The organism is Romboutsia sp. BSD2780061687b_171204_C1, assembly GCF_015560225.1.
In the GTDB taxonomy this organism is placed as follows: domain Bacteria; phylum Bacillota; class Clostridia; order Peptostreptococcales; family Peptostreptococcaceae; genus Romboutsia_C; species Romboutsia_C hominis.
On the sequence record NZ_JADMRK010000002.1, the window covers coordinates 462,225 to 577,567 of the forward strand.

General features: G+C 27.4%; 101 protein-coding genes and 1 other annotated feature (2 of these 102 cut by a window edge). Of the genes, 17 read left to right on the forward strand and 84 right to left on the reverse strand.

Features of this window, described 5'->3' with window-relative positions:
- The 4 genes from I2H23_RS07230 to lgt form a co-directional block, all read right to left on the reverse strand.
- Positions 1-1,376, reverse strand: partial view of a stage V sporulation protein D gene (locus I2H23_RS07230; protein ID WP_243248243.1) — the 5' portion only. Its footprint begins 604 nt before the window's first position; 1,376 of the gene's 1,980 nt are visible here — the first part of the coding sequence; its start codon is at positions 1,374-1,376; its stop codon lies off the left edge, out of view.
- Between the two features lie 15 nt (positions 1,377-1,391).
- Complete coding sequence (locus I2H23_RS07235; protein WP_243248245.1) at positions 1,392-1,616, reverse strand: hypothetical protein; 225 nt, start codon at positions 1,614-1,616, stop codon at positions 1,392-1,394.
- A gap of 401 nt (positions 1,617-2,017) precedes the next feature.
- Positions 2,018-2,953 carry a 16S rRNA (cytosine(1402)-N(4))-methyltransferase RsmH gene (gene rsmH, locus I2H23_RS07240; protein WP_195581384.1) on the reverse strand — a complete coding sequence of 312 codons (936 nt, stop codon included), beginning with the start codon at positions 2,951-2,953 and terminating at the stop codon, positions 2,018-2,020.
- A gap of 24 nt (positions 2,954-2,977) precedes the next feature.
- Positions 2,978-3,742 (reverse strand): prolipoprotein diacylglyceryl transferase, encoded by a 765-nt coding sequence (lgt, locus tag I2H23_RS07245; RefSeq protein ID WP_271933014.1) that lies wholly within the window; start codon positions 3,740-3,742, stop codon positions 2,978-2,980.
- Positions 3,743-3,947: 205 nt separating this feature from the next.
- On the opposite strand from lgt, the gene I2H23_RS07250 reads away from it, so the two are divergent.
- Complete coding sequence (locus tag I2H23_RS07250; RefSeq protein ID WP_166505905.1) at positions 3,948-4,589, forward strand: TrkA C-terminal domain-containing protein; 642 nt, start codon at positions 3,948-3,950, stop codon at positions 4,587-4,589.
- Positions 4,590-4,641: 52 nt separating this feature from the next.
- Here I2H23_RS07250 and I2H23_RS07255 read toward each other — a convergent pair whose 3' ends face one another.
- The 4 genes from I2H23_RS07255 to I2H23_RS07270 all read right to left on the reverse strand — a co-directional run bounded on the left by I2H23_RS07255 (position 4,642) and on the right by I2H23_RS07270 (position 10,140).
- Entirely contained in the window at positions 4,642-6,207 is a 1,566-nt protein-coding gene (locus I2H23_RS07255) for a BCCT family transporter (protein ID WP_207741706.1), read from the reverse strand.
- A 245-nt stretch (positions 6,208-6,452) separates the two neighbouring features.
- Positions 6,453-7,745 (reverse strand): EF-P 5-aminopentanol modification-associated protein YfmH, encoded by a 1,293-nt coding sequence (gene yfmH, locus I2H23_RS07260; protein WP_092924135.1) that lies wholly within the window; start codon positions 7,743-7,745, stop codon positions 6,453-6,455.
- Positions 7,746-7,758: 13 nt separating this feature from the next.
- Positions 7,759-9,024 carry an EF-P 5-aminopentanol modification-associated protein YfmF gene (gene yfmF / locus I2H23_RS07265; protein ID WP_092924132.1) on the reverse strand — a complete coding sequence of 422 codons (1,266 nt, stop codon included), beginning with the start codon at positions 9,022-9,024 and terminating at the stop codon, positions 7,759-7,761.
- Positions 9,025-9,033: 9 nt separating this feature from the next.
- Positions 9,034-10,140, reverse strand: coding sequence for a CbiX/SirB N-terminal domain-containing protein (locus I2H23_RS07270; RefSeq protein ID WP_092924129.1), 1,107 nt, complete (start codon positions 10,138-10,140; stop codon positions 9,034-9,036).
- Between the two features lie 209 nt (positions 10,141-10,349).
- Between I2H23_RS07270 and ychF the strand changes: the two genes are divergently transcribed.
- Positions 10,350-11,447 (forward strand): redox-regulated ATPase YchF, encoded by a 1,098-nt coding sequence (ychF, locus tag I2H23_RS07275; RefSeq protein WP_092924126.1) that lies wholly within the window; start codon positions 10,350-10,352, stop codon positions 11,445-11,447.
- Between the two features lie 282 nt (positions 11,448-11,729).
- On the opposite strand, the gene I2H23_RS07280 is transcribed toward ychF, so the two are convergent.
- The 12 genes from I2H23_RS07280 to deoC all read right to left on the reverse strand — a co-directional run bounded on the left by I2H23_RS07280 (position 11,730) and on the right by deoC (position 30,445).
- Positions 11,730-13,163, reverse strand: coding sequence for a carbon starvation CstA family protein (locus tag I2H23_RS07280; protein WP_195581386.1), 1,434 nt, complete (start codon positions 13,161-13,163; stop codon positions 11,730-11,732).
- 130 nt (positions 13,164-13,293) lie between these two features.
- Positions 13,294-14,037 (reverse strand): LytR/AlgR family response regulator transcription factor, encoded by a 744-nt coding sequence (locus I2H23_RS07285; RefSeq protein ID WP_195581387.1) that lies wholly within the window; start codon positions 14,035-14,037, stop codon positions 13,294-13,296.
- 14 nt (positions 14,038-14,051) lie between these two features.
- Positions 14,052-15,707, reverse strand: coding sequence for a LytS/YhcK type 5TM receptor domain-containing protein (locus tag I2H23_RS07290; RefSeq protein WP_092924117.1), 1,656 nt, complete (start codon positions 15,705-15,707; stop codon positions 14,052-14,054).
- Between the two features lie 77 nt (positions 15,708-15,784).
- The gene (locus tag I2H23_RS07295; protein ID WP_195581388.1) at positions 15,785-17,287 is read right to left on the reverse strand and encodes a UDP-N-acetylmuramoyl-L-alanyl-D-glutamate--2,6-diaminopimelate ligase; all 1,503 of its coding nucleotides are present in this window, start codon (positions 17,285-17,287) and stop codon (positions 15,785-15,787) included.
- Between the two features lie 227 nt (positions 17,288-17,514).
- Complete coding sequence (locus I2H23_RS07300) at positions 17,515-18,219, reverse strand: aspartate/glutamate racemase family protein (RefSeq protein WP_176579615.1); 705 nt, start codon at positions 18,217-18,219, stop codon at positions 17,515-17,517.
- A gap of 15 nt (positions 18,220-18,234) precedes the next feature.
- Entirely contained in the window at positions 18,235-19,449 is a 1,215-nt protein-coding gene (locus I2H23_RS07305; protein WP_092924108.1) for a carboxylate--amine ligase, read from the reverse strand.
- Between the two features lie 248 nt (positions 19,450-19,697).
- Positions 19,698-21,752, reverse strand: a complete 2,055-nt coding sequence (ptsG, locus tag I2H23_RS07310; RefSeq protein WP_166505914.1) for a glucose-specific PTS transporter subunit IIBC — start codon at positions 21,750-21,752, stop codon at positions 19,698-19,700.
- A 268-nt stretch (positions 21,753-22,020) separates the two neighbouring features.
- Positions 22,021-22,860, reverse strand: a complete 840-nt coding sequence (gene licT / locus I2H23_RS07315; protein WP_195581389.1) for a BglG family transcription antiterminator LicT — start codon at positions 22,858-22,860, stop codon at positions 22,021-22,023.
- Positions 22,861-23,151: 291 nt separating this feature from the next.
- Complete coding sequence (locus I2H23_RS07320) at positions 23,152-25,113, reverse strand: fructose-1,6-bisphosphatase (protein WP_092924100.1); 1,962 nt, start codon at positions 25,111-25,113, stop codon at positions 23,152-23,154.
- Positions 25,114-25,215: 102 nt separating this feature from the next.
- Entirely contained in the window at positions 25,216-25,551 is a 336-nt protein-coding gene (locus I2H23_RS07325; protein WP_195581390.1) for a hypothetical protein, read from the reverse strand.
- A gap of 365 nt (positions 25,552-25,916) precedes the next feature.
- On the reverse strand, positions 25,917-29,459 hold the full coding sequence (gene nifJ / locus I2H23_RS07330; RefSeq protein WP_092924094.1) for a pyruvate:ferredoxin (flavodoxin) oxidoreductase: 3,543 nt from the start codon (positions 29,457-29,459) through the stop codon (positions 25,917-25,919).
- A 314-nt stretch (positions 29,460-29,773) separates the two neighbouring features.
- A complete protein-coding gene (gene deoC, locus I2H23_RS07335; RefSeq protein WP_092924091.1) occupies positions 29,774-30,445 on the reverse strand; it encodes a deoxyribose-phosphate aldolase in 672 nt (223 codons plus the stop codon).
- Positions 30,446-30,959: 514 nt separating this feature from the next.
- Between deoC and I2H23_RS07340 the strand changes: the two genes are divergently transcribed.
- Positions 30,960-31,325, forward strand: a complete 366-nt coding sequence (locus I2H23_RS07340; protein WP_330405527.1) for a winged helix-turn-helix transcriptional regulator — start codon at positions 30,960-30,962, stop codon at positions 31,323-31,325.
- A gap of 90 nt (positions 31,326-31,415) precedes the next feature.
- On the opposite strand, the gene pduL is transcribed toward I2H23_RS07340, so the two are convergent.
- From pduL to I2H23_RS07375, 7 genes are all read right to left on the reverse strand, one after another.
- Positions 31,416-31,985: a phosphate propanoyltransferase gene (gene pduL, locus I2H23_RS07345; RefSeq protein ID WP_092924088.1), complete on the reverse strand. Its 570-nt coding sequence runs from the start codon at positions 31,983-31,985 to the stop codon at positions 31,416-31,418.
- A 239-nt stretch (positions 31,986-32,224) separates the two neighbouring features.
- Positions 32,225-33,484, reverse strand: coding sequence for a 3-phosphoshikimate 1-carboxyvinyltransferase (gene aroA, locus I2H23_RS07350; protein ID WP_195581391.1), 1,260 nt, complete (start codon positions 33,482-33,484; stop codon positions 32,225-32,227).
- Positions 33,477-34,607 (reverse strand): 3-dehydroquinate synthase, encoded by a 1,131-nt coding sequence (gene aroB / locus I2H23_RS07355; protein WP_195581392.1) that lies wholly within the window; start codon positions 34,605-34,607, stop codon positions 33,477-33,479. Before aroB ends, aroA begins: the two co-directional genes overlap by 8 nt.
- A complete protein-coding gene (gene aroC / locus I2H23_RS07360; protein WP_195581393.1) occupies positions 34,595-35,764 on the reverse strand; it encodes a chorismate synthase in 1,170 nt (389 codons plus the stop codon). The genes aroB and aroC overlap by 13 nt, the downstream gene beginning before the upstream one ends.
- Positions 35,765-35,955: 191 nt before the next feature.
- Positions 35,956-36,549: a flavodoxin family protein gene (locus tag I2H23_RS07365; protein WP_092924077.1), complete on the reverse strand. Its 594-nt coding sequence runs from the start codon at positions 36,547-36,549 to the stop codon at positions 35,956-35,958.
- Between the two features lie 36 nt (positions 36,550-36,585).
- A complete protein-coding gene (locus I2H23_RS07370) occupies positions 36,586-38,385 on the reverse strand; it encodes a GAF domain-containing SpoIIE family protein phosphatase (RefSeq protein WP_092924074.1) in 1,800 nt (599 codons plus the stop codon).
- A gap of 30 nt (positions 38,386-38,415) precedes the next feature.
- Positions 38,416-38,889: a hypothetical protein gene (locus I2H23_RS07375; protein WP_092924071.1), complete on the reverse strand. Its 474-nt coding sequence runs from the start codon at positions 38,887-38,889 to the stop codon at positions 38,416-38,418.
- A gap of 143 nt (positions 38,890-39,032) precedes the next feature.
- On the opposite strand from I2H23_RS07375, the gene I2H23_RS07380 reads away from it, so the two are divergent.
- A complete protein-coding gene (locus tag I2H23_RS07380; protein WP_092924068.1) occupies positions 39,033-39,509 on the forward strand; it encodes a hypothetical protein in 477 nt (158 codons plus the stop codon).
- A gap of 84 nt (positions 39,510-39,593) precedes the next feature.
- Here the strand turns inward: I2H23_RS07380 and I2H23_RS07385 are convergent, their stop codons facing one another.
- From I2H23_RS07385 to hpt, 5 genes are all read right to left on the reverse strand, one after another.
- Positions 39,594-39,764, reverse strand: coding sequence for a hypothetical protein (locus tag I2H23_RS07385; protein WP_092924065.1), 171 nt, complete (start codon positions 39,762-39,764; stop codon positions 39,594-39,596).
- A gap of 146 nt (positions 39,765-39,910) precedes the next feature.
- Positions 39,911-40,132, reverse strand: coding sequence for an alpha/beta-type small acid-soluble spore protein (locus tag I2H23_RS07390; protein ID WP_166505919.1), 222 nt, complete (start codon positions 40,130-40,132; stop codon positions 39,911-39,913).
- 102 nt (positions 40,133-40,234) lie between these two features.
- Positions 40,235-41,461: an NAD(P)/FAD-dependent oxidoreductase gene (locus I2H23_RS07395; protein ID WP_092924059.1), complete on the reverse strand. Its 1,227-nt coding sequence runs from the start codon at positions 41,459-41,461 to the stop codon at positions 40,235-40,237.
- Positions 41,462-41,588: 127 nt separating this feature from the next.
- Complete coding sequence (locus I2H23_RS07400; RefSeq protein WP_092924056.1) at positions 41,589-42,473, reverse strand: phosphatase PAP2 family protein; 885 nt, start codon at positions 42,471-42,473, stop codon at positions 41,589-41,591.
- Positions 42,474-42,584: 111 nt separating this feature from the next.
- Positions 42,585-43,109, reverse strand: coding sequence for a hypoxanthine phosphoribosyltransferase (gene hpt, locus I2H23_RS07405; protein ID WP_166505921.1), 525 nt, complete (start codon positions 43,107-43,109; stop codon positions 42,585-42,587).
- Between the two features lie 284 nt (positions 43,110-43,393).
- On the opposite strand from hpt, the gene I2H23_RS07410 reads away from it, so the two are divergent.
- The gene (locus tag I2H23_RS07410; RefSeq protein ID WP_195581394.1) at positions 43,394-44,467 is read left to right on the forward strand and encodes a pyridoxal phosphate-dependent aminotransferase; all 1,074 of its coding nucleotides are present in this window, start codon (positions 43,394-43,396) and stop codon (positions 44,465-44,467) included.
- 43 nt (positions 44,468-44,510) lie between these two features.
- Here I2H23_RS07410 and I2H23_RS07415 read toward each other — a convergent pair whose 3' ends face one another.
- The 16 genes from I2H23_RS07415 to I2H23_RS07485 form a co-directional block, all read right to left on the reverse strand.
- Positions 44,511-46,472: a KUP/HAK/KT family potassium transporter gene (locus I2H23_RS07415; RefSeq protein WP_195581395.1), complete on the reverse strand. Its 1,962-nt coding sequence runs from the start codon at positions 46,470-46,472 to the stop codon at positions 44,511-44,513.
- A gap of 502 nt (positions 46,473-46,974) precedes the next feature.
- Positions 46,975-48,171 carry a dicarboxylate/amino acid:cation symporter gene (locus tag I2H23_RS07420; RefSeq protein ID WP_092924044.1) on the reverse strand — a complete coding sequence of 399 codons (1,197 nt, stop codon included), beginning with the start codon at positions 48,169-48,171 and terminating at the stop codon, positions 46,975-46,977.
- 338 nt (positions 48,172-48,509) lie between these two features.
- Entirely contained in the window at positions 48,510-50,399 is a 1,890-nt protein-coding gene (locus I2H23_RS07425) for a sensor histidine kinase (protein ID WP_195581396.1), read from the reverse strand.
- Between the two features lie 243 nt (positions 50,400-50,642).
- Positions 50,643-51,011: a YkvA family protein gene (locus tag I2H23_RS07430; RefSeq protein ID WP_166505925.1), complete on the reverse strand. Its 369-nt coding sequence runs from the start codon at positions 51,009-51,011 to the stop codon at positions 50,643-50,645.
- 102 nt (positions 51,012-51,113) lie between these two features.
- On the reverse strand, positions 51,114-52,118 hold the full coding sequence (asnA, locus tag I2H23_RS07435) for an aspartate--ammonia ligase (protein WP_166505926.1): 1,005 nt from the start codon (positions 52,116-52,118) through the stop codon (positions 51,114-51,116).
- A 171-nt stretch (positions 52,119-52,289) separates the two neighbouring features.
- Positions 52,290-52,538: a binding site (T-box leader), on the reverse strand.
- Between the two features lie 309 nt (positions 52,539-52,847).
- Entirely contained in the window at positions 52,848-53,885 is a 1,038-nt protein-coding gene (locus I2H23_RS07440) for a PTS sugar transporter subunit IIC (protein ID WP_330615163.1), read from the reverse strand.
- Between the two features lie 118 nt (positions 53,886-54,003).
- On the reverse strand, positions 54,004-54,138 hold the full coding sequence (locus I2H23_RS15470) for a hypothetical protein (protein ID WP_271892550.1): 135 nt from the start codon (positions 54,136-54,138) through the stop codon (positions 54,004-54,006).
- 70 nt (positions 54,139-54,208) lie between these two features.
- Positions 54,209-55,921, reverse strand: a complete 1,713-nt coding sequence (ptsP, locus tag I2H23_RS07445; RefSeq protein ID WP_092924029.1) for a phosphoenolpyruvate--protein phosphotransferase — start codon at positions 55,919-55,921, stop codon at positions 54,209-54,211.
- Positions 55,922-56,013: 92 nt separating this feature from the next.
- Complete coding sequence (locus tag I2H23_RS07450; protein WP_092924026.1) at positions 56,014-56,274, reverse strand: HPr family phosphocarrier protein; 261 nt, start codon at positions 56,272-56,274, stop codon at positions 56,014-56,016.
- A 261-nt stretch (positions 56,275-56,535) separates the two neighbouring features.
- Complete coding sequence (locus tag I2H23_RS07455) at positions 56,536-57,747, reverse strand: patatin-like phospholipase family protein (RefSeq protein WP_195581397.1); 1,212 nt, start codon at positions 57,745-57,747, stop codon at positions 56,536-56,538.
- A 91-nt stretch (positions 57,748-57,838) separates the two neighbouring features.
- Positions 57,839-58,183, reverse strand: a complete 345-nt coding sequence (locus tag I2H23_RS07460) for a hypothetical protein (RefSeq protein ID WP_166505927.1) — start codon at positions 58,181-58,183, stop codon at positions 57,839-57,841.
- Positions 58,184-58,231: 48 nt separating this feature from the next.
- Positions 58,232-59,956, reverse strand: coding sequence for an Eco57I restriction-modification methylase domain-containing protein (locus I2H23_RS07465; protein WP_242977254.1), 1,725 nt, complete (start codon positions 59,954-59,956; stop codon positions 58,232-58,234).
- Positions 59,957-59,997: 41 nt separating this feature from the next.
- A complete protein-coding gene (locus I2H23_RS07470) occupies positions 59,998-60,900 on the reverse strand; it encodes a patatin-like phospholipase family protein (protein ID WP_195581398.1) in 903 nt (300 codons plus the stop codon).
- A 63-nt stretch (positions 60,901-60,963) separates the two neighbouring features.
- Positions 60,964-62,592 carry a putative bifunctional diguanylate cyclase/phosphodiesterase gene (locus I2H23_RS07475; protein WP_195581399.1) on the reverse strand — a complete coding sequence of 543 codons (1,629 nt, stop codon included), beginning with the start codon at positions 62,590-62,592 and terminating at the stop codon, positions 60,964-60,966.
- 149 nt (positions 62,593-62,741) lie between these two features.
- Complete coding sequence (locus I2H23_RS07480) at positions 62,742-63,578, reverse strand: N-acetylmuramoyl-L-alanine amidase family protein (protein ID WP_092924008.1); 837 nt, start codon at positions 63,576-63,578, stop codon at positions 62,742-62,744.
- A 97-nt stretch (positions 63,579-63,675) separates the two neighbouring features.
- Positions 63,676-64,320: an undecaprenyl diphosphate synthase family protein gene (locus I2H23_RS07485; RefSeq protein ID WP_092924005.1), complete on the reverse strand. Its 645-nt coding sequence runs from the start codon at positions 64,318-64,320 to the stop codon at positions 63,676-63,678.
- Between the two features lie 209 nt (positions 64,321-64,529).
- Here I2H23_RS07485 and I2H23_RS07490 point away from each other — a divergent pair, with 209 nt between their 5' ends.
- The 3 genes from I2H23_RS07490 (at position 64,530) to I2H23_RS07500 (ending at position 67,611) form a co-directional block, all read left to right on the forward strand.
- Complete coding sequence (locus tag I2H23_RS07490; RefSeq protein ID WP_166505930.1) at positions 64,530-65,000, forward strand: DUF4358 domain-containing protein; 471 nt, start codon at positions 64,530-64,532, stop codon at positions 64,998-65,000.
- 219 nt (positions 65,001-65,219) lie between these two features.
- The gene (locus I2H23_RS07495) at positions 65,220-66,446 is read left to right on the forward strand and encodes an MBOAT family O-acyltransferase (RefSeq protein WP_330615398.1); all 1,227 of its coding nucleotides are present in this window, start codon (positions 65,220-65,222) and stop codon (positions 66,444-66,446) included.
- A 10-nt stretch (positions 66,447-66,456) separates the two neighbouring features.
- Positions 66,457-67,611, forward strand: a complete 1,155-nt coding sequence (locus tag I2H23_RS07500; RefSeq protein WP_195581401.1) for a DHHW family protein — start codon at positions 66,457-66,459, stop codon at positions 67,609-67,611.
- Between the two features lie 168 nt (positions 67,612-67,779).
- Here I2H23_RS07500 and I2H23_RS07505 read toward each other — a convergent pair whose 3' ends face one another.
- The 5 genes from I2H23_RS07505 to I2H23_RS07525 all read right to left on the reverse strand — a co-directional run bounded on the left by I2H23_RS07505 (position 67,780) and on the right by I2H23_RS07525 (position 71,022).
- Complete coding sequence (locus I2H23_RS07505; protein WP_092923993.1) at positions 67,780-69,039, reverse strand: sensor histidine kinase; 1,260 nt, start codon at positions 69,037-69,039, stop codon at positions 67,780-67,782.
- 1 nt (position 69,040) lies between these two features.
- On the reverse strand, positions 69,041-69,163 hold the full coding sequence (locus I2H23_RS07510) for a cyclic lactone autoinducer peptide (RefSeq protein WP_195581402.1): 123 nt from the start codon (positions 69,161-69,163) through the stop codon (positions 69,041-69,043).
- Positions 69,164-69,167: 4 nt separating this feature from the next.
- Positions 69,168-69,743 carry an accessory gene regulator B family protein gene (locus tag I2H23_RS07515; protein ID WP_092923990.1) on the reverse strand — a complete coding sequence of 192 codons (576 nt, stop codon included), beginning with the start codon at positions 69,741-69,743 and terminating at the stop codon, positions 69,168-69,170.
- Positions 69,744-69,857: 114 nt separating this feature from the next.
- On the reverse strand, positions 69,858-70,370 hold the full coding sequence (locus I2H23_RS07520; RefSeq protein ID WP_092923986.1) for an amidase domain-containing protein: 513 nt from the start codon (positions 70,368-70,370) through the stop codon (positions 69,858-69,860).
- A gap of 16 nt (positions 70,371-70,386) precedes the next feature.
- Positions 70,387-71,022: an RsiV family protein gene (locus I2H23_RS07525; RefSeq protein WP_092923981.1), complete on the reverse strand. Its 636-nt coding sequence runs from the start codon at positions 71,020-71,022 to the stop codon at positions 70,387-70,389.
- Positions 71,023-71,204: 182 nt separating this feature from the next.
- On the opposite strand from I2H23_RS07525, the gene I2H23_RS07530 reads away from it, so the two are divergent.
- Positions 71,205-72,215, forward strand: a complete 1,011-nt coding sequence (locus I2H23_RS07530) for an LCP family protein (RefSeq protein WP_240275591.1) — start codon at positions 71,205-71,207, stop codon at positions 72,213-72,215.
- Positions 72,216-72,329: 114 nt separating this feature from the next.
- On the opposite strand, the gene I2H23_RS07535 is transcribed toward I2H23_RS07530, so the two are convergent.
- From I2H23_RS07535 to I2H23_RS07650, 24 genes are all read right to left on the reverse strand, one after another.
- On the reverse strand, positions 72,330-74,417 hold the full coding sequence (locus I2H23_RS07535; protein ID WP_195581403.1) for a family 10 glycosylhydrolase: 2,088 nt from the start codon (positions 74,415-74,417) through the stop codon (positions 72,330-72,332).
- Between the two features lie 267 nt (positions 74,418-74,684).
- The gene (locus I2H23_RS07540; RefSeq protein WP_195581404.1) at positions 74,685-75,782 is read right to left on the reverse strand and encodes an acyltransferase; all 1,098 of its coding nucleotides are present in this window, start codon (positions 75,780-75,782) and stop codon (positions 74,685-74,687) included.
- A gap of 242 nt (positions 75,783-76,024) precedes the next feature.
- Complete coding sequence (locus I2H23_RS07545) at positions 76,025-77,032, reverse strand: C40 family peptidase (RefSeq protein ID WP_195581405.1); 1,008 nt, start codon at positions 77,030-77,032, stop codon at positions 76,025-76,027.
- An 86-nt stretch (positions 77,033-77,118) separates the two neighbouring features.
- A complete protein-coding gene (locus I2H23_RS07550) occupies positions 77,119-78,570 on the reverse strand; it encodes a polysaccharide biosynthesis protein (RefSeq protein WP_330615401.1) in 1,452 nt (483 codons plus the stop codon).
- Between the two features lie 141 nt (positions 78,571-78,711).
- A complete protein-coding gene (locus I2H23_RS07555) occupies positions 78,712-79,800 on the reverse strand; it encodes a glycosyltransferase family 4 protein (RefSeq protein ID WP_092923966.1) in 1,089 nt (362 codons plus the stop codon).
- A gap of 45 nt (positions 79,801-79,845) precedes the next feature.
- Positions 79,846-81,141: a UDP-glucose dehydrogenase family protein gene (locus I2H23_RS07560; protein ID WP_166505939.1), complete on the reverse strand. Its 1,296-nt coding sequence runs from the start codon at positions 81,139-81,141 to the stop codon at positions 79,846-79,848.
- A gap of 99 nt (positions 81,142-81,240) precedes the next feature.
- A complete protein-coding gene (locus I2H23_RS07565) occupies positions 81,241-81,993 on the reverse strand; it encodes a glycosyltransferase family 2 protein (protein ID WP_092923960.1) in 753 nt (250 codons plus the stop codon).
- 48 nt (positions 81,994-82,041) lie between these two features.
- Positions 82,042-82,947 (reverse strand): glycosyltransferase family 2 protein, encoded by a 906-nt coding sequence (locus I2H23_RS07570; protein WP_195237169.1) that lies wholly within the window; start codon positions 82,945-82,947, stop codon positions 82,042-82,044.
- Between the two features lie 16 nt (positions 82,948-82,963).
- Positions 82,964-83,713 carry a glycosyltransferase family 2 protein gene (locus I2H23_RS07575; protein ID WP_092923954.1) on the reverse strand — a complete coding sequence of 250 codons (750 nt, stop codon included), beginning with the start codon at positions 83,711-83,713 and terminating at the stop codon, positions 82,964-82,966.
- 23 nt (positions 83,714-83,736) lie between these two features.
- A complete protein-coding gene (locus I2H23_RS07580) occupies positions 83,737-84,915 on the reverse strand; it encodes a CDP-glycerol glycerophosphotransferase family protein (protein WP_092923951.1) in 1,179 nt (392 codons plus the stop codon).
- Positions 84,916-84,935: 20 nt separating this feature from the next.
- Complete coding sequence (locus I2H23_RS07585; RefSeq protein ID WP_092923948.1) at positions 84,936-85,775, reverse strand: glycosyltransferase family 2 protein; 840 nt, start codon at positions 85,773-85,775, stop codon at positions 84,936-84,938.
- Between the two features lie 11 nt (positions 85,776-85,786).
- Positions 85,787-86,932, reverse strand: coding sequence for a polysaccharide polymerase (locus I2H23_RS07590; RefSeq protein ID WP_195581407.1), 1,146 nt, complete (start codon positions 86,930-86,932; stop codon positions 85,787-85,789).
- A 2-nt stretch (positions 86,933-86,934) separates the two neighbouring features.
- Positions 86,935-87,669 (reverse strand): glycosyltransferase, encoded by a 735-nt coding sequence (locus I2H23_RS07595; RefSeq protein WP_195581408.1) that lies wholly within the window; start codon positions 87,667-87,669, stop codon positions 86,935-86,937.
- Between the two features lie 73 nt (positions 87,670-87,742).
- Positions 87,743-89,446: a phospho-sugar mutase gene (locus I2H23_RS07600; protein ID WP_195581409.1), complete on the reverse strand. Its 1,704-nt coding sequence runs from the start codon at positions 89,444-89,446 to the stop codon at positions 87,743-87,745.
- A gap of 54 nt (positions 89,447-89,500) precedes the next feature.
- Positions 89,501-91,039 carry a murein biosynthesis integral membrane protein MurJ gene (gene murJ, locus I2H23_RS07605; RefSeq protein ID WP_195581410.1) on the reverse strand — a complete coding sequence of 513 codons (1,539 nt, stop codon included), beginning with the start codon at positions 91,037-91,039 and terminating at the stop codon, positions 89,501-89,503.
- A 27-nt stretch (positions 91,040-91,066) separates the two neighbouring features.
- Entirely contained in the window at positions 91,067-92,101 is a 1,035-nt protein-coding gene (locus I2H23_RS07610) for a cell wall-binding repeat-containing protein (RefSeq protein WP_195581411.1), read from the reverse strand.
- Positions 92,102-92,181: 80 nt separating this feature from the next.
- Complete coding sequence (locus I2H23_RS07615) at positions 92,182-92,835, reverse strand: sugar transferase (protein ID WP_408638361.1); 654 nt, start codon at positions 92,833-92,835, stop codon at positions 92,182-92,184.
- Between the two features lie 197 nt (positions 92,836-93,032).
- Entirely contained in the window at positions 93,033-95,000 is a 1,968-nt protein-coding gene (locus I2H23_RS07620; RefSeq protein WP_195581412.1) for an N-acetylmuramoyl-L-alanine amidase, read from the reverse strand.
- Positions 95,001-95,514: 514 nt separating this feature from the next.
- The gene (secA, locus tag I2H23_RS07625; RefSeq protein WP_166505946.1) at positions 95,515-97,857 is read right to left on the reverse strand and encodes a preprotein translocase subunit SecA; all 2,343 of its coding nucleotides are present in this window, start codon (positions 97,855-97,857) and stop codon (positions 95,515-95,517) included.
- Positions 97,858-98,189: 332 nt separating this feature from the next.
- Complete coding sequence (locus tag I2H23_RS07630; RefSeq protein ID WP_166505947.1) at positions 98,190-99,833, reverse strand: EAL domain-containing protein; 1,644 nt, start codon at positions 99,831-99,833, stop codon at positions 98,190-98,192.
- A 557-nt stretch (positions 99,834-100,390) separates the two neighbouring features.
- Entirely contained in the window at positions 100,391-101,020 is a 630-nt protein-coding gene (locus tag I2H23_RS07635) for a DedA family protein (protein WP_195237160.1), read from the reverse strand.
- Positions 101,021-101,084: 64 nt separating this feature from the next.
- Complete coding sequence (locus I2H23_RS07640) at positions 101,085-101,228, reverse strand: hypothetical protein (protein WP_195581413.1); 144 nt, start codon at positions 101,226-101,228, stop codon at positions 101,085-101,087.
- 39 nt (positions 101,229-101,267) lie between these two features.
- Complete coding sequence (locus I2H23_RS07645; RefSeq protein ID WP_166505950.1) at positions 101,268-101,447, reverse strand: hypothetical protein; 180 nt, start codon at positions 101,445-101,447, stop codon at positions 101,268-101,270.
- Positions 101,422-101,907, reverse strand: coding sequence for an acyltransferase family protein (locus I2H23_RS07650; protein ID WP_271933001.1), 486 nt, complete (start codon positions 101,905-101,907; stop codon positions 101,422-101,424). The genes I2H23_RS07645 and I2H23_RS07650 overlap by 26 nt, the downstream gene beginning before the upstream one ends.
- A gap of 544 nt (positions 101,908-102,451) precedes the next feature.
- Here I2H23_RS07650 and I2H23_RS07655 point away from each other — a divergent pair.
- Entirely contained in the window at positions 102,452-102,649 is a 198-nt protein-coding gene (locus tag I2H23_RS07655) for a hypothetical protein (RefSeq protein ID WP_195581415.1), read from the forward strand.
- Positions 102,650-102,957: 308 nt separating this feature from the next.
- Here I2H23_RS07655 and I2H23_RS07660 read toward each other — a convergent pair whose 3' ends face one another.
- Positions 102,958-105,252: a cell wall-binding repeat-containing protein gene (locus I2H23_RS07660; protein WP_195581416.1), complete on the reverse strand. Its 2,295-nt coding sequence runs from the start codon at positions 105,250-105,252 to the stop codon at positions 102,958-102,960.
- 326 nt (positions 105,253-105,578) lie between these two features.
- Positions 105,579-105,857: a Mor transcription activator family protein gene (locus tag I2H23_RS07665; protein ID WP_330383783.1), complete on the reverse strand. Its 279-nt coding sequence runs from the start codon at positions 105,855-105,857 to the stop codon at positions 105,579-105,581.
- Between the two features lie 182 nt (positions 105,858-106,039).
- Between I2H23_RS07665 and I2H23_RS07670 the strand changes: the two genes are divergently transcribed.
- Genes I2H23_RS07670 through I2H23_RS07680 form a run of 3 tightly spaced genes read left to right on the forward strand, consistent with a single transcriptional unit; the run spans position 106,040 to position 106,705 of the window.
- Positions 106,040-106,264 (forward strand): DUF1659 domain-containing protein, encoded by a 225-nt coding sequence (locus I2H23_RS07670; RefSeq protein WP_195581417.1) that lies wholly within the window; start codon positions 106,040-106,042, stop codon positions 106,262-106,264.
- Between the two features lie 59 nt (positions 106,265-106,323).
- Positions 106,324-106,551 (forward strand): DUF2922 domain-containing protein, encoded by a 228-nt coding sequence (locus I2H23_RS07675; RefSeq protein WP_195581418.1) that lies wholly within the window; start codon positions 106,324-106,326, stop codon positions 106,549-106,551.
- Between the two features lie 16 nt (positions 106,552-106,567).
- Positions 106,568-106,705 (forward strand): YvrJ family protein, encoded by a 138-nt coding sequence (locus I2H23_RS07680; RefSeq protein ID WP_330615399.1) that lies wholly within the window; start codon positions 106,568-106,570, stop codon positions 106,703-106,705.
- Between the two features lie 35 nt (positions 106,706-106,740).
- Here I2H23_RS07680 and I2H23_RS07685 read toward each other — a convergent pair whose 3' ends face one another.
- Entirely contained in the window at positions 106,741-108,045 is a 1,305-nt protein-coding gene (locus I2H23_RS07685; protein WP_195581419.1) for a replicative DNA helicase, read from the reverse strand.
- Between the two features lie 8 nt (positions 108,046-108,053).
- Positions 108,054-108,845, reverse strand: a complete 792-nt coding sequence (locus I2H23_RS07690; protein WP_243248248.1) for a conserved phage C-terminal domain-containing protein — start codon at positions 108,843-108,845, stop codon at positions 108,054-108,056.
- Between the two features lie 181 nt (positions 108,846-109,026).
- Between I2H23_RS07690 and I2H23_RS07695 the strand changes: the two genes are divergently transcribed.
- The gene (locus I2H23_RS07695) at positions 109,027-109,383 is read left to right on the forward strand and encodes a helix-turn-helix domain-containing protein (protein ID WP_092923892.1); all 357 of its coding nucleotides are present in this window, start codon (positions 109,027-109,029) and stop codon (positions 109,381-109,383) included.
- Between the two features lie 167 nt (positions 109,384-109,550).
- Positions 109,551-109,721 (forward strand): hypothetical protein, encoded by a 171-nt coding sequence (locus tag I2H23_RS07700; RefSeq protein WP_195581420.1) that lies wholly within the window; start codon positions 109,551-109,553, stop codon positions 109,719-109,721.
- A 50-nt stretch (positions 109,722-109,771) separates the two neighbouring features.
- Here the strand turns inward: I2H23_RS07700 and I2H23_RS15475 are convergent, their stop codons facing one another.
- Together I2H23_RS15475 and I2H23_RS07710 are read right to left on the reverse strand one after the other, a co-directional pair.
- On the reverse strand, positions 109,772-110,050 hold the full coding sequence (locus I2H23_RS15475; RefSeq protein WP_279310917.1) for a PIG-L family deacetylase: 279 nt from the start codon (positions 110,048-110,050) through the stop codon (positions 109,772-109,774).
- A gap of 247 nt (positions 110,051-110,297) precedes the next feature.
- Positions 110,298-111,935 (reverse strand): cell wall-binding repeat-containing protein, encoded by a 1,638-nt coding sequence (locus tag I2H23_RS07710; protein WP_195581422.1) that lies wholly within the window; start codon positions 111,933-111,935, stop codon positions 110,298-110,300.
- Positions 111,936-112,499: 564 nt separating this feature from the next.
- On the opposite strand from I2H23_RS07710, the gene I2H23_RS07715 reads away from it, so the two are divergent.
- The gene (locus I2H23_RS07715) at positions 112,500-113,774 is read left to right on the forward strand and encodes an IS3 family transposase (RefSeq protein WP_195581423.1); all 1,275 of its coding nucleotides are present in this window, start codon (positions 112,500-112,502) and stop codon (positions 113,772-113,774) included.
- A gap of 141 nt (positions 113,775-113,915) precedes the next feature.
- Here the strand turns inward: I2H23_RS07715 and I2H23_RS07720 are convergent, their stop codons facing one another.
- The gene (locus I2H23_RS07720) at positions 113,916-114,164 is read right to left on the reverse strand and encodes a hypothetical protein (RefSeq protein WP_195581424.1); all 249 of its coding nucleotides are present in this window, start codon (positions 114,162-114,164) and stop codon (positions 113,916-113,918) included.
- Between the two features lie 148 nt (positions 114,165-114,312).
- Between I2H23_RS07720 and I2H23_RS07725 the strand changes: the two genes are divergently transcribed.
- Positions 114,313-115,343, forward strand: partial view of an acyltransferase family protein gene (locus tag I2H23_RS07725; protein WP_195581425.1) — the 5' portion only. The gene runs 55 nt beyond the window's last position; the window shows 1,031 of its 1,086 coding nt (coding positions 1-1,031); it begins with the start codon at positions 114,313-114,315; its stop codon lies beyond the right edge, outside the window.

Consider the following 115,343-nt stretch of genomic DNA (forward strand, 5'->3'; position numbering starts at 1 on the left):
TAAGCTTTTACAAATCTAGGCTCCATTCTATTACCATCATTAGCTATAGACGATATTGCTGTTATTAGTTGTATTGGAGTAACAGATATAGATTGACCAAAAGATATCGTAGCCAACTCTACTGGACCAACATTTTTTTCATTATATAATATACCTTTTGCTTCTCCTGGAAGATCTATATTTGTTTTATCCATAAATCCAAATCCTTCTATGTAATCATATAATTTTGATACTCCTAATCTATTACCAACTTCTACAAATACAGGGTTACAAGAATTTTGTACTCCTTCTTTAAAACTTTGCTCTCCATGAGGTCTATAATGTCTCCAACATTTTATTCTTTGACCTTTGATAGTTACTCCACCTGTACATGTAAACTTTTCATTTTCTTTTATAACATTTTCTTCTAATCCTGATGATGATGTTATAAGTTTAAATGTTGAACCTGGTTCATAAGTATCACTTATAACTGGATTTCTCCACATTTTATAATATCCTTGTATCTTATCTTTATCACTGTATTTATCTAATTCTTCTTGATAATATGGATATATTGGGGTTCTTGGGTCATTTGGATCATAATCTGGCTTTGATGCTAGAGATAGTATATCTCCTGTTTTAGGGTCCATTGCTACAACTGTTACCCTTTTAGCATTATTAACCTCATATGCCTTTTGAACAGCTTTTTCAGTATAATGTTGTATTACTTCATCTATTGTAAGTACTAACCCCTTACCTTGAACAGGTTCATAGTACTGTTCCATTCCTCTTGGTATTTCTCTTCCTGATGCATCAGTACTTACTATTAATTTTCCTGCTTGACCTTTTAAATACTTATCATATTGCATCTCAATACCTGCAATTCCTTGAGAATCACTTGATGTATGTCCTAATACATAAGAAGCAAAGTTTCCATATGGATAGTATCTTTGATTATCTTCTGCTACCCAGATACCTGGTATTTTAGCCTCTCTTATTTTTGTTGCTTTTTCATCATCTATCCATCTTTCTATTTTAACTAATGCCATGTTTTTTTTGTTTACTAGCTTGTATATATCTTCATATTCTTTGTCTAAAATTTCAGCCACTTGTGTTGATGCACTTTTTTTGTCTTTGACTTCTACAGGCTTACACCATACAGTGTATTTTGTAACACTTACGGCTAACTCTTTCATATTTCTATCATATATAGTTCCTCTTTTAGGCTCTATAGGAATCTCTCTTGTTTGTTGTTCAATTGCCTTGGTACTTAACCACTCCCCTTTTATGAGTTGAAGATATCCTGTTCTAAATGTTAGTCCTAAAAAAAGTATACATGCTAACATAAGAACAAGCACTAATCTCTTTTTACTTATTCTCTTTACTTTTTTACTCAATTATTTTCCCCCTTACTACTTAATCTGTATGTATCTTATTTGATTCTTTGTAGGATAATCCATATTAAGTTCTTCTCTAGCCCTTTTTTCTATTTCATGTATTGATGTTTTAGTATCTGCCTTAGCTTTTGCTTCCTCTAGCCTTATTTCTTCTTTTCTCAATTCTTTTTTGAGATTACCTATGCTATATTTAAGTTCCCCTATTACTGAATATCCACATATATTTATTATTACCGTCATAAAAACTCCTACTGATAATGAGAGAATAAAAATAATTTTTTTTACTCTTATAATTTTATGTTTATTCTTTTTTCTCTTTTTATATTCGTTTATATCCTTGATTTTATTATTTTTTTCCATTAATCCACCTTCACTTTATCTTTTGATTTATTTTATATAAGCTTATTGCTAAATTTAAATTTGTAAAGTATTTATATATTTCAAGGTTATACATTGCCTTCCTTTAAACTTTCATCGTAAAATAAATACAATAACAAACAAAAAAACTAGGAAATAATTATATATAACAAAATAATTTTTTCTTATTACATCAATTTACATAATCTATTTAATGAACTTTTCCTTTATGCAAATAAAAAGAGTGTGTTGTGATTATAAAATCACAACACACTCTTTTTATATTATATTCTTTCACATACTCTTAGTTTTGCACTTCTACTTCTTGGGTTAACTTCTATTTCTTCATCACTTGGTAATATTGGCTTTCTTGTTATTACCTTTACAAGTGATTCTTTGTCACATTGACACATTGGTATATGAGATGGACATACACAATCTAATGCTAAATCCCTAAATTCATTTTTTACTATTCTATCTTCTAATGAATGGAATGTTATTATACAAACTCTTCCACCTTTATTCATTATAGATACTGCATCATCTATCATTTTAGTTATTACACCTAATTCATTATTTACTTCTATTCTTATAGCTTGGAAAGTTCTTTTAGCTGGGTGGGGTCCATCTATTCTAGCTTTTTTAGGTATTGCCTTTTTTATTACTTCTACAAGTTCACCTGTTGTTTCTATAGGTTTTTCTTTTCTTTCTTCTACTATAAACTTAGCAATACGTTTTGACCAGTTTTCCTCTCCGTATTCTTTTATTATTTTGTGTAATTCATCTTCACTATATGTATTTACTACATCATATGCAGAAAAATCACATCTTACGTCCATTCTCATATCAAGTGGTGCGTCCTGCATATATGAAAATCCTCTATCAGCTTCATCTAATTGATGAGATGATACTCCTAAGTCAGCTAAAACTCCATCTATTTTATTTACACCAATTTTTTCTAATTCTTCTTTTAGATTTTCAAAGTTACTATGAACAAATCTTACTCTATCACTATAGTCACTTAATCTTTCCTTTGCTGTAGCTATAGCATTTTTATCTTGGTCAAATCCTATAAATAATCCTTTATCTGATAATCTTTTTACTATTTCTTTTGAGTGTCCAGCACCACCCATTGTACAGTCTACATACACTCCATCTGGTTTTATATTTAAATTATCTATACACTCATTTAAGAGTACTGATACGTGATGAAATTCCATTTTGATATTCTCCTTAACCTAACTTTATTCTTCTGTGTTTTCTTTTTTTGATTTTTTTGATAAGTATATATGACAAATAATACCACCTATAATTCCTATTAAACTAATAGCTTGTGCCATTCTTATAGGCCCTAGCATTAAACTATCCGTTCTAAGACCTTCTATAAAGAATCTTCCTGTTGAATATAATATAATATAATATACTATTATTTGCCCTTCATATTTCTTTTTCTTTCTAAATAACCATAGGAATAAAAATATACCTAAATCCCAAATAGATTCATATAAAAATGTTGGATGAACCTTTACACCATCTACCATTATGCCCCAAGGTAGCGTTGTTGGTCCTCCATGAGCTTCTCCATTTATAAAATTGCCCCATCTACCTATAGATTGAGCTAAAGGCATACCTATTATAACTGTATCTGCCATTTTTAAGAAATTTATTTTTCTTATTTTTGTAAATATGTACCCAGCTAATACTCCACCTATTAAGGCTCCATGTATAGCCATTCCTCCACCTCTAAAGTTTAGTGTTTGAGAAGGATATTGAGAATAATATTCCCAATTAAATATTACATAATACAACCTTGCACATAATAAACCTGTTGGTATAGCAACTATGGCTAAATCTAGTACATCATCTTCTTTAATTCCAACTCTTTTAGCTTCCCTTAAAGCTATTATAGTTCCTAAAATCATTCCTGTAGCCATTAGTATCCCATACCACATAACATCTATCCCAAATATGTTAAATGCTACTCTGTCCATATTTTTCACCTCTTGAATTTGTTTTTTATTTAATTGTAAATATAAAACTTGTATAAATTATGAATTTCTCTGTAATATTTTAATAATATTAATATATCTTATATATGCTAATTATTCAATGTTAATAGTATTATATTTAATATTTAGCTAATTTTATTTATATAGACATATTAGTTACTTGGAAGTAAAATATTATAGATAAGTATATACTTGAGGTGAAGATATGGAAAAAAAATATTCAATGCCTATATATCATAAAATCGCTCTAGATATAGCTAATAAAATTCACCTTGGAGAAATTAAAGAAGGTAGTTTACTAAAGGGAAGATCTTCTCTTGCTGCTACCTATAATGTTTCTCCTGAGACAATTAGAAGAGCTATGAAAATACTAGAAGATTTAGGCGTAGTTTCTAGCGTTAAAGGAAAAGGTATTTTAGTTTTATCATCGGATAAAGCACTTTCTTTTCTAAATAAGAACCAAAATATTACAAATGTATCATCATACAAATCTAATTTAAATAAACTTTTAGCATCAAAAGCTCAGTTAGAAAATGAAATACTTGATAATATAAATAAAATAATAGACTACTCTAGTAGGCTAGCCAATATAAACCCTTTAGTTCCTTTTGAATTTGAGATAACTAAAGAATGTAGAGTTATAGGTATGACTTCTGGAGAAACTAAGTTTTGGCAGCATACTGGCGCTACAATAGTTGGTGTTAAAAGGAATGGAGAACTTATGATTTCACCTGGACCCTACATAGAATTTATGGAAAATGATATATTATTAGTTGTTGGGGATAGCAGTATCCACCATTCAGTTCCTTCATTTTTATATGAGGATAACACTAAAAATGATGTTTAAGCACAAATAAAAGCAGATTATGTCCTGTGATAATCTGCTTTTATTATATAAATTAATTGTTTATTTTTTCTATATTGTATTTTGCTGACTTTCTATCTTTATATAAGCTTGATTTTTTGCTTACTACATATATATTTTCTTGTTTAACTTCTTCTCTAAGAGCCTTAATAATAGATACAATGCTTAATAAAACTATTATAGTGAATGGAAATGCTGATACTATAGACACCATTTGTAGTGTATCTAGTCCTCCTGAAAGTAAAAGTGCTATTGCAAGAAGAGCTTGTATTAATCCCCATGCTATCTTTTTACTTCCTTTAGGATTTAAATCTCCATTTGATGTAAACATTCCTAATACATATGTTGCTGAATCTGCTGATGATATAAAGAATGTACATAAAAGTACCATAGCTACTATTGATAGCATTCCTCCAAATTGATATTGAGAAAATACTTCAAATAAGGCTAATTCCGTGACCTTTGTTGCACCTTGTACAAACGCTGGGCCTAAGTGTATACCTAAGGTTCCAAACACTGTAAACCATACTATACAAACTAGGGCTGGTGCTAAAGTTACACCTACGATAAATTCTCTTATTGTTCTACCTTTTGATATTCTTGCTATGAATACCCCAACAAATGGTATCCAAGCTATCCATAGCGCCCAGTAAAATACTCTCCACTGACCTATCCATTCTTTGCTTGGATCCATGTATATACTTTGAGATATAAACTCTGTTAAGTATGCTTGTGTTCCATTTCGAAGATTATCTATCATCTCTAATTTAGGTCCTATTATTATTGCTCCAACTAATATAAATACTGCTAAACTTAAGTTTACATTAGATAATATCTTTATTCCTTTATCAAGCCCACTAGTTGAACTTAACATATATAAAACAGTTGCTATAGCTATTATTATTATTTGTAACTTTAAAGTGTTTTCTATGTTAAATACATATTCAAGTCCACCTGCTATTTGCATAGTTCCCATACCTAAAGATGTTGCTATACCTGTTACTGTTGTAAATACTGCTAGTATATCTATTGTTTTTCCTATTGGACCTCTTACTCCATCTTCTCCAAGTATAGGTAAGAATATGCTACTTATAAGCCCTGGTGAATCTTTTCTAAATTGGAAGTATGCAAGCGCTAGTCCCATTATAGAATATGCTGCCCATGGATGAAGTCCCCAGTGTATATAAGACTGTTGCATTGCAAATGTTACTGCCTCGTTAGAAGCAGGTGTAGCCCCTATTGGTGCTATAAAATGTTTCATTGGTTCTATTGTACCGAAAAATATTAATCCTATTCCCATTCCTGCTCCAAATAGCATAGAGAACCAAGATAGTTTACTAAACTCTGGTTTATCATTATCTTTACCAAGTTTTATATCTCCGTATTTGCTGCAAACTAAAAATATTGCAAAACCTACTAATATTAACATGGTTATTATGTAAACCCAACTGAAATTTTGTATTATGACATTAAACATGTTATTAGATATTTCTTTGAATTTATCTGGAAATGCTATACCAGAAAAGACTACTGATATTGACAGTATCAACGATAATAAAAATACATAATTCGTTTTATTTTTGTTGTATATGCTGTTCAAATTAATTCCCCCTAATTCTTCATTTATTTAGGTGACTTAATCAAAAGTTTTTATAACCTACAACTTCATTATATTGTAAAGTTGTATCTTGTGTCAACAAAAGACCTCTGTTTTCTCTTAATTTATACAATTTAAATACATTGAAATTCCAGTACTTGTATTCATTTATAATTTTTTTATTTTTTTTATTTTTCTATTGACTTTTCACTATAAAAAATAGCTAACTCTCATGAGTTAGCTATTTTTTATTTTCCACTTGGTTCAACTATAGATATTACACAATATTCTTCTTTTAAGTGACTGTGCAATCTTTTTTCTACTTCACTAAATTCTATTGATTTTAGTACATCTAGATAGTCTAGTAAATTTATATCCTTAAATTTATAAGATATAAAGTTATTAGCTATAAAGTTTACAGAGTCAAAGTATTTTAAAAAGTTTCCTATTTTCTTTTTCTTTATTCTTTCAAACTCTTTTTCATCTAAGCCTTCTTTTTTATATTTTTCTACATATTCTAATATTTTATTCTTTACTTCTCTTGGATTATTCGAATCTCCACCTATTATTGTAAAGGCATAATCGATTTGAGATGAGAATCCTGCTCCAAAGTTTTCATTTATTAATCCACTCATATATAAATCTTCATATAGTCTGCTACCTTTTTTAAATATTATATCTATCAATATTTCAGTAGCTATTTCTTTTTTAAGTAGTTCATTTCCCTTTATACCTACATTATCATCCTTAAATGCTATATTAAACATTGGCATAGATATAGGGAACTTCGCAACTACTTCCTTTAGATTTACTTCTTTAGGTTCATTTGGATAAAATTTTTCTATTTTATGAGATAACTTGTCTACATCGTAGTTATTAGATTTTTTAACAACATCCATAACCTTATCTACCTCTAAGTCACCAACAACAAATAGTGCCATATTTCCTGGGTTATAAAAAGTATTATAGCATTTGTATAATTCTTCTTTTGTTATTTTATATATACTATCAACTGTACCTGCAATGTCTACTCTTACTGGATAATTAACATATAATGCTTTAAGACAGTTAAAGTATACATTCCAATCTGGATCATCATTATACATTTTAATTTCTTGTTCTATTATTCCCTTTTCTTTTTCTACATTTTCATCTGTAAAATAAGGAGTTTGTACATAGTCTATTAAATGTTCTAAACTCTCATAGAAATTTTCAGTACATGAGAATAAATATGCTGTCATAGTAAAGTTAGTAAATGCATTTGCACTTGCTCCCCATTTAGAAAATTTATCAAAAGCATTTCCGCCATCTGGTTGTTCAAACATTTTGTGTTCTAAAAAATGTGCTATTCCTTCATTTACCCTTATTTTTTCATTTTCTCCAATAGGTACAAATTCTAGTTCATTAGAACCATAGTTTGTAGCTAATACTGCATATTTTTTAGTAAATCCTTTTTTAGGCATAAAGTAAACATCAAGTCCATTTTCTAACTTTTCATAGTACATTTCTTCATTTAGTATATCATTAACTATTTTATCCATATCTATCACCTCACTAATTTCTTAAGAAATATATAGTATCAAGTTCTATATTTTCAAATGCTTTAACTATATCTTCAATTTCTACGCTTGCCACTTTGTTTATTATTTCTTCTACTGTAGAATTTGTTTTACTCATTCCCTGTGCAAAATAAAAATCAGACATTCCTCCTATGCTATCTCCTAATGATTTCATAGAGTTTATTAAAGCACTTTTACTGTTTTCAATTTCTTCTTTAGATATTTCTCCTTTTTTAACACTATCTAATTGCTTACCTACTAATTCCACTGTTTTTTCATAGTTTTGAGATTCTATTCCAGAAGATACAAATAATATAGATTTGTATTTTTCAACTGATGAATATATATAGTAACATAAGCTTTCTTTCTCTCTTATATTTACAAACATCTTAGAATGTGGTCCACCACCTAATACATTAGAACCAACTATTAGTGGATAGTATTTATTTTCATCACTATAGTCTATATTTGCTCTATATCCCATTACTAATTTACCTTGAGTTATATCCATTTTTTCTTCAATAGTTTTTACTTTTTCTACTTTCTTTTCATAAGTAGCTCTTGGTATATCTATTATTTCATCTCTTTCAAAAGTAAAGTTTTTAGTTATTGTTTCTTTTACTTCTTCCTCATCAAAATCTCCTTCTACAACTATGTCTATTGGAGATGTTTTTATTATTTTCTTGTAATGTTCGTATAAGTCTTTTTCGTTTATTTTTTCTAAATCTTCTTCGTATCCATATTCACTTATACTATATCTTTCATCTTTGCACATTTCCTCAAAACATCTTTCAAGTGCATATCTACCTTTATCATTGATTTTTGCTTGTATTCTATCTTTTAAGTTTCTTTTTTCTATATCTACGTAATCTTTTTTAAATCCATTATCTATTACTAAAGGTTTATTTAATACTTCATTAAAAAACTCAATTACATCTTTAAATATCTTTTCATCTAAATATTTTTGATTAGTACTTATTATTTTAAAACTTATTACTTGACGTTCTCCTCTTTTAGATACATCTCCCATAACAGATGAACCATATAAATCATCTAACTTATGTGATATTTCTCTTGAACTTTGATATTTCTCGCATCCACTAGTTATTATAGCAGGTAATAATGCATTTTTTGTTACTTCTTCTCTGTCTAATAGTCTTTGTATATATATACTAACTAAATTAGACTTAAACTTACTTGCAGGTATTAATGTTAAATTAATATTTTGACCTAAGCTTATTTTTTTTACGTCTTTTTCCATCTTATCCTCCTACGTATTCATTAATGATATTCTTGTAAAAAGTTCATCAACTATAGAATCTATCTTTTTTTCAGGGTCTATATAGTAAAATTTAGTATTTCCCATATCAAGATTTTTAAGTATACTATCTACTAAATACCTTGTGTATATACTATCTATTGCGCATGTAGGAAAAACAACATACAATGTGTTTATTCCATATTCTAACAATTCTTCCCCATCTTTTATTATATCGTCTTTATTATTTTCTAAAAGAGGCATTTTTATTTGAATTCTATCATCTTTATCTTCATATTCTATGTATGTTTTTATTTTTTCTCTAAATAATATATCTTGTTCTAAATTGTTTTTATCCTCAAATCCTATTAATAGTACTCCAGCATCATCATCTATTTCATTTATTTTTCTTATTACTTCATTTTTATAAACCATGGCTAAATTATTCGATTTATAAAGTGGTTCTAATATTTCTACATTAAATAAATCATGATGAACTAGTGTTAATTTTTCATATCTTTCTTTAAATATTTTGTAGTCTTTTCCTTCTGTCATAAACAAAGGACATACTATTATTTTTTTATACCTACTTTCTACTATATTTTCTATACTTTTTTCAAAATATGGTTTTGAGTACATATACGTATTTACTACCTCATATCCTTCTCCTAAATGAAGTTTTAACTTTTCTTCGATTTCTTTTGTCTTCCTTTTAAAATCGCTATCTCCTAAGTCTGTGTAATAAGATTTATATTTATATAAATCACTTATACCCGTTATAAATGATTTATACCCATTTTCATAATATATTTGAGTAGTTCTTTCTCTTATATTATAATTTCTATCTTCACCCTCAGATACTAATAACACTAAAGTTTCTTCTTTTTCACCTATAGGTTGTACTTCTTTTATGTTTACACTTTCTTTAATAAAAAAAATAAATGAGTTTAATACTATAAAGGAAATTAAAAAAGCATAAGGTAGATTTTTATATTCTTTATATATTATTATCTGTCTATAAAATATTATGGCACTTATAATTATAAATATATTTTCCATGTAGCCTTTTAGTATTAAACTTAATCCTATGGTTATAAATAAGGTAATCAAAATTAACATACTATCAACTCCAAAAGTGGTTTTTGATGTACATGCCTAGTTTACATCTGTTATATATATGATGTATAATTAATATGTATGTCTAAAATAACAAAGTCTAACTTAATAACCCATAATATGACTTTGTTAAAATAGTATAATAAATTCAATAATCTGATATTTACAACATGCAGGTTGTTTAAATTATCATAAAAGAGAGGACGATGAATATGAAATTAGGTATAGTTGGTTTACCAAATGTTGGTAAAAGTACACTATTTAACGCAATAACTCAAGCAGGTGCAGAATCTGCAAACTACCCTTTCTGTACAATAGAGCCAAATGTTGGTGTTGTGGCTGTTCCAGATGAAAGATTAGATAAATTAAAAGAGTTATATGATTCTAAAAAAATAGTTCCTACTGCAATAGAATTCTGTGATATAGCAGGTCTTGTTAGAGGAGCTTCTAAAGGTGAAGGACTTGGAAATAAATTTTTATCTCATATAAGAGAAGTTGATGCTATAGTTCACGTTGTTAGATGTTTTGAAGATCCTAACGTTGTTCACGTTGATGGAAGCGTTGATCCACTTAGAGATATAGAAACTATAAACTTAGAGTTAATATTCTCTGATATAGAAATATTAGATAGAAGAATACAAAAAACTCAAAAAGCTGCTAAAGCAGATAAGTCTTTAGTTTCTGAATTAGAGTTTTTAAATGCTATAAAAGCAACTTTAGAAGATGGTAAGTGTGTTAGAACTATGGATTTCACTGAAGATGAGCAAACTTTTGTTAACTCATTAAACTTACTTACTTCAAAGCCAGTAATATATGCTACAAACGTAAGTGAAGATGATTTAGCTGATGAAGCTGCAAACAATCCATACGTAAATAAAGTTAGAGAATTTGCTGCTACTGAAAATGCTGAAGTTGTTGTTGTTTGTGCTCAAATAGAAGCAGAAATATCTGAACTTGACACTGATGAAGAAAAGAAAGAATTCTTAGAAACTTTAGGTTTAGAACAATCTGGTCTAGATAAATTAATAAAATCTTCTTATGCTTTACTTGGACTTGTTTCTTACTTAACTGCTGGTCCTCAAGAAGTTAGAGCTTGGACTATAAAAGTTGGTACTAAAGCACCTCAAGCTGGTGGAAAGATACACTCTGATATAGAAAGAGGATTCATACGTGCAGAAACTATAGCATTTGAAGATCTAGCTCAAGTTGGAACTATGACTGCTGCTAAAGAAAAAGGATTAGTTAGACTTGAAGGTAAAGATTATGTAGTTAAAGATGGAGATGTTATATTATTTAGATTTAACGTATAATAAATAATTTTAAGTATCTATAAATTTTTATATTTATAGATACTTTTTTACTTAATAATTGATTATAATCTATAGATTAAAATGACAATAACATATTTGGTAAAAGTAAAAAAGAATTTTGGGGTAATAGATAAAATCGTTGACGACATAAGCTAAGCGAATTTTTTATTGCCAGTAACTTTCTAAGCAAAATAATTAATTTACTTTAATTAAATAGGTAAATCAAGTAATCTAAAATATAAAAAAGAGCTACCAATTAAGGTAACTCTTTTTTATATTTTATTAAGCATTTTTCTTTATATCCATATTAGCAAATTTTTGTTTATTTACTAAGAATAATCCAAATAATACTAATGCAACTACTACTCCTACTCCATTTGATAATGTAGCATTTAATCTAAATCCTTCTGGAGCTTGTAATATATATGACATACATACTGATGTCATAAATGTTGCTGGTACTAAAGTTATCCAGTAATTAACATTGTTCTTTATTAAATACACTGTAGCTGTCCATAAGAATATTGTAGCTAATGTTTGGTTAGACCAAGCAAAATACCTCCATATTATGTTAAAGTCTATTGTAGTTAAGAATATACATACTATGAATAATGGTATAGCTATCTTAAATCTACTCATAAATGTATCTTGCTTTATATTAAATGAATCTGCTATTGTAAGTCTTGCACTTCTAAATGCTGTATCTCCACTTGTTATAGGACAAGCGACAACCCCAAGTACTGCAAGTATTGAACCAACTTGACCTAATAATGACTTAGATATTAATCCAACAACTCCTGACTGACCACCAAATTCAGCTAATGCTGCTTGTAGCGATAAACTATCTCCAAAGAATGCTATTGAAACTGCACACCATACTAATGCAACTATACCTTCAACAACCATTGCTCCATAGAATACTTTTTTACTTTCTCTTTCGTTGTTTATACATCTAGCCATCATAGGTGACTGAGTCGCATGGAATCCTGATATCGCCCCACAAGCTATTGTTACGAATAAGAATGGGAATAAAGATAATCCATCTGGATGCATATTTTGTAAAGTTAACTCTGGCATTACCATAGTTCCGTTTATGTTACCTATTATCATAGCTCCTGCTAATCCTATAGCCATAAATAATAAAGCTGCTCCAAATAATGGATATACCTTACCTATAACCTTATCAACTGGTAAAACAGTTGCAGCTATATAGTATATTATTATTAGTACTATCCATACTATTTGATCTACACCTGTCATAGATTTTAAAAGACCTGCTGGTGATGTAACGAAAACTGTACCAACTAATATAAGAAGTATTACTGAGAATACTCTCATTACTGTTTTCATCTTTCCACCTAAGTATATACCAACTATTTCAGAAACTGACATACCATCATGCTTCATTGATATAACCCCTGAGAAGAAGTCGTGAACTCCTCCTGCAAATATAGTCCCGAACGTTATCCATAAAAATGCTACTGGACCAAATAATGCCCCCATTATAGCACCAAATATAGGACCTGTTCCTGCTATATTTAAAAATTGTATTAAAAATACCTTGTACCAAGGCATTGGAATATAGTCTATTCCATCTTGTAATCTTACTGCTGGAGTTTGATTATTATCACTTAACTTAACCATTTTGTCTACATAAGTTCCGTAAGTGAAGTATCCAACGATAAGTATTGCTAAGCATACTAAAAATGTTATCATACCTTTTCTCCTTTTTAAAACTTTATTTTTTAAGTTTTTGTATTAATTATTCCAAGGATATAATAACGTTTTTTTGACTTTTAAAGATATATTTTTACATGAAATGCATAAATAATAACATAAAATACAATTATATATGCATAATTTTTCTAAATTCTTTTATATTACTTCTGCTCACAGGTATCTCTGTATCTATATCTTTTAGTTTTAACTTATATGTACTATTAAACCATGGTATTATTTCTTTTATCTTATGTACATTTACAATAAAAGATCTATGCGTCTTAAAGAATAATTCTTTTCCTAGGTTTTTTTCAAAATCTTTTATACATCCCTTTACTATGTATTCATTATCTTTTGTAAATACTATAGTTTCTCTTTCTCTTGCCTCACAATAATATATATCATCTATATTAACTACTATTAACTTATCATTTTTCCATAAGCTAACACTAGATAGATTTTTCTTGTTTTCATTTTTTACTTTTTTAGACACATCAATACTTTCATCTGCTATATCACTCTTTTCAAGTTTTTTTAACATAGATACAATTCTATCATCTGAGTATGGCTTTAATATATAATCAAAAGCTTCTAATTCAAATGCATCTACTGCATGTTCTTTGTAAGCTGTTATAAAAACTATTTTTGGGCTTTTTTTAAATTGTCTTACTGTTTTTGCCAGTAGCATACCATCTAGCATAGGTATATTTATATCTAAAAATATTACATCTACACTATTTTCTTGTATAAATTTTAGTACATCTACTCCATTATCAAACTCATTTATCACTTCTATATTGCTAAAATTATTTATAAAATATTTTAGTTCTTCTCTTGCTGGAAACTCATCTTCAACTATTATAGCTTTCATCTAGCATCCCCTTTCTATACTTTAAATTCTATCTTAGTTCCTGGGTTTAACCTCTTTATATCTAAGCCATGTCCATATATTAACTTAAGTCTTAAGTGAACATTATAAAGACCTATCTTATTTTCTGGCATATTATTATTATAAACTCTATTAATTATCTCTTGATCTATAGTTAATCCGTCATTTTCTACCCATATGTTAACTTTTTCTTTTTTCTTTTTAACTCCTATTACTACTACGCCATGTCCTCCATTTTTTCTTATTCCATGTATAATTGCATTTTCTACTAGAGGTTGTATTATAAGGCTTGGTATCTTCACTTGTATATCATCATCTATATCATAAATAACATTTAGTTTATCTCCAAATCGTGCTTTTTCTATTTCTACATAAGCTTTTACTTGTTCTAATTCTTTATTTATATCAATAAGATTGTCTGTAACTTCTAGATTATATCTCATATAAGTAGAAAGATTTATAATAAGCTTTCTTGCTTTATCTGGATCAATTCTTATAAAAGATGTTATAGTATTTAATGCATTAAATAAAAAGTGAGGATTTATTTGGGTTTGTAGAGCTTTTATTTCTGCTTTATTTTTAGCCTCTTTCATTTTTTCAATCTTTGATACTTCCATTAATGTAGATATCATTTGAGATAATCCTATGGCTAGCGCTTTTTTTGAATGGCTCATATCATATTGCTCTGTATAATATATTTTTAGACTTCCTATTACTTTATTGGATTCAGTTAAAGGTATTATCATGACTGTTTTTAAATTTACTTTCTCACTTACAGAATACCCTTCATTTTCTACTTTTATATTTAATATTTTATTTTTTTCCATAGATTCTTTGGTTATATCACTAAGACCTGTAGATCTATTAAATATTTCTTCTCCTATTCCTACATAGGCTAATACTTTTTCTCTATCTGTTATTGCTACTGAATCTGAGTTAATTTCATCTTTTATTATTTGACATATAATTCTTAAGGAATCTTTATTTATAGACCTAAAGTAAGGTAGTGTCTTATTTGCTATATCTAGCGCTAACTTTGATTGAAATGCTGCTACTTCATCCTTTTCTTTTTTTATAGCTTGTACAATAGATACTAAAAAACCTATACCAATTTGACCTACTATCATTGGTATATATATTTTATGTATAATATTTACTGCTACATCATGTGGCTTTGAAATCAAATATATTAACAACATAGTAAAACTTTCTGATATTACACCACATAAAATACCATATATCCATCTATATTTATCATCTATTCTTTTGTAAAAATATCCCGATATAATTCCTGCAAATATACTAGATATAAAACATGGAAAAGAGGTTATGCCATGTATATCTATTATATATCTATGAGCACCTGATATTACACCCGATACTATACCAACTAAAGGTCCAAATAATACACCTCCAGATACTATGGCTATTATTCGAGTATTGGCAAGAGAACCTTGTACACTTATTCCATTGTAAGTACCAAGTATTGCTAATAAACTAAATATAATAGATATCATCATTAAATCTTTAGCTTTGTATTTTTCTTTTTGAAATATGTACTTAAACCCCTTTATCTTAGTTATCATTATAAATAAAACTATTATTAAGCTTGATTTTTCTAGTAATGATAAAAATATTTTCCCTTCATTCATGAAATTTCTCCATTTTTTTAATTTTAGTATAGACACTAAAAAGAGAAGTATTAAACTTCCCTTCTTAGTTTCTTTAATTATAAGGATTCTGCCATAATTTTTCTACTTTCCATTACCTTGGCTGCTGCTTTTTTAGCTATTTCTGTTTCACTAAAAGGTACTCTTTCACCTTTTATAAGTTGATATTCTTCATGTCCTTTTCCCGCAAAGACTATCATATCTCCTTCTTTAGCTATATCTATAGCTTTTATTATGGCTTCTTCTCTATCTGGCACTTTTATATACTCACATTTTGAACCTTCAAATGACTTAGCTATATCATTTATTACATTCATTGGATCTTCAAAATCTGGGTTATCTCCTGTTAATATACATAAGTCACATTCTCTAGATGCAACATCTCCAAGTTCTTTTCTTCTTAACTTAGTTCTTCCTCCAACTGATCCAAATAAACATATTAATCTATTGTGATCATATTTTTTAAGAGTTTGAAGTATATTTTCTAAACTAACTCCATTATGAGCATAATCTATTATTACTGTTGCATAATCAAGTACAGGAAGTACTTCAACTCTACCTTTCACTTTAGCATTTTTAAGGGCATCTAACATTAATCTTTGGTCTATCTTTAAATATCTACAAACTGATATAACTGCTAGTGCATTGTATATACTAAAAGTACCTGGTGAACATATATATGCATTAAATATATCATCTTTAGTTTCTACATCAAAGCTTGTCCCTAATGAATCTAGTTCTCTAGAATACTTTATATTTTTAGCTTTTAAATCTGCATCTTCCTCTATCCCAAAAGTTTCTATATGACAAGTTGCATGTTTTATTATGTCTTTAGCATGCTTATCATCTATATTTATTATTCCATGGTCACATAATGTAAATAATTTAGCCTTACACTCTAAGTAATGTTCAAATGTTGGATGTTCTTTTGGCCCTATGTGGTCTGGAGATAAATTCGAGAATATTCCTATATCAAAGTTTACATCTTCAACTCTATTCATCATTATTCCACCAGAAGAAACTTCCATAGATACACATTTAACACCTTCATCTAGCATAGTTCTAAATATTCTGTGTAATTCATAACTTTCAGGAGTTGTATTAACTGTTTTTTCACTCTTACCATTGTAGAAAGTTCCATTAGTTCCTATAACCCCTGTGTTTATTCCAGCTTGGTTTAATACTTCACTTATATAATTAGTTATAGTTGTCTTTCCTTTAGTTCCTGTCACACCTATTACTTTTAATTCTCTTGATGGATTACCAAAGTAATTTGATGACATATTTGATAGTGCTATCCTACTATCTTTTACAAATAGCTTTATAGCATCTTCTCCTAATTCTACATCATCTTGTAGTATAAATACTCTTGTTCCTCTTTTATATGCATCTTTAGCATATTTGTGACCATCTACAGTCTCACCCTTTATCGCTACAAATATATATCCGTCTTCACATTTGGAAGAGTTGTATGCTATGTCTTTTATTTCTGTATTTTCTATTTCATTCCAAGGCTTTTGAGAGGTAAATTCTACCCCATTCATAACTTCTAATAATTTCATCTTTAGCCCTCCTAATAAGTCTTCTTATCTATGTAAGTATAGCACAATATTGAGTTTTTTGATAAAAAAAATTATTGTTATACATATAACTTTTTATACAATTTTATACCTTTTATAAGACTTTAATGATTTAAGATACTAATTTTTATTATCTTTATAAAAGCAGAGTAGTATATACCACTCTGCTTTCTTTGTTTTTAGTCTTTAAATTATATATAAAGCTTATTTTAAGCTTCCTTAACTTTTTTACCACTATTTTCTATAGACTTTCTAGCTAAAACTTCTAGCGAATCTATATAAAATTTACCATCTAAATTGTTGTCATTTTTAAGTATTGAAAGCTCTGTACATCCTAGTATAACTCCATCACAATCATTTGACTTTAGATAGTCAATAATAGCATCGAATTTATTCATATTTGCAGGCTTTCCACTTTTTATATCATTGTAGATTATACTCATTACATCACTTTGTCTATCTTCATCTAGTGTTAAATAGTCTATTTCATATTTTTCACACATATTCTGATATAACTTAGTTTTTATATTTCCAGTTGTAGCTAATATACCTAATTTTTTGTGTCCATTTTCTTTAGCATGTTTTACAGTCTCTTCTATTATATTTACAACAGGTATATTTACACTTTCTGAAATTTCTTTATAGAAATAATGTGCTGTATTACAAGTTATCACTATAAAATCTGAGCCACATGCCTCTAACCTTTTACTGTCTTTTATAAGAACATCTACTGGAGAATCTTCACTTTCTCCTATTATGTATGCGGTTCTATCAGGAGTAGTAGCTCGGTTAGTTATTATCATATCAACATGATCTTGATCAGACTTTGCATCTGTTAATCTCACTACCATGTCAAAAAAGTAAACCGTGGCCATAGGTCCTAATCCACCAATAACTCCAACTGTCTTGTTCATAATAATCTCACCAATCTATTTACAATATTTTTTGAACTTTCTCATTTGGTTTATGTTATATAATAATATATATAAACTTCTTTTAAAGTTTCCTTTTAAGTCTTTGTCATATCCAAATGAAGTTGCACTTTTTCCTTGTGCTACTAATGATTTAGCTTTATTTACTAAAGCTTGATCTTTAACATATTTATAAACTACATTCTTTGGTATAACATGCCAGAAGAATGGATCTTTTTGTATTTTTAAATCTAATTCTTTGTTATATACTCTGTCTTCTACAACATATCTAGCTATGTTGTTTCCTGAACTAGTTACATAGTAGTTACTTCTACCTTGTCTTAAGTTTATTTCAAACACTTTATAAGTGTTATCTCTACTATCAAACTTTATATCAAAGTTAGAGAATCCTGTATAATTTATATCCTCTAAAAATGCCTTAAACTTTTCCATTAAGTCTTTATCATATTCTGTTATTATAGCAGCATGATTTCCTATTCCTTTTGGAGTATGCTCTTCTAATAATACATGTCCTAAACACATCATTTTAACTTTACCATGTTGATCAGAATAGCAAGTTAAAACTCTCATATGTGAATCATCACCTGGTATAAAGTCTTGTATTATTAAGTTTTTGTCATACTTACCAGCATATATTGAGTTCGTTATTTCTTTGAACTCTGTTTCATTTTGTGCTATATAAGCTTTTTTCATTCCTTCAAATGGGAATTGCCAATATAATACACTGTCAGAAGGTTTTATTATAACTGGATACTTAAATCCAAAGTCTTTTATTTCATCACCTTTTGAATATATGAAAGTCTTAGGATAGTCTAATCCTTTTTCTTCACACATTTTATAGAATAATTCTTTTTCTATTAACTTATCTTTTAATTCCTTGCCTATATATGGAACTATGTACTTTTCTTTAAGTATATCTCTATGGTCTATTATTAATTCTGCATATTCATCAGTACATCCCATTATTATTAGCTTTTTATTAGGTGCAGCTAATTCATCTGCAGTTTTAAGTAATACATCTATAAACTCTTTTTCTTCTGTTATTCTTTCGTCTATTCTAAAATCTATTATGTTACTATCTTTTGTCGCCCCTAATGCATATCTACCAAAAGCTATAGACTTAACTCCATAAGCTTCATGGTATGCTCTTGCTACTGAGTAGCAATTTATATCACCACCAACCAATACTGGTTGTATTATTATATTATCCACACTTTCCACCTCGTTTAAGAATTTCATTTGTAGTTAAATTCATCTTATTAATTATACTTGATTTACATTATTATGTCAAAATTCTAGTTACTTCAATCTATTTGCAAAAAATACCATACTAAATTTTATTTCAAATGTCGTTTTACTTATTTTTTTCTTAATATTGTCAAATTTAGCTTAAATATTTAAGAATATCATTTTAGTATAAAAAGCTAGTTATAAAATTTTATAACTAGCTTTTTTATTAACTATTTAACTATACTTACTCTATTTTTTTCCTTAGCTTTTATAGGACCTTCTTTTATAGATATCTTTTCATCTGGTCCTAAATTAGTAAATACTACTGGACTTATTGTTGATGTTGCATTTTTCTCGATATAATCTAAATCCATTTTTACTAGTTTATCTCCAGCTTTAACTTTTTGTCCAACTTCAACAAATACTTCAAAGCCTTTACCTTCTAATTTAACGGTTTCTATTCCTAAATGTATAAGCACTTCTCTTCCATTTTCTGATTCTATTATCACTGCATGTTTCGTTGGGAATACGACTCCTACTGTACCATTTACTGGAGAATATATTTCTCCATCATTAGATTTTATAGCAAATCCATCTCCCATTAATCTAGTTGAGAATACTTCATCTGGAACTTGTGATATATCCATTAATTCACCATTCACTAAAGATATTATTTCTTCCCCTGTAGAAGTTAATTCTACTTCATCTTTAGCCTTAGGCTTATCTTCTTTTACTTCAGCCTTTTTGATTTCACCTTTTTTAGGTGCATTAACTTTTACTTTTCCAGATATTATTTCGTTTATTTCTGATTTTAATGTATCTGATTTTGGCCCAAATATAGCTTGTACATTGTTACCAACTACCATAACACCTGCAGCTCCAAGTTCTTTAAGTCTTGCTTGGTCTACTTTATTTATATCTTCAACAGCTACTCTAAGTCTTGTTATACAAGCATCTAAACTTTTTAAGTTTTCTTTGTTTCCTAATGCTTCTAGTATACCTGCTGCTAATTCACTGTTGTTTAATGTTGTATTTGTGCTGTCTTCACTCTCATCTTCTCTACCTGGAGTCTTTAAATTAAACTTAGTTATTAAGAATCTAAATCCGAAATAGTAAACTACTGCAAATACTGCACCAACTAGTATTACTAAATACCATGGCGTTCTATTTGGTAATACTCCAAATAGTAAGAAGTCAAATAACCCACCTGAGAATGTCATACCTATTTTAACATTTAGTATTTGCATTACGGCAAATGATAAACCAGCAAATAAGCAGTGTACTGCAAATAATCCTGGTGCAACGAATAAAAATGCAAACTCTAATGGTTCAGTTATACCTGTTAAGAAAGATGTAAGTGCTGCTGATGCCATTATACCTGCAACATACTTTCTCTTTTCTGGCTTAGCTGTATGAATCATTGCAAGTGCAGCTGCTGGAAGTCCAAACATCATAAATGGGAACTTACCTGTCATAAATGTACCTGCTGTAAATGCTACACCATCTTTAAGTTGAGCAAAGAATATACTTTGGTCACCCATTACTAAGTTTCCTGCTTTATCTATGTATTCACCAAATTGATACCAGAAAGGATTATAGAACACGTGATGTAATCCAAAAGGTATTAATGCTCTTTCTATTATACCAAATACAAATGCTGCTAATGTTATGTTAGCTTCTATTACTGTTCTTGAGAAGTTTAATAATGCATTTTGTATAGGTGGCCATATAAATGATAAGGCTATACCTATTAATATAGCTGATGCTGCTGTAACTATTGGAACAAATCTCTTACCTGCAAAGAATCCTAAGTATTGAGGTAATTCTATTTTGTAGAACTTCTTATAAAGTCCTGCTGCAATTATACCAATTATGATACCACCAAAAACTCCTGTTTGAAGAGTTGGTATACCAACAGTTGTTGTATACATTGGGTTACCCATCATATCTGGTGTTACACCAGTCATTATACCCATAGATGTATTCATTATTAAGAAACCAACTATTGCAGCTAGTCCTGCAACACCTTCACCTTCAGTTAATCCAACTGCCACCCCAACGGCAAATAGTAAAGGTAAGTTATCAAATATTATTCCTCCAGATCTTTCCATTATATTTATTATAAGTGGAAAAGCTCCCGTTGATAAAAACGGCATTTTTTCAACTAATGCCGGGTTAGCTAATGCATTACTTACACCTAGTAATATACCTGCTGCTGGAAGTAATGCAACTGGTAGCATTAAAGCTTTCCCTACTTTTTGTAAGACACCAAATATCTTTTTCATAATACCTCTCCTTTATATTTTTAATTTTAGAAAGTTTTAATTTTCATTGATTAAATAAAAAAGACTTAAATCTATAAAAATAACTTAAAGATAAATTATTGCAAATCCAATCAATATTATTATGTATATATTGATTGTAATTATTACATAAATTTAACTTATTATTACTTTTATAAACTTAAGTCTTGCCTGCTCAACCAGTAACAATCTTATTGTTTATACTTTCTATTTAATATATATATTATTAAAGGTTTAACCTTATAATATTTTACTTTATAGCTGCTATTACTCTATTTATATGTAGTGTAAGATATAAAAGCTCATCTTCTGTAACTATATACTCATGATTATCTTCTATATATTTTTTAATCTTACAAGAACAATTATATGGTTTTTCATATTGAATTTTTATAATTTCTAAAAGTTCATTGTCATTATTTTCTACTTGTTCTTTTTTTATAAGTCGTTTTGCAAAGAATTTTAAATGAGTTACTAATCTATCATAGTTAAAATCATCTTCTTTAAATTCTACTGAATAATAATATCTTATAATATTTAGTATTTCTTTTACTATCTTAGTCATTAAAAATGATTCTTTAGTGCTTTCTTTATAATTTGCATTTATAATATGCATAGCTATAAATGCTGCTTCATCCTTTGTGAAATTTACATTAAATTCTTTGTTTATATAATCTATTGCCCACATTCCTATTTGGAATTCTTTTTTATGAATCCTTTTTATTTCATAAAGTAAATCATTTTTAATTTCTATATTTTGATTATACCTTTTAATTGCAAATGATATATGATCTGCTAGTGCTACATATATATAATCGTCTAGTTCTGTATTTAAATTTTGTTTTGCATATTCTATTATCTTAGAAGTTACATTAAATATATCTTCATCTACTTCAGTAGCTATCCTAGTTATCTTTTTAGCCAAGTTTTCATCTTCCATAACAAATTTCTTTTCAATTTTTTCTTGGTCTACTTTTTCTCCAACCTTTTTTTTAAATCCAATTCCACATCCAGTGAGTACTAGTTCTTTATTAGTTTCATCATCTACAACCAATACTACATTGTTATTGTATATTTTTTGAATTAGCATATATACTCACCTCTATTCTTTAGATCAATCATTTTTAAATAAACTTAGTTTAAATTTTAGTTGTTTTTTATATATATTTTTACCTTAATTATTTTTTAACAAAATATATGTATAAATACAAAATACCTAAATTAAGACACTAAAATAAAGTCTCAACTTAGGTATTGCCTGCTCTATCAGTAACAATCCAAAATATTGATAAGTAAATATTTGTATATTTTTATTCAAGTTTTATTTATATTATAATTTTATAATAGGTATTTAATTCTGTCAAGAATTTTAGGAAAACATTTATTTTTCTTTAATTAATCCTTTTCTATAAGCTAATAAAAGTAACTTTAAGTCTTTTACTTCTTGTTCTAATATTTTACCTGCATCAGTATCTCTTACTGTTTTACGTTTTGCTTTATGTTCTACTACTTCTGTAGTTGATAGTATATCACTTTCTTTTTTTATAGCATCTTCTGCTGATGTAAAAGGTTGGTGTGAAACTAATTGTAAACTATGAGAATTATATATTAAAGTATAACCTGCAAGTCCTGTTTTATTTTGGTATGCCCTTGAAAAGCCACCATCTATGACTAGTATTTTTCCGTTTGCCTTTATAGGGCTTTCACCATTTTTACTTTCTACAGGAACATGACCATTTATAATATGGCTATCTGTTAGGTCTAAGTTAAATTCTTCAAATATCTTTTCACACATCTTTTCATCTTCTCTTAATTTGAAATATGGATTTTTATTTTCCTTGTGACTTTCTTTCTCCGCTATAAAATATCTTTCAAAAGTAGTCATGTCATCTTTACCAAATAATGATGAACACTTTCCTGTCCAAAGATACCACATCATGTCCATTCCATATTGCTTTTGAGTTGTATTTTCTTTAAAGAAATATCCTTCTCTAGATATAGCTTCCATCTTATCCATTAAAGCTTTACCCTTATATTCTTTACCTTGTATTTTCATAGACATAAAGCTCTTGTCTTCATTTAAAGGTACACATCCATGTATTAGTAAGTTAGAGTTTGCTGTTAAGTATATACTTCCTTTTGAGAATAAAAAAGAAATATGTTTTTGAAGTTTTTCGCTATTTTTAAAAGATGATACTAATTTTTCTATAACTTCATTTTCTTCTTTGCTTAACTCATATGGGTTATTTTTGTTTATAGTTGGGAAATTAGAATCCTTTAATTTATATACTTTACCCTTTAATTTAATAGTATTTTCTTCATAGTTTATATTATTAAGTAAAAGTCTATGCTGCATCTCAAACTCAGGCCTTCTATTTATAACTTCTCCTTCTAACTTAAACTGTATAATACTTATTGCCTTGTGCATTTTAGCTATTAATGATTTTTCTTTTGTTGATACATTTTGATCACTAATTTTTGGAATAAAACAATGGCAAGGGTCATCCTTATAAGTTTCCATAGCAAAAGTAGCAAGAGGAAGTAAATTTATTCCATATATATCTTCTATTATATCTAGATTTGCATATCTAGCTGATATCCTAAGAGCATTTGCTATACAAGTTTTTTCTCCACTTGCAGCACCCATCCAAAGTATATCATGATTTCCCCATTGTATATCCACTGAATGATAATCCATTAAAGTATCTATTACTACGTCTGGTCTTGGTCCTCTATCGTATATATCTCCTAATATATGAAGTCTATCTACTACTAGTTTTTGTATAACTTTAGATATAGCTATTATAAATTCTTTTGCTCTATCAGTTTCTATTATTGTATCTACGATACTTTGGTAATAACATTGTTTATGCTTTATATCTATAGATTCATGAAGTAATTCTTCTATTATATACTTAAAATCTTCTGGTAATAATTTCCTTACTTTTGATCTAGTGTATTTACTAGATGCATATTTACAAAGTTCAACTAATCTATATATATTTATTCTATAAAAATCTTCTAGATTTTCTTCTTTCTTTATTATCAAATCTAGTTTTTGCTCTGGATAGTATACTAAAGTAGCTAATGCTTTTTTCTCATTTTCTCTCATAGTATTTGAAAATAGTTCTTCTATCTTTCTTTTTATGACTCCAGAGCCATTTTTTAAAACATGAACAAAAGGCTCATATTCTCCATGTATATCTGTTATAAAGTGTTCCGTTCCTTTAGGCAAGTTAAGTATTGCCTCTAGGTTTATTATTTCAGTACTTGCTTTTGATATGCTTGGATATTGTTTTGATAGTAGTTTTAAATATTTTAACTCATTTTCTAATGGTCTCAACTTCTAATCCTCCAAACTTAAATAATTATATATTTATTGTATCACATTTATAATTAGTATACACTATTTAAGTTTATTATTATCACATAATAAGTCAAATACTTAATTAACTATCTTCATATCTCCTGTATAAATATCTATTTCATGAACTCCTATACTTTTTTTATGACTGTGTTCTTCATCATTTATAGTTATAAAAAGTTCAACCTTGTACTTGTCTCCAACTTTTTTTATATCATCTTTATTTACAGTTACAAGATCTCCATATTCTGCTTTTATTATATTCACAGCAGTTTCCTTTGATATTGGGTTAATCTCTTTATTGTAAGTTTTATCTGTAAAATAAACTCCGTCTTTTTCATCTTTTTTACTTGCTATAATTATTGATATTATTATAGCTATTATTAATAGTATTCCTATAATTATTTTCTTTTTCATTAAACTCTCACTTTCTTGAATTATTAGCTTACACATTATATCGCAAATCTTATTTATAATCTATATTTTAATATACGTATTAATTTAGTAAAGCTTAATAAAAAGATAGGACAAGATCTCAACAAAACTTATCCTATCTTTTTATATATTTCAATCTATTTTATGGAGTATGTTCATTTACATTTACTATAGCCTAACTTTATGAATATTTTATGAATGTTTTATGTTTTTATGCTTTTTTGTATTTAATAAGCTATAAATATATATTTAAACTAAAAAATTCACTTAAGTTATGTGTAATAAAACACTATTATATAAAAAAGGATGTACCCTAAAAGTACATCCTTTATATTAAACTATATTTATTAGCATTGTTCAGCTAATCTCTTATAGTTGTTGTATCTTTCATTAGCATTTTCTTCAGCCATAGTGAATAATTCATCAGCTACGTCTGGGAATTGCTTAGCTATTGCAGCGTATCTTACTTGACCCATTAAGAACTCTCTGAAGCTTTCAGTTGGCTCTTTAGAATCTAATGTGAATGGATTCTTACCTTGAGCTTTTAATGTTGGGTTGAATCTGTATAAGTGCCAGTAACCAGCTTTAACAGCTTTTTCTATGTTAGCTTGAGCTCTACCCATACCTTCTTTTATACCATGAGATATACATGGAGAGTAAGCTATTATTAATGATGGTCCATCATAAGCTTCTGCTTCTATTACAGCCTTCATTAATTGGTTCTTATCTGCACCCATACCAACTTGTGCAACATATACGTTTCCGTAACTCATTGCCATCATACCTAAGTCTTTCTTCTTAGATCTCTTACCAGCTGCAGCGAACTTAGCCATTGCAGATATTGGAGTAGATTTAGAAGCTTGACCTCCTGTATTTGAATATATTTCTGTATCAAATACTAGTACGTTTACATTTTCTCCTGAAGCAAGTACGTGATCAAGTCCACCGTAACCGATGTCATAAGCCCATCCGTCTCCTCCAAGGATCCATTGAGATCTCTTAACTAGGTAATCTTTTCTTTCTTCTATTTCATTAACTAAAGCTTTTATTTCAGCATTTTCTATATTGTGAGCATTAGCTAATACATCTAATACTTTTTGGCTTGCTACTTTTGAAGCTTCTCCATCTTCTTTAGCATCTAACCAAGCAGTAAATGCTTCTCTAGCTGCATCACATATATCCATTGTTAATAATGTTTCCATGTTTTCAGCTATTTTGTTTCTCATTTGTTTAACTGCTAACATCATTCCGTATCCGAATTCAGCATTGTCTTCGAATAATGAGTTTGCCCAAGATGGACCTTTACCTTCATGGTTAACAGTGTATGGAGTTGATGGAGCTGATCCTCCCCAGATTGATGAACATCCAGTAGCATTTGCTATCATCATTCTATCTCCGAATAATTGAGTAACTAACTTGATGTATGGAGTTTCTCCACATCCAGCACAAGCACCTGAGAATTCCATTAATGGTTGTCTGAATTGACTTCCTTTAACAGTGTTAGGAGCCATTACATCATCTTTAGGAGCAACCTTTGTAGTATCTACAGCGAATGCCCAGTTTTCTATTTCAACTTCTTGAGTATCAAGAGGTTTCATGAATAATGCTTTACCTTTAGCTGGACATATGTCAGCACAGTTTCCACATCCTGTACAGTCAAGTGGACTTACTTGCATTCTGTATTGTAATCCTTCAAATCCTTTACCAATTGCTTTTTTAGTATTGAAGTTTTCTGGAGCATTAGCCATTTCTTCTTCAGTTACTAATACTGGTCTTATACATGCATGAGGACATACATAAGCACATTGGTTACATTGTATACAGTTGTTTACATCCCACTCAGGAACATTTACTGCTACTCCACGTTTTTCGTAAGCTGCAGTACCACATGGGAATGTACCATCTTCTATTCCATCAAATGCACTTATTGGTAAACTATCACCTTCTTGAGCATTCATTGGTCTTACTATATTTTTTATGAATTCTGGTTCGTCGCAGTTTGTTGTTTCTGCACTTTCAACAGCTTGATTCCAAGCAGCTGGAACTTCTATTTTAACTAATGCATTCATACCAGCTTCAACAGCTTCAAAGTTCATGTTAACGACTTTTTCACCTTTTTTACCGTAAGCTTTCTTTATAGAATCTTTTAGGTATTGGCTAGCTTCTTCTTGAGGTATTATCTCAGCTAACTTGAAGAATGCTGATTGCATTATCATGTTTATTCTATTTCCAAGACCTATTTCTTGAGCTATCTTAGTAGCATTTACAGTGTAGAAGTTTATTTCATTTTCAGCTATGAATCTCTTCATTTTTGCTGGTAAATGAGTTTCTAACTCTTCTGGTGACCATATTGTATTTAATACGAATGTTCCACCTTTTTTAAGTCCTTTTAATAAATCATATTGGTTAACATATGATTGGTTATGACAAGCTATGTAGTCAGCTTCATCTATTAAGTAAGTAGATCTTATTGGAGCATCTCCAAATCTTAAGTGAGACATTGTTATACCACCAGACTTCTTAGAGTCATAAGCAAAGTAAGCTTGAGCATACTTTTCAGTGTTGTCTCCTATTATTTTTATAGCTTGTTTGTTAGCCCCAACTGTACCGTCAGATCCTAATCCCCAGAACTTACATCTTATAGTTCCTGGTGTAGCTATTTTGATAGGTTCAGATGGCTCTAATGAAGTATTAGTAACGTCATCTACTATACCTACAGTGAAGTTGTTCTTAGGATTTTCAGAAGTTAAGTTATCAAATATAGTTTTTATATCTGATGGAGTAACATCTTTTGATCCTAATCCGTATCTTCCACCTATTATCATTGGAGCATTTTCGGCTCCGTAGAATGCACTACGTACGTCTAAGTATAATGGCTCTCCTATAGCACCTGGCTCTTTAGTTCTATCCATTACACATATTCTTTCAGCAGTTGCTGGTATTTTTTCTAATAAATGCTTAGTAGAGAATGGTCTGAATAAGTGAACCTTAACTAAACCGTATTTTCCACCTTGAGCATTTAAGTAATCTATTGTTTCTTCTATAGCCTCTGTAGCAGATCCCATAGCTATTAATACATACTTAGCATCTTGTGCTCCGTAGTAATCAAATAGTCCATGTTCTCTTCCAGTTAATTCGCTCATTTGCTTCATGTATTTTTCAACTATTCCAACTATGTTGTTGTAATATTTATTTGAAGCTTCTCTTGTTTGGAAGTATATATCAGGGTTTTGAGCAGTACCACGAGTAACAGGATGATTTGGAGATAAAGCTCTGTTTCTGAACTCTTCTACTGCCTCTTTGTTTATTAATTTTTCATAATCTTCAGTGTCTAGTAACTCAACTTTTTGTATTTCGTGAGATGTTCTGAATCCATCGAAGAAATGTATGAAAGGTAATCTTCCTTCTATTGCAGCTAAGTGTGCAACTGGTGCTATATCAGCAACTTCTTGAACAGAACCTGATGCTAACATTACACATCCAGTTTGTCTAGCTGACATAACGTCTTGATGATCCCCAAATATAGATAATGCTTGAGCTGCTAATGCACGAGCACTTACGTGGAATACCCCTGGAAGTAATTCCCCAGCAACTTTATACATATTAGGTATCATTAATAATAAACCTTGAGATGCAGTGAAAGTTGTTGTTAATGCACCAGCTTGTAATGAACCGTGGAATGCTCCAGCAGCTCCTGCTTCTGATTGCATTTCTACAACACTTACTTTTTGTCCGAACATATTCTTTCTGCCTTGTGCCGACCATTCGTCAACTACTTCAGCCATGTTTGAAGACGGAGTTATTGGATATATAGCAGCAACATCAGTGAATGCATAAGCAACATGAGCAGCAGCTGTATTTCCGTCAACTGTTTTCATAAATTTAGCCATAATTGTATCCTCCTCGTATATTACTCTTATGTACTTATCTTTATAAGTATTTTGTATTGTAGAAACAACGTACAAGGTTATACAACATTGCACATTGCTTCCCCCCAATACTATATTATTACATAATTCTAAATATTACATAATAAACAAAATATTCTATATGTTTTGTAAAATTCCTTCATTTTGCTTAATTTGATTAAAGGAAAAATCTATATGTTTATTAAAATAATATCCATATGTTTAATTATAAGTTTCTTCTACTCTTTCATTTATACCCACGATTTTGTAGATTAAACAAGAAATTTGTATTTTTTCTAATAATCGCTTTTTATAGAGTCTTCCCCAGTAACTATGGCTATTGATGCACTTGCACCTATTCTTGATGCCCCAGCTTCTATTACAGCTTTTGCATCTTCAGCAGTTCTAACACCACCTGATGCTTTAACTCCTATATTTTCTCCAACAGTTTCTCTCATAAGTTTTATGTCAGCTGGAGTTGATCCACCTGTTCCAAATCCTGTTGAAGTTTTTACATAGTCAGTTCCTGCTTTAACTGCAAGTTCACAAGCTTTAACTTTTTCTTCATCTGTTAAGTAACAAGTTTCTATTATTACTTTAACTAAAGCTTCTTTATTAGCTGCATCTACTACTGCTTTTATATCTTCATATACTAAGTCGTAGTTTTTATCTTTTAATGCACCTATATTTATAACCATATCTACTTCGTCTGCACCTTTAGCTATAGCATCTCTTGTTTCAAACGCTTTAACTTCTTTAGTGTTAGCTCCTAAAGGGAAACCTATTACTGTACAAACTTTTACATCGCTTCCTTCTAATTCTTTTTTAGCAAGCTCTATGTTAGTTGGATTTATACAAACTGAAAAGAATCCATATTCTTTTGCTTCATCACAAACCTTTATTACTTCTTCTTTTGTAGTTACAGCTTTTAATACTGTATGGTCTATCATTTTTGCTATTTTACTCATTTCAAATTCTCCTTTTTTCTACACAAATATTTATATTATTCCATATTATGTTAGCATATTATGAGCATCATATAAACTTATTTTTTCCTTAGAACAATTTAAAATTCATAGCTCTTTAATTTCAATTTGTATTTTGTATCCAGCTCACATATATAATCATATCTGTATATTTTTTGTTTAACAAGTAGGCACTTTATTTACATATAGTTTCAAAAAATATATACAGTACCTAAAAATATATATGGTATCAAAAAATATACTGTAAGGTTTTTACAATAATTTATTTATGATATAATAAATAGGTCTTCATTTTTAAAATTTTGAAGGAATACTTTTTAGAGATCATATATAGGAATTATATCTCCCCCATTTAAAATGAATGTAATTTCTTATTTGATATAAAAAGTCTTAAGTTAGATATTTCATAGAAATACTTTATGATAAGTCTATATGACTATATTTTAATATTTTTTAGAAGTTTTTCTATGCTATTTATATAGAAAGAGGTGTATATATGATTCATACTCAATGTCACATGAGTCATAGATGTGCAAAATTTGAAACCTGCCCTATGACTTTATTTCATAAATTAGTTTCTGGTAAATGGAAAATTTTAATACTTTGGTATCTAAGTAGTGGCCCACTTAGGTTTAGTGAAATAAAAAGAAAGCTTCCTGATGTTACTCAAAAAATGCTTACAAACCAACTTAGAAGTTTAGAAGATGATGGACTAGTTCATAGAGAGGTGTATCCTGTTATACCTCCTAAAGTCGAGTATAGTTTGACAGATCTTGGAGAAAAATTACTTCCCCTTCTTGAGCAGATGTACGAATATGGAGTGGAATATTCAAAAGCTATGAAAATATCTGCTACTAAGTAGATTTTTAATAAATACATAAATAATAAACTATATAACTAAAAAGGTAATCTCAATTTTGAGATTACCTTTTATTTATAATATAAACTAAAATTATTCAGCTATTAATTCTACCATATCTCCGTTTCTAACTGCTGCAGCGTTTCCTTCTTCAACGTCTACGTGCATTTCTAAAGCGAAGTTTGCATTAGCTCTTACTAATACATTTTCAAATACAACAGCTCTTGGTCCGAAAGTTCTAACTTTTACTATTTGCTTATCTTCTACACCGAAGTTTTTAGCATCTTCTAAGCTCATATGTATATGTCTAGATGCTACTATAACACCTTCTTGTAATTCAACTTCTCCAGCTGGTCCTACTAATTTAACACCAGGAGTTCCTGCTATATCTCCAGATTCTTTTATTGGAGCTTTTACACCTAAAGCAAATCCATCTGCTAAAGATATTTCAACTTGAGTGCTAGGTCTAGCTGGTCCTAAAACTCTAACTCCTTTTATAGTTCCTTTTGGTCCTACTAAATCAACCTTTTCTTCACATGCATATTGTCCTGGCTGAGATAATGGCTTGAAATGAGTTAACTCATGTCCTGCTCCGAATAATGTTTCTATATCAGCTTGACTTAAATGAACGTGTCTGTTTGATAAAGCTATTGGTAATTTCATAAAAAACCCTCCTACATAAATTTTGTATACAACATCCAATTATACATAAATTTTTTAATTAAATCAAATTCTTTTCTCAAAATTTGATAATTTTCTTAATATTATTTCTACTGAAATATTAGAAAACCCTTTTATTTTCATTCATAATTAGTATTTCAACTTTTACTTATCTTATTATAATTTTTTATTTATTTTAACCATATTAATATTAACTTTAAATATTAGTTTATATAAAAATTTTATATTGATAGTTTTTTTAATAAGTCAAAGTAACCAGGGAAAGATATATCTATACACTCTTTGTCATCTAATACTATATCTGTATCACAGATTAAATTAGCTATTGAAAATGCCATGGCTATTCTATGGTCTTTAAAAGTAGTTATACTAGCTCCATTTAGCTTAGTTTTTCCTTTTATAACCATTCCATCTTCTAGTTCTTCTATATCTGCACCCATTAATTTTAAGTTATCTACTACAGATTTTATTCTGTTACTCTCTTTTACTTTTAATTCTTTTGCATCTTTTATTATAGTTGTTCCTTCTGCTTGCGTTGCAAGTACTGCTATAACTGGTATTTCATCTATAAGCCTTGGTATTATAGTTTTATCTATTGTTGTAGCATTTAAATCTTTGCTGTACTTTACTAATAAATCTCCAACTAGCTCTCCTCCAACGAATCTTTGATTTATTATTTCTATATTTCCATTCATATTTTTAACAACATCTATTATTCCAGTTCTAGTTTTGTTTAGTCCAACATTTTTAATTAAAACCTCTGAGCCTTTAGTTATTAAAGCTCCTACTATTATAAATGCTGCTGAAGATATATCTCCTGGTACATATATATCTTGATTAAATAACTCTTTAACTGGATTTATAGTTATATCTAAATCATTTACATTTATGTCAGCTCCAAATGATTTAAGCATTATTTCTGTATGGTTTCTACTTTTAACTTTTTCTCTTATTATACTTTTTGAATCTGCATATAAGCTTGCCAGTATCAAAGCTGATTTAACTTGTGCTGATGCTACTGGCATATTATAATCTATTCCTTTTAAGTTCCCTCCATATATTTTTATAGGAGTATAGTTTGCATCGTCTTTTCCTTCTATTTTGCATCCCATCATTCTTAAAGGATCTGTAACTCTTTTCATAGGTCTTTTTCCTATTGATTCATCTCCAATAAGTGTTGCATCAAAGTTATTTCCTGCTAGTATTCCACTTAATAGTCTTATTGTAGTTCCAGAGTTTCCTACGTCTAGTAAATCTTTAGGTGGCTTTAGACCATATAGACCATTTCCTTTTACAAAAACTTCATTTCCTTTTATGTCTATGTCTACTCCCATTTTCTTAAAGCAAGATATTGTGCTTAAGCAGTCTTGGCCCATTAAAAAGTTGCTTATTTTATTATGTCCTTTTGATATTGATGAAAACATTATGGCTCTATGTGATATAGATTTATCCCCTATAAGTTCAAAACTTCCTCTAAGCATTCTGACTCTCCCTTATTATATTAAGTATTTTTTCTTCATCTATATTATCCATTAAACTTACTTTTCCTAGTTCTGTTGGAAGTATTAAGTTTATTTTACCAAAGCTATTTTTCTTATCACTCTTCATTATGTATAGTATCTCTTTTGCAATATGATCTTTATCCATATTTTCATTTAAATCATATTTTAAAGGTAGTTTGTATAAATTTATAACTCTTATAAATTTATCATAATACTCTTTGGATATTAATTTTTCATCTAATGAAAGTTTAAATGCCATAGCCATACCTATACTTACAGCCTTACCATGGCTAATTTTTAATAGTTTTTCTACTCCATGTCCAAAGGTATGTCCAAAATTTAGTATTTTTCTAAGTCCACCTTCTTTTTCATCATTAGATACTACTTCTACCTTTATACCTGCGCATTTTTTTACTATATAGTATAAGTATTTCTCTTCCTTATTTAATATAGCTTCACTATTTTCTATTAGATAATCTAGAAATTCATAATCATATATTGCACTATACTTTATAACCTCTGCCATACCACTTATAAATTCTTCTTCACTTAAACTTTTTAAAGAATTCACATTTATATAAGTAAGTTTTGGTTGATAAAAACTTCCCATTATATTTTTAAAATTGCCTAAATTTATACCTGTTTTTCCACCTATAGAAGAGTCGACTTGAGCAAGTAAACTTGTAGGAACTTGTATAATGTCAATTCCTCTCATATAAGTAGATGCTATAAACCCTGCAAGGTCTCCTACTACTCCACCTCCTAAGGCTAATATTAAAGATTTTCTAGATAAATTTATTCTTATACAGTAGTTCATTATTTCCTCATAAACATCTAAAGATTTAGATTGTTCTCCTGGTGACACTATATATTCATATATGTACTTAGCTTTTATAGAACTTGTAAATTCTTTCATCATATGTTTATATACATTATCATCACTTATTATAAGTACTTTGTCGTATATATCATTTAAATCTATATCATCTTTTATTAAACCTTTATTTATATCATTTGAGTTTACTAATTTTACAGCTTCATTAAAGGATTTATAATCTTTATCTATTACTACACTACAAATAGCAGTTTCTATCTTTTCCATCCTCTTTCACCTAACCTTTTTATGTATGAATTATAATTTGATTTTAAGTCATTTAAATTGTCTCCACCTATTTTTTCTAGGAAGTGATTACATATAACAAAAGCTACTACATTTTCACAAACTACACTGCAAGCAGGAACAGCACAATTATCTGAACGTTCAATACTTGCACTATAACTTTCCAGTGTATTTATATTTATAGAATTTAATGGCTTATATAATGTAGGTATTGGCTTCATTGCACATCTTATTATAATCTCTTCTCCTGTAGTCATTCCACCTTCTATTCCACCTAGTCTATTTGTAGCTCTTTTTATACCTTCATTTTTGTCATAGCTTATTTCATCCATAACACAAGACCCTGCTAAAGAGCTAACATCAAATCCAATTCCTATTTCTACTCCTTTTATGGCTTGAGTAGCCATTAAATGCATAGCAAGTTGTCCATCTATTTTCTTATCAAACTGAGTATATGAACCTAGCCCAGGAATAATATTTTTCACTCTTATTTCTACAACTCCACCTAATGTATCACCTTCTGATTTCGCTTTATCTATTCTTTCTATGATTTTTTCTTCTAGGTTTTTATTTACACATCTTATTTGACTAGTATCTACATTTTCCTTTATATAATCAAATTCATATAAATTTTTATCTTCTACACCACCAATATTTACTACATGAGATGTAAATTCTACATTAAAATTTTTAAGTATTTGCTTGCATATAGCACCTACGGCTACTCTACTTGCAGTTTCTCTGGCACTAGACCTTTCAAGTACATTTCTAGCATCTTTAAAGTCGTATTTTAAGCAACCTACCAGGTCTGCATGTCCTGGTCTTACATTACTTACTTTTCTAGTCTCTAAATCAACTTCCTCCATTGGATTCATGTACTTTGTCCAATTTTCATAATCTTTATTTTTTATTTCTATAGATATAGGTCCACCTAGGGTTTTTTTACCTCTAACTCCACCTAGTATATTTATTTTATCTCTTTCTATTTGCATTCTGCCGCCACGACCGTAGCCACCTTGTCTTTTTTTAAGCTCCTTGTTTATTTCTTCAAAATCAAGTTCTATATTAGCTGGTACTCCATCTAGTATAGATATTAAGCTTTGCCCATGAGATTCTCCACTTGTTAAATACCTTAGCATATCATTCTCCTTGTTAAACTTCATTTATTATATATATTGTATAATATTATTTAAGTAAAATACTCTAATTTAAATATTTTTTTATATTATGTTTTATTCTAACTTTTTTTGGTATATATATAATTAGATTTCTAATTTTATATTTTTATTATTTGATTTTCTAAATATATTTACAATCAAAAGAAGCTTGATTAATCAAGCTTCTTTACATCACATATATAATTTTTTATTGCCTTATCTAGTTCATTTTTAAAGTGTTGATTTTCACTATACCCTAATTTATCTGTACTATTTAAGTAAATATTATATTTTAATTTATTGTTTACACTTTTAAAGAAAAAATCCATGACTATTTGGCCACCCATAAATTGAGTTTCATATGGTGTTGAACCTCCAACAGCTATGTACATTCCTATACGAGTCTTATCTCTATCTATTGATGGCTTATTAAGAATATACTTACTTGCATATATAGCCTGAGTTCTATCTACTACTGTTTTTAATTTAGCAGATACGCAATCAAAATGTACAGGGCTTATTACTATAACTCCTTTGGCTTTATCAAACATTTTATACATAGGGGTCATATCATCATTAAATTTGCAATAACCTGTTTTTTCGCAAAATCCACAAGCAGTACAATACTCAATATTCATATCATATATGTTAAATATTTCGTAAGTTATATTATTTTCTTCTAGTTTAGAACTTATTTCCTTAGATATCGAAAAACAATTTTTATTTTTTCTTGGGCTTCCATTTATTATTAATATTTCTTTAAACATTAATTATCCCCCTTTATCTTTTAGTTATAATAAATACTATTTATCCTTTAACATAACTACTAATATATCATCATCAAAGTTATCTTTACCTGCAAAGTCTATTAACTCTTCTTCTAGCTTTCCTTGTAAAACTTCATGACCTATTTGGTAATTATCTTGAAGGAATTTCTCTAATCTAGATACCCCATATTCTTCTTTTGACTCATTTTTTATTTCTAATATTCCATCTGTGTACATGCATAATAGTGAATAGTTTGATATATCAAAAGAGTTGTTTGCATATTCAGCTTCATCCATTATTCCTATTGGTATACCTTTTTTACAGTTTAAATTTCCTTCTATTTCTCCATTATTCTTTATTATTATAGGACTATAATGTCCTGCGTTGGATATTGTTATTTTATTTTCTTTTGAATTTATAACACTTACTAAACATGTAGCAAATACGTCCATTTTATCAAATTCATCATATAACATTTTATTTAACTTTGTAAGTATTTCTCCAGGTGTTTTATAATGATTTGCTAATACTTTAAAGGCACCTTTTATCATAGCAACCATATAGTTTGAAATCATACCATGACCCATAACATCTGCCAAAATATAAACTGTATTATCATCATCTACCTTCATAGCATAGTAGAAGTCTCCTCCAACTACTCTTGCTGGCCTATGATAGTAATCTAACTCTTTATTGTTACTTAATTCTAATTTAGCATCATCCATTATTAACTTTTGCTGTTTATTTAAAAGGTTTAATTCATTATCAAGTACTTTATGCTTTACTTCTTCTAAATTATATTTATACAGTTGCATACCTACTGATACTTGTTTTGCTAATATACTTAATATATTCAAATCATCTTTTGTATAGTTTTGACTATTAGCGCATACTATACATCCGATAACTTTATTTCTATATCTTAACTTATAATATATATAACTTTTTATAGTATCTTCTGACTCAGATTTTATATTTACATTATTGTGATATTCCCCAATTGATTTTCTCGCTTGGATACTTTCTAACATTGGATATAAGTTTATTTTATTTTTATCTTCAACATTGTAATAGTTAAATGCTCTATCTTTATAATCATTATCATCTACTAATATCAAAGCTTCTTTGCTGTTTGTCATATTACAAGCTTGTTTACTTAATTGCTCTAAGAATACTGTTATATTATTACTTGAATAAAGCTTTTTAGTTGCAGCATTTATTGAATTTATAGCACCTCTTAATTTATGTACTAAAAATTGCATATTATTGTTTTTAGTAGTTATTTCTATTGATAAACTAAGCAATGATGCAACAGATGATATAAAGTCTATATCTTGTTCACAGATACTATCATTTTTTGATAAAAAGCAAGTCATAAATCCAACTACTTTATCGTTTATTATGAAAGGAAATACTATTCTTCCCGTATAACCTTCTTTTATAGCTAAATCCCTTTCGTCTTTTGCTCTTTCCTCTTCAAAGACATTTTCTATATATATTATTTTCTTTTCTTCTACAGCTTCATGAACATATTTAGGATATTCATTAAAATCTATTTTAATACCTATTGGATTACTCATAGATTTTACTGGTGGTACATGATCCATAGGGAATACTTGTGGTATATACTCTAAAGTCTGAGAACACACCAAGTATGCGTATTTATAGTCATTTCGATAAAATAAATTAACACAAGCCTTAGTTGGATGAACAACTTCTAACATCTTGTCTACTATCTTATCTTTTATAGAATAAAAATCTGTTGAACTAGTTACCATAGCTGATATGTCTACTAAGTTTTTCATTCTATGGCTATCAGTATTAAAATTTTGCATATCACTACTTACCCCCTAATTTTATATAGTCTACTTTATATTACTATATATGTTATTTATAGTAAATATAAAAACTATTATAAAAGTTGCTATTATAATGGCATTAAACCCTGTTAATAATCCAATTATAAGCAAAGTAACTAACACATTTAATCCTGATTTTCCTCTCTCATCTATAGTTGGTATTTTAGGCATTTCTATATTATTTTTTATATTTTCAATACTTTCTCTCACTTGAGCTTCTAACTTTATCTTATATATTAAATAAGTCAATTCTACTAACAACATCCCCATTCCAAATAAAATCTCTATATTAAAAGATATATATAAAATAATTATTGCTAATAGTAGCTTTGTAATCTTTAAAAATACACTATCTAACTTTAATGTCATATTTCTTATTTCTCTACACTCTTCTCTGTAAGTATAGTCTGATGAAGGCATAGATTTCATCTTAGTTTTTACTATTTCAGAATAAAATAGCTTTATTATTCCATTTATCATATAAATTCTCCTTATCAAGTTACTTATTTTTATATAATCTATATTTCATCCATATATTTGTAATTTTTACAATTATAATATTTTTTATACTTGTCAATAATAAAATATATAGACTAATATACACTTTAAAAGGAGTGGTTTTAATGCAAATGGCTAATCTTGATTTAGAAACACGTAGTAAAATCTATAGCCACACAAAAAAAGTCCTCAGAAAATATCAAAAAGGTATTATAACTGGTAAGCTTACAGCTGATAAGTTTGCTGAAAATATACTATCTAATGAATCTATTAATGACATTTTAGATGAAAATCTTTTATCAGATGAAACCTTCAAATTATCTTATATAGACTATATAGATAAATTAATAAGTATGCAAAATGCTAATTTATCAAAAGGCAAAAAACATAAAAATAAATCTATCCCTGAAAAACCAAGTATTTCTCAAAAACTAAAATTAAAGAATTTGCTAAGCTCTAGTGAATATACATTGTCAATTCCTATAGAATACCTAAATGCTTGTGATGTTGATAATTTAATAAAATTCATAAGCACTGGTATTATAGATTTAGGTAATGAAAGAATTTATAATTATGTACATAAACCAGAGAAAGTAAATTAATCTAATATCATATATAAATTATTTTGATATTTTTTAAATAATAAAAAGTCTTCACCTAAATATTAAGTGAAGACTTTTTATTATTTATCCTAATGCTTTTTCTAGCTTAGATAAATGCTGTATTGGATAATATCTAAGAAGCTCTCTAAACTGTTCTACTGTAAGACCTTCTGTTGTTGTATAAATACGTATTTTTTCATCTAAATCTGCATTTATAAATTTAGTTTTTATTTCTTCAAAATTAACAGTCGACATTTATATTTCTCCTTATGTAATGTATTTTATTGTTATTTTATCCATTCAAAAATTTTTTATCCAATATATAAGTCATGTATTTTTTAATTTTATATAAAACTAAAGGAGCATCTAAAAGATGCTCCTTAATATATTAAAATAATATATTATTGTTGTTGTTGTCCTGACATTTGTTGTTCTGCCATTTCAACTAACTTTTTAGTCATGTATCCACCTACATAACCATTTTCTCTTGCAGTAAGATTTCCTTTGTCCATTTGTTGGTAATTTGTCATTCCAAGCTCATTAGCTATTTCTAATTTCATTTGATTTAATGCTTGTTTAGCTCCTGGAACTACTGTTTTGTTGTTATTGTTGTTGTTTGACATTGTTGACTACCTTCTTTCTTTTGATTTTGTTTCTTGGTAGTATTATATGAATTTATAGTTTTTTAATTCTAGGTAATATTTGTAACAATATCTAAATTCTTGCTAACAATAATATCCGGCTAAATAACCTGTTGAAAATGCTATTTGAAGATTAAATCCTCCAGTATAAGCATCAACATCAATTACTTCTCCTGCAAAAAATAATCCATCTATTAGCTTTGATTCCATTGTACTTGCATTTATCTCCCCAACTTTAACTCCACCTGAAGTTATTATAGCCTCTTCTATTGGTCTATATCTTTTTACTGTTAAATTAATATTTTTTAATAAATGTACTAATGCTTTTCTTTGTTCTCTAGATATTTGATGAACTACAGTATTTTCATCTATGCCACTTAACTTTATTATTACTGGTATTAATTTTTTTGGCAATAAGTCATCTAAAGAGTTTTTAAAGGCCTTGTTAGTATACTTTTGGAAATCTCTTTGTATTCTTTTATCTAATTTTTCTTCATCTAGTGCTGGTTTTAAATCTAGAACTATCTTATAAGTATTTTTTGATAAATCTTTCATCATACAACTAGCTGACTTTACAACCGGTCCATCTATACCATACTTTGTAAATTCTAATTCTCCAAAGTCATCGTATATTTTCTTATTTTTTCCGTTATATAACTCTATTTTTATATTTCTAAGAGATAATTTTTCTAATTCACTTACAAAACTTTCACATATTTCAAGCCCTATTAAAGAAGGTTTAGGATCTATTATAGTATGTCCATATTTTTTAGCAAATTTATATCCATCTCCAGTAGAACCCGTTAGAGGATAACTAACTCCTCCAGTAGCAACTATTACAACATCGCATTGTATTTCTTTTTTGTTGTCTAATATTACTTTTTCTATTTTTTTATCTTTTGCTATTATTTCTTCTACTTTAGTATTTAATAACAATTTTACTTTTTTATCTATTACTTGTTTATGAAGTGCATTAGCTATATCATGTGCCTTATCACTTTCTGGAAATACTCTATTTCCTCTTTCTGTCTTAGTTTTTACACCTAAACTTTCAAACATATTTATAACATCTTCGTTTGTAAATGTATAAAATGCACTATATAAAAATTTACCATTTGTAGGTACATTTTCTATTAATTCTTCTATATCACAGTTATTAGTTATATTACATCTACCTTTTCCTGTTATTAATATTTTTCGCCCTACTCTATGATTTTTCTCTACTAATGTTACGTCTAATCCTCTATCTGCTGCAGTTGCCGCTGCCATCATACCAGCTGCTCCAGCTCCTATTACTACTACTTTTTTCAAATTTACACCTCTTCTATTTTAAGTAAGCTTAACTTTTTAATAGCTTTAAGTAACTTACTTTGCATCTAATTAATATATACTCATATGCATGTTTTAATTAATCTTATTCAATAAATAATAAAACTTACTATAGCTTAAATATCTTAAACAGAAATGGCACTCCACAAACTCCATAAAATACTACTATTGTATATCTTATATAATCAAATAAGTTGTTACTTGGCATAGTATATTTTAAGCCTAAGTAAACTAATCCTAAAGTTATTATTCCAAGTAAAAATCTACATATATTTTTAGCTATTTTATTATCTTTTTTGTTACTAAAGTTTATTTTATTTTTATTTTTTGATACTGTTTCAAACTGTATATATCTATCTTCTACTATATACCCTAGTACAAATCCAGTTAATAATCCAAATGATTTTATATAAGACGAACTATTTACTAAAAATGCAACTAATGCAAATGGTATTAACATTAAAATAAGACTTAGATATTTTTTTTCATTATCTACATAATCAAAAAATTTACTAAATATTACAGTAAATATTATCCCAAATCCCCATCCAAATATTACATCTATAGGCCAATGAACTCCTAGGTATAGTCTAGATATGCCTACTCCTAAAATTATAATAGCTCCTATTATACTAATCCATGTATTTTTGAATATAATTATTATACTTGTCCAAAATGAAGTTGCAGTTTGAGTATGTCCACTTGGAAATGAATATCCTGTTGCTGTTGATACTCTTTGAGACGTTATCCCTTCTATTCCTATTGGCCTTTTAGCCTTTATTACATCTTTTATTCCTGAATTTATGGCCACGTTTCCTACTAATGAAAATAATATCTTTTGACCATACTTTTTATTTATACACCAATACATTATTGTTGTTAATAAAACTATTACAGGTATTTCTGTACTTATAGTAAGTATTAAAAATAAAGTATCTAATACGCCAGATCTTAAAGACTGAAAAAATTGTAGTATACTTAATTGAATATCCATTTTATTTCCCCCTCCTAAGTACTTATCTTTTATGTAATTATACCTAACTTTCTTATTTATTTATACCCTTTACACAAAAATAGACTTAGCAACATTGCTAAGTCTTCTATATTATTCTTCTCCAACTATTCCTATATAAGGTAAGTTTCTGTATTTTTCTGCCCAGTCTATTCCATATCCTACTATAAAATTGTCTTCTATAGTAAACCCTACATAGTCTACTGGTATATTAGCTTTTCTTCTTTCAGGCTTATCTAATAGTGTACATAATTTTAATGTTTTTGGATTTCTAGTTTGTAGTACATCAACTAATTTGCTTAATGTTAATCCTGAATCTATTATATCTTCTACTACTAATACATTTTTTCCTTCTATATTAACATCTAAGTCCTTTAGTATTTTTACAACACCTGAACTTTCAGTTGATTTTCCATAACTTGATACACTCATAAAATCTATATTAACATCTAAGTCTATTTTTCTTATTAAATCAGAAACAAATACACTAGCACCCTTTAGTATCCCTACTACTAATAATTCTTCACCTTTGAAGTCTTTTTCTATTTGTTTTGCTATCTCTTCTACTTTTTTAGCTATTTGTTCTTCTGTTAATAATACTTCTGTAATTTTGAACATTTCAGTCCTCCTGTTGTTTACGTATATTATAATAAAAACATTATACCATATAAGCACAAATATTAGAACATTTTTATATTTTTTTTAGTAATTGTTCAATATTTTTTTATTATTTAAATTTTTAAGTATATTTTTATTATTTTCTTAAAATTTCTTGCTATACATCTTTTCCTAAATATGATTTTTTGGTTAGATATTATTATTTAATATTTTTATAAAAGCTACTAATAATCGATTTTTATATTATAATTAAATTGTAACTATTAACTACGGAGGTGTTTTACTTGAGTTTAAACCATGGTGCTAATTTATATGACTTATCGAAAAAATATGGATTTTCAAAAGAAGAATTTCTAGATTTTAGTTCTAATATAAATCCTTTAGGTGCATCTAATGCTGCTAAAGACATTGTGATTAAAAATATAGATCAGGTTTCTATATATCCAGACCCTGATTACACAAATTTAAAAAATTCTATTTCTTCTTATTGTCATTGTAATAAAGAAAACATAGTATTAGGAAGTGGTGCAACAGAGCTTATTTCTTCATTTATAAAAACTATAAATCCTACTAAAGCTCTACTTTTATCACCTGCTTATTCTGAGTATGAAAAAGAATTAAAAAAGATAAACTGTAATATAGACAAATATTACTCAAAACATGAAAATGACTTTAAGATTGATATTGATAAATTAATAAATCACATAAATAGTAATAAATATAATTTGATTATTATCTGTAACCCTAATAATCCAACTGGTTTTACTTTCTCAAAAGCTGAGATAAAAACTTTACTTGAAAGTACTAATACTTTCTTTATGATTGATGAAACTTACATAGAATTTACAGATACTAAAGCTTTTTCTTCAACATCTTTAGTTGATGATTATAATAATATATTTGTTATAAGAGGTACTTCTAAGTTCTTCTCAACCCCTGGTATTAGACTAGGATATGGGCTTATATCTAATACTAGTGTAAAAGATAGTATATCATCTCATCTTGATTTATGGAATATAAATATATTTGCTACATTAATGGGTGAGGTTATGTTTAAAGATACACACTTCATAGAAAATACTATTAATGTTATGACTAAAGAAAGAGATTATTTATTTGATAATTTAAGAAATATAGATGATTTAAATGTTTATGATAGCCAAGGTAATTTTATATTATGTGAAATAAAATCAAAAAAATTAACTGCAAGTGAATTAAGAGATAAGCTTATTCCACATAAAATAATTATAAGAGATTGTGCTTCTTTTGATGGACTTAACGAGTATTTCTTTAGAGTTTGTATTTTAAAACCTAAAGATAATAGACTTTTAATAAATTCTTTAAATAATATATTTTAATAAAAAAATAAAAGTTATCTCAAAGTAAGAGATAACTTTTATTTTATTTTATTCTAGTTAATTTTACCTTTTTCCTTTTTCCTATTATAATAGGAACTTTCTCAACTTCAACAATACTAGTATCTATACCAAACCTCTTAGCTGGAGATACTGTTATTTTTTTTATAAGTATCTTAAAACCTATTATAAAACTATCCCATTTTGAAAGGTTACTTTCATTAGATAAATTTTCTTCTAACAATACAAATTTAAAATCTCCAACATTTTTCTCTAAATTGTTATCTATCATATATTCCTTTAGTGTAATTTTTAATTCTTCTGTAGATATTAATTCTTCTATTACTTCTCTTAAAAATATATTTACTGTTTGATTTACTTTAAATCCTAGTTCAAATTCTATCTTAAATATTTGATTAGGTATTATAGTATGAACCTTATAACTCATAGTATACGGCTCGTCAGTTACTCTTACGTTAACAAACCAATAGAATTTAGCGCGTTTTGGTGATTTATTAAATATAGAATATAATATATTATCTTCTATATACCCCCTAGTGCTAGTTTGAGTTAAATACACTAGATGTGTTGAATATAGGGGCAATGTTGTATCTTCTATTATAGATTTAAATCTATCTTTATATTTAGATAGCTTGGTAAAATGATTGTATCTTTCCTTTATCTTTAATCCATATACCCATGAATACATAACAAACATTATAATAAATCCTATTAATACAGTTATATATCCTCCTCTAAAAAACTTAGATAAATTTGCATATAAAAAACTTAATTCGATTATTCCAAAAACAATTAAAACTAATACAGATCTTGTAGCTTTTCTATTGTTATATTTTTCATACTGAGATAATAATATGGTTGTCATAAGCATAGTAACTGTGATAGCAAGTCCATATGCAGCTTCCATATTCTCAGATTTTTTAAAGTATAAAACTAACAATATACAGCCTATTCCTAATGTAAAATTAATTACTGGTATATATATTTGACCTTTTTCCTCATTTGGATATTTAATTAATAATCTAGGAAAAAGATTTAATTTTATTGCCTCTGATATTAATGAAAATGCCCCAGAAATAAGTGCCTGACTTGCGATAATTGCTGCTATTGTCGCTATTATGACCCCTGGTACAATAAACCACTTTGGCATTATTAAGAAAAATGGATTATTTATTACTACATCTCCTTCTCTTAACATAAGCCATGCTCCTTGTCCTAAGTAATTAAGTATTAAACATACCTTTACAAAAAACCATGTATAGTATATATTTTTTCTTCCACAATGTCCAAGATCAGAATATAACGCTTCTGCACCTGTTGTACAAAGAAATACTGCTCCTAAAATATAAGTACTTTTGGGATTTTCAATTAATAATTTTATTCCATAATAAGGATTTATAGCTTTTATTATTTGTGGATTATTAATTATTTGAGATATACCAAGTATAGCTAACATAGAAAACCATAAAAACATAATAGGACCAAAAAGCTTTCCTATCTTCATAGTTCCACAGTTTTGAAAAGAAAATAATAATATTAATATTGATACTACTATAATTAATATCATATTAAGACTTAGTGGAAATATCATTTGTAACCCTTCAACAGATGATGTAACAGTTACTGGAGGTGTTATTATCCCATCTGCTAAAAGTGATGCTCCGCCTATAACCGCTGGTACAATTGCCCATTTAGCTCTTTTTCTTACTAAAGTATATAATGAAAATATTCCACCTTCTCCGTTATTATCCGCTTTAAGAGTTAATATTACATATTTTATAGTTGTTTGAAGTGTTAATGTCCAAATAACAAGTGATATTCCTCCTAATACTAAATCCGTAGAAACCTGTCCTTTATTAGTTGATAATATTGAATTCATAACATATAAAGGTGATGTACCTATATCTCCATATACGATACCTAATGCTACTAATAACGATGCTATACTTACTTTTTTGCTTTTCATAATTGATTTACCTTCTTTCATAATCACAATCCGCTAGTTTCATCTATTACAAGTTATTAAAAATAACCTATAATAAGGCTCTCATATCTTTGTTATTAATTTAATATGTTATGACTATACCTTGATAATGGACTTAGTCTAGCAAAGTAGTCTTCTTCTGTCAAATGTCTCTTTTGTTAAGCATTTCATAATTTTTAATTATAAGAATATAGACAAATAATTTTTTTAGTTTTTTTAATATTTTTCAAATTTAAATTTAAGTTTAACATTGCAAAAGCTAAGTTTAGCTTGTTTTAAACAAATAAATATTTAAATTGATGATTTTTAATATTTTCAATATGTAAATTAAAGAATTTTTAATTATAAGGTTTATTTTTATAATATAATTAGTTTAAATATAAAAATATTTATGACTTTTCATACAATATTAATTTGTTAGGTTTATATTTTATGATTTTTAAGTGAAATGTTTTATTAAATAAAAAAGGCTACCTCATAAGAGGTAGCTATTTTTTTTAATTGCTTAAGCAACTTTATTTGCTTTTTTAGACATTTTAGTGTTTATATGATCAACAACTGCTGCTATAGCGTTATCTCCAGATACGTTTGCAGCTGTTCCGAAACTATCTTGAGTTAAGTATAAAGCTATCATTAAACTTGCAAGTCCACCATCTGATGGTATACCTATCATTGGTAAGAAAGGTAATGCACTCATTATAGCTCCACCTGGTGCTCCTGGTGCTGCAACCATTGCTATTCCTAACATTAATATGAATGGGAATAAAGTAGTAAAGCTATGATCCATATTGTTCATCATAAGTACTGCAACAGCAAATGATGTAACTGATATTATACTTCCTGATAAGTGAATTGTTGCACATAAAGGTACACAGAATTCTCTTATTTCTTTGCTTACTCCATTGTTTTTAGCACATTCTACATTTACTGGTATAGTAGCTGCTGAAGATTGAGTTCCTACTGCTGTTAAGTAACCAGGTATTTGGTTTTTTAACATTTTGAAAGGATTCTTCCCTGTAACTATTCCTGCTGCTGTAAATTGTATTGTTAAGTATATTAAATGTAGAGGTATTACTATTAAGTAAACTCTCCAGAATACTCCTAATATAGACCAAACTTGTCCAGCAAAAGTTATATTAGCAAATGTTCCTGCTATATATATTGGTAATAAAGGTATTATTATTGTTGATAATACTTTCGTTACGATTTCTTGGAACTCTTGGAATATATTATGTAAAGTTTGCCCTTTACCATTGTTTCTAAGAGCAGATATACCTAGACCCATTGTAAATGCAAATACTATTGCAGCAGTTACATCTACCATTGGTGATAAAGGTATACTAAAGAATGGTGATAACATACCTGCTTCAGGATCACCTATTTGTGAAGCAACACTTGCATCTATAAAAGATGGGAATATTAACGATGCTACAGCAAATGCTAATGTTCCGGCTACTATTGTAGACCCATATGCTATTCCTGTTGTTATCCCTAATAATTTTCCTGCACCTGTTGCTAAATCTGCTATACCTGCTGTAACAAATCCTATTATTATAAATGGTATAACGAATTTTAAGAATGCAGAGAATAAACTACTTGCAGTTACCAGAGTTTTAACTATAACTTCTGGTGCGAATTGTCCGATTAATATACCGGCTATGATACCCATAATAAGTTTAGGAACTAATCCTATTTTTTTCATACGATCTTTCTCCCCCTGTCATTTTTTTCCCCTTGCAAACTTATAATAAAACATTTTTCTATTCTAGTCAACGTTTTCCTAGATATTTTTTTGTTTTTTTTGATTTTTTCTTTATTTTATTTTATTTCTAACTTTTTATACTTTTTTTATTAAATCGCTTTTCTTTATAATTGAAATTTTCTTAATTTTCTTTCTATATAGTGTTAATTTCAATATTATTTTTTTAAATTTACTTTTAAATTTTTTATAATAAAAAAAGATAATTTCATAAAATAGAAACTATCTTTTTTATTCTTTTCACTTATTCTTTATAATTTTAAATAATTTTTATTTTATATCTACATATATATATCTGATAACTCTAATTTTACCTTTTCTTTTAATTCATCTTCTATTATATATTTATCACATCTATTTTCACTTATTTTAATTATAGGTATTTTTATTTTAAAGGTTGTGCCTTCATTTAATTTTGATTTTATATCAATTTTTCCTCCATGTGCTTCTACAAATAGCTTAACAATAGATAATCCTACCCCACTTCCTTCATTCTTTCTAGTCATGGTATTATCTATTTGGTAAAATATATCAAATATATGCTCTAACTCTTCCTCATTCATACCTATTCCTTTATCTTTTATTTCAATCTCAACATTATCTTCTAACGTTGATACATTGACATTTAAAGTTCCACCATTGTATGAAAATTTAATTGCATTTGACAATAAATTAAGTATTGCCCTTTCCATTTTATCAATATCAACAGCTGTTATAATTTCCTCGTCAGTAGTATCAAATATAATATCTAAATTTTTAGATTTTGTATATGGTATTACAGATAAAGTTATATCTTCGATTAACTCAACTATATTTACATTTTGTAAATATGGTTTTGTATCTACACATTTAAATTTTTGAATATCAATTAAATTATTTATCAACCTTAGCAATCTATTACAATTACTTTCTATAATTTCATAATTATTATTACTTATTATGAATTCATTGTTTTTAGATTTTGATTTTGAAAGCTGCATTACTGATGAGATAACAGTAATTGGCGTTCTTAGTTCATGACTAATATTAGATGTAAAGTGTGCCTTTAATCTGCTTAATTCCTCGCCTTCATCAATTAATCTTAAAAGTTCTTTTTCATATTTCATTTTATAGTTAGTATAAGATATTAAGGCTATTACCATAGCTACTAGAACTAAAATAATAGAAATTACTACTAGTATATAATTTTCATGTTTTTTATAAATTTCTATTGGATCATTTACTATTACAGATCCGTCTGGTAAATCATGCTTTTTTATACCAAATTCTTTCATTACCTCATAATCAAATATATACTTATTTGCATTGTCATCACCTATATAAATTTTTTTATCACTTTTCCCAGATAAAATTGAATTTACTATTTCCCCAGCTTTTTTAGCCTGATTATATGGACTTACAACCTTACCACCTATAGTACCTTTCCCTATACTATGTTCAAATGAACTATATATAGGAACATCTTTAGTTAATGATTTTATAAGCCCAATTGTATCTTCGTGTCCTAAATTAATATTTTCAAAATACCCTGGATAAAAAGTTATAATTGCATCACTACTTTCTAGTTTTTTTAACTTTTTCTTAAAATCATTAACATCTATATTGCGAGTAACTACCTCATGTAAATTAATATTATTTTTTTTATATTTATTTTCATAATAAGATATATCTTCTTTTGTTAATTCACTTTTATATCCAGACATAAAGTAAATATTTTTTACACCTTTGTGAAATTTAGATATTAGCTCTATATTTTTATCTATTGATGATACTTCCTTTACCCCTGAAACCATATCATAAGACAAAGCCTTTTTTATAAGTTCTTCATTTTCTATTGCGAAGAATACAATAGGAATATCTTTAAATAAATCTTCTCTATATTTTATAGCAAATTCTAATGCATCATCATTTTCTACAATAATTCCATCAAAATTTTTATAGTTTCTTATTCTATGGCTTAGCAACTCATAAAATTCTAATTCATGCTTTGGGTTATAGTTATATTTTGAATTCATATACTCCGTTTGTAAATTTATATCATGGCCTAACCCACCTGCTATTCCACTCATATATTCATCAAAGTTTAAAAAATTAGGATTTCCTGAACTAATAAATAAAATATTTCTTTTTCCTTCTGAATATATATCTTTTGTATATATTCCCAATATCAAAATAGTAATAAAAATGAAACTTAGGTATTTACACTTCCTCATGATTATCACCTACTTTTGCCAAAATTTTAATTTATATATATTAACTATATGTTTTGTTAATTTATATTTTTTCGACTTATGATACTTTATTATATCATCTGCATTTATATTTTTTTGTCGAAACTTGTACTCAAAAATATATATAATACTATTTTCACAAGTTTTTGTATAAATTAAAAGAAACGGCATAATAGCCGTTTCTTAATCTTTTATATTAAAATTGACATCTTCTATGATATTTGAATTCTTATCTGTTTTGATGATAACTTTATATTTTTCTATTTCTTCATTTATTATTCCCAAACTCCATATTAAAATAAATAAATCATCAATAAAACCAAATAACCCAAGTATAATCTCTGGTATAAAATCTATACCTAATATTAAGTAAAGTAGTCCTACTATTAATGCAAATATTACCTTTGCTTTACTCATTATACTAACTCTACTTTCTTTTAATAAATCTGGTAATTTAAATATATTTATAAAAAACATAAAACCAAATTTAGCTTTTCTAAATCTTACTAATGTTACCTTTAAAAAATTTAATATTTTATCTATAATATTCATAATATTATCACTCCTAAGTTATAAAAAATATTTATTATCTATATATTAGCATTATTATAACTTATATGATATTTTATATAAATATATTAGACTCAATTTGTACTATAGTAAACTTATTCCAGCTTCGTAACATTCTTCTATCATTTCTTTTGGCCAAACTCCAACTTGTACTTCTCCTATATGAGCTTTGTTTAAGAAATACATGCATATTCTAGATTGACCAATTCCTCCACCTATAGTATATGGTAGTTCTCCTTTTAGTAATGCTTGATGATAATCTAAGCTTCTTCTATCATCGCATCCACTTTCTCTTAATTGTCTATCTAAACTTTCTTCATCTACTCTTATTCCCATAGACGATAATTCTAATGCTCTACCTAATACAGGGTTATAGAATAATATATCTCCGTTTAATTCCCAATCATCATAATCAGGACTTCTTCCATCATGTTTTTCACCATTTGAAAGTACTTTTCCTATTTGCATTAAAAATACTGCCCCTTTATCTTTTACTATTTTATCTTCTCTTTCTTTTGGAGTTAACTCTGGATATAAATCTAATAATTCTTGAGATGTTATAAATGTTATCTCCTCAGGAAGTATTTTTTGTATTTCTGGATATATACTTTGTACATGTTCTTCAGTTTCTTTAAATACTTTGTAAATCTTTTTAACCACTTCTTCTAATGTTTCTCTACTTCTTTGTTTTTTATCTATTATAAGTTCCCAATCCCATTGGTCTACATATATAGAATGTATGTTATCTAATTCTTCATCTTTTCTAATAGCATTCATATCTGTATAGATTCCTCTTCCTGTAGGTAATCCATACTTTTTAAGAGCCATTCTTTTCCATTTAGCTAATGATTGAACTATTTCTGCCTTTTTACCTATATCAGGTACCTCAAAGCTTACAGCCTTTTCTATTCCATTTAAGTTATCATTTGTACCAGTTTCAGGTAATACAAATAATGGCGATGATACTCTAGTTAACCTTAGCTCTTCACCTAATCTATGTTCAAAAAAGTCCTTTAAATCTTTTATAGCTTCTTGCGTTTGTATTATACTTAGTTTTGTTTTATATTGTGTTGGTATTATTAAACTCATTTTTATTATCTCCTTTTATTTTTTTATTTAAGGAGTATGACGTCATACTTACTTTAAAACTTAATTAACTATACTTAAGTTTAGTTATTTTTATCCATAGCCTGGCCTTGGCTACATACAAATCTATGAAATTCGGCATATAAAAAAGCCCTTCATCCACTATATATAAAATATAGGGACGAAAGGCATATCTTCCGCGGTACCACCCTGATTAGCTTAATAATAAGCTCACCTTAATAATGTAGCAAGAATAATCTTAGTACATTCCAATTCGATAACGGGTTGGTTCCGTCTAAGCCTACTTTTGTTTCGGTTAGCAACTCCAGGATGTTCTTCAATATAGCCTTCGTGTTGGACTCTCACCGCCACCAACTCGCTTTGACTACGTACTATATCTACTCTTCCTTTCATAGTCTTTGTTATGTTATTGTTAATGATATATTATTATAAATTTTCTGTCAAATCTTTTTTTTATATATATTTTTTTACTACTTTTTATTTTTAAGTATTATATTAATAATAGCTTTATTTTTATAGTAATTATTTATTTAACCTTATATTTAATTAGAAAACTAATATAAAATGTAAATTAATGATTTTTTTAATTAATATTTTTATACTAATTTATATACTAATAAACACAAAAGTTTAAATTATTTCTTATTATATACTATGATAATATTGTAAAAAGTTTCATACTTTATTTAATAAATTTATTATTAACTTAATTTAATCATTATCATTTATGACATCTCCTCTTATTTTGTCAGCTCTTACTATCTTGTAGTTTTTGAATAAAGCATATCCTATATATCCACCTAAAATACTCACTACTATACATCCTGCTGCTGCTATTAAAACTTGTATTGGTGGATTGTAAGCAAACATTATAGCAAACCCAGCTATTGGTGTTGCTGTACCTGGAGTATTATTTACTAGTTGCATTAAAGCTACTATAACACCAGACATTGCCCCTCCTATAAAGTTTGTCGTATATACTGGTATTGGATTTGCAGATATTATATCTGACTGTGTAAGTGGCTCTATTGCTACTGATATTGTATCTTTTTTAGAACCAAATTTCATCTTTGAGAAGAAAATAAAATTCATAAATGAAGAACCAAATACTGCTAATGCACCTATGGCCATTGGAAGTCCTGTAAGACCTATTATAGATGTAAGTGCCATAGAACTAAGTGGTGCTGTTGCAACAACTGTTATAAGTCCACCAAGTATAATACCCATTATTATTGGTGATGTATCTGCTGCCTTTATTAAAACTTGACCTATTTGAAGTAAAGTATTATTTACTATAGGGTCCATTCCCATAGCTATAGCTCTACAAAGTGGCGCTCCTATAACTATGATTACTATTAAATCAAGTCCTGCTGGTACTTTTTTCTCAAAGAATCTAACCACAAAAGATGTTAAGTAACCTGCTATAAACCCTGGAAGTATACCAAATCCTGATACAGATAAACCTACAAGTACAGAATATACTGGTGATACTCCTAAAGCTAGAGGAACAAGTATTGCAGCTGCTACTCCTCCCATAGAACCATTTGCAGATCCTACACTTTCTAAAAACTTAAATCCTAATACTTCTCCAAAAAATGAGAAGTGGAATGCTTCAACTAAGAAACTTGCGCAAGCAGCACTAGCTAATGCTCCCATGGCTTTCATACCATATGGTGCTTTGTAGCTAAATAGAGTAAATAGTGCAAGGACTACTAAAAGTAATCCAGTACCCATTAATATTTCCATCATATTATTTGCCTCCTAAGCTGTCTTTTTTCTTAGTTTAGTTTTTACATTATTTTATTACTTATTCCTCTTTCTAGTAATTAATTTTAAAGTAAATAAAAACAACTCATATATGAGTTGCTTAAGAATTTTTCTTTATATATATTTTTAATAATTTTATAAGTAATATAAGTGCGTATAATACTAATCCTAAAATACCTATGATTATAGCAAAGCAAATTAAAACTATAGGAACAGCTACCATTTGTATATCCATTTTATTTTCACATGTAAAAGGATATCTCTTAAATTGAGATATCCTTTAAATTTTAGCTTTAATATTAAAATTAGAAATTAAAAGTCTTATCTACATGATTTTTTATTTCTTCTGCTGTTGATAATGATAATACTTCATCAGCAAATTTTTTCATATCTTCATATTTAACTGAAGTTATGAATTTTCTAGCAGGAAGTATTGATATTGGACTCATCGAGAATTCATCAAGTCCCATACCTAAAAGTATTGGTATCATTCTTTTATCTCCTGCAGATTCTCCGCACATTCCAACCCATTTTCCTTCTTTGTGTGCATTATCTATAACCATTTTTATAAGTCTAAGTACAGCTGGGTTGAATTGGTTGTATAAGTGACTTATCTTTTGGTTCATTCTATCTACTGCACAAGTGTATTGTATAAGGTCATTAGTTCCTATTGAGAAGAAGTCTACATGCTTAGCTAATATATCAGATATAACAGCAGCTGATGGTATTTCTATCATCATACCTACTTCTACATCTTTAGAATAAGCTATACCTTCTTTATCTAATTCAGCTAGTACTTCTTTTATAATTTCTTTAGCTGATAATAATTCTCCTAATGAAGATATCATAGGGAACATTATTCTTAATCTTCCGTGTACACTTGCTCTATATAATGCTCTTAATTGAGTCTTAAATATTTCAGTTTTATCTAAACATATTCTTATAGCTCTATATCCTAAGAATGGATTCATTTCTTCATCCATTTTAAAGTATGGAAGTTCTTTATCTCCACCTATATCTAATGTTCTTATAACTATAGGCTTATTATCCATTCCTTCTAAAACTGCTTTATAAGCTTCGTATTGCTCTTCTTCAGTTGGGAAAGCATCTTCCTTGTCCATATATAAGAACTCTGTTCTGTATAGTCCAACACCTTCAGCATCGTTATTTATAAGACCTTCAACATCCTTAGGGCTTCCTATATTTCCAGCAAGCTCTACATGCCTTTCATCTAAAGTTATAGATGCTTTTCCTTTTAATTGTTGTAACTCTCTTTTATAATCTTCAAATTCTTTTTTAAGTTTAGTATATTTTTCTATAGTTTCTTCATCTGGATTAACTATAACTTCACCAGTATCTCCATTAAATACTACAAAATCTCCATCTTTTATAGTTTGTGTTGCATCATTAAGTCCTACAACTGCTGCTATTTCTAATGTTCTAGCCATTATAGCAGTATGAGAAGTTCTTCCTCCAATATCTGTTAAAAAACCTAATACCATTTTTTTGTTCATAGTGGCAGTATCTGAAGGTGTTAAATCGTGAGCTATTAATATAACTTCTTCTTCAAGACCTGCTAAATCAACTACTTTTACACCTAATATATGTCTAAGTACTCTATTTGTAACGTCTTTTATGTCTGCTGCTCTTTCTCTCATGTACTCATTGTCCATAGATTCAAACATAGCTACAAACATTTCTTTTATTTCATTTAATGCAAAATCAGCATTTACTTTTTCATCTCTTATTTTATTAGCTGCAGAATCTACTAATTCTGGATCTTCTAAAACTAATAAATGAGATTCAAATATTTGGGCTTCATGCTCCCCTAATTCCTCAAAAGCCTTTTCCTTGACCTTAGTTAATTCCTCTTTTGAAATTTCTACAGCCTTTTGTAACTTTAGTACTTCCTCTTCTACATTATCTATCGACTTTTTTTCTATAACTAATTCACTATGTTCTACTATTAGTGCTTTTCCTAGAGCGATTCCAGGAGATGCTCCTGTTCCTTTATACATAGGTAATCCTCCTAACGATGCATTTTGAAATTTATATATTATTTATTTTCTATACCAAAGAAAACCTCGGCAAGTTCCCGAGGTTTATTTAACTACTCCCCAAATCCACTTTCTATTAATTCAGCTAATGCATTTACTGCAGCTTCTTGATCTTCACCATTAGCAACGATTGTTAACTCGTCTCCTTGAGCTAATCCTAAACTCATTATACCCATTATTGACTTAGCGTTAACTGTCTTTCCTTTAGCGTTAACTTCTACTGTAGATTTGAACTCAGCAGCTTTCTTTACAAACATTCCTGCTGGTCTAGCGTGTAATCCACTTGCATTTGTTATAGTTACTAATTTTTCCATTGTGAAACCTCCAATAAATTTCTTCTTTAAATATTGTTTATAGCTAATTTTTGCTATAATCCTTAATAATTATTTGTTATGCATATAATTATTTTATATGCCCTAAAAGCCTACCTACTAAAATTTTTAATAAAGACTTTTTAGTTTTTTAATTAATAGTATATTTATTAAAAATTCTCTTTAATGGTACTTTATTATTTTACAACAATGGAACGATTTTGTCCAATGGTACTTTTTATGTCCCACCCTGAGAAAATTTAACTAACCTTGTGTTTTAAAATCTTTCAAGAAATAATTGGTAATTATTTTTGCCAATTTATTTTTTTGTAAAGAAATTATAGCTAATGTTTCTGCATTTAATTTATGGCTATTATTATCTGTTATATTTTTATTAACAGTTTCTACTAATTTATTAAAATCATATAATTTTACTCTGCTTATATTATTTTCTTCAAGTTTCTTTTCATATATAGCATAAAATAAATCTTGATATGAGAATTCTTTTTCTAAATTAAGTAGCTCCCCAACTCTAGGTATAACACTTTCTAATAGGCATCTAGTACTTGCCTCTCTTTTTATACCTAGTACTGTACAAAGGTTTTCTATAGTTTCTTTATCTATATGTTTTAATTTATAAAAACAATATTCTTCATCATACTTATAATCTGCATTAAAATAGTATTTAATACCTTCATATCTATTGTAGGCTTTCATAGTGTCTAAATATCCTAAATCTATATTTCTCTTTACACTATCCTTGTCTTTATTTAAAGAGCCTCCTAAATACTCTGATGGTATTATTGTTTTTATATTTATATCTTGATGCTTGTTTAAATTTTTCTTACCCAAAAAGTCATCTAATAATCTTATTACAACTAAATCTTCATATCCTTTATCTACTAAAAGGCTTATTGGCATATTATCAAAAAACATACCATCTAAATAAAGCTTATCATCTATTTTATCTAATTTAAATATAGGTAAACTTGCACTTGCTATTAAGTAGTCTACTAATTTACCTTTTGGTATTTGTTCTAAGTACATAGGATGAGGATTTATTTTTTTATCCCAAGTAACTGTAACTAATCCAAAGTCACGTTTAGAGTTTCTAATTGCATCTTCGTTTAAGGTATCTTGGAGTAGTTTTTTAAGTGGACTTATATCAATACCTTCATTTTTTCTAGCTTTATTCATAAGCTCAATTACAGTATTAAAACTTTTGGTTGTAAAATCTACATTTTTATATTTTTCATATGTTTCTTCGTCTATATTCATAAAATGAGTATAGTCGTATTTCAACCAAATTTCCTCCATTACTTCTATGTCATTTTGAAGTATATAGGCTCCATTTAAAGCTCCTATTGATGTACCTGCTACACCATTAAACTCAATACCTAAGTCTATTAAAGCTTTGTAAGCTCCTATTTGGTAGGCACCTTTGGTACCTCCACCTTCTAAAATTAAACCCTTCATTATATCACCTATTTTATAAAGAAAGATATATACTTTTAGTAATTACATTTTATCATAAAAATAATAGAAAAGTATATATCTTTCAAATATTTTATCTTACTTCACTTATTGAACCTATTGTCTTTACATGCTTGTTAAACATTCGCTCTTCTATTTTAGATAAACTTACTTTATCCATTATATAATTATTTGAATCTATTAAATATATTCTCTTATAACCACTCTTAAAAAACGACATACATATTTTTTTTATATCATCATCTTCTTCACATTCAAATATATATGGCTCAACAACTAAGCTATATTTACTTCCCCTTAATTCTCTTGTCATTTGTTTATAATTATTTAAAAAATCTTTAGCTTCACGGCTACTTATATACCCACTAACTTCTATATGAACAATTTGCCTCGTCTCATCTATATTAGCTTTTATCATATAGTCCCCTCCTTAAAATTAAGTTTTATACACTATATGAATTTCAAACTACATTAGTGATTTTATGTCTAATGAGTCTTTTATAAGATTATCTATTTCTAGTTGTAAGCTATCTATTTCCTTATTGTTATTTATATTATGTATTATTAATTTTGATAAATTTTCTATTTTATGATAATTATCATCTTTAAATATTTTTATTTTCATTACTTTATTTGGATAATAATCATAAATATTTTTACTTATCTTTTTAGCATTTATTTTATAATATCTATCATATATATTTGAGTTTAATATGCCAACTATATACTCTTCTGAAAACTCCTTTTTATATTCTTCTTTTATAAAAAATGAGTATACATCTGCACTACAAAAACTATTATTGTAATCTATTGCAAATTTATTTTGAGAAGATTTATAAGGATACATTATTTTTATTTGTTCAAATAAATTTTTATCTCTTCCCCATTGAAGTTTATACCACTTTCTTGTGTTGTTTACACATTCTCTTCTTTTGCATAGTTTATCTTTATATTTTCCTATTATTTCCCCTATTTCTAACTTATAATCATTTTCGTCTTTTATATCATCTGAATATATTAGTTTATAGTTGCTACTTGAAATTGTGTATTTATTTATATTTTTATTTTTTATCCAGTTTCTTAATAATTTCTTATCTACCTTGTTTATTTTTTCATCTTTTATATCTAGTACAAAAGCTTTGTCACATCCTGTGATTATCCCTTGAAAGCTTGTAACTATATCTTCTAGAATATAATTACAATTATTTTGTATTTTATTATATAGTTTTTTATCATTTTCATTTAATATAATCCAATTTTCATCTAGGTTTTCTTGGTCTATGTAAAATTTTTCGAATTTATTATTTTTTAGTAGATATCTTAAATCTTCTATTTGCATATTTTCATTTACTGGTTTTAATATATCTATTTTGCTATTTTTATTTAAATCTTTAACTAAAGTTAGTATACAACTACAAATTCCTATATTTTTAAATACAGAAACTCCTAAAAAATCTATAATTTCTTTTATGTATGTATTTTTTGATATATATTTTCTTAAGTGTTTTCCTGACGGGCTTTCTATAAAGTACCTAGGAGTTATTAAGCTACATACTCCACCTTTTTCTAGTAAATTTATGCACTTTTCATAAAAACAAAAATATAAATCAGATTTATCTCTATATGTATTTTTATATTCTTTAAGTAGGAATTTTTTATATTCTTTATCTAACTTTTTATGACCTATATATGGAGGATTTCCTATTATGTAATCAAATTTTTCATTAAAGTTATGCTTTAAGCTATCAGTACAGTATATATTTAAATTTTTAACCAATATGCTATCGCTCTTTTTATTTAGAGACTCTATTAGTATATCTATTGCATCTTTATCTATATCGTATCCATATATACAATTACTTAATATATGACTATGAATATTTTCCAATATAAATTTATCTCCATATAGTTCATTTAATTTTTCTATGTTATTTTCTATTAGTTCATATAGTACATCATAAGCTTTTAACAAAAAATTACCGCATCCACAAGATATATCTAATACCTTTGGACACGGGTTATCTATTATATCATGTTTTTTTAATGTATTTTCAAGTATATAATCTACTATTTCTCTTGGTGTATAGTAAATTCCCTTTTCTTGTTTTTTTAATGTATCTAAGCTATTTTCATAGTTTTTAGATACTACAAAATTATCCCCCTTAGTGTGTTTTTCCATCTTCCCCTCCAAATTTTAATATCCCCCTTTTTATTGTAGCACATATAATTTATTTACTTCCATTTTGTGTTTAGCCAGTTAATAATATCTTTTACATCGTAATCATTAGAAACTTTATTTAAATAATCTAGAGCATTATAATTATCCATGCCTATATCTATATCTGTCTTAGGGTTTACTCTAAAATAATTATCTTCTAATAGCTTTTTGCAAAACTCGTTGCTAGTACTTAAACTACTTTCTAGTACTACAGATATTATTGGAAAATCAGGTTCATTGCTTAATATCCAATCTAGTGCTCCCCATTCACTAGTATCTTCTATTATTTTATCAAATTTATATCCTGTACCTATTGATAGTATCCTCATATCGTTTATACTTTTACCAATCTCTTTTGACATTGCATATATCAAACAAGCTAAACTTGGATTATTTGCCATTATCCCACCATCTATATGATTTTTATAGGTTGAGAAAAAAATTAAAGCTGCACAGCTTGACATAGCAACATCTACAACTCTTGCATTTTCTGTTTCTGAATTTGGTAGATTGTTGTAATATATAGCTCTCCAAGAATTATTGTCATCCCCTATATAAAAAGTAGGAATTACAACGAGTTTTTTTAAGTCCTTCAATCTTAAATCCTCTGGAAATATACTAAGTAGTACTTTTTTTAAATTATCATTATTATATTTTGGTCTAAATATTTCTTGTTGAGGATTTTTAAATATATATTTAGCATATTCTAATGAATATAGTTTTTTTATACTTTCACAACTTAATCCATAAGAAAGACCTAGAGCTATTAAGCTACCTGTTGAAGTTCCCCCTAATAAATTAGTTTCTTTTAATATATTTGGGTACTCTTTTTGTATTTTGTCAAATAGTCTTATACTTAAAGATCCCCTAAGACCACCACCATCAAATGTAAGCATATTAAAAGTAGATTTGTTCATATTTTCCCCCATTAAAATTTACTTTAATGTAAATTATGCAAAAATAAATAGGATGGTACCATCCTATTTATCTTTATATAATGATTTATCTTTAATCAACCTATTAAACTTTTCTTCTTCTAATGGCTTTGAATATACATAGCCTTGCACGACCTCTGCATTTATATTTTTTAATATCTCTATTTGACTTGTATTTTCTACACCTTCGCATATAGTCATTAATTCTAAATCCTTTGATAAATTTAATATAGACTTTACCATAACTTGAGTTTTTAAATCTTTTTCTATATCATTTAAAAGTGATTTATCTAATTTTAAAACATCTATACATATATCTTTAAGGCCACTTAAGTTTGAATTTCCAGTACCAAAGTCATCCATAGCTATCTTTATACCTAAAGACTTTATATCACTTAATTTCTTGTTTATAAACTTTAAATCCTTTAAAGCTGTAGTTTCTGTTACTTCTATCTCTATTAAATTTGGATTTATTTTATATTTTTTTAACATTTCTTCAATAAAATCTACTAAATCCTTTTGGTATAACTCTACCCTAGATAAATTTATTGCTATTGGAACTACATCTAATCCTTCATTTTCTTGTTTCTTTATAATTTTACAAACTTCTTCTAATACCCAACGACCTATTTTATTTATAAATCTAGTTTTTTCTGCTAAAGGTATAAATACCATCGGACTTATCATACCTCTTGTTGGGTGTTCCCATCTTATTAGAGCTTCTGCCCCTACTATATCTTTTGTGTGTATATTAAACTTTGGCTGATAATATAATCTAAGTTGATTATTATCTATAGATTTAAATAAATCCCTTTCTAACTCTATCAACTTTTTCTTTTCTTGTTTTAACTTTTCATCAAAGATTACATGACTTATATTATTTATCTCCTTAGATTTAATTCTAGCCATATCTGCATTACTTATAATTTTTTCTATATCATCTTCACCTTGTTCTAATTCACATAACCCAATAGAGACATTTACACTTATATTAAAATCTTTAAGATTTACATTTATAATTTTAGTTTTTATTAGTTCTAATATATCCTTTATATCTTCTTTTGATTTTATCTTAGTAATTATTATAAATATATCTCCTGTAATTCGACCGTAGATTCCTCTATCTTTGAAGTATTTATCTATGTTAATAGCAATGGAGTTTAATACTTCATCGCCGGCTTTATATCCATATACATCATTTATTATTTTAAATTTATCTATATCAAAATTTATAGCTATTAGATTTTTATTTTTATTATCTGATAAATATTTTTTACCTTCAATTAAAATTTCATTATATCTTACGAACTCATGCATTTTCTTATAAGATTTTTTACCTAAAAATGTTTTTATTTTCTTATTTATGATTATAATTATGTAAATTATTATTAAAAAAATAATTATTCTTATTATTCCTATTTTTATAATATTACTTTTATCTAAGTAACTATATTTTATATAATTTCCATCTACATCATTTATTTTTAAAGAGAATATATGATTATTATCTCTAACGGCTTCGTCTAATTTTTCTATTGCCAATTCTTTTTTAATACTGTTTTCTATACCTTTTTCTGAGTGCAATATCCAAGAAAATCCAATTAGTAAAGCAATCAATATAAACAATATAATATTACTACAAATATACCTTTTATAATTCCCTCTTATTTTCATCTACTTTCCCCTATTTTTTTAATTCATTACTATAATATTGTAAATTAATTTTAAACTCAAATCAACCTAAATCGACATATACCTATCTAAATAGCTATGAAACTTAATTATAGTATCTTATAATAAAAAAGTAGCTAACTAATAGTTAACTACTTTTTACTATTTTTATCTAAAAATGATAGTATTCCTTGAGCAATTCCCTCTGATAATCTATTTTGATAAGTATTATCTAAAAGTTTATCTCTCTCTTCTTTATTACTTATAAATCCACATTCCACTACTACTGATGGCATATATGTTTGTTGTAATACTTGTATATGCTGTTGCTTTACGCCTCTATCTTTCATAGTTACATATGCTTTCATAGTGTTTTGTATAGTTTCTGCTAATTGCTTAGATTTATCGCTAGGGTCTGCATCTTGTCTATAATAAGTTTCTACCCCATTTGCAGTATTACCACCTGTTTCTGCATTCATTTGTATAGATATAAATGCATCTGCATTTTGAGAATTTGCAAGTATTGCTCTATCTGAAGTATTTAAAGTTTTATCATCAGTTCTTGTTAGTATTACTTGTATATCATTTTGATTTGATAAAACAGCAGCTACCTTCTTTGATATGTCTAGAGCTAGATCTTTTTCATATACTGCTTCATTGTCTCCTGGTGACTTAATTCCAACATTTCCTGTGTCATCTCCACCGTGACCTGGGTCTATTACCACAGTATGTTTTGCTTCTAGAGGTGTACTAGATTCTGACTCTAAATCAAATTGCTTATTTTCCTCTATTTCCTTTTGTTTTTGTATTTCTTGTGATTTAGCTTCTTTTATATTCCCTATAAGTTTAGAAGTAGATGCAGCAACTTTACTTATCCCAAATATTAGTGCTATGAATATACAAATTACAAAGATTAGCTTTTTCTTGTTGATTCTTCTTGTTTTAGTTTTTCTCACACTTTGCTTTCTTATATTCCTTCTTTTTGACATTGCTATCCCTTCCTGAAATCATTTTGAATTTCTCTAATGTATTTTAACATTTAAGAAGGTTAAATTGCAACTTAATGTCCTTATTTAATTGATGATTTTATCCTCCAAGGGTTATATCTTGTTGATCATACCAAGCTAATGCTTCATTTATATGATTTTTGTTAAAGTCAGGCCAATAATCATCTACTACATAAAAATCTGCATATATAGATTGTACTGGCAAAAATCCACTTAAACGTCTTCTACCACCCCATCTAATAATTAAATCTAACCTAGATACATCATTAGATTGTATATTGTTATGTATATTATTTTTATTTACTCCTTTTGCATTAGCTAGTGTATTTAAATCCCAATACCAACCATAATTAACTAATAAATTAGCTCTTATCTGACCTGGCTTTTCTTTAGTTCTTGTAGTATATGGTAAAAGTTCTTTGGGAAACATTTTAGAGTCGGAATTTCCTATTACTAATAAAGATGCTCCTTCATCTAAAAGCCTATTAGCTGCCTCAATACACGCTTTAGTAAATGACTCTGTCTGATAACTAGGTCTTCTTGTGTTATCTGTAGTAAATCCATAAAAGGTTACTTCTTCAACTCCTAAATCTCTTAACTGTCTATAACTTTCAATACCAGGATCTAATCCATTTTCATATCCTTTATCTTTCCCCATTCCTTTATCTTGTGCCCATCTTCTATTACCATCTGGTATTATCCCAACATGTTTTGGTATTCTCATATGCTTCACCTCTCTATTGGAATTATTTACAATTTTTCTAAAAATTACTCCTTATATATTAAATTTAATGTTCCTTACTTTTACATTTAATTGTGTATATTTTAAATTTAAATGGTAATATCTACCAATAATTTTAATATTAAATTAATTGATTTTAACTATTACATATAGTAGACTATATTTAATATGGATAAATTTGGGAGGTTTTCATGAAAAAATTTTTAGCACTATTTACACTTATTTTTTCTTTAGGCTTAGTTGGATGTTCATCTAAAGCTGAAGTTAAAGATGTCCCTGTAAATGATATAAAAGATGCTATAAATAATGAAGCCACTTTACCTGTTCAACCAGTAGCTGATGTAGATGCAAAAGACTTCTATATATTTGAATCTGTAAAAGATAATATACAAGAGGGCTTTGTATTACAGTCTATGATGAATGTCAATCTTCAAGATGTTTTTGTGGTTAAGACTGACAATGTTGAAAAGATTAAAAGTGCTATTGATGAATATAAAAATGGTGATTCATTTAAAATGTTTGCAGATGGTTATGGTGGGGAAAATAATATAACTGCTGCAGCTAATTCAATATTAAAAAATAAAGGGAATTATGTTTACTTTATAGCTACTAATAATGCAACAGATGTAGAATCTAAAATATTAAAAGTAATAGAAAAATAAAAATATAAAAGCTGTCTCAAAATAAATTGTGACAGCTCTTTTTATATAAACTTTAGGAGGTTTATTAATTTGGTTTTTAGCAGTATAACATTTTTATTTTATTTTTTACCATTAGTTTTATTTTTTTATTTTATATCTCCTAACAAAATAAAAAATTTAGTACTTTTGGTTTTTAGTTTGATATTTTATGCATGGGGAGAACCTGTATATATTTTTATAATGTTGTTTTCTTGTATAGTTGACTATGTACATGCTCTAATAATTGATAAATACAGAGGAACTTTTAAATCTAAGTTAGCTTTAATATCTTCTATTATTATTAATTTAAGCTTACTTGTTTTTTTTAAGTATAGTGATTTTTTTATATCTCTACTAAATAGTTTAATCAATTTAAATATACCTTTATTAAATCTTAGTCTTCCTATTGGTATTAGTTTTTATACATTTCAAACTATGTCTTATAGTATAGATGTTTATAGAAATGATTCTCCTGTTCAAAAAAATATAATAAACTTAGGTACTTTTATAACACTATTTCCACAGCTAGTTGCAGGACCTATAGTTAGATATCACGATATATCACATCAACTTATTAATAGATGTATTAGTTTTGATAAAATTTATGAGGGCGTTTATAGGTTTATAATAGGTATATTAAAGAAGGTAATAATTGCAAATAATCTAGGGGCTATATGGTTTAGTATTAAATCTATACCTTTTTTTGATTTATCTAATTTAACGGCTTGGCTTGGAATAATCTGCTTTACCCTTCAAATATACTTTGACTTTTCAGGTTATTCTGATATGGCAATAGGTCTTGGTAAAATATTTGGTTTTGACCTTTTAGAGAATTTTAATTTTCCTTACATTTCGAAATCTATAACTGAATTTTGGAGAAGATGGCATATAAGTCTTGGTATATGGTTTAGAGATTATTTATATATTCCTCTTGGCGGTAATAGATGTAGTAAGAGTAGATGGATTTTTAATATTTTTATAGTTTGGTTTTTAACTGGGCTTTGGCATGGGGCTAGCTTTAACTTTATATTGTGGGGACTTTACTTTGGTATTATTCTAATAATTGAAAAATTATTCTTATTAGAAATTCTAAAAAAACTACCTAAGTTTTTAAGTCATATATATGTTATGTTTTTAGTTATTATAGGATTTGTTATATTTGAGATAACAGATATTAATAGTATTTTAATCTATCTAGGCTCTATGTTTAACTTTAATAATACCTTTGTAGATAGTACTTTTTATTATTATTTTATACCTAATATAATTTTAATAGTTTTTTCTATAATAGCATCTACTCCTATTATAAAAATAATTCTAGATAAATATGAAATTTTAAGATTTATAACTTTAATTGTTGGATTTATAGTGGCGACTTCATTTTTAGTAGACTCCTCTTTCAATCCATTTCTATATTTTAGATTTTAGGAGGTAAGCTTTGAAAAAGAATTATAATATTTTAAAACTTATGACTTTAATTTTTTTCTTTGCTTTTATATTTATAGTACCTTTAAGTACATTATTTACTCAAGATAAAAAAATTAGTGAAATAGAAAATAAAATACTTACTCAGTTTCCACAAATTTCTCTAGAAGATATTTATAGTAAAAGATTCTTTAAGGATTTTGATAACTATACTTCTGATCAATTTCCGCTTAGAGCTAATTTTTTAGAAATAAAAAATTCTTTTAGTTATTTAGTAGGGCAAAGAGAATTTAGAGAAATATATCTAGGAAAAAAACATAGACTTATGGAAAAGTTTGTATTTAATAAGGATATAATAGATAAAAATATTTCCCAGGTCATAAATATGTCAAAATATGTTTACGATAAATATAATATATCTTCTACCTTAATGATAGTACCTAATTCTATAGCCTTTTATAAAGATGAACTTCCTTCTTGGGCTATAACTGATAATCAATATGATACCCTAAATTATATAAATAATAATATAATCTCTATTTCTAAAGACATAGAGCTATCTAATGGTAATAGTTTTATTAATTTTTATACTCCTTATAGTGTTTTAAATAAATATAAACAATTACCAATATACTTTAATACAGACCATCATTGGACTCAGCTTGGGGCAAAAATAGCTTATGATGATATGAATAATACACTTAATATAGATAATATTTCAAAAGATTATAATAAAGTATCTAATAACTTTTATGGTACCTATTATTCAAAGGCAATGCTACCTATGATAAAAGGTGATGATATATACTTTTATGATAAATATAACAATTTTAATATAACTATTGATTTTAATAAAAAATACAATACTTTGTATGATAAAGATAAGCTAAGTGGAAAAAATAAATATCAATACTTTCTTCATGGAGATCCTGGTATATGTCTTATAGATGGTAGTGGATATGGTGAAATTTTAATATTTAAAGATTCTTATGCTCATAACTTTATCCCCTTTTTAGCTTATGATTATGCTAAGATACATGTTATTGACCCTAGATATTATAAGGTAGATATAGATAAGTACTTAAGTGAAAATAATATTGATAAAATTCTTTATATACATAATCTACAAAGTATAAATACTTATAATCTCTATAGAAATATACTTTAAAATAAACATTATTAAAAAAGCTATGAAATGTATAGTTTAATCTATACAGTTCATAGCTTTTATACTATCTTAAATATTTATTTATATATTTAAAATATTCCCTTTATGTTTTGCTATAGTACCCCTGATGATAAAATACCGTCTGTAAAAATTTATGACAACTATATTTTATACTGAAAATAATATTTTAAATTCTGTATAATCAACATTGCTATCTACATAAATCTTTCCTTTGTTCTTTTCCACTAATTCTTTTACTATTGCTAATCCAAATCCATTTTCTTTTTTATTCTTATCTGTTTTCGTTGTAAAACCTTCATCAAAAATTTTATCAATTATTTTATCTTCTATTTTAGGTCCATCATTTTTAATACTTATATATATATTATTAAATATTTTATATGTCTTTATAATGATTAAACCATTATTGCCTAATGCTGTTATAGAATTACTTATTATATTTGATAGTATTTTTTGCAGATCATACTCTGATATATTTAAGTTTTGGATGTCGCTTTCCTCTTCTACTATTATGTTTATATCTTTAAAATCGAAAGAATTAACTATACATGTAATTATAGAATTTTCATTTGATATAATTTTTATATTACCTGATACTTGATTATTTCCATTTATTATATGTTTTAGAAGATCACCTAATCTTTCATATTGTTCCATTATATATAGTCCATTTATGTAAGAGATTTGTGAACCATAGTCATGCTTTATTTTTTTAAGTTCATTATTTTTATTACTTAATGCTATATTTAACTTTTCTATTTCATTAATTTTTTTGTTTATACTTAAAACATACATAAATAGTGATATTAAAAATACAATACAACTAATTATTATTAAATTCTTAAAAACAACACTATCATTTCCATGTATGATTAATGATAAAGAAAGTATATAGTCAAAAGAAAGTACGAAAAATACTCCAACTTCAAAGCAATATTTATATCTACTAAAAATATTATATATTGAATATATTTTATTTTTAAATACCAATATAAGTATTTCTATTGTATACATTGGTAAATACATAGTCAATATTGTAGATAATTCAGGATTATTTAATAGATCTTGTGTATATGACCAATGTATATTCCCAGCTATTATCACAGACATTTGCATTATAATGTATATTATAAAATATGAAGTTATTGCTTTACTATAATGGTTAAAATAAGAACATGCTATTATAACCATGTTAAGTATATTCATTATAATTATAGATAAAGATGTTCCTCCTATTAATTTAGTTACTATAATTATATTTGCAAATATAACTATAGCTGTAAGTATAAATTTAATAGTTCCATCCTTTTTGCTAATTAGTCCTTCTTTTTTCAAACAGTAGTACGGAAAATAACTTATTAATATAGACTGTATTATAGAATTTGTTATGTCTGCTATATTTAACATATTACCTCTTGTTTTTCATCGATTCAGGCATTTTTTCAGTTCCTACTAATAAAAGAGAAGCTGCTCCTGTATTCATAACAACCACTGATAATAAACACATTAATCCACCCATTATTTTTTTCATTTTGCTAGTCCCCCTTAATTTTGATTTTATATTTTTTATTAAACATAAGACATGAGTCTATAACTAATGTCCATGTTATAATACTACTATAAATTCCTTTTGAGCTTAATATTAAAGCTATTATAAAGAATATAGTACAACTTATTGTTGCAATAATTCTATTTTTTCTTATTAAATCTTCCCTAGTAAGTGGCATATCTTCATTAATTATTGGTGCTTGATGATATACACTAAATATATTTATTAAATTTAATAGTATAATACTAATAAAATTTAAATTATTATTTATAGATAAAATAATAATAATCCCTGATAGAATAATTGTTGCTACTAGGCATTTAATTTGTGTACTTTCATGATATCCACCTGTAAATGGTTTTGTAAGTCCCATGACAATCATTACTAAAGATATCTCTTTAAAAAGACCTAATAAAGAAAATAATAATATAACAATAAATATTTTTGTTATTTCAAATAAAAATATACTTAATGTATACTCAATTTCCTCTTTTACTTCGTTTGTGTATCCATTATGATCACAAACATCTTCTGTAAAACTTCTTATTTTTTCTCTAATCATTTATATTCCCTTTTTATATATTTTAATTTTTTTATAAATTAATATTTTAAAATAAAAATGTTCTCTGTAATATTATAGCTAGAGAACACTTTTATTTCAACAATATATTTCATATTATTGGTAATATCCTAATATTTTTATATATCTTCTCTCTCCCTCTTTTAAACTAAGGGGATAATCTAGTAAATCATAAGTATGTTGACATATAAGGTAATCTAATAAATATTCACCTTCTAATATTATGTCTGTAACTATCATTGCATGATATGCTACATTATCATATACAAGTTGCACTATATCTCCTAGCTCTAATTCATTATATACTGCATCTCTTGCATATACTCCATAGTTTTCAGTTGAGATGCTATTATTACCTACTACATATTTATAAAAAGGCTCTGCTGCTGTCCAAGTTGGAGTTCTTGAATATTCACTATACCAATACCATTTTTTAAGTACATGTTCTCCAATATTATCAAAAGGAATATTCCCAGCCCTTAGGCACTGCGATATATAATTTGTGCAGTCACCTCCATAAAGTTCATAGTTTGCATAAGTAGGATTATGATCTAGTGCCCATTTTCTAGCATAAGCTACTGCTTTTTCTCTATCATATTCTTTTAGCATATTATCCCCCTAAAAATTATTTTCTGCATATTTTTTTCTTTGCATAATCACTTAAATAATCTTCAAATTCATAAAAACTAATCTTAAATTCTATCGGTGTAGATATTAATTTATCAAACTCATAACTAGAAAAACATATGACCACTGCATTTTCTTCTATATAAAAAGATTGGTCTTTTGTTATTCCTAAAAAACCTTCAATATCTTCTTCATCATAACAATACCTCTCTAGTATAGAGTCTATATTATCTATTATCTTTTCATTTATCCTTTTTATATAGTAGCTGTCTTTTTTAAATAAATCATCTAATGTTATATATTTACCTTCTTTTAAATCATAGTTATATGAATTTATATAACTTATTCCATATAGTCCAGCTATTTGAGAAAACTCTATAACTATACTTATCATATCTTCAGTATTTAAATGTACACTATACTCTGACATTATGTTTTTATTTATGTTTATATAGTCAAATTCATTTTGTAATTCTATAACTTCTTTAAATGTTTCTACATCTTCATACATATCTTTGTTAAGTTTATTTACTTTATTATGGTTTATACCTTCAGTTTGTATAATTGGATAGTTCAAGTTATAAGATATTCCTTTATGCACTTCGTTGATTTGGTTTTTATCAACATATAACATTTACTTCCACCTCTTTATTTTTACCTTTATTACTTTATATGAATAGGTTCTTTATTTTGATATATATTATATATAAAGTTATATTTGTATATTTTTTGTTACATATATACTATTGAATATATTGCTATACTTTAATATAATAAGTATATTGTTGGAAAATGATAAAGAAAGAAGGGATTATTTTGTCGAGAAAGAAGAATAAAAAAAGGCTTTCACCTTTGGCAAAGTTCGTTATATTCTTGGCTGTACTAGTTGTTGCTTTTCCTTTAGCAGCCTTTGGATATCTATACTTTAAACTAAATAGTATTCATGATTCTAGTGTAAACTCAGATATATTGAACAACAATCAATATAAAAATGAAAAAGGAATTACTAATATACTATTAATAGGTACTGATGAAAGACCTGGTGAAAAAACATCAAGATCTGATACGATGATGATACTTACTATTGATAACAAGAATAAGAGTTTAAAACTTACATCACTAGCTCGTGACGCATATGTTGATATTCCTGGACATGGAAAACAAAAACTTACACATGCTTATGCATATGGAAAAGAAAGCTTACTTATAGAAACTATCGAGAAAAACTTCGAAGTTGATATTCAAGACTATGCTACTGTTAACTTCTATTCATTTATGGATATAGTTGATGCATTAGGTGGCGTTGAAGTAGATGTTAAAGAAAATGAAATAAAAGAAATGAATAAGTTTATACCAGAAACTTATAAGTGGGATAATGACCCTAATAAAGGTGAAATTAAGTATATAGAACATGCTGGTAACCAAAAACTTAATGGATACCAATTACTTTCTTACTCTCGTATAAGAAAGAATGACTCTGCTTTTGAAAGAGATAGAAGACAAAGAAATGTTATACAAGGTCTAATAAACGGAGTTAAGAATTTACCTGTAACTAAATACCCTGAGTTATTAAATACTATACTTCCTTATGTTAGAACTAACATGAGTCCTACTGAAATAATAGGATTAGGTACTAAAGTTTTAAGTATGGGTAATTTAGAGTTAAAGCAAATGGAATTCCCTATAGATGATGGTGTTCACAGTACAGGTCATATTATAAGTCATCAAACTGGATGGGTACTTGAATTTACTCCAGATAGTTTAGATATACTACATGACTTTATCTTCAAGGATATAATGCCTAAAGATAATCCTAATATGAAATAGATTTTTAATTAAAAACACCCTATAAACTTTTATAGGGTGTTTTTATTATAATTATATAAATAAAAGAGTTATTCTAGTTAAATAGAATAACTCTTTTTTATTAACAATCTACTATTATTTAACTAAATTTACTACATTATTAAAGGCAGTATCATTTATTCCCCCACCTATTTTGTGTATGCTTTGTGTATTTTTTACACCTAATACAGTCTTTTGAGTTTCACTAATAGTATCTCCTAAGATAACAATAGGAGAATTAAGTTTTGCAGCTAATGGTCCTGCTGTTAGTGCATCTACTAGTGGGTTGCTTTTTGTTACTAGTAATGTGTTGTATTTATTTTGAGGATAAAACTTTCCTATTATCTTTGCATTAGTTTCTTGTCTATCATCACCAGATATTCTATTATTTAATACATTATTTAAAGTTATTTTATTTACTTGTTTTATAACTTCATCAGATAATACAGTTTTTCCACCTACAAAATAAGCCTCTTGTATACCTTGTGATTTTAACCAATTATATACATTTTCGCTTAAACTATCTTTTCCAGATAATATTATAGGTTGTTTATCTATACCAGCTTGTGATGCTATAGATAATGCATCTACTTCACCATATCCACCTGCTAAATATACCTTATTTATATCAACTTTTTCTGATATTCTTTTAGCTATTTGAAGAGATGTTTCATATCTATCTATGCCACCTATTCTAGTTAATGACACACTTGGTAATATAGATTTTAATTCATCCATTACTTTATTATTTACAGAACCTTCTCCACCTATAACTATTATATTACTTGGATTTAATCTTTTGATTTCATCTTTTGTAGAAGTTGGTATACCGTCTTTTTGAACTAGTAATATTGGAGCATCATTTACTGATGCAAGTGGTGTAGCTGTTACTCCATCTACTACTGAATTACCATTTGTAAGTATTACAGTTTTTGCTCCTTCTTTCCATCCTTCTTTGCTTATTTTACACGCTGTTTCGTATCTATCTTCTCCTTTAAGCTCTGTTATTTTTATATTATTTACATAAAGGTCTTTCATGTCACTTTGAAGTTTAGAATTTTTTACTATATCACGTGCTGAGAAATACATACTTCCTTTTATATCACTGTATTGTCTATTTAAGTTTATTTGTTCTTTAATTTCTCCTGCTACATCTTGACCTGGGTAATCTCCTGTCCCATTTTTGTATACACCTTGTCCTATATATAAATCTACATCGTATCCTCTTACTTCATTTGCCCACCAGCTAACTAATTTTGAATAATCAGCTGCAGAGTATCCTATTGGCCAATAAAGCTGAGGAACTACATAATCTACTAGGCCTTGTCTTATCCAAGTTCTAGTATCTGCAAAGTCATCTGAATAACTCTCTGCTCCTCTTGTATCTGAACCTGTTGGATCACTATCTTTATTTCTCCATATACCTTTTGGGCTTACTCCAAACTCTACATTTGGCTTTATTTCTTTTATAGAAGTTTTAACTTCTTTTAATAAAGTATTTACATTTTCTCTTCTCCAGTCCTCTATACTTTGTCCTGGCTTTTTATATTTATTATAAGTGTCACTATCATCTATACCACTTCTATAGAAGTAGTCATCAAAGTGAACTCCATCTATATTGTAATTTTTAACAACCTCATTAACAGAATCCACTACATGCTTTCTAACTTCAGGAAGTCCTGGATTGTATATAAACGCTTCATTTCTTCCATTTTTACACTTAAGTACCCAGTCTGGGTGTAATCTAGCTGGATTGTTACTTGCTAGTTTACTTAAGTCTGTTCCAGTAGTTGTTACTCTATATGGATTAAACCATGCATGAAACTCCATACCTCTTTTATGTGCCTCATCTATTAAAAATGGTAATGGGTCATAACCTGGGTCTTTTCCTTGAGTACCTGTTAAATATTCTGACCAAGGATTTATATTTGATTTATAAATAGCATCTGCCTTTGGCCTAACTTGAACTACTACTGTGTTTATTCCCACAGATTTTAGCTTATCTAATAATTCTATGTACTCTCTTTTTTGAGCAGTTTCATTATTTTTACTACTAGGCCAATCCATGTTGTAAACTGTTGATATCCAAGCTGCTCTCATCTCTTTATCACTTGCTGATACATTGACAGTTGATGCTGATAGTATCATTAAAAAAGATACTATAAATGCTTTTAGTTTCTTCATTTCTTCCCCCTATTATATAAAATCCAAATTTTAAACTTAATTTATAGTATATAGAAACATATCTATACAGTCAATTAATAGTATTTATTGTATAAATTAACAATATATTATAATTCTAAGTAATTAATTTAGTACATACTTTAAAAATTTATACATAAATTATCTTTTCTATAACTTTTCTATAAATATAATTATTAGTATTATAAAAGAGTATATAAAATGAAATTACCTATTTATATACTCTTTTATTGTTCATATTTACTTTTATTATAATTCAAATAGTTTTTTAACTAAAGGTATTTTTTTCATAGTTAATGTTATACTTAAACATACTAACACTATAAAAGTTGCAAATACTATATTCATAATTAAGTTAGAATTAAAAGGTATTTGCATATAAATTGGTTTGAAATAAGCTCCTACCATACCTTGTAATAAGTATATTCCAAGAGTATTAGTTCCTATTAATTTAATAATATTGCCTACTTTGGCTAATCTTTCTTCATATCTAAAAGAAAGTATAAATATCACAACACATATAAAAAAAGTCATAACTGTGTCATATCCATTCCATACAGTGTCATAAAGGTAACTATTACGTATAGTCATCATAGAACCATATAAAAATAATATTAGCAAACTTATCAGCAGTATAAATATAAGCTTACTATTACTTAATTTAAACTTTTTTTCTTCAATAGCCTTAACTATCAAACCTCCACTAATAAAATATATTAATGAATATGCTCTAAATCCCTTAAATGGATTAAATGGATCTGTCAATAAATTTATAAAATTTCTATTTAAATTTTCTTTTCCTACAAAATATTGGATAACATTTATCCCCATATTAATAAGTACAACTCCAAAGGTAAAAAAGCCAACAATTATTAATGTATATTTAAGTAATGTCTTATCTTCTTGGTCATATATCAACTTAACCACAGGGAAAATTATATATAGACAAATTAAAGTTTGTAAAAACCATAAAGAGTCAATTCTTTCTCTTCTCCAATCTAAAAGAGCATATATAAATCCTTTTATTGTATAATTATCACCTTTTATAATTGCATATATTAACAATTGAATTGCTCCCCATAAGAAGATTAATATTACTAATGTTGTTAACTTTTTTAAATGTTTTTTTAAGTCAAAATCTCTATTCAATGTTAATGCACCATTAACCATAAAAAATAATGGAACGCAAACACTTCCTATTCCATATACATAATAATTAATATGAGCATTTATAGATTTATCTACCGCAAGATTACGACTTATAGTAGTAAAATGATAGAAGCATACTAAAAAAATAGCTATTATCTTTATAAAATCTAAGCTATAATATCTTTTTTTATTTATCATTTATTCACTCCTGTATTTAATTTCAAGCAAATTTTAGAATTTTAAATAAAAGCTGTCTTATACGCCAACGTTTAGTATATTAAAATAACATTTTTTTGTCAAGCAATTAAACTTAACCTTCTGGAAAAAATCATCTCTTATATATAAAAATGGATTTATCATAAATTAATTAATTAATAAGAATTTTTTCTTTATAAAAAAACACCTCAAAGTTAAACAACTAACTTTGAGGTGTTTTTATATTATAATACAGCTCTTGCTGTAAAGTAGTTCTTAGCATAATATCCAGAACTTATACTATCTATTCTAACATTCTGACCTGGCTTAGGAGAATGTATCATTTTCGAATTTCCTATATATATACCAACATGATTTATAGTCTTTCCATTTGATGCAAAGAATACTAAATCACCTGGCTTTAAGTTAGCTTTACTAACATATCTTCCAACAGTACCTTGAGATTTAGATGTTCTAGGTAATTTTACACCTGCACCATTTTTGTATACATACGATGTTAATCCGGAACAGTCAAAGCTACTTGGGCCTTCTGCACCCCATACATATGGCTTTCCTAATTGCTTATGAGCTAAATCTACTATTTTCTTAGCTTTATTATTATTTGTTACTTGATTATTTTGATTGTTGTTTTGGTTATTATTTGATTCTTGTATTTTTACATAAGATCCACTTACCCAACCTACTTGGCCGTTTGAAGTTTTTACTTTGTACCAACCATTACTGTGTTTTTCTTGTATATAAACACTATTTCCTGAGTATACCTTTGTTATAATCGAATTTGATGCTCCTGGTCCTGTTCTTACATTTAATGAACCACAGTTATATACCACTCCATTTTTATTTATAGCTTGAGTAGGTTGGCTGCTAGCTACACTACTACCTTGGTTATTATTTGATGCTAATCTTATATAAGCACCACTAACCCAACCTATTTGACCATTTGGAGTCTTTATTTTATACCATCCATTGCTATTTTTCTCTTGTATCTCAACAGTGTTTCCTGAGTATACCTTTGTTATAATAGAATTTGATGTTCCTGGTCCTTTTCTTACATTTAATGAACCACAGTTGTATACTGTTCCTTTTTGTATAGTACTTTTTATATATGATTGGCTTGATGCTGTATCAGCATAAGCTTCTTGATTATTAGCAGTTATAAGTAAGCTACCTGAAAGTATCATCATACTTGTAGCCTTTGTTATTAAATTTCTCTTCTCTTTTCTTATCCCCATAATTCACCCCTCATTATTTTTTATAAATTAATTGTATCACTATTTTACATTTTTTTCAAATAAATGGTAACAATTTTGTTACTTTTTTATAATACATTTACTTCTTCTGGATTTTTATATGTTGATACTAGCTCTTTCATAGCCTCTTCTAATCCATCTTCATCTTCTTCTTTAACTAAATGATAAAGCTTGTCCAATCCTTCAAATAGCTGCATTGTATCAAATTCTATTCTACTTCCTATGAATATTTTTTTATGTCTTGTATCACTTAATCCTTCTTCTTCTAGTAAAAGTTCTTCATATAACTTTTCACCTGGTCTTAATCCTGTAAACTTTATTTCAATATCTATATCTGGTTCTAATCCGCTAAGTTTTATTAAGTTTTTAGCAAGGTCTAATATTTTTACTTGTTCTCCCATATCAAGTACAAATATTTCTCCTCCTTTTGCCATACCACCTGCTTGTATAACAAGACCTACTGCTTCTTCTATTGTCATAAAGTATCTTATTATTTCTGGATGAGTTACAGTAACTGGTCCGCCTTCTTCTATTTGTTTTTTGAATAATGGTATAACACTTCCATTACTTCCTAACACATTTCCAAATCTAACTGCAACAAACTCTGTATCACTTTTTTCATCTAGAGTTTGTATTATCATCTCGGCAGCTCTTTTTGTAGCACCCATAATATTAGTTGGGTTTACTGCTTTATCTGTAGATATTAGTAAAAATCTCTTAACATTATATTTACTAGCAAGCATAGCTACATTCAAAGTACCAAATATATTATTTTTTATAGCTTCTCCTTTACTAAATTCCATTAAAGGAACATGCTTATGTGCTGCTGCATGAAACACTACATTTGGTCTGTACTTTTCAAATATTTTTTCCATTCTTTTTTCTTCTCTTACAGATGCTACTATTGCTTTTACTTTTAAGGTATCTCCATAAGCTCTTAATAGCTCTTGTTGGATATTGTATAGGTTATTTTCGTATATATCTACTATTATAAGTTCTTTAGGTCTTAAACGAGATATTTGTCTACAAAGCTCTGAACCTATTGAACCTCCCCCTCCTGTAACTAATACAGTACTATCTTGTATATATTGACCCATTATCTTAAAATCTACTTCTATAGGTGTTCTTCCCAGTAAATCCGTTATATCTACATCTCTAACTTGTTTTATATCAACTTTTCCATCTATTATTTCATAAATCCCCGGTATTGTTTTTATTTTACATTCTGTATTTTTACAGATGTTCATTATTTCTTTTTTCTCTTTTTTTGATATATTTGCTATTGAAAATATAATTTCATCTATATTGTATTCTTCTATAACCTTATCTATATCATCCCTTGTTCCAACTATTTCTATATTATTAATTTTTTTGCCTATTTTAGATAAATTATCATCTATTATTGCTATAGCCTTTTTGTTTAATTGTGGATTTCTTTCTAGTTCATGTATTACCATCTCACCAGCACATCCTCCACCAATAATTAAGACTCTTGATATATTATCTTTTGATAAATTCATACTGCTCAAATAAATCCCCTCCATACTACAAATTTTGCAAAGAAATTACAAAATAAGGCTTAGCCCCCTATAAACAGCGTTTATTTAAGACTAAGCCACTAACTATGCTTATTATATCATTAATAATAAAAAATGTATAATTTATTTAGATTTATTTAATATATTCTCATATATCTTAGCTATATCTCCAAAGTTTAGATTTATTTCGTAATTGCTTTTTACAAACTCACGGCCTTCTTTTCCCATTTTTATTCTTAAATCTTCATCATTCATAAACTTTATTATAGCTTCCTTTATTTGTGTAGGGTTTTTAGGCTCAACTATAAATCCTGTTTTATTGTTGTCTAATGATTCAGGGTGTCCCCCTACATTAGTAACTATTACAGGAACTTCACAAGCTTGAGATTCTATAGCTGCAACTCCAAATCCTTCTCTTAATGATGGGAATACTGTAACATCAAAAGATGAGAAAGTCTTAGCAATATTATCAGGTGCTATTCTTCCTAAAAATTCAACACTGTCTTCTAACTTTAATTCTTTAGTTAAATTTCTTAGGTTTTCTTCATTTTTTCCTGAACCACCTATTTTTAATGCTAGTTTTTTATTTGGATATTCATCTTTTAATTCTTTAAATGCTTTTATAAGATATTCTATTCCATACTTTTTCTCAAGGCTTTTTATTATTCCTATTGTAAATGTGTCATCTTTTTTAACATCTATAGGCTTAAATCTATCCATGTCTACACCAAAGAAAGTTACATCTACATGTTTGTTTGTGTATTTATTTGCTTCCTTTGCCATATCTCTACTATTTGAAAATATATAATCACATTTTCTAAAATTATGCTTTATAATTTGCTTTTGTATTATTCCATTGTTAGGGAAATCATATATATCTGTTCCCCATACAGATATTATGTATGGATGATATCCTAAAAAACTTCCTATAAATCCATAGCTACTTGCATATTGTGCATGTAGTATATCTGGCTTTATCTCATGTACAAGCTTTTTAATTTCACCTATATACTTTATATAGCCTGATTTTTTTAATATACTTTCATTTCTTAATTCTTCTACATTAGCGCTAAAGTCATGTACCTTAACCCCATCTATTTTTCCACCATTTAAGGATATAACATGTATATTATATCCTCTTGTTTTAAAGTAATCACACCATTTAATAGTGTGTGGATTTGACCCATCTGCTAAGTAACATATAGTTTTCATATTATTTACCTTTCTTGATTTATACTAATATTTGAATATCTCTACTTAACGCCCTATAGAGTAGTATTCTATACCTAAGCTTTTCATATCTTCCATTTTGTAGCAATTTCTTCCATCAAGTATTAAAGGTTTATTCATTTTTTCTTTGTATTTAGATATATCATAATTTAGAATATCTTTCCATTCAGTCATTATGAAACAAACATCTGCTTCTTCTATTGCTTCATCTATACTTGTAGAATAAGATATATTATCTTTAAATATCTTCTTAGCATTTTCTATACCAACAGGGTCATAAGCTGTTATCTTGGCACCTCTTTCTAATAAATATTCAATATTTACTATAGATGGTGCTTCTCTTAAATCATCTGTTCCTGGCTTAAATGTAAGACCTAATACAGCTACCTTTAGATTTTCAAAGTTATCAATTAACTCTGCTGATTTTTTTACTAATCTAAGTTTTTGAGCTTCATTTACTTCTATTGCAGCTTTAACAGTTTTTAGCTCATATCCATTATGAGTAGACAGCCAGTGAAGCGCTTTTGTATCTTTTGGAAAACAAGAACCACCATATCCTATACCAGCTTTTAAGAATTTATCTCCTATTCTTTCATCTAGGCTCATTCCTTTAGCTACATCTTCTATATTTGCTCCTACTATTTCACAAAGGTTTGCTATATCATTCATAAAAGATATTTTAAGCGCTAGAAAGTCATTAGATGCATATTTTATCATTTCTGCACTATTTCTATTAGTGACTACTATTGGTTGATTAAATGGACTATATACACTTTCTAATATGTCTTTAGCCCAGTCACTTTCTACACCTATTACTATTCTAGATGCATGTAAAGTATCTCTTACAGCAGTTCCTTGTGCTAAAAACTCAGGATTTGATGCTACTTCTACTTTTACATTATTTTTTAAGTTATTTTTTATAAACTTTTCTATTTTTTCATTAGTCCCTATGGGAACTGTAGATTTTATAACTACTAAAGTGTCTTTTTTTATTGAGTTTGCAATTTGTTTAGATACCTTCTTTATATAGTCTAAGTTTGCAGAGCCATCTCTTCTTTCTGGAGTTCCAACTGCTATCATTATTACATCGGCATCTTTATATGCTTCTTTGTAGTTAGTAGTATAATCTATTTTTCCTTCTTTATAATTTTTCTTCATTAAACCTTCTAAGTCTTTTTCATATATTGGTGCTATACCTGACTTCATAAGATTTACCTTTTTTTCATCAACATCAACACATACTACATTTTCATGTCCTACTTCAGCTAGACATACTCCTGTCACTAAACCAACATATCCTGTTCCAGCTATTGCAATTTTCATGACTTTCTCCTCCAAAATGTATATAAAATTTCCTTCACTTAAATTTTGTTTAAGGGAGGAAAATTTCAAATTTCTTTATAAATATAATTTGTGTATATTTTATAATCTTTTCCTAATTGCATTAATTACATAAAAACAAAATACATAAGAACTTTTAAGTACACTTAATTTTTCTACGTTTCTATAAGTATTCCATGTTCTTTTAAGTGCTTTTATTTTATTACTTGATAAAGAATCTCCCACTAGCCTATAGTTTACTAAATCTTTTTCTATACCATAAGCATAATCTTGTGTTTTAAGTATTTGTAACCAAGTTGCCGTATCTTGACCTCTTCTTACTAATGGCATACTAAACTCTCCAACTATTTCTTTATCTATAACTACAGTTGAACATCCTATTATTGTATTTTTTAATAGTCCTTTGTAGTTTATTTTTTTAGGTGCCTTTGCAACCTTTTTTGTTAATCTCCCGTCTTCTTTCATATATCTATATGATGTAAATGTAAACCCTAATTTATTTTCTAGCATATATTCTATTTGTATTTTTAACTTTTCTGGTTGCCATATATCATCACTATCTACAAATGCAATAAATCTTCCTTTTGCATTTTTTATTCCTGTATTTCTCGATACAGATGCTCCTGAGTTTTTCTCAAGCTTTATATATCTTATTCTGTCATCATTAGCTTGAAATTCTTTTATCATATCAGAAGATTTATCTTTTGAACAATCATCAACTAATACAAGTTCCCAATTCTTATATGTTTGGTTTTGTATCGATTTTATTGTATCACCTAGAAATCTTTCTGCATTATATACAGGAGTTATTATCGATACTAATGGTTCGTTCATATTTTATACTCTCCTTATCTAGTAGCAATCTTATTTGCTATTAATAAGTTACTCCTTTACAAATTTTCTTTGCTTTAAATATTTGTAATAACCTAAAGGGAAGCATAGTATATACATTATTTTATCCCCTATTTTATTTATTTCTTTAAAATACTTGCTATCTGATAATAATGAATATCTAGCTAAGTTTATATAATTCTTAATCCACATGTATGGAAAATCTTTTATTGGATAAGTATTTTGATTTGTTAAATATAAATACTCTAAAGCTCTTCCTTTTAAGGCGCTTTTTTTAAGGATATTTTTAGTTAATCCATCTTCTAAATATTCTCTTATTATCATGTGTTTGTTTATACATGTTACCTTATAATATTTAGAAATTTCATACCATACAACACTTTCTGGCAGGAATTTAATTCCTTCTCTTTCAGGAAATGGATACTTCTTTAATATATCAGTTACAAATACTATAGTTTTATCTCCCTTTACTCCAAATTTATAATATAACTGAGCAAAATGACTTATTTTATGCTCTTTTGGAATCTCAGTACCTAGAGTTTGTCCGTCTTCTTTTCTAGCGCAAAGACCTACTACACCACAAAACTCTTCCTTGTTATCTAACTTTTCCCATTCTTTTTCTACTAATTCCATAGAATCAGGCATTAATCCATCATCACTATCTACTATAAAGAAAAACTCTCCGTTAGCTTCTCTTACCCCTGTATTTATAGCTGTATGCTTTCCACCGTTTTCTTTCTTTATATATCTTATATTTAATATTCCTTCATTTTTAAATTCTTCAATTAATTCTTTAGTGTTGTCTGTACTACCATCATCTACTATTAGCCATTCGAAGTCTTTATATGTTTGCTTTTTTAAGTCTTCATAAAGGTTAGCTAATATATACCCTCTATTATAAGTTGGTGTAAAAATAGTAAATTTATATTTATACATTTATCTTATGTCCTTCCTAACTTTTTTTTATCCCATTTATTCCGTAGTTTATAAAGTAGTATATAGATTTATGTAGTGGTATTTTTTCTATATTTCTGTATATGTTCCAAGTCCACATTGCTGATTTTACTTTATTTCCACTAAGAGATGTTGCTGATTTTCTGTATTGTGCTAAAACTTCATCTATTCCGTAAGCTAAATATCCTTTTTTAAGTATAGATAACCATAGTACATAATCTTCATGTTTAGCACCACTCATTTTTATCTTAAAGTCTAATTTTGATCTGTCTATTACAACTGTCAAACAACCTAGTATATTTCCTTTTAGTAGGGTTTTGTAATCTACACTTTTTGGTACTCTAACAACCTTATCTAGTTTTTTATTTTCTTCATTTATAAGTTCGTAAGATGTAAAAGATATTACACAATTATTTTTCTTCATAAATGATATTTGCTTTTCTAATTTATTTTTTTCCCATATGTCATCACTATCTAAAAATGCTATAAATTGTCCTTGCATTTGACTTAATCCTATATTTCTTGCATTAGAAACTCCTTGGTTAGTTTCTACTCTTATATATTTTATTCTTGAGTCTTTTTCCATATATTGTTTTACAATCTCTGGACCATTGTCAGTCGAACAATCATCTATTATTAGCATTTCCCAATAATCATAAGTTTGATTCAAAACAGATTCTATTGTATATTTTATAAACTTTCCTGAATTGTACATGGGAGTAATTATAGATACTAAACTTTTTTTCATATCGTCTTCCTCATACTTTTATATTATTTGTTTAATTTCTTTATTATACAGTTATAAATTCTTTCACAATTTTGATTATCATTATATGCAAAGAATTTATTTCTAGCATCTTCTTGGTCTTTTTTAACTTCAAAATTACTTTCTATTAATTTTATTAATTCATCAACTGCTTGGTCCTTATTGTATGCTAGGTATCCAAACATTTCATTGTCTAAGTCTATATATGAATCTACTTCTTTTTTATACTTATCTACATCAAATTGGTAGAAAAGTATCGGTCTATTCATATATAAAAAGTCCATCGCCACTCCAGAATAATCTGTTATATTAGCTATTGAAGATGTTATTTCATCTGCTACTGTTACATCTTTATCTAAAAATACTATTCTTTTACCTGTTATATTGGATTTTACATCATCTATAAATTCGTGCATTAAATGGTGCATATAAAACTTAATATTTACATTTTTTTCATCAAGCACATTGTTTAATCTTTCATCATTTAAAAACATCATTATATTTTTAAAATATTCTGTGTCAGTAAATTTACCTTCACCAAATTTTATCCAATCTCTCCAAGTTGGCATATACAATATGTCTTTACTTTTAGCTTCTTTATTTAGTGGAAGGTTGTCCTGTCTTGCGCTACCTAAAACACAAACAGCTTCATCATCCATCATCCACTCATTTACCATTATGTTTCTTTCAAAATCAGATATTGCTGTTGCCATATTGTAGCTTTTCATTAATTCATCTATTAATTTTTTAAGCTTTGCATTCATAGGTTTTCTCTTTTTAAAACTTATAGCTCCATGATTTAAAAACACTTTAAATGTTTTTTTGTGGAATCTATTTAACACAGGTACTGCAAAATTATATGGTGCTATATCTGCTGATGGTGCATGCGAGAATATTATTGCTTGTGCATTGTAATAATATAAATAATTTTCTACGCTTCCTTTTATAAGCTTTTTGCCTGGTATTTTATTCTTTACCTTACTACTTTCATCTATCACCCAATAAATATCTATTTCTTTATGATTTTTTAGTATATATTCATATAAAAACTTTGAGTTATCATCATATATATCACCTGCATGTCCACCAATTAACCAAATATTTTTTCCTTTGAAATTAGATTTTTTAAATGGGTATATTGCTGCAGCCACAACCATGTTCATTAGTATCTTTATTTTGTTCATAAATTTACCTCATCGTATTTTTACAATTTGTATTGTCTAAATCCTTCTATTCTGCCCTTTATAGTAGCATCATGATAGTCTCTATCTTTATTTAATATGATACCACCAATATTTCTTATTATTTTATATCCCATTACTTTTATAAATTTATAGTTTTTTCTATAAACTATTTCCTTTTTACAAAGTGCTCCAAATCCTCTACCATAGTTAAAGTCTCTTTGGTATTTTTCCTTAGATTTAGAATGCTTTTTTGCTGGGTGGAATATTATCTTCTCACCAAAATATCTTCCTTTATATCCTTTGTTCATTAGATCTAGTACATAGTCTATTTCTTCTCCTGAACCAAATATCCCACCTACACCTAGCTTTTCATCAAATTTAGTATACTTATCATTTTTAAAGTTTATAAAAAATGTTATAGATGTTAATGTATCCATTATATTAGTAGTTGTTATTTCACACTCACCATCATACATCTTTTTAAAATAATCAACTTTATTAAAGTCCATAGTTTTGCAACTAAATAATCTATAGTCTTCGTTTTCTTTGAAAAAGTTTACTACTGTTTCTAAAGTGTCATCTTCATAGGCACAGTCATCATCTGGAAATCCTATTACTTGACCCTTAGCCATATCAATACCTATATTTCTATTTAAGCTTAATCCTGGCTTATCACTTTTTACGTATTTTATATCCATGTCATTAACATAGTTATCTATTATTTCTTTAACTTTATCATTTTTATTTTGGTCTATTACTATCAATTCAAAATTTTTATAAGTTTGTCTTTTTAAACTATCCATTAATAAATATATTTCATCATATCTATTTAAAGTTGGCATTATTAATGATACTAGCATATTAAATTCTCCTATCTCCTTATTTTGTCAAATATAAATCTAAATTTGTCTTCTAATATAAGTTCCTTTACTAAAAGCACTATCCCAAAACTAAATGCTGAGTTTACAAGCATATTTTCTGTAAATCCATACATTAAGAATATAAATACTACTACTAAGTACTCTTTTTTAGATTTTTTTATAAAGCTATCTATACCATGATATAATAAAAACATTAAAAATGCACATCCGATAACTCCAAGTGTACATAATATATACACATATGAACTATCTAGAGCATTTAATGCTATGGTAGTTTTGCTATATTTATTGCCAAATAAACTTAAGAAATTACCTTGTTGATGTAAATATACATTCCAAAGTTTTGGTCTACTTGATAATAATTTATTTAATAAAACATTGTCTGTAAGTATAGTACCTATTGCTACACTTATAATAGTTAATAAAATTGGAGTAATCTTAAAAAGATTTGCTAATATCTTATTGTTTTGTATATCAACTCTTTTCATTATCTCAACAAATATTAGCCCTCCTAGTAATGAGTAGCATCCTGTTCTACTATAAGTTATAGCATATATAAAAAGTACAGAACCAAACATAATTATTCTATCAATATTATTGTAATTTTTAAATCTTAAAAATATATATGCCACATATATTGGAACCATAAATAAGTATAAGAAGTTAGGGTTTCCAAGACCAAAATCTAATCTAGGTATGAATATATTTAAAAATTTTATATATTTATAGTGAACTTCACTATTAGTTTGTAGCCATGGAAATGCATTAAATACAATAAGAGTAATTATCAATAATATAGTCGATATAATTAAATAATTCTTAGCTATATATTTATCACATATTTTCTTTCCAGCTATTGCTAAAAGTACTAGTACCAATATAGCTCCTTCTCCATTAAAAACATATATTACTGATGATATTAACACTAAGATTATTTCTGTTATATTTTTCTTAAAATCCATAAAAAACATAAGTCCTAGTATAGCCATAGACCCATAAAATAAAAGTGAACCTAATGGACCTGTATCTACTACTCTATTTGCAAATGTCATTATGTATTTTCTAGATATTATAGCTATTAAAGCTAAAGTAAATAATATCTCCTTTATATGAAATTTCTCTAATCTTTCAAGCATAATTATCTTCTCCTTTTAATACTTAGTAAAGTATTACTTGCAAATATTTTTGCACACTTAACAAGTTTGTCTACTCCTTTTAAGTGTTTGCTCTCTAAGAAGTAACTTCTTTTCTTAGCCCAACTTTTTCCCCACCAATGTATACTATAAGTATTTTCTGTTATACAGTCATAATAAAAATCTTCTTTATAACTAAATGGATAGAAAAATTCTTCATTGTATACTGCTATATTATCACTAAATTTATTTCTATCTATTTTTTCATATTTATTCTCTAATATGTAAGTTATTATTCTAGGAATTGTATAAAAATCTACATTCATAATATCTTCTTCATAGAAATCAAGCAATTCTTTTAAGAACTTGTGTCCTTTTGTAGCACCTATTATTGCTCCATTTATATATTTTTCGCACTCATACCCAAGTAATATATCACTCTTTTCAAGTAAAGGCGTTATATCTTTTAATACTTGCATATCAGTATCCATATAAAGACCTCCTTGTTCATAAAGAGCCTTTATTCTTAAATAATCTGATATAAAAGCCCATAATTTCTTTTCATAACATATTTCTAAGAATTTCTTTCCTTTTATGGCTTTTTCTATATCAACATTATGCTCATTCCATTCTACTATTTCATAGTCTGGCATTTTTTCTCTCCAAGAATTTATACATATATTCTCTATGTTTCCTTTAGGTCCACCTATCCAAACATAATGGATTTTCTTTGGTATCAATTCTATCACTCCTTTTATACACTTAAAATGTTAGAGATTAATCCCTAACATTTTAAGTTTTTATTTTATTAAATTATATCGATTCCACTAATGTGCTTATAGCATTCATTATATCTTCAATTTTCTTATCTGATTTTTTATGGCTATCTGAATTTACTCCAACATAGAACTTAATTTTAGGCTCTGTTCCTGATGGTCTTACTGCTATCCATGTTTTATCTTCTAATATAAACTTAAGTACATCAGCTTTTGGTAAATCATCTATACCTTCTTTGTAATCTAGAATTTTGTCTATCTTTATATTAGCTATTTCTTTTATATTGCTAGTTCTGAAATAGTTCATTATTTCTTTAATCTTCTCTATACCTTCTATCCCTTTTAAAGTTAGAGATTTTAAATCTTCTTTATAGTATCCAAACTTTTCGTATGTATCTACTAAAGCTTCATATAAACTCATTTCCTTTGACTTATAATAAGCTGCCATTTCACATATTATAAGAGACGCTACAACTGCATCTTTATCTCTTGCATGAGTTCCTATTAAGTATCCATAACTTTCTTCATATCCCATTATGAATGTCTTTTCATTAGTTTGTTCAAATTCACTCATTTTTTCTCCTATGAATTTGAATCCTGTTAATGTATTTAAACAATCAACATTGTAATGCTTAGCTATTTCTGCTCCAAGTTCTGATGTTACTATTGTTTTTATTATTGTTGGATTAGATGGTAATTTGTTTTTATCAACTAAACTTTCAATTATATATCTAACTAATAATGAACCTGTTTGGTTACCATTTAATACAAAATACTTTCCATTAGCATCTTTAACTACTACCCCAACTCTATCGCAGTCTGGGTCTGTTCCAAGTATTAAATCAGCACCATCTTTTTTAGCCATTTCTATTGCTATATTAAATACTGATTTTTCTTCTGGATTTGGATATGTTACTGTAGAGAAATTAGAATCTGGATTTTCTTGTTCCTTTACCACTTTAACATTTTCAAAGCCAACTTCTTTTAAAGCTCTTCTTACTGGTTTGTTTCCTGTACCGTGTATTGGTGTAAATATTACTTTTAAATCTTTTCCATATTCATTTATTATGTCTTGTCTTAAAACTTGCTTTTTAACTGCATCTATAAAAGCAGTATCTACATCACCATTTAGTTCTACTATTAATTTTTCATTTACAGCTTTATCAAAATCCATAGCTTTTATAGTGCTATAATCTTCTATTTTGTTGACTTCAGCTATTATATCATTTGCCATATCTATACAAACTTGTCCACCATCTGGACCATACACCTTATAACCGTTGTATTCTTTTGGATTGTGGCTAGCTGTTATTACTATTCCAATTGAACAGTTTAAATATCTTACTGCAAAAGAAAGTTCTGGAGTCGGTCTTAACTCATCAAATATATATGTTTTTATATTACAAGCTGCTAAAGTTTTAGCTGCTTCTAATGTAAATTCTCTAGACATAAATCTACTATCATGAGCTATTACTACTCCTTTTTTAGCACCTTCTTCTCCCATATTTTTAAGTATATAGTTAGCAACTCCTAGAGTAGCTCTTCTTATTGTATATATGTTTATTCTATTTGTACCAGCACCTATTATACCTCTTAGTCCACCAGTTCCAAATTCTAGGTTTTTATAAAATCTTTCTTTTATTTCTTTTTCATCATTTTCTATTGCTCTTAACTCATTTTTTGTTTCTTCATCAAAGTAAGAACAATTTATCCAGTTTTCGTATGCTAATTTGTAGTCCATAATACTAACCTCTCTTTATGTCCATCTTCCTATATGTTATTTATGACTACCTTTTTATCTTTTTATAGTCTTCTTTATTATATCAAATACTAATTTAACTTCATCTACTTTAAATAGTACTATTAATGCTGCATAAACTATTGCTCCTATTAAAACAGATAAGGCAACTGCTATTATTTCTTCTATTTTACTAGTTCCTATAAATGCATATAGGCAATTATATGAGACTAAAGTTATTCCACCCATAATTATAGAAGCTATTAAGCTCTTTATACCTGTTTTAGCTATCTTATCTCCTCCAAAATATCCTTGCTTTTTCTTTAGAGACCTAAATAAAAGTAGTACTGTTACTATGGATGCAATACTTGTTGATAGTGCTAATCCTGCATAACCTAAGAACTTTATAAGTATAAAGTTAAGTACTATATTTATTAGTAAAGCTATACTACCATTTATCATTGGTGTTTTCGTATCCGCTAAAGAATAAAATGCTCTTATAAGTACATCTCTAATTGCTACTGCTATTAATCCTAGTGAATATAACTTTAGTGCAATAGAAGTCATATGTGTTGATGTTGCATCAAATGCTCCTCTTTGGAAAAGTATTCTTACTATTGGTTCTGCAAGTACTATTGCTCCAACTGATATTGGAAGTACAATTAATGTTATACAATTTGAAGTTTTTACAATAGTGCTTACAAAACCTTCTTTATTATTTCCATTAGATAATCTAGAAAGTTTTGGGTATATAACAGTTATAATTGAGGCAACAAATAATGCCATTACAAAGTCATTTAGTCTTGATGCAAAGTTTAAAGCAGATAATGGTCCGTCTCCTAATGTAGTAGCTAATGCTCTATCTACTGCTATGTTTAATTGACCTATTGCAACTCCTATAAGCATAGGTAATACTAATGCAGATAGTTCTTTTATATTTTCTTCTTTTAAATTGAAATATGGTTTATACCTATATGAACTTTTAAATGCAAAAGGTATTTGGAATATCATTTGACTTGCCATTGCTAATAGTGCACCTATTGCTAAGAATTTAAAATCAGTAAATGTACTTACTACTATTGCTAATATAATTATAAGATTATAAGGTATACCTATTAACGCTGGTACTGTAAACTTATCATTAGCTTGTAAATATGAGCTAAGTAATTTACTAGCACTTAAGAAAATAACGCCTGGCATCATTATTCTAGTAAATTTGACTGCTGTATCAAATTTTGCACCAGTAAATCCACCTGCAAGTACATCTATAAACTCTTTTGTAAATAATAATCCTAATACGGCTATTATAATTGCGATTACGCAACAAATATTTAACATATTATTGGTAAACTTTAGAGCTTCTTCTTCACCTTGTTTTTCTTTGGTTGAAATATATACTGGTATATACATAGTTGCAATAGCCGATCCTATTACCGCTATTATAAGACCTGGTATATTTAGTGTTACTAAAAATACGTCAGTATGTGCACTCGTACCATAGAAATTAGCTAGTACAATCTCTCTAAAAAATCCTAATATTTTAGAAAGCATAGTACCTATCATAATCCATAAAGTTGCCTTAGCTGTTTTTGACATTTTTAAATCTCCTTACTTGTATATATACTAGGCTTTAACTCCTCTTATAAGAATTGCTATCATAGCTAAAATTATTATATAAACTCTTATAAACGATTTATTTTTTAATGTATCGATAATGCTATAAGGTTCTACCACTTCTCCAACCTCTATTACTTTATCTACATTTTTTTTAATAAATTCTTCTTGAGGGTATGTAAAGTTATCGTTACAAACTAATATAGGTATATCTTCCTTTGCCGCCACTACTGGTAATGATACATATTTACTTATATCTGCACGATTTCCATAATCAATATTAACTGTATAAATCGTATCTAAATTTTTATTATTTTCTTTTATAGTATCTATGTTGGTTTCATATCTACTCATTTCTTTTATTATTTTAACATTGTTCATTTCATTTTTACTTGCATAAGTAAATCTAGCTGAATTTCCAACTGCATAAACATTATCATATTCTTGCTCTTCAACAAAATCTGAAGTATCTCTAAAAGAGTTATCATCTGCCCAAATTATTGGAGCATTCTTTTTACAAGCAAAATTAGATATTGCTATGGCATTTTCAAGACCTGCAGTATTGCTTATAACTACAACATTTGATATATCTTTTTCTTTTCCCATTTCTTCAGCTATACTTTGAGAGGTTTCATATCTGTTTTCTCCATGAATTCTATTAATATTTATTCCCATATCATGTAATTGTTTTTCAGCAGATTTTGAAACATTTTTAACGCCTCCGATTATAGTTACGTCTTTAACTTCTAATTCTTTAATATAATTAAGTATATCATTACTAATTTTTTTTCCATCTACAGCTATAATAGGCGCATCTTTTAAGTATGCTAATGGAGTTGCACTTATAGCATCTACTCCTGCGTTTTCATTTATAATTATTGCTTCATCAGCTTTTTTAAAATAACTTTTATTAAGCTCCGTAGATATTTGCTTGTTATCTCCATTTATAAGCGTCTTTTTATAATTAGAGTCTGCATATACATTTATATATGTAGTAGCAAATACAAAGCCTACCAGTAAAGTTAGAATTTTTTTCTTTATCATGTTAACCTCCTATCTTTTTTATAATTTAAAAAAAGCTCTTTAAAAAAAGAGCTTTTTAGGTTAATAATCTAAGTTTTAAATTATCTAGCTCCATCACCTGTTAGTACGACCTTAACAGTTTTAAGAAGTATTTTCATATCTAGTAGTATGCTTCTATTTCTTATATAGTATAAATCTTCTACCAACTTTTCTTCTGGAGTAATATCATAACCACCATTTACTTGAGCCCATCCTGTAAGACCAGGTTTTATCGCCAATCTATTTATAAATCCAGGAATGTATTCATTAAACTCAATAGTAAAAGATGGCCTTTCAGGTCTTGGACCTATTATACTCATATCACCTTTAAGTATGTTAAATAGTTGAGGTATTTCATCAATTCTAGTTTTTCTGATGAAACGTCCAACTTTAGTGATTCTTGGGTCGTCTTTTTCCGCCCACTTAGCACCAAATTTTTCGGCATCAGTTCTCATTGATCTTAATTTATATATATAAAATCTCTTACCACCTTTGCCCATTCTTTCTTGCTTATAAGTCATTGGCCCTTTATCTTCTAACTTTATAAGGATACCAAATATGATCATTATAGGCACACCTACTAGTAATCCAATTAAAGATAGTACTATATCTAAACTTCTTTGATATACGCTAAATAATACTGAACCTTTAACTAAGCTGTAATCGATATCGTTGAATAATTGCTCTTTTTCACTATTATAAGTAGTTACATTCATTTCATTTCCCTCACTAGTATAATCATCCATATATTATGCCTCCATATATTGTTATTTTGCATAAAATATAATTCGACTCATTTTTATATTATACTCAATATTTTGTAGTTAATCAATAAAATAAATGCTTATTAGTTCAAATTATTCTTGATATTTCAATACTTTTGCTTATTTTCTTAAATTTTTCGACTAAATTTTTACTTTAAAGTTTGTTCTATTCCTTTACCTATTTGAACACCTAAAGTCTTTCTTTTTTCTAATGTATTTAATTTAGATAAATCACTAGAGTTATCTAAGAATGCACTTTCAACTATTACAGCTGGTGCATCAGTTCTTCTTATTACAGAATAGTAATCTTGACCACTATCAGTTGTTCTAGTTTTTACTCCTCTGTTTTTAAAGTCAAACTTGCTTAGTATACTATTTAATATATTAGTAGCTAGTGTTTTACTAGTTCCACCATTTCTGTCTTTATATTTATAGTAAACTTCTGAACCACTTGCTTGTCCATTAAAAGAGTTAAAATGAACACTTACAAATAAATCTGCACCCATTGCATTTGATATGCTAGATCTCTCTGCTAGAGTTATATATTTATCAGTATCTCTTGTTAGAACTACATTAACATTTTTTGATCTTAGGTATTCTGTTGTTGATAATGATGTATCTAACGTATAATCTTTTTCTAAATTACTAGTTCCTGGGTCAGATCCACCGTGACCTGGGTCAACAACTACAGTTTTACTACCAGCATTATGAGGTGATAATCTATAAGCTATATCATCTATAACGCTTTGTCTCATTCCATCACCTATTTGATAAACCATATCTGCATTTTTAGCATCTAGGTTTGCTTCATGGTATTTTGATAAATATGTTTGTGGAGTTATAAGTACTGGTGAACCTAATTTTACTCCAAGTGGTCCTGCTACTAATGCATCTGTAAGCTTATCAGATCTTGCTACTAACATAGCATTTAAATTTGCTTGTGGATAGAATTTTGATATAACTTTTGCGTTAGTTTCATTTCTATCTGCACCATATACTCTATTTTTATATACACTTTGTCCACTAGCTACATTAGTTATATCTGCTATTTGGTCTATAACCTTAGTATCTAATGTTTCTGGTCCACCTATAAAATAAGCATTTTTTAATCCTTCATTTTTTAACCAGTTATAAGTAGCAGTTGGAACTTTGTATTTTTCTGTTAATATTACTGGTTGCTTATCTTGACCTGCTTTTGTTGCTATAGATACAGCATCTATATCTCCTTTAAATCCTTCTGCTAAATAGACTGTTTGAACATCATATTGATTATCCATAGCTTGTGCTATTTTTAAAGATGTATCATGTCTATCTACTCCACCAATACGACTAACTCTAGCATTGTTTATTCCTGCTAATTGATTTTGTACTGATGTTGTTATAGTATTTGTTCCACCTACTATTATTATTTCACTTGGATTTAAACGCTTTATTTCATTTTTTATAACATCTGGTATATAATTTTGACCAACTGTTAATATTGGTGCATTGTGTACTGCAGCAAGTGGTGTTGCAGTTATACCATCAGCTACTTTATCTCCATTTATTACAACTAACTTGTTGCTTCCATTTTTCCATCCTTCTTGACTTATCTTAACTGCTGTTTCAAAATTATCGCTTCCTACAAGCTTTTTAACAGGTGATGAAGTTCTTTGTATATAGTTTGCCATGCTAGGTAAATCTGATACTATATATTCTTGAGTTATTTTGTAATCGTCTAAGTTTAATCCCATTTCTTTTAATTTAGACTTATCTAAAGTTTGTGCATTTTCATCACTATTTACTACTATATTTTCAATTTGCCAAACATTTAAATATTCTGGGTCTATATTGAAATTTATAGTTCCTTCATAAGATTTAGTTTGTGGATTGTAATTTAATGTTGTACTTAAAGTTTGGTCATAACATAAATAATTTAAAGTTATGCTATTTGCTTTTAAGTCTTCTTTAAAAGATATGCTTATTTTTGAAGTGTCTCCATATATAACACTTCTTTTTTCTAAGTTTATATTTATATCTGAACTGTTAACATTAGTTTCGTTAGCGAAAGCCATTGTTGGCATAGCTAACATAGTTGCCATTATTCCTGTTGACAACATCTTTCTTCTCTTCTTCATTAATATTCCTCCAAATTTACTTAATTAATATTCTCTCCAAATTTTGTAAAGCAAAAATTCTCCAAATTTTACTCAATATGTAACATTATATCACAACAACGTTGAAATTTACAATTTTTTACACACTTTTACTAACTTATCAAACTTTCAAATTTGTTCAATTTTTTTTCTAATTTATCGTATATTTATAAATTTTATAATTATATTTTTATATTAATAAAAGTAGGATAATTAATAAATTAATTTATTTTCTCAATTTATTTAAGTAATTTATTTAATGATATTTTGTTACATTTTTGTAATTAATTAACATAAATATTTACTTATTCACTCGACTTTTAAAATAAGTTATAGTATAATTGTCTTAGGAAGAAAGAAATTTCTAACATCTCTTTTTTCCGTATTTCTCACATAAAAGAGGTCATAGACTTAGTCTATGACCTCTTTACTTTTATAATATAAAAATAAAATTCCCCTAATATATAAAAAATTATATCTTAGGGGAATTAGCAAATTAGTTAAATTTATATAAATATTTTACAGTTTCAATTCTTATTGTTCTATTTAAATCTTCAAACATTTCATAACCTTGAATAGTGTATTCTTTAACTGGGTCTTTTTGACCAATAGCCGAAAGCCCTATAACTTGTCTTAACTGATCCATTGTATCTATGTGATCTATCCAGTTAGTATCCACTACTTCTAATAATACTTTTCTTTCTAATTCTTTAAGCTTATCTGGCCCTATCATTATTTTCTTTAGGTCATACACTCTCTTAGATAAATCATAAGTGTAATCAATTGTTTCTTCAACTGTCATTTTGTCCATACCAGGTATTATTAAAGATTCTTTTGGCATAAAACTAGCATTTAGACTATTTAAGAATCCATAGTAATCCTTTTGATGTCTTAAATATCTTTGTGCAGTTTCTTCTATTATATCTTTTACCATATTTTGTATTGATTCGCTTAAATCATCTTTATCTAGGACTTTGTTTCTTTCAGAATATATTACTTTTCTTTGCTCATTTATAACATCATCGTATTTTATTACGTTTTTTCTTATTTCAAAGTTTTTACCTTCTATTCCTCTTTGAGCTCTTTCTACTGCTTTAGATAAGCTCTTTCCTTCTAATGAGCCATCTTTATTTGGAGTAATTTTTTTAGCTATTTTTTCTATACTTCTTCCACCGTATAGTTTTATAACTTCATCTTCTAAACTAACAAAGAATCTTGAAGTACCTGGGTCTCCTTGACGACCAGAACGTCCTCTTAGCTGATTATCTATTCTTCTTGTTTCATGTCTTTCTGTACCTATTACATAAAGACCTCCAAGTTCTTTAACTTTAACTTCTTCTTCTTTATCTTCTGCCCCTAAAGATATATCTGTACCACGACCTGCCATGTTAGTAGCTATTGTAACTGCATTTAATTTACCTGCATTTTTAACTATCTCAGCTTCTTTTTCATGGTTTTTAGCATTTAATACTTCATGCTTTATACCTTTTTTCTTAAGTAAAGAAGATAAATATTCTGATTTATCTATAGAAACAGTACCAACTAATACAGGTTGTCCAGTTTTATGTATTCTTTCTATTTCATTAACTACTGCATTGTATTTGTCTTCTTCTGTTTTGAATACTAAGTCATTTAAGTCAGCTCTAAGAATTGGTTTGTTTGTAGGTATTGTAACAACATTCATATTGTATGTTGATTCAAACTCACCTTCTTCTGTTTTTGCAGTACCAGTCATACCCGAAAGTTTTTTATACATTCTAAAGAAGTTTTGGAATGTTACTGTTGCTAGTGTTTTTGATTCTCTTTTTATCTCAACACCTTCTTTAGCTTCTATAGCTTGGTGAAGTCCTTCTGAATATCTTCTTCCATCCATTATTCTTCCAGTAAACTCATCAACTATCATTATTTCATTATCTCTAACTACATAATCAACATCTTTATCCATTAACTTATGAGCTCTTAATGCTTGGTTAATATGATGATATATTTCTATATTTTCTATGTTAGTTAAGTTTTCTATACCAAAGAATTTCTCAGCCTTAGTCATACCACTATCACTAAGTGATATAGTGTTATCTTTTTCTTCTATCTCATAATCTTCTTCTATTAAGGTCTTAACAAAAGCATTTGCTAATTCGTATAGCTTATTACTTTCATCTCCAGTACCAGATATTATAAGTGGTGTTCTAGCTTCATCTATAAGTATAGAATCCACCTCATCTATAATAGTAAAGTTTAATTCTCTTTGTACTTTTTCTTCATTATTAGTTACCATATTATCTCTTAGATAATCAAATCCATACTCATTGTTAGTACCATATGTTATATCACAATTATACTGTGCTTTTCTTTCAGATGGATCTTGGTTTGCAAGTATAACCCCTACACTCATACCTAAAAACTCATACACAGGTTGCATGATTTCTTTATCACGCTTAGCAAGATAATCATTTACAGTAATTACATGTACCCCTTTGCCTTCTAGAGCATTTAAATATACTGGTGCTACTGCAACTAATGTCTTACCTTCTCCTGTTCTCATCTCAGCTATTTTACCCTGGTGAAGAACTATACCACCTATTAGCTGAACTCTATATTGACGCATACCTAAAACTCTCTTTGATGCCTCGCGACATACTGCAAAAGCTTCTACTAATATATCATCTAATGTTTCGCCTAATTTTAACCTTTCCTTGAATTCTTTAGTTTTTCCCTTTAATTGTTCATCACTTAAGCCTACCATACTTTCTTCAAGGCTATCGATTTGATCTATAATTTTATTTAATGATTTTATTTCATTTTCATCAGCTTTACTGACTAATCTATCTAAAATTGACATATATTTTTACTGCCTCCCCTAATATTCAATAGAATTCGTCTAGTTACATACATTTTTATCACTAGTTTTTTTAATTTATAACCTTATTATACCATATATCCCAAAATTACTTAATATAAGTAAAAACTATTAATTACATACCTCATTTTATTTTTTAATAATTTTTATATTATATATTTTAGTTTTTATATAGACATATATGTTTAGGTGGTATATAATGTAAATACTTGAAAAATTTAAAACATCTCTTTTTTCAAGTATTTCTCACACTGAAAAGGAGCAGACAATGTCTGCTCCTTTTCGCTTTATATTGTTGTTTTATTAACTTTTTGTTATTTCCTTATTTTAATCAAATCTATATCCTCTTTTCTCTGAGGCTTTGCATAAAAATATCCTTGTATAAATATATTATCGTAGTCTATGTTTTTTATAATGTCTACTTGTTCTTTATCTTCAACACCTTCTAATACTATACTTTTGTTATATTGCTTGCATATCTTACTTAAAAACATTATAACCTCATGATTAAATTCGTTATTTTTAATCTCATCTATAAAATATTTATCTATTTTTACCATGTCAAAATTAAATTTGGATAATATATCTAGATTTGAATATTTAATGCCAAAATCATCTGAAGCTATTTTTATATTTTTAGTTTGTAAAAACTCCATACCTTTTTTTATTTCTTTTAAATTCTCTGATTCTATATTTTCAACAACTTCAAATACAATCTTTTTACTCTCAAAACTCTCATCCATTTCAATTATAGAATTGACTGTTTGTAAGAATTTTTTGCTTTTTATCTCATTAAAAGATATGTTCATAGAAATATAGAACTTTTCATCCTTTAGATTTGTGTTTAATTTAAACCACTCATAATCTCTTAATATGGTTTTAAACACCCATATTGATAACTCCTCAGTCATATTAATATTTTCAATATCATTTATAAATAAATGTGGTGGTACTATTTTGCCTTCAGGATTTATATATCTAATTAAAGCTTCAAATCCTACAATTTTATCATTTTTAGGATTAACTATTGGTTGATAATAAACTGTATATCTATCTTTTATTAAGTCATCTTTTATTTTTTTTCTTAGATTATTTTTCTTTTTAGCTGGTATTATATATTTTATTAATATAAATAATATAAATATTGAGGATATTATATATAATAAAACTTCTTTCTTTGCAATTTTATTGTGAAAGTATTTAAAATATATCTTTTCTAATTCCTCTTTCTCTTCTTTAGTATAATTGTCTATAGTGTTATCAATTTTATCTATAATCCATCTATTATCCTTTGATGCTGCTATATATACAGGACCTGATAAAAACTGCTGAATTTCGTTGTATCTATCAAGTTTATTTTCGTCTGATGGGGAAATTGTTGCCACTACAGATTTGTCATCTAACTTTTGTAATGCTTCTTTATAATCATTTACCCATATAGGTATAGGATTTATATTATATGATTGTAAACAATCTAATAACCATTGTGATCCATATTCTTCTTTTATAAAAGCAACCTTTTTTTTGTCTAGATATTTTATATCTTCAGGTTCAGAATCTTTATAAGTGTAAATTGATATTCTCTCTACTCCAATATAATTTTTAGAATAAATAAACTTATCTTTTCTTTCCTTTGTATACTGAAGGTCCATCATAATGTCTATTTTACCTGCTTCTAAATCTTTGATTAATGAAGATACCTTTCCTTTTACATATTCAACCTTTATCTTTTTATTACTAGTATTATTTTTATTAACATCATGAATAATCTTATCTAAAATATCTTTATAATACCCTTTAACTTCTCCATCTTTAATATAAAAATATGGTTCATAATTATATACCCCTAACTTTATGGTTATATCTTTTTCATTGGCATATAAAATACTGCAATTTAATGCAACTATTACAAGTAATATATTTACTATTAAGATTTTATAAAACTTATTTTTTATCACATTCAGTTCTCCCCTCTAAGTTTCAAATACTACTTTATAATTAAGTTCCTTGCATTTTTAAATTTAATACTATTTCCTATTTTAAATTTTTAGTTAAATAACATTTTATTAATCTCAATTCAAAATTATTTTATCATTCAAATATTTTTATTTAATTTAATTTAATTTTAAAATTATTTTATTTATATATTTATATATGCTTTTCTACAAAATTTCAACACTTTTTTGATATTATTTGTATTTTTTTGTATGTTTTAGTATTTTTCTTGCCTTTGTGCTCGTTCTATTTTTTTTACATTGTTTATCTAAAAAAGGATGGCTTTTACAAACCACCCTTTTACTACTATCTATTATATTTTTTATACATATTATTAATTTTATATTTCCTTTACTCTGAGGCTGAGCATAAAAATATCATTATCTAAATACATTATCATTATCTATATTCTTTAAAATATCTACTTACTCTTTATTTTAAACACCTTCTGCTATTACTTTAATATTATTTACCATACAAAATATAAAAACAAATATAATATGCAAGTAAAAGGATATGATTATACTTCTTGATTTATATATTTATCACTATCTTTTTCTTTTCTATTTTTTAATGTTATCCAATAAAATCCTATTACTAAAATACCTATTATTCCTACTACTAGAGAGTACTTATTCATTATATTAACAATTAAATCCATATTATCTCCTATAAAATAGCCAACTAATATAAGAACTATATTCCATACAGATATTCCAATTGCAGAATACAATGTAAACTGCAATACATTCATTCTAGTAACACCTGCTACTATAGATATAAAAGTTCTAGCTAATGGAACTAATCTTGATAACATAACAGATATTTTTTCATATTTTGCTAACCATCTATACGATGCTTTTATAGATTTTTTAGTTTTTGGATATTTATTTTTTATAAATGATAATAGTGGTTGCCCTAATTTGTATCCTAAATAATAATTTAATACTGATCCAAATACTCCACCGATTATTGATACTAGTATAACTAAAAATATATTCATATCAAATTTAAATGCTAGTATTCCTACAAACGGTAATACTATCTCACTAGGTAAGGGAGCATTTGCATATTCAAGGGCTACTATTATAAAAATACTTATGAGTCCATAATTTATTATAAACTCTTCTATCAATAACTTTAATTCCATTAAATTTATTTCCCCTTATATTATTTATCATGAAAATTATATACTAGAATAATAATATAATAATTCATGTTACTACCCATAACAAAACATCTATTTTTAAACTAGTATCACTTAATACCACATCTGTTGGTTTTCCTTCATCACTGGTATTAATAATATAATTGTGTCTAAAAATACCATATATTACAAATACAGTTGTAAATATCATATTAGGATTATCTATATTACTCGCAGAATAAAGCGCATATCAAACTATTGTACAACTTTGAACTACCATAATCATTTGATTTATTATTTCTTCATTATAATCTTTAAGTATCTTTCTATGATCACTTGCACTACTTTTTAAAGTATTTATCTCTTTCTTTTTCCAAGACCTAAATATCTCTCTGTTGTTAAATTTATAGTCTAGGTAACATTTGTACACCTAAGTTAAATATTTTTATAAAACCTTGCCCATTACTTAATATCACTGTAGTCAAAACTATAATTAAAAATAAATTTACACTTTTTATATTTTCACTTTTAATATTCTTACAAAAATGTGCTAATAATATTATTATTGCAAAACCAAAATGTATAGTCATTATATTAGCATTTATTAAATTAAATCCAACAATTCCATGCATAAAAATATTAAATAGTATTATAAATATAAAATATGGTATTAATATTCTAGGTATCCTTGAGATAATATATTTACCATATGATTTTTTATTACTTAATGAATAACTTGCTCCAGTTATAAAAAATACAACTGCCATCTCAAAAAGAAATAAGGATTTAATTTTAGTTCCAAAATTCGGAAACCAATATAATGTATGTATAAATCCAATGATATACATCATAATTAAACCCCTATATATATCTAATTTTTCATCCCTCATAATTATCCTATATTCTTAACCTCCTATAATTTTTCCTGTACCTTAATTTACGTTGCCTTATTGAATAGCTTAGAATATATTTAAATTCCAACCTTAATTTATATAAGTATCTGTATAAGCAAATAAAAAGGATATAACTATTATTGTTATATCCATAATTAATTACAATTTATTTGAAATTTTTGATTTTCTCAAATCATATTAACATCTACTCTAGTAATTATTAGATACTAAAATCATTTCAACATAATTTTCCATGTTTTTCACTATTTTTTACTTTTGCCTTTTTGTTTTATTTAAAGTTTTTATGTCTAATCTTTTAAATATTTATTTCAGCACAAACTATAAATGCTATATATATCAATAGATTGTTTTTTTAATGTATATATATATCATTTACTAGGAATGAGTGATTGTTTTTACCAAACATTTGTTTTAATTTTTTTACCATTTGTTTCCATATTGTGATACAATTATTTATAGATAGGAATTTCTATTTGAGATTTTAATTTATTTTATATAGTTTTATAACAGGGGGATTATTATGTTTTTTAATGATATTTTTATGGACAAAGATGTTGAAGGGTCGTACTCTAATAGCTATGATAAGATGATAAATTTAGCTAGTAGGGTTTTTGTTGATGATAATGTGGATGATGATAGGAAAAAGGAGCTTTATTTGTTGCTTTGTTGTGCTTATGGGCAGTTGGATGATTTTGATAATAAAAAGATCTCTATTTAGTTATTGTACTAATACACAAAATTGAACTTTATACTGGAATGAATTTTCATTCCAGTATTTTTACTTTATGCAATCTTTAATTCTTATTCAATTCTATAATTTTTAATACATTTCTTGTTTCATTATTTCAAAGAAGTTTTCCATCATCTAAATGTGCTTGTAACTACATGAAATATTACGATAATAGCTGCTATGGCTATTATACTAGTTTTATACTTAAATAAGTTAACTATAAGCAACTTTAAAAAGAGTATAGACTTTCGTCTATACTCTTTTAGGAAGATTGATGAAATTATATTAAACAAATACTATTTTGTGAATAAGTTATTTATAGTTGACCAAACTTGAGCAGCTATACCTTCACCTATTTGAGTCTTATTTGTTATAGTTGGTTTTTTAGCTTTTATTACTGATTGTTGCTCAGCATTTACAGCATTAGTTGCTAATACTACTGGAGAATTAGTTTGACCAGCTAATACACCTGCAGATAAAGCATCAACTAATCCTTGGTTATCTGATTTAGCAACATATAAGTTTTTCATATTATCAGCTGTAGAAAATTCTTTTATAACTGCAGCATTAGTACCTTGTCTATCAGCACCTGATAATCTTTCTGTAGCATTAGTCATACCAGCATCTTTTAATTGAGTTTTTATAGATTCTGGAGCTCTATCAGCACCACCTATTATATATGATTGAGCAGCCTTATTTCCTGATATATAATTTATTTGATCTGTACTTAATCCAGTTTTATCATTAGCTAATAATATTGGATTAGTAGCCCCTCTTCTAGCAGCGATTGGTGCTATACTCATAGCATCTGGCTCTGCATATCCACCAGCAACATATATATCTCCATTTAATGTTGGTTCCATAGCTTTAGCTATTGCTAAAGATGTTTCGTATCTATCGTCACCTTTTATTCTTTCTGTCTTGTAATCTTTAGCTTTTAATTGAGTTTCAACAGATTTAGATATAGTGTTTTCTCCACCTATTACATAAACTGTTCCTCCATTTTGCATTACTCTTTCTATTTCTGCCATAGTTTTATCATTAACTTTATCTTTTCCAGTTAATAATATTGGAGCAGTCTTACTTGCAGCAAATGGAGTAGCTGTTAATCCATCAGCTAAAGCAGTTCCTGAAACTAAAACAACATTTTGTGCTGAGTTATTAGCTGTAAATGCAGCTTTACTTACTTGTACAGCTGTATCATATCTATCAGCACCAGCTAATGTTTTTATTGGAGCATTGCTAGTTAATGCTTGTTTTAATGCATTTAAATCATTATTACTTCCTGATATAACTGTTTTAGCAAATGCACCATCAGCTTCATTTGTAGCTACACTAGCAGCACCAGTCATCTCTTTAGTTTTGTCTACTGGGAATGTTATAGTTAATGTACCGTTTGTAACATCACCTATAGTAGCATTTCCTGCTGGAGTTTTTATTGCATTGTAGTCTTGTATAAATTTATATAATTGATTTCCTGCATCTGTAAATCTACCTATTGAAGAATCATATAAGTCTTGTGCTTTATAGTTAGTAGTTGCAACTGCTTTATAATCAACACCATAGTTTCTATTAGCTTCAAAATCACTTGGTTGTCCATTTTGAGCTGTTTGTAAGTTTTCTCTAGCAACTTCAAATCCTGTTACTACTGTATTGTCATTAGTAGCAGCTTGTTCATTAGTTGTTACACCAGCTATTACTTGTCCATCTTTATCTAAGTAACTTCCTGACTTATCTTGAGAATATATAGGAGCTTGTAAGTTAAGTACAGTATCTCCTGTTTTTATAACTAATGGAGTTTTATTATTTTTTAATGTTAATGATACAGTATTATCATCTACTTTTGTTACATCATCTATACCTGTATTACTTTGAGCTTTATCTACTGCAGCTTGTGCATCTGTTACTGCCTTATCTGCTGCTGTTTTTGCTGCTTGTGCAGCTGTTAATTCAGTTGCTGCATCTGCTGCTGCTTTCTTTTGTTCTTCTGTAACTGAACCTGCTGCCTCTGTTACTGCCTTATCTGCTGCAGCTTTTTTAGCTTGTGCCTCTGTTACTGCATTTGCTGCATTTGTTGCATTTTGTTGTGCAGTTGCTAGAGCTTTTTGTGCAGCTTCTTTATCTAATGGTGTATTTAATAAAGCTTGTACCTCTTCTTGAGTATATTTTCCTTCTTTCCAGTTAACTATTTGTCCATTAACTGTGTTATGTCCATTATCTATTACTTCTATATTTAAGAATTTATTTGTTGTATCATTTAATTTAGCTAAAGCAACATCTAATTGATCCATATTTTGTAGACCATTTATGTTATTTTTAGTGTCATCGCATTTTACATTTATAGTATAAACACATTGTCCCGCTACAGCTTTAGTTAATCCTGAATATGTCACATCCTTTAATAAATCAGCATCACTAGTATACTTAGTGTTTAAAAATCCTTGTATTTCCCCTTTTAATTGATTAACTGCATTAGCATCAGTAGAAGCTATTACTTGATTATCTAAAGTATCAGCAAAAGCTAATGCTGGAGCTACTGAAGTTGCCGCACTAACTGCAGCTATTGTTATAGCCATATTTCTTTTTTTCATAATATTTCCCTCCGATTTATGTTATTTTAACATCTCTCAGGTCTTTGTATCTCTCACAAGATTAATCATAGTCCAGGAAAATATTTATTTCAATGGTTTTAGCCAATCTTTCAAATTTGCGGAGTCCCCTTTTTTCGACATTTTCTAACATTCAAATCCATTTTTTTACATTTTAATTTCTCTATATACTGCCATTACATAGCTAAAGCTATCCCCTTTTTTCGACACCTTTCCCCTTTTTATTTGAAATCACTACATTTTTGAACAAAAGATTCAATTTCTAACTTTATCATTTCAAACATTATTCACAAATATTTTTCTAAATCTTAACCGCATTTAACTATTCTTCTTATATGATTTACGCTCATTTTATATTCCCTAGCTAATATAGATGCATTAACTCCATTAAATCTTTTAATAATTTCTTCATTCCTTTTATCCCTTATAGCACTACTATAAGTTGGAACATATAAACTGTTACCTCCATATAGTTTGCATATTTCTAAATATACTTCTTCACCAACTAACTCATATAAAGCCTCTAAGTCTTCTCTTATCATACTTTCCTCCTGTTTTTTATTATTTTCCTTACTTTTTCCTTCTATTTATATAGTAGTGTCACTAAATACCTCTTTCCACAAAAGTATTTGAGAAACATATATCCCTTACATAAGTTGTAAACACACATTATAACTACATATAACTTTTCTCACCTATTATATAAGTATAAGCAAGGTAACTTGCTAAAATAACTTAGCTAATTGCTAAGAATATAAGGAGGATTATTATGGCAGTAGTAGTAACTAAAAACCCATCAGGACTTAAATTAAGATATGATTGTGGAAAGGATGATGAAACTGGAAAAAGCATAGTTAAAAGTAAAACTTATGCTAATATATCACCAGATGCACTAGACCAAGATGTATATGATGTTGCAGTAGCAATTTCATCACTTCAATCTAACACTCTTTTAAGTGTATCTAAAATAGACACTAATACCTTATCAGAATAAAATTACTTATTTTATATGTTATTTAAAAAATTTAATTATTAAAATTAGGGGGATATATTATGGAAATAAAAAAGAAACTTGTAATGACTTTTAAAACTTCAAATGGAAAAAATTTTTCTTTATCAGTAGATGATCCTAGAGAAAATCTAACTGAATCTGAGATAAAGTCTGCTATGACTTTGGTTTTATCAAAAGGTGTATTTGTTGTAAATGGAGAGGAATTAGCTGCTTTAGTAGATTCTAAGGTAGTTCAAACTGATACTACTGAATACGACTTAGTTGTATAATTAGTTGGAAGAAAACTTGCAAAATCTGATTGCTAATGTTGGCTTTCCTATTGCTCTTTCTATGTATTTATTAGTTAGAATAGAAGGAAAGCTAACTAAACTAACAGATAGTATTAGTGAACTCTCTAAAAATATAGGGGCTGTCTCTAAATAGAGGCTAGCTCCTTTTTACTTTTCCTATAATAAACATTAATAGTTAATAGACTGAAAATGAAGTCTTTTTCCATTGTAGCAATAATGCCTATATCCAGTTTCCCCATCTCTACACTTTGCAACTATTAAATCAACTAGCTTTATTCCATTTTTTCTAGAATTTATAACCTTATCCCTATTTGCACCTATAGCTTTTATAGCATCCTCAAAATCAGAATTAACAGGCTCATGAATATATACTACATTGTTGCTATCGTGAAATATGGCCTTACTATCTCTCATTGGTCTCTCTCCCCAAGGTCTAAAATCCTTCATCTCATCATTTAATTGACTAAGCTGGATAACAGGTATATTAAAATCTAAGGTGATATTTTTAAGCTCCCTAGATAAACTAGCCACTTCTCTTTCTCTATTTTGCATAGTAGATTCAACATTCATAAGCTGAACATAATCTATAATAACTAAATCTGGCTCTAACTCTCTTATTCTTCTTTTTAAAGCGCTAATAGTGCTTATCTTATCATTTATATACATTAAGTTTTGACTAGAGTACTCCTTAAAAGTATCTATAACCAATTTCCACTCATCTTCTTCTAATTGCTTATTCTTCATTTTCTTGGTGCTAATTCCAGTCTTTTTTGTAATATTTCTCATAAAAACTTGCTCATTACTCATTTCCCTACTAATAAATAATACCTTTTTCTTTTGAAAAACACAGTTTAACATAATCTGAAGAGCTAGGGCAGTCTTTCCAACACCACTTCTAGCAGCAATAGTTGTAAGCTCTCCTTTAAAAAGTCCACCTATAATATTGTCCAAATATTCAACACCAAACTTTATTCCCATATTTTCATCATTTTCTAAATAATGAAGTAAGTTTTCACAAATATCCTTGACACTATCATTATAGTTTTGAGTATTTTTATTTAAAATTTCCCTCATTCTTTTCTCAAAATTATATACAACCAAATCCATATCTTCATCATCACCTAGGTCTTGAAAAAGATTAGTACAATTTTTAATAATCTCTCTTCTTAAATACTTGTCCTTTAAAATTCTAATATGACTATCTATAGAATAATTTTCTCCAATAGCTACCATATCAGTTAAATAGCTTATCTCTATGTTAATACCTCTGTCCTTAAGCTTTGTATATACACTTTGAATATCAATAGCCATATTATTTTTATACAAAACTTTCATAACATCTAAAATATACTTATGGATATTTATAGTAAATAAATCCTCATATAATTCCTCTAGCTTAAAATTTAAAGTATTATCACTTATCAAGCTCCCAATAATACTTTGCTCTATATTAATAGCATCAAACTTCTTCATAGTTCCCCCTAATAATCAAATTCAATTTCCCATTCTCCATCAGACTCTTCTTTTGAATAATTTAAAATTTCTTCATTCAAATACCCTTCAAACTTATTGCTAAATAAAGTTTCAGGTCTTAAATATTTTTGCATATCACTATACATCCATTGTTTTGACTTAATATCTATCACTTTCTTAAAATCTTCTAACTCAAATCCTTCATTTACCCTTGCCTTAATAAGGCTTTTTGTTTTATTGGTGGTTGGTTTAAAATTCTTTTTACAGGTTTTATTAAAATAAGCAATTACATCAATACATATATTATTTATTTTTTTATTTATATTATCTTTTTCTAAGTTGCCTTCTTTAGTTACACATTTATTATCATTATTAGTATCACTGTCTATATAATCTTTAAAATCTTTATCCCCTAAGTCCTTAAAATCACTAATATATAATATTTCACTTAAATTTGCATCATTATCATTTTTAGTTATTATTTTTGTATCAATTTTAGTATCATGCTTAGAGTCAGTTATATATTTATATATAGAACATTTATTAGTTTTATTACCTTTAACTACCCTACTAATAATACCTAACTCTTCAAAACTTTTAATTAATCTTTGCACCTTGCCCTTAGAAAAGCCAAGCTCACTAACTGCCCCACTTATAGTAAATGTAAAATACCCAGTTTTAAGTTTTTTATAAATATTATTAGCATTAACCCTTCTCATAAGATAGTGATTAAAAATAATCTTATCTACATCCTTAATTGGATTAAACCTAAGGACTCTAATACTTAACTTACTATACATAAAATCCCCCTTTAAGTTTTGTATTTGTTAATTAGTTTTATTTTTGTTATCTTTAATTAAATTGTAGTTCTATTTACGTTAACTTTCAATATGTTTTTAATATTTTTTGCTAATATTTGTTTTTTAGTTTACACTAACGAAACTTTATACTATACTTTAAGTATGGTGAGGTGGATTTAAAATGACTTTTGGACAAAGATTTAAAGAACTTAGGATTCAAAAAGGTCTAAAACAACAAGAGTTAGTAGATGATTTTAATAAGATATATGGTTATACATTCACAAAGTCAGCAATATCTCAATATGAAAACGACAAGAGAAAGCCAGAAACAGAAGCACTTAGAGATTTCGCCCTGTACTTTAATGTATCTTTAGATTACTTACTATGTATAAATGAAGACAGAGATATTAATATAGATATAAAAGACCAATTTTTAGATTTTGTTGAAGGATTCTTTAAAGATAAAGATATTAGTAGAGATGAAAAGGACAAGCTATTTAAAGAGCTGTCTACACTTTATTTTGATTCATTAAAATAGGCTACGCAAAGCGTGGCTAATTTTTCAGCTTAGTGCAAAACATATATTCTGTATATTTACGAACTTTTGCACTATATATACTATTTATTTGGATTTTTGCTTCTTTTGGTTACTTAATGTCATTTTAAACAATTTTAATTATAATAATAAACTCAGGGGGATTTTTTATGTTTAGCGAATGTAAGTTTCTTAAATTTGATGATAAAGCACCTACTGCTAAGGACTTTGATAAGATAATGGAAGTTGCTAGCGTTGTTTTTTCTAGTGATAAATTTAGTGATGAAGATAAAAAAGATTTTTATATAAGAATTAGCATTATGTATGAAATGTATAGATAAAAGCCAGGTATATACCTGGCTTTTACTTATATTATTATTTTATAAATTCATTATTGATTATAAAGATATCCATGAGTTCCACATATCCTATTATCTTCCCCATTTAAAGTAAGCCTTGCCTTAGACTTTGAACCATTAGCCATAAGTACAACTTTAACATCACACCCTTTGTCTATATATCTTTTAAGTATAGTTGAAAAACTAAGCATATCATCATCTTGATGTGGTATAAAAAATATAACCGAATCCCCTTTACCAACTTCATTAAAAACAACATTTTCAACCCTTCTTCCTACTTTATATATATTTTTAGATTTAATTTTGTTCAGTAAATTAAACTGACTAGTTGATAAATTTCATTTTAATACAATTAGCATTGGAAATTTTCCCTTTGTGCTTAGCTAAGATTTCTAACTACCAAGACCTCAGCGAACTTTCATAGTCATATACTTAGCACATGTAAAATGGCATATCTTACTTAAGTAAGATATGCCATTTATCTTTAGTATAAAGTTAAATATTTATACAAAATTTTTAGATTTATCAATTTTATATAATAAGCTTTATAATGCTATATTATTTTCCTATAAATATTGACTCTATAAATCTAACAACATGTCTTTGAACACCGTGACCTACTTGATATAATGTTTCTCCTATTTGATCTGGTTTATAATTTTTGTATGCTGCAGTTTTCTTTATAGAATTTTCTTGAGCTTTAGTTACATTATTTGTAGCTAACACTAAAGCAGCTTTCTTCTTCCCTGCTAATGGTCCAGCTGCTAATGCATCTACTAAGTTTGCATCTTGAGCTATGAAAATAGATTGTGCATCTTGGTGGAATCTTTCTATAACCTTTGCGTTAGTTTCTTGAACATTAGCTCCTTGAATTCTTTCTGGAGCAGCTCCGTTTCCACTTGGCTTAGCTATTATATCAGCCATATCATTTTGTATATTTTCGTTTAATGCATAAGTTCCACCTATTATATATGCAGAATTTAACGCTTCACCCTTTAACCATATTTTAACATCATCAGCTATTCTATTTTCTTCTAGTAAAATTACTGGCTCCTTGCTTTGAGCTGCAACTGATGCTATAGATAATGCATCTCCCTCTCCTTTATATCCACCTGCAAAGTAAACATTCTGTATATCACTTATTGAATCTAACTTCTTAGCTACTTCAAATGAAGTTCTCATTCTATCTGAACCTGATATTCTTTCTACATTTACTCCCATAGCTTTTAATTCATTTATTATTGATTGTGGTACTGTGTTTTCCCCACCAACAATATATACATTTTTAGCACCTAATCTATCTATCTCTAACTTAGTATCTTTTCCTAAAGAAGTTTTGTTAGATACTAATATTGGAGCATCCATAGCTGCTGCTAAAGGAGCCGCTGTTAATCCATCAGGAGTTCCATTCCATCCTACTAATATTACATTTTCAGCTTTTTTCCATCCTTCTTGGCTAACTTGAACTGCAGTTTCACATCTATCTACACCTGCTAAAGCTGATACCATAGAATCTGTAGTATTATTTGCTGGCCTTCCCCATACATTTACTACCATGTTATATGCATTTGGTGCACCTGAAACAGTTACTTTAACACCTGTTTTTGTTTGTTCTTCATTTGCAATTGTTTGTACATCAACTTTTCCGCCTAATTTTTTAGCCTCTAATATTCTTTGATGTAATCTTAAACCTTGATCATTTAATTTACCATTTGTTTTAAATAATTGGCTAGCTTCTACATTATATTCATTTACACCAGCTTTATTTATAACTATTTCTGCAACTAATTTAGACTCTATATTTTTCCCTTTCTCATCAAAGTCAACTATAGCATTGTACTCACCTTCGAATCCTACTCTATGACCTCTATCAGTAACTTTTATTATAGTTTTAGTTGCTGTTTCTTGCTTTTCTATTTTGTAAACTGGAACATCTTCAAAAGTTCCATTTTCATTTTTTTCATACTTAACGTATTCTTTAAAGTATGGTCCTTGGCTATTTTGTATCCACTTATTATTTGTATATTTTTTTTGTGCTGCTTTTTGTAATTCTACTTCTACTTTTGCTATTCTCTCTATTTCACCTGCAGCTATTTCTATTTTTTTAACTTCATCTGCACTCGCAACTATCGGTGCTGCAACTTGTGCAACTGTAGCAACTGCCATTGCCATTGCTATATTCTTTTTCTTTAACATGTTCGTTCCTCCCCAAAATTATATAAAATAATTACATCTCTTTATTTATGTAAATTCCGTCTATCATATTTCTCACAAAGTTGTATTTCTCACACAAATAGATAATAATATAATCTCTTTTAATTTTCACCTATTTTCGTTTTACATTTTTCTGCATATTATCACATTATTTTCTTTATATTTTTAATTTTTCTATTTTTATACATTTTTTTATGTTTTCCGCCGTATCATTCATGTCTTTTTATGTCATAATTATTATTTTTGTTTTATAAATAATTTTATTTTAAAATATTTTTGTCGTAAAATGTATTACACTTTTTTTACTAACTTGATGTTATTATTTTATTACTAACTATAATCTTTTTGCCAATTTTATAACCAAGACCACTTATATCTTTTTTTGAGCCCATTTTTATTTGTTCAAATTATTCAATATGCTAAATAATAATAAAAAAAGAAGGTTCAAAATATTAAAATGGATCCTATATAGTGGACACGAGAAAAAGCGTGTCTATCTATATAGGATCTTTTTTTGTAAAATATTAACTGAGGAGTGATTAAAATATGACTAAAAAAATATTTAAAGAACATGAAATATTAGAGTTATCTAAGAATAAATACGTAAAAAATATGACTTCTAAAGGGATAACTTATACTAATGAATTTAAATTACAGTTTATTGCAGAATATAAAGATGGAAAAAATTCGAGAAAAATTTTTGAAGATGCAGGATTCGATATTGAGATGATTGGTGTTAAACGAATAGATTCAGCTAGTTTAAGATGGCGAAATGCGTATAAAGATAAAGGGATTTTAGGTTTAGATGATACTAGATCTTTAAATTCAGGAAGAACCCTTAATAGAGAGTTAACTATTGAAGAAGTTCTTGCTAAGAAGGATGCTGAGATAGCGTATCTCAAAGCGGAGCTTGAATTAATAAAAAAGCTCGAGCTACAAGAAAGGCAGGTGATAAATAATAAGTTATCACCATCTAAGATATTTAAAATAATACAAAATTTAATTAAAGATTTTAATCTTAATAAGTTGACGAGATATTTATGCAAAATTGCTAATGTCTCTACTTCAGGTTATTATAAATTTTTAAATAACTTTAAAACTAGAGATATGAAAGAATATAGCGATCTTAAATCAAAAGAAATTATTCTAAAAGCATTCAATTATCGCGGATATAAGAAAGGTTCTAGATCTATAAAAATGGTATTAAAGAATAAATTTAATATCATAATGAATAGAAAGAAAATCCAAAGGATAATGAGAAAATATAATATTATTTGTCCAATACGTAAAGCTAATCCATACAAACGCATAGCTAAGGCGACAAAGGCACATAGGGTTGTTCCAAATAAGCTTAATAGAGCATTTAAACAAAATATACCTGGAAAAATAATGTTAACTGATATCACATATATGCCGTACGGCAATAATAAAATGGCGTATTTATCTACCATAAAAGACTCTTCAACTAACGAAATACTAGCATATAAACTTTCCAATAGTTTAGCTATAGACATTGTAATTGAAACTATAGATAAATTGATAAAATTAAAACCATTTAGATTACATAAAGATGCATTTGTACATTCCGATCAAGGGTTTCATTACACAAGTCCAATATTTCAAAGACTACTTAAAGAAAATAACTTAGGCCAATCTATGTCTCGAAGAGATAACTGTTGGGATAATGCTCCGCAGGAGTCATTCTTTGGACATATGAAAGATGAAATTGATTACAAAAATTGTAACACAATAGAAGAACTTAGAATTTTAATAGATGATTATATGGATTATTATAATAATAATCGCTGTCAGTGGAATTAAAAAAAGCTAACTCCTGTACAATACAGAAATCAGCTTTTTAATAACTCTCTTTTTCTAGTGTCCTTGACAACGGATCCACTTTAGATATCCCTTCTTTATTTTAATATATGTTTAAAATCTTATATTTTTATTTTAAGTTTATTATTGTACATCCTTTGCTAATGGATTCCAAGTTAAAGCTACTGGTTCAATTTCAGTTTTTCCATCTACCTCAACTTCTAAAGTGAACATCATCTTTATATATTTTATATACATATCATTTAGAATTGTACCTGGCCCCATATTCTCTTCTTTGAAAAATTCTGTAAATCTTCCTAGTGCAATATCTTTTCCTTCATCGTATCCACTATCTTCTGCTCCTGTTTCAATATATATAATTTGATCCTTCATATCAGCAAAGTTTTCAAAACCAGTATTTACTGTTCTACCAGTTTCATCTATTTATATTTATTAAAGTAATAACTATATATCTAAGATTTCTTTTATATATGGTATAATATTTATTTGGATATATTACATTTTACAAGGAGTTGACATTTTGAGAGACAAAAAACTAGATATTTATCGCGGTCTTATAATGATGTATGTAGTTGGAGTTATACATACTCTATTTTGGTTCCCTGTTTCTAATCACGTTTTAAAGTCACTTTTCTTATTTGAAATGGCTGTGGTATTTTTTATTACTGGTGCTAGTTATTCTCTTAGCTCAAAAAAAAGCTACATTAAATACCTTATATCTCGTGTTCCAAGGGTTATAGTTCCATATCTTATTTTTGGACTATTTGTTATTTTCATTCAATATATAGCTTATATTTTAGGAACTTCTATTACTGATTCTCCTATAAGTATATTTGTATATGATACACTACATCCTTTAAAGAAACCTGGGGTTTTCATACCTTTTATTACTTGGCATTTATGGTTTATGCCTGTGTACTTATTGTTAGTACCTTTCATACCCCCAATGTTTAAGTTATTTGAAAGTCTAAAAGGTATTTTTAAATTTATCCCTTTATTATTTATTGCAATATTAGTATTCTATTTTGAAAATACTACTCTTAATATTGATTTTAAAAGTGTTATTTTCTATGCTTTTTGGATTTATACAGGATTTTTCTATACAAAATTTAAGGATGTTAATATTTCAGTAGTCAAAAATATAGCTATATCTTTGATTCTTTTTATAGCTTTAGTTTTAATTGTTAAGGGTGATAGATATGTTTTAAATATGTCTACTAATAAATTCCCTCCAAATTTTGCATTCTTAGTTTTTACTATGACTGCTTTTAGCTTTTTATATATGTTTAGAAAAGTTATATTAAAATTTGGGGATTTACCTTATATAAGAAATATTGTTGATATTTATAGTGCTTATGGTTTTACCCTTTATTTATATCAACCTTTTACTTATTTATTACTACAGCCTATTTATCTATATTTATTTAATTTAACTGGATACAACTTTGTTTTAAGATGTGCTTTAACTCTTATAAATATTGTTGCTGTTATTTTAATTAATATTATATTTGCCAAAACTTTTGGTAGGTTTGAGAATTTTAAGCTTAAATT

Coding starts and splice junctions, on each gene's coding strand:
- I2H23_RS07280 (WP_195581386.1), bottom strand. CDS start 13,163: ATGATAACATTTTTAGTATGCTTAGCAATACTTATCGTTGGATACTTC.
- I2H23_RS07505 (WP_092923993.1), bottom strand. CDS start 69,039: ATGTTAAATATAGCAGACATAACAAATTCTATAATACAGTCTATATTA.
- I2H23_RS07615 (WP_408638361.1), bottom strand. CDS start 92,835: ATGAATGTAACTACTTATAATAGTGAAAAAGAGCAATTATTCAACGAT.
- I2H23_RS07455 (WP_195581397.1), bottom strand. CDS start 57,747: ATGAAGGGTTTAATTTTAGAAGGTGGAGGTACCAAAGGTGCCTACCAA.
- I2H23_RS07675 (WP_195581418.1), top strand. CDS start 106,324: ATGGAAATAAAAAAGAAACTTGTAATGACTTTTAAAACTTCAAATGGA.
- I2H23_RS07480 (WP_092924008.1), bottom strand. CDS start 63,578: ATGTCAAAAAGAAGGAATATAAGAAAGCAAAGTGTGAGAAAAACTAAA.
- I2H23_RS07295 (WP_195581388.1), bottom strand. CDS start 17,287: ATGAAATTATTAGAAGTTATGAATGGGGTAGAATTTACCTCTCAAAAG.
- I2H23_RS07450 (WP_092924026.1), bottom strand. CDS start 56,274: ATGGAAAAATTAGTAACTATAACAAATGCAAGTGGATTACACGCTAGA.
- I2H23_RS07660 (WP_195581416.1), bottom strand. CDS start 105,252: ATGAAAAAAAGAAATATGGCTATAACAATAGCTGCAGTTAGTGCGGCA.
- I2H23_RS07375 (WP_092924071.1), bottom strand. CDS start 38,889: ATGATAAATGGAATAATAAAGCTATTTTATTCTGAAATAGTAAAAACT.
- I2H23_RS07720 (WP_195581424.1), bottom strand. CDS start 114,164: ATGAAGGATCAAATTATATATATTGAAACAGGAGCAGAAGATAGTGGA.
- I2H23_RS07710 (WP_195581422.1), bottom strand. CDS start 111,935: ATGTTAAAGAAAAAGAATATAGCAATGGCAATGGCAGTTGCTACAGTT.
- I2H23_RS07685 (WP_195581419.1), bottom strand. CDS start 108,045: ATGAAGAAGTTTGATGCTATTAATATAGAGCAAAGTATTATTGGGAGC.
- I2H23_RS07370 (WP_092924074.1), bottom strand. CDS start 38,385: ATGCAAAATTTTAATACTGATAGCCATAGAATGAAAAACTTAGTAGAC.
- aroC (WP_195581393.1), bottom strand. CDS start 35,764: ATGCTAAGGTATTTAACAAGTGGAGAATCTCATGGGCAAAGCTTAATA.
- I2H23_RS07365 (WP_092924077.1), bottom strand. CDS start 36,549: ATGTTTAAAGAAATATTAATAATAAATGGAAGCCCAAGAAAAAATAAA.
- I2H23_RS07485 (WP_092924005.1), bottom strand. CDS start 64,320: ATGAGAATACCAAAACATGTTGGGATAATACCAGATGGTAATAGAAGA.
- I2H23_RS07510 (WP_195581402.1), bottom strand. CDS start 69,163: ATGAAAAAAATAATGGGTGGATTAATGTGTTTATTATCAGTGGTTGTT.
- I2H23_RS07400 (WP_092924056.1), bottom strand. CDS start 42,473: ATGGATATTCAATTAAGTATACTACAATTTTTTCAGTCTTTAAGATCT.
- I2H23_RS07475 (WP_195581399.1), bottom strand. CDS start 62,592: ATGAAAATAAGAGGGAATTATAAAAGGTATATTTGTAGTAATATTATA.
- I2H23_RS07325 (WP_195581390.1), bottom strand. CDS start 25,551: ATGAAAAAGAAAATAATTATAGGAATACTATTAATAATAGCTATAATA.
- ptsG (WP_166505914.1), bottom strand. CDS start 21,752: ATGAAAAAGATATTTGGTGTCTTACAAAAAGTAGGGAAAGCTTTAATG.
- I2H23_RS07545 (WP_195581405.1), bottom strand. CDS start 77,032: ATGGGGATAAGAAAAGAGAAGAGAAATTTAATAACAAAGGCTACAAGT.
- I2H23_RS07565 (WP_092923960.1), bottom strand. CDS start 81,993: ATGAACGAACCATTAGTATCGATAATAACTCCTGTATATAATGCAGAA.
- rsmH (WP_195581384.1), bottom strand. CDS start 2,953: ATGGAATTTCATCACGTATCAGTACTCTTAAATGAGTGTATAGATAAT.
- I2H23_RS07610 (WP_195581411.1), bottom strand. CDS start 92,101: ATGATAAAGAAAAAAATTCTAACTTTACTGGTAGGCTTTGTATTTGCT.
- I2H23_RS07550 (WP_330615401.1), bottom strand. CDS start 78,570: ATGAATTTATCAAAAGATAATATATCAAGAGTCTTAATTATTGGTGGA.
- ptsP (WP_092924029.1), bottom strand. CDS start 55,921: ATGTATAAAGGAACAGGAGCATCTCCTGGAATCGCTCTAGGAAAAGCA.
- I2H23_RS07535 (WP_195581403.1), bottom strand. CDS start 74,417: ATGAAGAAACTAAAAGCATTTATAGTATCTTTTTTAATGATACTATCA.
- I2H23_RS07470 (WP_195581398.1), bottom strand. CDS start 60,900: ATGAACAAATCTACTTTTAATATGCTTACATTTGATGGTGGTGGTCTT.
- aroB (WP_195581392.1), bottom strand. CDS start 34,607: ATGGAAAAGATAGAAACTGCTATTTGTAGTGTAGTAATAGATAAAGAT.
- I2H23_RS07285 (WP_195581387.1), bottom strand. CDS start 14,037: ATGAAAGCTATAATAGTTGAAGATGAGTTTCCAGCAAGAGAAGAACTA.
- I2H23_RS07560 (WP_166505939.1), bottom strand. CDS start 81,141: ATGAAAATTGCAATAGCTGGAACAGGATATGTTGGTTTAGTGACAGGA.
- I2H23_RS07430 (WP_166505925.1), bottom strand. CDS start 51,011: ATGAATATTATAGATAAAATATTAAATTTTTTAAAGGTAACATTAGTA.
- licT (WP_195581389.1), bottom strand. CDS start 22,860: ATGCTAATTCAAAAAATATACAATAACAATGTAGTATTGGTTGTAGAT.
- I2H23_RS07250 (WP_166505905.1), top strand. CDS start 3,948: ATGGAAAAAAAATATTCAATGCCTATATATCATAAAATCGCTCTAGAT.
- secA (WP_166505946.1), bottom strand. CDS start 97,857: ATGTCAATTTTAGATAGATTAGTCAGTAAAGCTGATGAAAATGAAATA.
- I2H23_RS07555 (WP_092923966.1), bottom strand. CDS start 79,800: ATGAAAACTATATGTTACTTAGCAGATGGGTCAAATCCACACACTATT.
- I2H23_RS07520 (WP_092923986.1), bottom strand. CDS start 70,370: ATGCTAAAAGAATATGATAGAGAAAAAGCAGTAGCTTATGCTAGAAAA.
- I2H23_RS07235 (WP_243248245.1), bottom strand. CDS start 1,616: ATGACGGTAATAATAAATATATGTGGATATTCAGTAATAGGGGAACTT.
- I2H23_RS07650 (WP_271933001.1), bottom strand. CDS start 101,907: ATGAGGGATGAAAAATTAGATATATATAGGGGTTTAATTATGATGTAT.
- nifJ (WP_092924094.1), bottom strand. CDS start 29,459: ATGGCTAAATTTATGAAAACAGTTGACGGAAATACAGCTGCTGCTCAT.
- murJ (WP_195581410.1), bottom strand. CDS start 91,039: ATGTCAAAAACAGCTAAGGCAACTTTATGGATTATGATAGGTACTATG.
- yfmH (WP_092924135.1), bottom strand. CDS start 7,745: ATGGATAAAATAGTTAATGATATACTAAATGAAGAAATGTACTATGAA.
- I2H23_RS07700 (WP_195581420.1), top strand. CDS start 109,551: ATGTTTAGCGAATGTAAGTTTCTTAAATTTGATGATAAAGCACCTACT.
- I2H23_RS07575 (WP_092923954.1), bottom strand. CDS start 83,713: ATGAAAAAAAGTTTAGTATCTATAATTACTCCCATGTACAATTCAGGA.
- I2H23_RS07420 (WP_092924044.1), bottom strand. CDS start 48,171: ATGAAAAAAATAGGATTAGTTCCTAAACTTATTATGGGTATCATAGCC.
- I2H23_RS07415 (WP_195581395.1), bottom strand. CDS start 46,472: ATGAAAGAAGGTAAATCAATTATGAAAAGCAAAAAAGTAAGTATAGCA.
- I2H23_RS07620 (WP_195581412.1), bottom strand. CDS start 95,000: ATGAAGAAGAGAAGAAAGATGTTGTCAACAGGAATAATGGCAACTATG.
- I2H23_RS07290 (WP_092924117.1), bottom strand. CDS start 15,707: ATGAATGAAGGGAAAATATTTTTATCATTACTAGAAAAATCAAGCTTA.
- I2H23_RS07690 (WP_243248248.1), bottom strand. CDS start 108,845: ATGTATAGTAAGTTAAGTATTAGAGTCCTTAGGTTTAATCCAATTAAG.
- I2H23_RS07270 (WP_092924129.1), bottom strand. CDS start 10,140: ATGTTAATTTTGATTACCTTATTTATAACCATAGGATTAAGTTTAATA.
- I2H23_RS07590 (WP_195581407.1), bottom strand. CDS start 86,932: ATGCTTGAAAGATTAGAGAAATTTCATATAAAGGAGATATTATTTACT.
- aroA (WP_195581391.1), bottom strand. CDS start 33,484: ATGCTTAGAGGAAGTTTTGAACTTATAGGGGATAAATCTATATCACAT.
- asnA (WP_166505926.1), bottom strand. CDS start 52,118: ATGAGTTTAATAATACCAACACAATATAAAACAAAACTAAGTATAATA.
- I2H23_RS07585 (WP_092923948.1), bottom strand. CDS start 85,775: ATGCTAGTATCATTAATAATGCCAACTTTAAATAGATATGATGAAATA.
- I2H23_RS07600 (WP_195581409.1), bottom strand. CDS start 89,446: ATGGACTACAAATTAGCATACGAAAACTGGATAAATTGTTCTTACTTT.
- I2H23_RS07570 (WP_195237169.1), bottom strand. CDS start 82,947: ATGTATAAATATAAATTTACTATTTTTACACCAACTTATAATAGAGGG.
- ychF (WP_092924126.1), top strand. CDS start 10,350: ATGAAATTAGGTATAGTTGGTTTACCAAATGTTGGTAAAAGTACACTA.
- I2H23_RS07525 (WP_092923981.1), bottom strand. CDS start 71,022: ATGTTATATGTTGATAAAAACCAAATCAACGAAGTGCATAAAGGAATA.
- I2H23_RS07580 (WP_092923951.1), bottom strand. CDS start 84,915: ATGAACAAAATAAAGATACTAATGAACATGGTTGTGGCTGCAGCAATA.
- I2H23_RS07695 (WP_092923892.1), top strand. CDS start 109,027: ATGACTTTTGGACAAAGATTTAAAGAACTTAGGATTCAAAAAGGTCTA.
- I2H23_RS07440 (WP_330615163.1), bottom strand. CDS start 53,885: ATGATGGAAATATTAATGGGTACTGGATTACTTTTAGTAGTCCTTGCA.
- I2H23_RS07540 (WP_195581404.1), bottom strand. CDS start 75,782: ATGATAAATAAAAAAAGATATTATAGCTTAGATTTTATAAAGATAATA.
- yfmF (WP_092924132.1), bottom strand. CDS start 9,024: ATGGAAAAAGACGTAAAAAAAATAAGCTTAGGTCAAAATATTAATTTA.
- I2H23_RS07340 (WP_330405527.1), top strand. CDS start 30,960: ATGATTCATACTCAATGTCACATGAGTCATAGATGTGCAAAATTTGAA.
- I2H23_RS07385 (WP_092924065.1), bottom strand. CDS start 39,764: ATGTCGACTGTTAATTTTGAAGAAATAAAAACTAAATTTATAAATGCA.
- I2H23_RS07715 (WP_195581423.1), top strand. CDS start 112,500: ATGACTAAAAAAATATTTAAAGAACATGAAATATTAGAGTTATCTAAG.
- I2H23_RS15470 (WP_271892550.1), bottom strand. CDS start 54,138: ATGGATATACAAATGGTAGCTGTTCCTATAGTTTTAATTTGCTTTGCT.
- I2H23_RS07490 (WP_166505930.1), top strand. CDS start 64,530: ATGAAAAAATTTTTAGCACTATTTACACTTATTTTTTCTTTAGGCTTA.
- I2H23_RS07460 (WP_166505927.1), bottom strand. CDS start 58,183: ATGATAAAAGCTAATATAGATGAGACGAGGCAAATTGTTCATATAGAA.
- I2H23_RS07515 (WP_092923990.1), bottom strand. CDS start 69,743: ATGATTAGAGAAAAAATAAGAAGTTTTACAGAAGATGTTTGTGATCAT.
- I2H23_RS07300 (WP_176579615.1), bottom strand. CDS start 18,219: ATGAACAAGACAGTTGGAGTTATTGGTGGATTAGGACCTATGGCCACG.
- I2H23_RS07670 (WP_195581417.1), top strand. CDS start 106,040: ATGGCAGTAGTAGTAACTAAAAACCCATCAGGACTTAAATTAAGATAT.
- I2H23_RS07655 (WP_195581415.1), top strand. CDS start 102,452: ATGTTTTTTAATGATATTTTTATGGACAAAGATGTTGAAGGGTCGTAC.
- I2H23_RS07390 (WP_166505919.1), bottom strand. CDS start 40,132: ATGTCAAACAACAACAATAACAACAAAACAGTAGTTCCAGGAGCTAAA.
- I2H23_RS07635 (WP_195237160.1), bottom strand. CDS start 101,020: ATGGAATTAAAGTTATTGATAGAAGAGTTTATAATAAATTATGGACTC.
- hpt (WP_166505921.1), bottom strand. CDS start 43,109: ATGTTCAAAATTACAGAAGTATTATTAACAGAAGAACAAATAGCTAAA.
- deoC (WP_092924091.1), bottom strand. CDS start 30,445: ATGAGTAAAATAGCAAAAATGATAGACCATACAGTATTAAAAGCTGTA.
- pduL (WP_092924088.1), bottom strand. CDS start 31,985: ATGAAATTACCAATAGCTTTATCAAACAGACACGTTCATTTAAGTCAA.
- I2H23_RS07640 (WP_195581413.1), bottom strand. CDS start 101,228: ATGATATTTACAACTGTATTTGTAATATATGGTATTTTTAGACACAAT.
- I2H23_RS07380 (WP_092924068.1), top strand. CDS start 39,033: ATGCAAATGGCTAATCTTGATTTAGAAACACGTAGTAAAATCTATAGC.
- I2H23_RS07495 (WP_330615398.1), top strand. CDS start 65,220: ATGTTGTTTTCTTGTATAGTTGACTATGTACATGCTCTAATAATTGAT.